The sequence below is a fragment of the Mesorhizobium sp. P3_B5 genome (assembly GCF_056402815.1).
The window spans coordinates 449,653-563,508 of sequence record NZ_JBFUGR010000002.1 but is presented as its reverse complement, the minus strand read 5'-3'; the positions used below and the strand labels follow the sequence as shown (position 1 = coordinate 563,508).

Annotated in this window: 104 protein-coding genes and 1 pseudogene (1 of these 105 only partly in view); 62 read left to right on the top strand and 43 right to left on the bottom strand. The window is 63.7% G+C overall.

What is annotated here, in order from left to right; all coding sequences use genetic code 11:
• Positions 1-175: 175 nt before the first annotated feature.
• Together AC1DVW_RS07650 and pgi are read right to left on the bottom strand one after the other, a co-directional pair.
• Positions 176-898, bottom strand: coding sequence for an HAD family hydrolase (locus AC1DVW_RS07650; RefSeq protein ID WP_477241398.1), 723 nt, complete (start codon positions 896-898; stop codon positions 176-178).
• Between the two features lie 5 nt (positions 899-903).
• Positions 904-2,511, bottom strand: a complete 1,608-nt coding sequence (gene pgi / locus AC1DVW_RS07645) for a glucose-6-phosphate isomerase (RefSeq protein WP_477322650.1) — start codon at positions 2,509-2,511, stop codon at positions 904-906.
• Positions 2,512-2,919: 408 nt separating this feature from the next.
• Here pgi and pdxR point away from each other — a divergent pair, with 408 nt between their 5' ends.
• Both pdxR and AC1DVW_RS07635 read left to right on the top strand, forming a co-directional pair.
• Positions 2,920-4,413, top strand: a complete 1,494-nt coding sequence (pdxR, locus tag AC1DVW_RS07640; RefSeq protein WP_477241394.1) for a MocR-like pyridoxine biosynthesis transcription factor PdxR — start codon at positions 2,920-2,922, stop codon at positions 4,411-4,413.
• Positions 4,414-4,603: 190 nt separating this feature from the next.
• On the top strand, positions 4,604-6,193 hold the full coding sequence (locus tag AC1DVW_RS07635) for a trimethylamine methyltransferase family protein (protein WP_477322207.1): 1,590 nt from the start codon (positions 4,604-4,606) through the stop codon (positions 6,191-6,193).
• Positions 6,194-6,211: 18 nt separating this feature from the next.
• Here the strand turns inward: AC1DVW_RS07635 and AC1DVW_RS07630 are convergent, their stop codons facing one another.
• The 3 genes from AC1DVW_RS07630 to AC1DVW_RS07620 form a co-directional block, all read right to left on the bottom strand.
• Entirely contained in the window at positions 6,212-6,610 is a 399-nt protein-coding gene (locus tag AC1DVW_RS07630; protein ID WP_477322205.1) for a hypothetical protein, read from the bottom strand.
• 65 nt (positions 6,611-6,675) lie between these two features.
• Positions 6,676-7,170: a hypothetical protein gene (locus AC1DVW_RS07625; protein ID WP_477322203.1), complete on the bottom strand. Its 495-nt coding sequence runs from the start codon at positions 7,168-7,170 to the stop codon at positions 6,676-6,678.
• A 38-nt stretch (positions 7,171-7,208) separates the two neighbouring features.
• Positions 7,209-9,014 carry an IlvD/Edd family dehydratase gene (locus tag AC1DVW_RS07620; protein WP_477241386.1) on the bottom strand — a complete coding sequence of 602 codons (1,806 nt, stop codon included), beginning with the start codon at positions 9,012-9,014 and terminating at the stop codon, positions 7,209-7,211.
• A 149-nt stretch (positions 9,015-9,163) separates the two neighbouring features.
• Here AC1DVW_RS07620 and AC1DVW_RS07615 point away from each other — a divergent pair, with 149 nt between their 5' ends.
• Positions 9,164-9,613, top strand: a complete 450-nt coding sequence (locus AC1DVW_RS07615) for an SRPBCC family protein (protein ID WP_477241384.1) — start codon at positions 9,164-9,166, stop codon at positions 9,611-9,613.
• Positions 9,614-9,633: 20 nt separating this feature from the next.
• Here AC1DVW_RS07615 and AC1DVW_RS07610 read toward each other — a convergent pair whose 3' ends face one another.
• A complete protein-coding gene (locus tag AC1DVW_RS07610; RefSeq protein ID WP_477241382.1) occupies positions 9,634-10,809 on the bottom strand; it encodes an Mrp/NBP35 family ATP-binding protein in 1,176 nt (391 codons plus the stop codon).
• A gap of 240 nt (positions 10,810-11,049) precedes the next feature.
• Between AC1DVW_RS07610 and AC1DVW_RS07605 the strand changes: the two genes are divergently transcribed.
• From AC1DVW_RS07605 to AC1DVW_RS07555, 11 genes are all read left to right on the top strand, one after another.
• A complete protein-coding gene (locus AC1DVW_RS07605) occupies positions 11,050-11,427 on the top strand; it encodes a VOC family protein (protein WP_477322201.1) in 378 nt (125 codons plus the stop codon).
• 93 nt (positions 11,428-11,520) lie between these two features.
• The gene (locus AC1DVW_RS07600) at positions 11,521-12,420 is read left to right on the top strand and encodes a LysR family transcriptional regulator (RefSeq protein WP_477241378.1); all 900 of its coding nucleotides are present in this window, start codon (positions 11,521-11,523) and stop codon (positions 12,418-12,420) included.
• Between the two features lie 134 nt (positions 12,421-12,554).
• On the top strand, positions 12,555-13,034 hold the full coding sequence (locus AC1DVW_RS07595; protein WP_477275597.1) for a formate dehydrogenase subunit gamma: 480 nt from the start codon (positions 12,555-12,557) through the stop codon (positions 13,032-13,034).
• Positions 13,031-14,587 (top strand): formate dehydrogenase beta subunit, encoded by a 1,557-nt coding sequence (locus tag AC1DVW_RS07590; protein WP_477322199.1) that lies wholly within the window; start codon positions 13,031-13,033, stop codon positions 14,585-14,587. The genes AC1DVW_RS07595 and AC1DVW_RS07590 overlap by 4 nt, the downstream gene beginning before the upstream one ends.
• A gap of 10 nt (positions 14,588-14,597) precedes the next feature.
• Positions 14,598-17,507: a formate dehydrogenase subunit alpha gene (gene fdhF / locus AC1DVW_RS07585; RefSeq protein WP_477322197.1), complete on the top strand. Its 2,910-nt coding sequence runs from the start codon at positions 14,598-14,600 to the stop codon at positions 17,505-17,507.
• Positions 17,508-17,510: 3 nt separating this feature from the next.
• Positions 17,511-18,341 (top strand): formate dehydrogenase accessory sulfurtransferase FdhD, encoded by an 831-nt coding sequence (gene fdhD / locus AC1DVW_RS07580; RefSeq protein WP_477241369.1) that lies wholly within the window; start codon positions 17,511-17,513, stop codon positions 18,339-18,341.
• A complete protein-coding gene (locus AC1DVW_RS07575; protein WP_477241367.1) occupies positions 18,331-18,651 on the top strand; it encodes a formate dehydrogenase subunit delta in 321 nt (106 codons plus the stop codon). The genes fdhD and AC1DVW_RS07575 overlap by 11 nt, the downstream gene beginning before the upstream one ends.
• A gap of 124 nt (positions 18,652-18,775) precedes the next feature.
• Positions 18,776-20,329 carry an alpha/beta fold hydrolase gene (locus tag AC1DVW_RS07570; RefSeq protein WP_477241365.1) on the top strand — a complete coding sequence of 518 codons (1,554 nt, stop codon included), beginning with the start codon at positions 18,776-18,778 and terminating at the stop codon, positions 20,327-20,329.
• A gap of 110 nt (positions 20,330-20,439) precedes the next feature.
• A complete protein-coding gene (locus AC1DVW_RS07565) occupies positions 20,440-20,919 on the top strand; it encodes a carboxymuconolactone decarboxylase family protein (RefSeq protein WP_477322195.1) in 480 nt (159 codons plus the stop codon).
• 85 nt (positions 20,920-21,004) lie between these two features.
• Complete coding sequence (locus AC1DVW_RS07560) at positions 21,005-21,367, top strand: nuclear transport factor 2 family protein (RefSeq protein WP_477322193.1); 363 nt, start codon at positions 21,005-21,007, stop codon at positions 21,365-21,367.
• 53 nt (positions 21,368-21,420) lie between these two features.
• Positions 21,421-21,735: a hypothetical protein gene (locus tag AC1DVW_RS07555; protein ID WP_477241359.1), complete on the top strand. Its 315-nt coding sequence runs from the start codon at positions 21,421-21,423 to the stop codon at positions 21,733-21,735.
• 30 nt (positions 21,736-21,765) lie between these two features.
• On the opposite strand, the gene AC1DVW_RS07550 is transcribed toward AC1DVW_RS07555, so the two are convergent.
• The 8 genes from AC1DVW_RS07550 to AC1DVW_RS07515 form a co-directional block, all read right to left on the bottom strand.
• A complete protein-coding gene (locus tag AC1DVW_RS07550) occupies positions 21,766-22,476 on the bottom strand; it encodes a hypothetical protein (RefSeq protein WP_477241357.1) in 711 nt (236 codons plus the stop codon).
• Between the two features lie 291 nt (positions 22,477-22,767).
• Positions 22,768-24,195 (bottom strand): gamma-aminobutyraldehyde dehydrogenase, encoded by a 1,428-nt coding sequence (locus AC1DVW_RS07545; RefSeq protein WP_477322191.1) that lies wholly within the window; start codon positions 24,193-24,195, stop codon positions 22,768-22,770.
• Positions 24,196-24,298: 103 nt separating this feature from the next.
• The gene (locus AC1DVW_RS07540) at positions 24,299-25,114 is read right to left on the bottom strand and encodes an ABC transporter permease (protein WP_477241353.1); all 816 of its coding nucleotides are present in this window, start codon (positions 25,112-25,114) and stop codon (positions 24,299-24,301) included.
• Positions 25,104-26,072, bottom strand: a complete 969-nt coding sequence (locus tag AC1DVW_RS07535; RefSeq protein WP_477322189.1) for an ABC transporter permease — start codon at positions 26,070-26,072, stop codon at positions 25,104-25,106. Before AC1DVW_RS07535 ends, AC1DVW_RS07540 begins: the two co-directional genes overlap by 11 nt.
• Positions 26,069-27,067 (bottom strand): ABC transporter ATP-binding protein, encoded by a 999-nt coding sequence (locus AC1DVW_RS07530; protein ID WP_477322188.1) that lies wholly within the window; start codon positions 27,065-27,067, stop codon positions 26,069-26,071. The genes AC1DVW_RS07535 and AC1DVW_RS07530 overlap by 4 nt, the downstream gene beginning before the upstream one ends.
• A gap of 222 nt (positions 27,068-27,289) precedes the next feature.
• Positions 27,290-28,444, bottom strand: a complete 1,155-nt coding sequence (locus AC1DVW_RS07525; protein WP_477322186.1) for an ABC transporter substrate-binding protein — start codon at positions 28,442-28,444, stop codon at positions 27,290-27,292.
• A gap of 200 nt (positions 28,445-28,644) precedes the next feature.
• Positions 28,645-29,571, bottom strand: coding sequence for a LysR family transcriptional regulator (locus AC1DVW_RS07520; RefSeq protein WP_477241345.1), 927 nt, complete (start codon positions 29,569-29,571; stop codon positions 28,645-28,647).
• A gap of 83 nt (positions 29,572-29,654) precedes the next feature.
• Positions 29,655-30,431 (bottom strand): DeoR/GlpR family DNA-binding transcription regulator, encoded by a 777-nt coding sequence (locus tag AC1DVW_RS07515; RefSeq protein ID WP_477322184.1) that lies wholly within the window; start codon positions 30,429-30,431, stop codon positions 29,655-29,657.
• A 410-nt stretch (positions 30,432-30,841) separates the two neighbouring features.
• On the opposite strand from AC1DVW_RS07515, the gene AC1DVW_RS07510 reads away from it, so the two are divergent.
• Both AC1DVW_RS07510 and AC1DVW_RS07505 read left to right on the top strand, forming a co-directional pair.
• Positions 30,842-31,726, top strand: a complete 885-nt coding sequence (locus tag AC1DVW_RS07510; protein WP_477322182.1) for a phosphotransferase — start codon at positions 30,842-30,844, stop codon at positions 31,724-31,726.
• On the top strand, positions 31,723-34,164 hold the full coding sequence (locus AC1DVW_RS07505) for a GcvT family protein (protein WP_477322180.1): 2,442 nt from the start codon (positions 31,723-31,725) through the stop codon (positions 34,162-34,164). Before AC1DVW_RS07510 ends, AC1DVW_RS07505 begins: the two co-directional genes overlap by 4 nt.
• Before the next feature lie 2 nt (positions 34,165-34,166).
• Here the strand turns inward: AC1DVW_RS07505 and AC1DVW_RS07500 are convergent, their stop codons facing one another.
• Positions 34,167-34,799 carry a class I SAM-dependent DNA methyltransferase gene (locus AC1DVW_RS07500; RefSeq protein ID WP_477322179.1) on the bottom strand — a complete coding sequence of 211 codons (633 nt, stop codon included), beginning with the start codon at positions 34,797-34,799 and terminating at the stop codon, positions 34,167-34,169.
• Positions 34,800-34,906: 107 nt separating this feature from the next.
• Here AC1DVW_RS07500 and AC1DVW_RS07495 point away from each other — a divergent pair, with 107 nt between their 5' ends.
• Positions 34,907-35,809, top strand: a complete 903-nt coding sequence (locus tag AC1DVW_RS07495; RefSeq protein ID WP_477322177.1) for a phosphotransferase — start codon at positions 34,907-34,909, stop codon at positions 35,807-35,809.
• Between the two features lie 18 nt (positions 35,810-35,827).
• On the opposite strand, the gene AC1DVW_RS07490 is transcribed toward AC1DVW_RS07495, so the two are convergent.
• Together AC1DVW_RS07490 and AC1DVW_RS07485 are read right to left on the bottom strand one after the other, a co-directional pair.
• Positions 35,828-36,751, bottom strand: coding sequence for a DMT family transporter (locus tag AC1DVW_RS07490; protein ID WP_477241333.1), 924 nt, complete (start codon positions 36,749-36,751; stop codon positions 35,828-35,830).
• A gap of 114 nt (positions 36,752-36,865) precedes the next feature.
• Positions 36,866-38,146, bottom strand: a complete 1,281-nt coding sequence (locus tag AC1DVW_RS07485; protein WP_477322175.1) for an amidohydrolase family protein — start codon at positions 38,144-38,146, stop codon at positions 36,866-36,868.
• A 236-nt stretch (positions 38,147-38,382) separates the two neighbouring features.
• On the opposite strand from AC1DVW_RS07485, the gene AC1DVW_RS07480 reads away from it, so the two are divergent.
• Positions 38,383-40,137, top strand: a complete 1,755-nt coding sequence (locus AC1DVW_RS07480; RefSeq protein ID WP_477322648.1) for an ABC transporter ATP-binding protein — start codon at positions 38,383-38,385, stop codon at positions 40,135-40,137.
• A gap of 164 nt (positions 40,138-40,301) precedes the next feature.
• Here the strand turns inward: AC1DVW_RS07480 and ilvD are convergent, their stop codons facing one another.
• Complete coding sequence (gene ilvD, locus AC1DVW_RS07475; RefSeq protein ID WP_477322173.1) at positions 40,302-42,146, bottom strand: dihydroxy-acid dehydratase; 1,845 nt, start codon at positions 42,144-42,146, stop codon at positions 40,302-40,304.
• A gap of 198 nt (positions 42,147-42,344) precedes the next feature.
• Between ilvD and AC1DVW_RS07470 the strand changes: the two genes are divergently transcribed.
• The 3 genes from AC1DVW_RS07470 (at position 42,345) to AC1DVW_RS07460 (ending at position 43,817) form a co-directional block, all read left to right on the top strand.
• On the top strand, positions 42,345-42,689 hold the full coding sequence (locus AC1DVW_RS07470; RefSeq protein WP_477275630.1) for an ArsR/SmtB family transcription factor: 345 nt from the start codon (positions 42,345-42,347) through the stop codon (positions 42,687-42,689).
• Between the two features lie 81 nt (positions 42,690-42,770).
• Positions 42,771-43,298 carry an SRPBCC family protein gene (locus AC1DVW_RS07465; RefSeq protein ID WP_477322171.1) on the top strand — a complete coding sequence of 176 codons (528 nt, stop codon included), beginning with the start codon at positions 42,771-42,773 and terminating at the stop codon, positions 43,296-43,298.
• 51 nt (positions 43,299-43,349) lie between these two features.
• On the top strand, positions 43,350-43,817 hold the full coding sequence (locus tag AC1DVW_RS07460) for a VOC family protein (RefSeq protein ID WP_477241323.1): 468 nt from the start codon (positions 43,350-43,352) through the stop codon (positions 43,815-43,817).
• A 52-nt stretch (positions 43,818-43,869) separates the two neighbouring features.
• Here the strand turns inward: AC1DVW_RS07460 and AC1DVW_RS07455 are convergent, their stop codons facing one another.
• Positions 43,870-45,477: a peptide chain release factor 3 gene (locus tag AC1DVW_RS07455; protein ID WP_477241321.1), complete on the bottom strand. Its 1,608-nt coding sequence runs from the start codon at positions 45,475-45,477 to the stop codon at positions 43,870-43,872.
• A 126-nt stretch (positions 45,478-45,603) separates the two neighbouring features.
• Between AC1DVW_RS07455 and AC1DVW_RS07450 the strand changes: the two genes are divergently transcribed.
• Complete coding sequence (locus AC1DVW_RS07450) at positions 45,604-46,671, top strand: NAD(P)/FAD-dependent oxidoreductase (protein ID WP_477322169.1); 1,068 nt, start codon at positions 45,604-45,606, stop codon at positions 46,669-46,671.
• Here the strand turns inward: AC1DVW_RS07450 and AC1DVW_RS07445 are convergent.
• From AC1DVW_RS07445 to AC1DVW_RS07435, 3 genes are all read right to left on the bottom strand, one after another.
• Positions 46,665-48,038, bottom strand: a complete 1,374-nt coding sequence (locus AC1DVW_RS07445) for an amidase (RefSeq protein WP_477322167.1) — start codon at positions 48,036-48,038, stop codon at positions 46,665-46,667. The genes AC1DVW_RS07450 and AC1DVW_RS07445 overlap by 7 nt on opposite strands.
• Before the next feature lie 327 nt (positions 48,039-48,365).
• Positions 48,366-49,166, bottom strand: a complete 801-nt coding sequence (locus AC1DVW_RS07440; RefSeq protein ID WP_477322165.1) for a class II glutamine amidotransferase — start codon at positions 49,164-49,166, stop codon at positions 48,366-48,368.
• A 13-nt stretch (positions 49,167-49,179) separates the two neighbouring features.
• Positions 49,180-49,434 carry a DUF6356 family protein gene (locus AC1DVW_RS07435; protein ID WP_477241314.1) on the bottom strand — a complete coding sequence of 85 codons (255 nt, stop codon included), beginning with the start codon at positions 49,432-49,434 and terminating at the stop codon, positions 49,180-49,182.
• 117 nt (positions 49,435-49,551) lie between these two features.
• Here AC1DVW_RS07435 and AC1DVW_RS07430 point away from each other — a divergent pair, with 117 nt between their 5' ends.
• From AC1DVW_RS07430 to AC1DVW_RS07405, 6 genes are all read left to right on the top strand, one after another.
• Complete coding sequence (locus tag AC1DVW_RS07430) at positions 49,552-50,022, top strand: Lrp/AsnC family transcriptional regulator (RefSeq protein ID WP_477241312.1); 471 nt, start codon at positions 49,552-49,554, stop codon at positions 50,020-50,022.
• Positions 50,023-50,108: 86 nt separating this feature from the next.
• A complete protein-coding gene (dut, locus tag AC1DVW_RS07425; RefSeq protein ID WP_477322163.1) occupies positions 50,109-50,594 on the top strand; it encodes a dUTP diphosphatase in 486 nt (161 codons plus the stop codon).
• Complete coding sequence (locus tag AC1DVW_RS07420) at positions 50,594-51,250, top strand: HAD family hydrolase (RefSeq protein WP_477322161.1); 657 nt, start codon at positions 50,594-50,596, stop codon at positions 51,248-51,250. The genes dut and AC1DVW_RS07420 overlap by 1 nt, the downstream gene beginning before the upstream one ends.
• Positions 51,251-51,335: 85 nt before the next feature.
• Positions 51,336-52,175, top strand: a complete 840-nt coding sequence (locus AC1DVW_RS07415) for a hypothetical protein (protein ID WP_477322159.1) — start codon at positions 51,336-51,338, stop codon at positions 52,173-52,175.
• A gap of 78 nt (positions 52,176-52,253) precedes the next feature.
• Positions 52,254-53,057: an isocitrate lyase/PEP mutase family protein gene (locus AC1DVW_RS07410; protein WP_477322157.1), complete on the top strand. Its 804-nt coding sequence runs from the start codon at positions 52,254-52,256 to the stop codon at positions 53,055-53,057.
• Positions 53,058-53,072: 15 nt separating this feature from the next.
• Positions 53,073-54,071 carry a proline racemase family protein gene (locus tag AC1DVW_RS07405; RefSeq protein WP_477322156.1) on the top strand — a complete coding sequence of 333 codons (999 nt, stop codon included), beginning with the start codon at positions 53,073-53,075 and terminating at the stop codon, positions 54,069-54,071.
• An 8-nt stretch (positions 54,072-54,079) separates the two neighbouring features.
• On the opposite strand, the gene AC1DVW_RS07400 is transcribed toward AC1DVW_RS07405, so the two are convergent.
• Both AC1DVW_RS07400 and AC1DVW_RS07395 read right to left on the bottom strand, forming a co-directional pair.
• Positions 54,080-54,790, bottom strand: a complete 711-nt coding sequence (locus tag AC1DVW_RS07400; RefSeq protein WP_477322155.1) for a sulfate transporter family protein — start codon at positions 54,788-54,790, stop codon at positions 54,080-54,082.
• A 111-nt stretch (positions 54,791-54,901) separates the two neighbouring features.
• A complete protein-coding gene (locus AC1DVW_RS07395) occupies positions 54,902-55,804 on the bottom strand; it encodes a DMT family transporter (protein ID WP_477322153.1) in 903 nt (300 codons plus the stop codon).
• A gap of 202 nt (positions 55,805-56,006) precedes the next feature.
• Between AC1DVW_RS07395 and AC1DVW_RS07390 the strand changes: the two genes are divergently transcribed.
• The 3 genes from AC1DVW_RS07390 to AC1DVW_RS07380 all read left to right on the top strand — a co-directional run bounded on the left by AC1DVW_RS07390 (position 56,007) and on the right by AC1DVW_RS07380 (position 59,415).
• A complete protein-coding gene (locus tag AC1DVW_RS07390; RefSeq protein WP_477322151.1) occupies positions 56,007-56,999 on the top strand; it encodes an adenosine kinase in 993 nt (330 codons plus the stop codon).
• 255 nt (positions 57,000-57,254) lie between these two features.
• A complete protein-coding gene (locus AC1DVW_RS07385) occupies positions 57,255-57,959 on the top strand; it encodes an antitoxin Xre/MbcA/ParS-like domain-containing protein (RefSeq protein ID WP_477322149.1) in 705 nt (234 codons plus the stop codon).
• Between the two features lie 370 nt (positions 57,960-58,329).
• Positions 58,330-59,415 (top strand): porin, encoded by a 1,086-nt coding sequence (locus AC1DVW_RS07380; protein ID WP_477322147.1) that lies wholly within the window; start codon positions 58,330-58,332, stop codon positions 59,413-59,415.
• A gap of 105 nt (positions 59,416-59,520) precedes the next feature.
• On the opposite strand, the gene AC1DVW_RS07375 is transcribed toward AC1DVW_RS07380, so the two are convergent.
• The 3 genes from AC1DVW_RS07375 to AC1DVW_RS07365 all read right to left on the bottom strand — a co-directional run bounded on the left by AC1DVW_RS07375 (position 59,521) and on the right by AC1DVW_RS07365 (position 64,462).
• Positions 59,521-60,594 (bottom strand): diguanylate cyclase domain-containing protein, encoded by a 1,074-nt coding sequence (locus tag AC1DVW_RS07375; RefSeq protein ID WP_477241291.1) that lies wholly within the window; start codon positions 60,592-60,594, stop codon positions 59,521-59,523.
• Between the two features lie 266 nt (positions 60,595-60,860).
• Positions 60,861-63,140: an NADP-dependent malic enzyme gene (locus AC1DVW_RS07370; RefSeq protein ID WP_477322146.1), complete on the bottom strand. Its 2,280-nt coding sequence runs from the start codon at positions 63,138-63,140 to the stop codon at positions 60,861-60,863.
• A 128-nt stretch (positions 63,141-63,268) separates the two neighbouring features.
• Complete coding sequence (locus AC1DVW_RS07365) at positions 63,269-64,462, bottom strand: glycosyltransferase family protein (RefSeq protein ID WP_477322144.1); 1,194 nt, start codon at positions 64,460-64,462, stop codon at positions 63,269-63,271.
• A 174-nt stretch (positions 64,463-64,636) separates the two neighbouring features.
• On the opposite strand from AC1DVW_RS07365, the gene mutS reads away from it, so the two are divergent.
• The 3 genes from mutS (at position 64,637) to AC1DVW_RS07350 (ending at position 68,469) form a co-directional block, all read left to right on the top strand.
• Positions 64,637-67,366, top strand: coding sequence for a DNA mismatch repair protein MutS (gene mutS, locus AC1DVW_RS07360; protein ID WP_477322142.1), 2,730 nt, complete (start codon positions 64,637-64,639; stop codon positions 67,364-67,366).
• Between the two features lie 75 nt (positions 67,367-67,441).
• Positions 67,442-67,906, top strand: coding sequence for a nuclear transport factor 2 family protein (locus AC1DVW_RS07355; protein WP_477322140.1), 465 nt, complete (start codon positions 67,442-67,444; stop codon positions 67,904-67,906).
• A 2-nt stretch (positions 67,907-67,908) separates the two neighbouring features.
• Positions 67,909-68,469, top strand: coding sequence for a TetR/AcrR family transcriptional regulator (locus tag AC1DVW_RS07350; RefSeq protein WP_477322138.1), 561 nt, complete (start codon positions 67,909-67,911; stop codon positions 68,467-68,469).
• On the opposite strand, the gene AC1DVW_RS07345 is transcribed toward AC1DVW_RS07350, so the two are convergent.
• The 3 genes from AC1DVW_RS07345 to AC1DVW_RS07335 all read right to left on the bottom strand — a co-directional run bounded on the left by AC1DVW_RS07345 (position 68,470) and on the right by AC1DVW_RS07335 (position 72,215).
• Complete coding sequence (locus AC1DVW_RS07345; protein ID WP_477322137.1) at positions 68,470-69,315, bottom strand: aldo/keto reductase; 846 nt, start codon at positions 69,313-69,315, stop codon at positions 68,470-68,472.
• 93 nt (positions 69,316-69,408) lie between these two features.
• The gene (gene copM / locus AC1DVW_RS07340) at positions 69,409-69,798 is read right to left on the bottom strand and encodes a CopM family metallochaperone (RefSeq protein ID WP_477241277.1); all 390 of its coding nucleotides are present in this window, start codon (positions 69,796-69,798) and stop codon (positions 69,409-69,411) included.
• A 44-nt stretch (positions 69,799-69,842) separates the two neighbouring features.
• Positions 69,843-72,215: a heavy metal translocating P-type ATPase gene (locus AC1DVW_RS07335; RefSeq protein ID WP_477322135.1), complete on the bottom strand. Its 2,373-nt coding sequence runs from the start codon at positions 72,213-72,215 to the stop codon at positions 69,843-69,845.
• A gap of 196 nt (positions 72,216-72,411) precedes the next feature.
• Here AC1DVW_RS07335 and AC1DVW_RS07330 point away from each other — a divergent pair, with 196 nt between their 5' ends.
• From AC1DVW_RS07330 to AC1DVW_RS07310, 5 genes are all read left to right on the top strand, one after another.
• Positions 72,412-75,213, top strand: coding sequence for a [protein-PII] uridylyltransferase (locus AC1DVW_RS07330; RefSeq protein WP_477322133.1), 2,802 nt, complete (start codon positions 72,412-72,414; stop codon positions 75,211-75,213).
• 46 nt (positions 75,214-75,259) lie between these two features.
• Positions 75,260-76,867, top strand: coding sequence for a murein biosynthesis integral membrane protein MurJ (murJ, locus tag AC1DVW_RS07325; protein ID WP_477322131.1), 1,608 nt, complete (start codon positions 75,260-75,262; stop codon positions 76,865-76,867).
• Positions 76,868-76,985: 118 nt separating this feature from the next.
• Positions 76,986-78,053: a tryptophan--tRNA ligase gene (gene trpS, locus AC1DVW_RS07320; protein WP_477241269.1), complete on the top strand. Its 1,068-nt coding sequence runs from the start codon at positions 76,986-76,988 to the stop codon at positions 78,051-78,053.
• 104 nt (positions 78,054-78,157) lie between these two features.
• Complete coding sequence (locus AC1DVW_RS07315) at positions 78,158-78,649, top strand: universal stress protein (protein ID WP_477241267.1); 492 nt, start codon at positions 78,158-78,160, stop codon at positions 78,647-78,649.
• A gap of 278 nt (positions 78,650-78,927) precedes the next feature.
• Complete coding sequence (locus AC1DVW_RS07310) at positions 78,928-79,497, top strand: NifU family protein (RefSeq protein WP_477241265.1); 570 nt, start codon at positions 78,928-78,930, stop codon at positions 79,495-79,497.
• 242 nt (positions 79,498-79,739) lie between these two features.
• Here AC1DVW_RS07310 and AC1DVW_RS07305 read toward each other — a convergent pair whose 3' ends face one another.
• The gene (locus tag AC1DVW_RS07305; protein ID WP_477275682.1) at positions 79,740-80,357 is read right to left on the bottom strand and encodes a L,D-transpeptidase; all 618 of its coding nucleotides are present in this window, start codon (positions 80,355-80,357) and stop codon (positions 79,740-79,742) included.
• 225 nt (positions 80,358-80,582) lie between these two features.
• Here AC1DVW_RS07305 and AC1DVW_RS07300 point away from each other — a divergent pair.
• From AC1DVW_RS07300 to AC1DVW_RS07280, 5 genes and pseudogenes are all read left to right on the top strand, one after another.
• Positions 80,583-81,007: pseudogene (locus AC1DVW_RS07300) on the top strand (MerR family DNA-binding protein).
• A gap of 541 nt (positions 81,008-81,548) precedes the next feature.
• Positions 81,549-81,722 (top strand): hypothetical protein, encoded by a 174-nt coding sequence (locus AC1DVW_RS07295; RefSeq protein WP_477322129.1) that lies wholly within the window; start codon positions 81,549-81,551, stop codon positions 81,720-81,722.
• A gap of 537 nt (positions 81,723-82,259) precedes the next feature.
• Positions 82,260-82,760 carry an MmcB family DNA repair protein gene (locus tag AC1DVW_RS07290; protein WP_477322127.1) on the top strand — a complete coding sequence of 167 codons (501 nt, stop codon included), beginning with the start codon at positions 82,260-82,262 and terminating at the stop codon, positions 82,758-82,760.
• A gap of 180 nt (positions 82,761-82,940) precedes the next feature.
• Positions 82,941-83,687 carry an SDR family NAD(P)-dependent oxidoreductase gene (locus AC1DVW_RS07285; protein WP_477322125.1) on the top strand — a complete coding sequence of 249 codons (747 nt, stop codon included), beginning with the start codon at positions 82,941-82,943 and terminating at the stop codon, positions 83,685-83,687.
• A gap of 42 nt (positions 83,688-83,729) precedes the next feature.
• A complete protein-coding gene (locus AC1DVW_RS07280; RefSeq protein WP_477322123.1) occupies positions 83,730-84,773 on the top strand; it encodes an RNA polymerase subunit sigma-70 in 1,044 nt (347 codons plus the stop codon).
• Here the strand turns inward: AC1DVW_RS07280 and nhaA are convergent.
• From nhaA to AC1DVW_RS07255, 5 genes are all read right to left on the bottom strand, one after another.
• On the bottom strand, positions 84,757-85,944 hold the full coding sequence (nhaA, locus tag AC1DVW_RS07275; RefSeq protein WP_477322121.1) for a Na+/H+ antiporter NhaA: 1,188 nt from the start codon (positions 85,942-85,944) through the stop codon (positions 84,757-84,759). The two genes, AC1DVW_RS07280 and nhaA, sit on opposite strands and share 17 nt — an antisense overlap.
• A 309-nt stretch (positions 85,945-86,253) precedes the next feature.
• Entirely contained in the window at positions 86,254-86,817 is a 564-nt protein-coding gene (locus AC1DVW_RS07270; protein ID WP_477241250.1) for an ActR/PrrA/RegA family redox response regulator transcription factor, read from the bottom strand.
• Positions 86,818-86,881: 64 nt separating this feature from the next.
• Positions 86,882-88,207 carry an ActS/PrrB/RegB family redox-sensitive histidine kinase gene (locus AC1DVW_RS07265; protein WP_477322119.1) on the bottom strand — a complete coding sequence of 442 codons (1,326 nt, stop codon included), beginning with the start codon at positions 88,205-88,207 and terminating at the stop codon, positions 86,882-86,884.
• 32 nt (positions 88,208-88,239) lie between these two features.
• Positions 88,240-90,702 (bottom strand): ATP-dependent helicase HrpB, encoded by a 2,463-nt coding sequence (gene hrpB, locus AC1DVW_RS07260; protein WP_477322117.1) that lies wholly within the window; start codon positions 90,700-90,702, stop codon positions 88,240-88,242.
• A 93-nt stretch (positions 90,703-90,795) separates the two neighbouring features.
• Positions 90,796-91,686: a DMT family transporter gene (locus AC1DVW_RS07255; protein WP_477322115.1), complete on the bottom strand. Its 891-nt coding sequence runs from the start codon at positions 91,684-91,686 to the stop codon at positions 90,796-90,798.
• 26 nt (positions 91,687-91,712) lie between these two features.
• On the opposite strand from AC1DVW_RS07255, the gene AC1DVW_RS07250 reads away from it, so the two are divergent.
• The 14 genes from AC1DVW_RS07250 to dhaK all read left to right on the top strand — a co-directional run bounded on the left by AC1DVW_RS07250 (position 91,713) and on the right by dhaK (position 104,464).
• The gene (locus tag AC1DVW_RS07250) at positions 91,713-92,402 is read left to right on the top strand and encodes a PIG-L deacetylase family protein (RefSeq protein WP_477322113.1); all 690 of its coding nucleotides are present in this window, start codon (positions 91,713-91,715) and stop codon (positions 92,400-92,402) included.
• Between the two features lie 278 nt (positions 92,403-92,680).
• Positions 92,681-94,012, top strand: a complete 1,332-nt coding sequence (locus tag AC1DVW_RS07245; RefSeq protein ID WP_477275700.1) for an ABC transporter substrate-binding protein — start codon at positions 92,681-92,683, stop codon at positions 94,010-94,012.
• Between the two features lie 107 nt (positions 94,013-94,119).
• Positions 94,120-95,067, top strand: coding sequence for a carbohydrate ABC transporter permease (locus tag AC1DVW_RS07240; RefSeq protein WP_477241872.1), 948 nt, complete (start codon positions 94,120-94,122; stop codon positions 95,065-95,067).
• Complete coding sequence (locus AC1DVW_RS07235; RefSeq protein ID WP_477241238.1) at positions 95,064-96,014, top strand: carbohydrate ABC transporter permease; 951 nt, start codon at positions 95,064-95,066, stop codon at positions 96,012-96,014. Before AC1DVW_RS07240 ends, AC1DVW_RS07235 begins: the two co-directional genes overlap by 4 nt.
• Entirely contained in the window at positions 96,011-96,217 is a 207-nt protein-coding gene (locus AC1DVW_RS07230) for a hypothetical protein (protein ID WP_477241236.1), read from the top strand. Before AC1DVW_RS07235 ends, AC1DVW_RS07230 begins: the two co-directional genes overlap by 4 nt.
• A gap of 3 nt (positions 96,218-96,220) precedes the next feature.
• Complete coding sequence (locus tag AC1DVW_RS07225; protein WP_477241235.1) at positions 96,221-97,333, top strand: ABC transporter ATP-binding protein; 1,113 nt, start codon at positions 96,221-96,223, stop codon at positions 97,331-97,333.
• Positions 97,326-98,339, top strand: coding sequence for an ABC transporter ATP-binding protein (locus tag AC1DVW_RS07220; protein WP_477322111.1), 1,014 nt, complete (start codon positions 97,326-97,328; stop codon positions 98,337-98,339). The genes AC1DVW_RS07225 and AC1DVW_RS07220 overlap by 8 nt, the downstream gene beginning before the upstream one ends.
• 69 nt (positions 98,340-98,408) lie before the next feature.
• Entirely contained in the window at positions 98,409-100,052 is a 1,644-nt protein-coding gene (locus AC1DVW_RS07215) for a dihydroxyacetone kinase subunit DhaK (protein ID WP_477322109.1), read from the top strand.
• Positions 100,053-100,130: 78 nt separating this feature from the next.
• On the top strand, positions 100,131-100,730 hold the full coding sequence (dhaL, locus tag AC1DVW_RS07210; protein WP_477322107.1) for a dihydroxyacetone kinase subunit DhaL: 600 nt from the start codon (positions 100,131-100,133) through the stop codon (positions 100,728-100,730).
• On the top strand, positions 100,727-101,116 hold the full coding sequence (dhaM, locus tag AC1DVW_RS07205) for a dihydroxyacetone kinase phosphoryl donor subunit DhaM (protein WP_477241227.1): 390 nt from the start codon (positions 100,727-100,729) through the stop codon (positions 101,114-101,116). Before dhaL ends, dhaM begins: the two co-directional genes overlap by 4 nt.
• 21 nt (positions 101,117-101,137) lie before the next feature.
• Positions 101,138-101,440, top strand: coding sequence for an HPr family phosphocarrier protein (locus tag AC1DVW_RS07200; RefSeq protein WP_477322105.1), 303 nt, complete (start codon positions 101,138-101,140; stop codon positions 101,438-101,440).
• Positions 101,424-103,010 (top strand): phosphoenolpyruvate--protein phosphotransferase, encoded by a 1,587-nt coding sequence (gene ptsP / locus AC1DVW_RS07195; protein ID WP_477322103.1) that lies wholly within the window; start codon positions 101,424-101,426, stop codon positions 103,008-103,010. The genes AC1DVW_RS07200 and ptsP overlap by 17 nt, the downstream gene beginning before the upstream one ends.
• Positions 103,011-103,018: 8 nt before the next feature.
• On the top strand, positions 103,019-103,444 hold the full coding sequence (locus tag AC1DVW_RS07190) for a hypothetical protein (RefSeq protein ID WP_477241222.1): 426 nt from the start codon (positions 103,019-103,021) through the stop codon (positions 103,442-103,444).
• A 33-nt stretch (positions 103,445-103,477) separates the two neighbouring features.
• On the top strand, positions 103,478-104,464 hold the full coding sequence (gene dhaK / locus AC1DVW_RS07185; protein WP_477322101.1) for a dihydroxyacetone kinase subunit DhaK: 987 nt from the start codon (positions 103,478-103,480) through the stop codon (positions 104,462-104,464).
• 41 nt (positions 104,465-104,505) lie between these two features.
• On the opposite strand, the gene AC1DVW_RS07180 is transcribed toward dhaK, so the two are convergent.
• Entirely contained in the window at positions 104,506-104,601 is a 96-nt protein-coding gene (locus AC1DVW_RS07180) for a putative RiPP precursor (protein WP_477322099.1), read from the bottom strand.
• 136 nt (positions 104,602-104,737) lie between these two features.
• Between AC1DVW_RS07180 and AC1DVW_RS07175 the strand changes: the two genes are divergently transcribed.
• Both AC1DVW_RS07175 and AC1DVW_RS07170 read left to right on the top strand, forming a co-directional pair.
• Positions 104,738-105,760: a nucleotidyltransferase family protein gene (locus AC1DVW_RS07175; RefSeq protein ID WP_477322097.1), complete on the top strand. Its 1,023-nt coding sequence runs from the start codon at positions 104,738-104,740 to the stop codon at positions 105,758-105,760.
• Entirely contained in the window at positions 105,757-106,704 is a 948-nt protein-coding gene (locus tag AC1DVW_RS07170; RefSeq protein ID WP_477322095.1) for a formyltransferase family protein, read from the top strand. Before AC1DVW_RS07175 ends, AC1DVW_RS07170 begins: the two co-directional genes overlap by 4 nt.
• A 48-nt stretch (positions 106,705-106,752) precedes the next feature.
• Here AC1DVW_RS07170 and AC1DVW_RS07165 read toward each other — a convergent pair whose 3' ends face one another.
• From AC1DVW_RS07165 to AC1DVW_RS07145, 5 genes are all read right to left on the bottom strand, one after another.
• Positions 106,753-107,739 (bottom strand): serine kinase, encoded by a 987-nt coding sequence (locus AC1DVW_RS07165; RefSeq protein ID WP_477322093.1) that lies wholly within the window; start codon positions 107,737-107,739, stop codon positions 106,753-106,755.
• Positions 107,736-108,170 carry a lasso peptide biosynthesis B2 protein gene (locus tag AC1DVW_RS07160; protein ID WP_477275713.1) on the bottom strand — a complete coding sequence of 145 codons (435 nt, stop codon included), beginning with the start codon at positions 108,168-108,170 and terminating at the stop codon, positions 107,736-107,738. Before AC1DVW_RS07160 ends, AC1DVW_RS07165 begins: the two co-directional genes overlap by 4 nt.
• Positions 108,170-108,457: a PqqD family protein gene (locus AC1DVW_RS07155; protein WP_477241212.1), complete on the bottom strand. Its 288-nt coding sequence runs from the start codon at positions 108,455-108,457 to the stop codon at positions 108,170-108,172. Before AC1DVW_RS07155 ends, AC1DVW_RS07160 begins: the two co-directional genes overlap by 1 nt.
• 615 nt (positions 108,458-109,072) lie before the next feature.
• Entirely contained in the window at positions 109,073-109,900 is an 828-nt protein-coding gene (locus tag AC1DVW_RS07150; RefSeq protein WP_477322091.1) for a DUF2259 domain-containing protein, read from the bottom strand.
• Positions 109,901-109,914: 14 nt separating this feature from the next.
• Positions 109,915-110,733 (bottom strand): DUF2259 domain-containing protein, encoded by an 819-nt coding sequence (locus tag AC1DVW_RS07145; RefSeq protein ID WP_477322089.1) that lies wholly within the window; start codon positions 110,731-110,733, stop codon positions 109,915-109,917.
• A gap of 146 nt (positions 110,734-110,879) precedes the next feature.
• Between AC1DVW_RS07145 and AC1DVW_RS07140 the strand changes: the two genes are divergently transcribed.
• Entirely contained in the window at positions 110,880-112,787 is a 1,908-nt protein-coding gene (locus AC1DVW_RS07140) for a propionyl-CoA synthetase (protein WP_477322087.1), read from the top strand.
• Positions 112,788-113,012: 225 nt separating this feature from the next.
• A complete protein-coding gene (locus tag AC1DVW_RS07135) occupies positions 113,013-113,714 on the top strand; it encodes a metallophosphoesterase family protein (RefSeq protein WP_477322085.1) in 702 nt (233 codons plus the stop codon).
• A gap of 53 nt (positions 113,715-113,767) precedes the next feature.
• Here AC1DVW_RS07135 and AC1DVW_RS07130 read toward each other — a convergent pair whose 3' ends face one another.
• Positions 113,768-113,856, bottom strand: partial view of a polysaccharide biosynthesis tyrosine autokinase gene (locus AC1DVW_RS07130; RefSeq protein ID WP_477241202.1) — the 3' end only. The gene runs 2,290 nt beyond the window's last position; only the last 89 of its 2,379 coding nucleotides appear in the window; the start codon falls outside the window, past its right edge; the stop codon is at positions 113,768-113,770.

The window sequence follows — 113,856 nt, the reverse complement described above, 5'->3', positions numbered from 1 at the left end:
GAGGTCGCCTGCGGAACATCCGCTTGCTGATGACTTCAGCCTGGAAGCTGACCGTCAGCTCGCGGCCCCAGAACGGACGTTCGGCACTTCGACTCCCGATGTCAGCTTTCCACCTATGTCAGCCATTGGCGGGAAAGCTTGGGTCGATTTGCGTCTTGTTCAAAGGCCTTGCCAGTCAGATCGTCTCCTTGACCCGCTCGGACAGAAACGCCGGCAGATCGGCAACCGAGTCGAGAACGACGTCGGCGATCGATGACAGCGATTCACGCGTGCCGGTGCCGGAGAGCACGCCGACCGCCAGGCCGCAGCCGCCGGCGCGCGCCATTTCGAGATCGTGACGGTTGTCGCCGACCATGGCGATCTGCGCCGGCCTCAGGCCGGTCAGGTCTGAGAAGGCGAGGATCGTGTCCGGCGCCGGTTTCGGATTGGCCACGGCGTCGTAGCCATAGGCGGCATCGAACAACTGGGCGACGCCCAGCGTCAGCAAGGTTTTCTCCGCACCGCTGGTCGAATCGTTGGTGGCGACGCCGAGCCGGTAGGATTTCCTGTGCAGCGCCGTCAGCGACTCGACGATGCCCGGCAGCGCCACCGCCATTGCCGAGCCTTTCACCGAGGTGATCTCGTTGAAGCGGGCGACGGCCAGCATCTGGTCTTCGTCGGACAGGCGCGGAAACCACAATTCGACGACATCCATGTTGGTGCCCGACGCAAAGATGGAATCGGGCTTGAAGCGCTTGGTGGCAAAATCGAAGCCTGCCGCCGCCAGCAGTCTGTCGGCCTTCCAGCGGTCGCCTTCGGAGGCGTCCATGGCCATGAAATCGGCGATGCCGAGCCATGTCGCATTGAAGTCGACAAGCGTGCCGTCCTTGTCGAACAGAATTCCCTTGATGTCCGCCAAATTCTTCACTCCGAGCCACGCAATTGGTGGATGTGTCCCACCAGACCGGCCGTCGAAGCGTCACGCTTTGCGGCATTCTCCTTGCCTTCCACGACAGGCAGCAGCCCGGTCGCCAGTTCCTTGCCGAGTTCGACACCCCACTGGTCGAAGGAATTGATGTTGAACAGCGTTCCTTCGACGAAGACGCGATGCTCGTAGAGCGCGACCAGCCGGCCGAAGGTGCGCGGGTCGAGCTTCTTGTAGAGGATCGTCACCGAGGGCCGGTTGCCGGAGAAGACACGGTGCGGCGCGATCTTGTCGACATCGGCCGGCTTCATGCCTTTGGCCAGCATCTGCGCGCGGGCTTCCTCCAGCGTGCGGCCCTTCATGAAGGCTTCCGACTGCGCCAGGCAGTTGGCCAGCAACAGATCATGGTGATGCCGGAGGTCCGGCTCGTGGCCGACGGCGGCCGCGAGGAATTCGACCGGAATGACATCAGTGCCCTGGTGCAGCAACTGGAAGAAGGCGTGCTGGCCGTTGGTGCCGGGCTCGCCCCAGACGAGCGGGCCGGTCGGCGTGGTGACGGGGCCGCCGTCGAGGGTGACGCTCTTGCCGTTCGATTCCATGTCGAGCTGCTGCAGATAGGCCGGCAACCTGGACAGACGCTGGTCGTAAGGGATGACGGCGCGGGCCGGATATTTGCAGATCACCCGATGCCACCAGCCGATCAACCCCATCAGCGCCGGCAGGTTTTTCGCCAGCGGCGCGGTGCGGAAGTGCTCGTCCATGTCATGCGCGCCATCAAGAAAGGCGCGAAAGTTCCTTGGCCCAACGGCGATCATCACCGGCAGGCCGATCGCGCCCCACAGCGAGTAGCGGCCGCCGACCCAGTCCCAGAAACCGAACACGCGGTCGGCTGCGATGCCGAACTTCGCCACCAGGTCGAGCGCGGTGGAGACGGCGACGAAATGCTTGCCGACGGCGTCCTTGCCGAGTGCCTTCTGCACCCATTTGCGCGCTGTTTCGGCGTTGGTCATCGTCTCGACCGTGGTGAAGGTCTTCGAGGCGACGATGAACAGAGTGGTTTCGGCGGACAGGCCCTTCAACGTGTCGTGGATATGGGCGCCGTCGATGTTTGAAACATAGTGCGCGCGCGGCCCATCGTGATAGGGCGCCAGTGCCAGCGTCGCCATGGCCGGGCCGAGGTCGGAACCGCCAATGCCGATGTTGACGATATCGGTGATCTTCTTGCCGGTGGCGCCGGCCGCCTTGCCGGAACGCACGGCGTCGGCGAAAACGCTCATCGCATCGAGCACGGCCAGCACATCCGCTTTGACGTCCTGACCGTCGACCGTGACGCCCTTGCCGCTGAGGTTGCGCAGCGCGGTATGCAGCACGGCGCGGTCTTCGGTGATGTTGATCTTCTTGCCGGAGAACATCGCGGCGCGGCGGCCTTCGAGATCGGCGGCGCCTGCCAGCTTCTCCAGCATGGCCATGGTTTGCGCATCGACCGCGCATTTCGACCAGTCGAGCAGCAGGTCGCCATCGGTGGCGGAGAATTTTTCGAAGCGCTTGGGATCGGCGGCGAACGCCTCGCGCATGCTGCCGGTTACCGCCGCGCGCTGTTCGCGCAAAGCGACGAGCTGTTTGTCGAAGGACGATTGATCCACTGGCGGGCTCCTGACGCTTTTCGACACATCTTATCAGACCGGATGTTTCCGGCGCGTGTCGTCGCGTCCTTCTATTGAGCCGAATTCCATTCGTTTCAATGCGCGCGATGACGCAGTTGCGTCATGCGGGGATGACGCAGTGCAGCATGACGGGATGGCGCGCGGGCGTCGGAAGGCGCGACGACGCTGCGCGTCGCGCGGGGGATGCAGCGGTGGGATGCGTGACGACGCGACGACGCTGCGCGTCGCGCGATGGATCACTGGCATAAATCCCAGAGATCAGAAAAATTGATTGGCGCAACCCCTTGTACCACGGTTACGTTCGGCTGGTCCAACCAAGCAAAAAAGGTTGGCCATCGAGGAACATCTTCCATGCCACAGCGTAACGACACGGCCATATGGTCCGGCCTGTTCCGGATTTCGGCGGAATCCGGTCAGACCCTGCAGGCGCAGATCCGCCAGGCGATCGTCGCCGCCATCCTCGACCGGCAAATTGCCGCTTCGATGCCGCTTCCGTCCTGCCGGATTCTGGCCGAAAAGCTCGGTGTCGCCCGCGGCACCGTGGTGCTGGCTTTCCAGCAGCTGGTCGACCAGGGCTTCCTGGTGGCGCGCGAACGGCGTGGCCATTTCGTCAATCCCGACGTGCTGGCGACACCGGCCAAGCCGCACCAGAAGGCGCCCGACCAGGCCAATGAGATCGACTGGAAGGCGCGCCGGCAGATCGCCGCCAGCGACATGCCGCCGCCGGCCAAGCATGACAACTGGATCAAGTCGTCCTATCCCTTCGTCTACGGCCAGTTCGACCCGGCGCTGTTCCCGACCGCCGAATGGCGCGAGTGCAACCGCATGGCGCTGGCCGTGCTCGAAATCCGCAACTGGGCCTCAGACATGGTCGATCGCGACGATCCGCTGCTGATCGAACAGATCCAGGCGCGGCTGCTGCCGCGGCGCGGCATCTTTGCCAATCCGGACGAGATCATCGTGACCTTGGGCGCCCAGAATGCGCTCTACATGCTGGCCACGCTGCTGATGACCAAGGGCTCCAAAGTGGCAATGGAAGATCCCGGCTATCCCGACGCGCGCAGCATTTTCCGGCTGGCGGGCGCCGAGATACAGCCGGTTCCGGTCGACCAGTCCGGCATCGTAACCTCTTCCATTCCCAACGATTCCGGCTTCGTCTTCGTCACGCCGAGCCACCATTGCCCGACCATGGTGCCGCTGTCGGCGGAGCGGCGGCAGGACCTTCTGGCGCGCGCCAACCGCTACAACCAGATCATCATCGAGGACGGCTATGACAGCCAGCTTCTCGACGAGGCGCCGCAGCAGGCGCTGAAGAGCCTCGATCGCTCCGGCCGCGTCGTCTATGTCGGCTCGATGTCGAAGACGCTGGCTCCCGGCCTGCGGCTTGGCTACATCGTCGCGTCTGCCGGGTTGATCTCCGAACTGCGCGCCTTGCGCCGCTTCATGCTGCGCCATCCGCCGGCCAACAACCAGCGCGCCGTTGCGCTGTTCCTGTCGCTTGGCCATCACGAGGCGCTGGTGCGGCGTCTGTCGAGCGCCTTCGACGAGCGGCGCAAGCGTCTGGTCCATGCGATTTCCGCCTTCCTGCCGGAATGGCGCTCGACCGATTCCGCCGGCGGCACATCGCTCTGGCTCGAAGGGCCGCGCGGCACCGATTCTCGCGGGCTGGCCGAGGCAGCGGCCTCGCGCAGCGTCATCATCGAACCCGGCGATCGCTTCTTCGACCGCAACGAAAAACCTTCGCGTTTCATGCGCTTGGGCATTTCCTCGATCGCGCTGCAGCACATCGAGCCCGGGATCCGCGAGTTGGCGACTGCGGCCGGGCGTCGACCGGCAGCGGCCTGATAATCCGGATCTGCAACGGGGCCGGAAACGGCCCCGTTTTTCTTTAGCACTCTGGCATATGCGACGGGGGCCGTTGGCCCATAGGCTGTGCCAATGTCGGCGGCATAGTCGGAGGCATAAAGGGGACGAAGCAGGCCGATGGTGGACCAACCACCGCCTCCCGCTTCGCAGCTAAAGGTGGAGTGCCTCCATGTCAGTGGCTCTTGAGAAGCAGGAAGCATCGACGGACCAACGTTCGCGACGCTCCGGCGGCCGCGAAGCGCGCCGCGCCATGCGGGCTGCGCCGCTGGCCGACGATATCAGGCCGGTGCGTGCCGGCCTTGAAGGCGGCAGCTACGGACCGCTGACCGAGAACGACCAGGAGCGCATCCACGAAGCGGTGCTGACCCTTCTGGAGACGGTCGGCTTCGCCAATGCCATTCCTTCCTGCATCGAGGCCCTGACCAAGGCGGGTGCGACGCTTGGCGACGATGGCCGCTTGCGCTTCCCGCGCGGCCTGGTCCTCGAAACGATCAAGACGGCGGCGCGGCATTTCACCCTGCACGGCCAGGATCCCCGGCACGACATGCTGATCAAGGGCAAGCGCGTGCATTACGGCACCGCCGGCGCTGCCGTGCATCTTGTCGATGTCGAAAAGCGCGAATACCGCGAGTCGCTGCTGCAGGACATCTATGACGCCGCCCGCATCGTCGAGGGGCTCGACAACATCCATTTCTTCCAGCGGCCGATGGTGCCGCGCGACATTCCCGATCCACTCGATATGGATTTCAACACGCTCTACGCCTGCGTAATGGGGACCTCCAAGCATGTCGGCACCTCGTTTACGGTGCGCGAGAATGTGCAGCCGGCGCTGGAGATGCTTTACGCGATCGCCGGCGGTGAAGAGAATTTCCGCGCCCGGCCGTTCGTGTCGAACTCGAACTGCTTCGTCGTGCCGCCGATGAAATTCGCCGAGGACGCCTGCGGCGTGCTCGAAGCCTGCGTCGAGGGCGGCATTCCGATCCTGCTTTTGTCGGCCGGCCAGGCCGGCGCAACGGCGCCGGCGGCGATTGCCGGCGCCGTTGTGCAAGCGGTGGCCGAAGTGCTCGTCGGCCTCATCTATGTCAACGCCATCAAGCCCGGACATCCGGCGATCTTCGGCACCTGGCCGTTCGTTTCCGATCTCAGGACCGGGGCCATGTCCGGCGGGTCGGCCGAGCAGGCGGTGCTGACCGCGGCCTGCGCGCAGATGGCGCAATTCTATGATCTGCCGGGCGGTTCGGCCGCCGGCATGACGGATTCGAAATTGCCCGACATCCAGTCCGGCTACGAAAAGGGCATCACCGATGTGATGGCCGGCCTTGCCGGCCTCAACCTGGTCTACGAATCGGCCGGCATGCATGCCTCGCTGCTCGGCTTCTGCCTGGAAAGCCTGATCATCGACAATGACATGCTGGGCCACTGCCTGCGCTGCGTGCGCGGCATTGAGGTGACCGACGAAGCGCTGTCGATCGACACCATCGCCGATGTCTGCCTGAAGGGGCCCGGCCACTATCTCGGCAACGAGCAGACGCTGCGGCTGATGCAGACCGAATATTTCTACCCGGCCGTCGGCGACCGCTTTTCGCCGAAGGAATGGAACGAGAAGGGCAGGCCCGACATCCTGCAGCGGGCCATCATCGAGAAGAAACGCATCCTCGCCGAGCGCTTCCCGCGCCATGTGCCAAAGGCGATCGACGACAAATTGCGCGCCCGCTTCGGCGAGATGATCAAGCTGCCGCGCGGCAATATGGGCGGCTGAGCTCGTCCTGCTGGACAGTCAGTCGGCGCTCAACCCATAGCGCTCAACGACCTCGGCGCTGATCAGCTTGGCATGCAGCGTCATCAACACGATTTGCGCATCGAAACTGTCGCCGGCCTCGAGTGCTGACTCGATCCGGCGCTCCGCCTCAAGCCGCCGCTCGGTGCCATTGGCCTGCTCGAAAGTTTGCGGGCCGGCGATGCAGTAGCTGAACAGTTGCGCCACGGATCGATAGGCGTCTGGCAATGGCTCTTCGGGCCAGTGATCCTTCATCAGATTGACTATGGTGAGCTTTACGCCCTCCGGCACCAAAGCGGGATGAAGGTCGGCGCCACGCAATGCCGTGTCGAGCTCCCTGAGGTCGCCCGAGCGGCCGAACATTCCGAGAAATCCGAGCGAAGAGCGTCGTGTCGTCATTGATGGTCCTGTCCGTTTCCCAGTCAATATGGGAACCGCGCGTTCGGAAAGAAACCGAATAGGACTCACCCCTGCTTGATCGTCCTGGCACATTCCTCAAGCAGCTTCAGCGCTCCAGCAAGACCCTCGGTGCGAAAGGTGAGCGGCTGTTCGACGCCGGTTACGCGCACCGTCATCGACCCGGCATCGGCGATCGCCTTCTGCTCTTCCGCCGTCAGCGCGTTGTCGATGTCGGCGATATAGTCGACGGTGGTCATGGCCGTCATTTCCAGCGGCTGGTCGGCGCCCTTGAGCTGCAGCGTCACCGTGACCGGCACGTCCTCTTCCTTGAAGGCACCGGGCCACAGGAAGACCCGTATGACGATCCGCTCCGAGTCGCGCGTGCGGCCAAATTGCAGGCCGTTGTAGGGCGTTGCAGCGAACTCGACCGGATCACGGTTGGTCGCGTTGCACCAGCGTTCCGCAACGACGACAGTCCAGCCGCCCGCCGTCACGGGAAAGTCGGTTGCAGAGGCGACCGACGACACGAGCGAGGCTGCCAGGGCGATTGCCGCCCACAACAGCCTTGCCCGGCGGCTTGCGCGGCGGAACCCGCCGCTCAGTGGTTGTCCCTCGGCACGCCGCTGGTGTGCGCGACATCCTGGTATTTCACCGCTGGCTTCAGCACCATGCCGGCCGAGAACTGGTCGACCATGCCGCGCTGGATCTCCTGCCATGGCGTCTGGTGCTTGGGGTAGTGGTAGCCGCCATTGTTTTGCAGTTCGGCGCGGCGCCGGGTAATCTCGTCGTCGGTGACGAGGATGTCGGCGGTTCCTTTGCGTAAGTCTATGCGCACACGGTCGCCGGTCTTCAGCAGTGCCAAGCCGCCGCCGATGGCAGCTTCCGGCGAGGCGTTGAGGATCGACGGCGAGCCCGATGTGCCCGACTGGCGGCCATCGCCGATGCAAGCCAGCGCATGGATGCCCTTCTTGATGAGATAGGCCGGCGGCTGCATGTTGACGACCTCGGCTCCACCGGGATAGCCGATCGGGCCCGCGCCGCGCATGAACAGGATGGTGTGTTCGTCGATGCCTTGCGCCGGATCGTCAATGCGGGCGTGATAGTCCTCCGGCCCGTCGAAGACCATGGCGTTGCCCTCGAAGGCCTCGGGATCCGCAGGGTTGGACAGATAGCGCTCGCGGAATTCGGGCGAGATACCGCTGGTCTTCATGATCGCCGAATCGAACAGATTACCTCTAAGGTTGATGAAACCGGCATTGGTCTTCAGCGGCTTGGCGACGGAGCGGATGACGTCGGTATTTTCGTTGGCGACGCCCTCGCAATTCTCACCGATCGACTTGCCGTTGACGGTGCGCGCGCCGGGATGCGGCAACAGCCCGCCCTTGATCAGCTCAGCCACCACGGCCGGCACGCCGCCGGCATGGTGATAGTCCTCGCCGAGATACTCGCCGGTCGGCTGCAGGTTGACTAGCAGCGGCACGTTGAGGCCGATCGCCTGCCAGTCGTCATTGTCAAGCTTGACGCCGAGATGGCGGGCGATGGCATTGAGATGGATCGGCGCGTTGGTGGAGCCGCCAATGGCCGAATTGACGACGACGGCGTTCTCGAACGCCTCTCTGGTCATGATGTCGGACGGCTTCAGATCCTCATGCACCATCTCGACGATGCGTTTTCCGGTCTCGTAGGAAATCTGACCGCGCTCGCGGTAGGGCGCGGGGATGGCGGCCGAGCCCGGCAATTGCATGCCGAGCGCCTCGGCCAGCGAATTCATGGTGGTGGCGGTGCCCATGGTGTTGCAATAGCCAGTGGACGGCGCCGAGGACGCGACGATGTCCATGAACTCGTCATAGCCGATCTCGCCGGCCGACAGGCGCTGGCGCGATTCCCAGACGATGGTGCCGGAGCCGGTGCGCTTGCCCTTGTGCCAGCCGTTCAGCATCGGGCCGACCGACAGCGCAATCGCCGGAATGTTGACGGTGGCCGCGGCCATCAAAAGCGCGGGCGTGGTCTTGTCGCAGCCGATAGTGAGCACGACGCCGTCGAGCGGGTAGCCATAGAGAATCTCGACCAGGCCGAGATAGGCAAGGTTGCGATCGAGTGCCGCGGTCGGCCGCTTGCCGGTTTCCTGGATCGGATGGCAGGGGAATTCGAAAGGAATGCCGCCCATCGAGACGATGCCCTCGCGCACGCGCTTGGCCAGTTCGATGTGGTGGCGGTTGCAGGGCGACAGGTCCGAGCCGGTCTGGGCAATGCCGATCAGCGGCTTGCCCGACATCAGTTCGGCGCGCGTCAGCCCGTAATTCAGGTAGCGCTCCAGATAAAGCGCCGTCATCCCCGGATTGTCTGGGTTGTCAAACCACTCCTGCGAGCGAAATTTCTTCTTTCTGGTGGGGGCGCCGGCCATCATGGTCTCCATATTTGTAGGACAAATCGATATGACAACGCGCGGATGCAGGCAAGGGGCACCCGCGGTCCGAACCCGCACTTTGGTGCGATAGACATATCAGCGCCCCTGCGCTAGGGCTTCGGACCTGTCTTTTCGGGGAGATTTTGATGGCTTTGGTGATCGAAGGCGAGGAACGCATCGCCGCACCCCTGCAAAAAGTATGGGAAGCACTGAACGACCCCGAGGTGCTGAAGGCGACGATTCCCGGCTGCAAGAGCCTCGACATGAAATCACCGACCGAGATGACGGCGACCGTTGTGCTGAAGATCGGGCCAATCAAGGCGACGTTCAACGGCGAGGTGACGCTGAAAAACCTCAACCCGCCGAACTCCTACACGATCCAGGGCGAAGGCAAGGGCGGCATCGCCGGCTTCGCCAAGGGCGGCGCCGACGTCACGCTGACATCAGACGGGCCGGATGCGACGATCCTCAAATACGCGGCCAAGGCCGATGTCGGCGGCAAGATCGCCCAGCTCGGCAGCCGGCTGATCGAGTCGACCTCGAAGAAACTGGCCGGCCAGTTCTTTTCGAGCTTTGGCGAGAAGGTCGGCGGCTAAACCCCTCCCCCTTGAGGGGATCACTCAAAGACGATGCTCGGCACGGCAGCTGCCGCCGCGCCGCGTTCCTCGTTGATCCGCTCCCAGACCTTTCCGGCAATATCGCGGTAGATTTTCGCCTCGGGACCATCGGGTTTCGAGACGACCACCGGCGTGCCGGCGTCCGAGCTTTCGCGAATGCCCATTTCGAGCGGCACTTCGCCGAGGAAGGCGACGCCGAGACGCTCGGCCTCCCGGCGGGCTCCGCCATGGCCGAAGATGTCATAGCGTTTGCCGGTATCGGGGGCGATGAAATAGCTCATGTTCTCGACGATCCCCAACAGCGGAACGTCGACTTTTTTGAACATGTTCAGACCTTTACGGGCATCGATCAGGGCCAGATCCTGCGGCGTCGAGACGATGACGGCGCCGGCCAGCGGCACCTGCTGGGCCATGGTCAGCTGGGCATCGCCGGTGCCGGGCGGCATGTCGACGACCAGCACGTCGAGCCGGCCCCATTCGACCTCGCGCAGCATCTGCGTCAGCGCCGACATCACCATCGGGCCGCGCCAGATCATCGGCGTCTCCTCATCGACGAGGAAGCCCATCGACATGACCTTGAGCCCGTAATTCTCCATCGGTTTCAGGATCTTGCCGTCGACGGTCTGCGGCCGACCATGGATGTTCAACAGTCGCGGCATTGACGGGCCGTAGATGTCGGCGTCGAGCACGCCGACCCGCAGGCCGTTGGCGGCGAGGCCAAGCGCGATGTTGACGGCGGTGGTCGACTTGCCGACGCCACCCTTGCCGGAAGCCACCGCGATGATCGCCTCGATACCGGGCACGCCGCGCTTGCCTTGGCTGTGCGAAGCAGGAGCGTGGGGCGCAGGCCGCGGGGCGGCCGGTGCTGCCGGCGGCGCAGGCCTGGGGGCGGGGCGCGCCGGGACCGAGGCCTCCATGCCGCCGCCCTTCTTTTCCGCCGTCAGCGCGACCACGGCCCCGGCAACACCGGGGATCGCTTTCACCACCCGCTCAGCGGCGGCGCGCAGCGGCTCCATCTCCTGGGCGCGCGCAGCGGGCACGGTGATCGAGAAGAAGACCTTGGAATCGGCAATGAAAATCTCGGAAACCATGCCGAGGTCGACGATATTGCCGGTGAAATCCGGGCCATTGACCGTCTTCAGGCGCTCGGTGACGATTTCCTTGGTGACTGACATGGCAGTTTTTCCTTACGCAGCTTGCGCCTGAGATAATGCAGTTCCCCGACAGAACCAAGCCGTGGAGCAATGGCTGCCCCGGCGCGCCCGTAAAAACGACGGGTCTTGTCGGACTTCGTCCCCGCCAAACGTCTTCCAGATGATCGCATGCCGGTGCGGCCAGCAGCCGACAGTCGTCAAACGATCGGAGCGACCTATTTCAATGACCAGCAAGACCGACAGTCTGGGAAGGAGACGACCATGCTCGCAAACAGCAACGCGACGGCCAATCTGGCGGTGAAAGACCTGGCGAAGGCCAAGGCCTTCTATGAGGGGACGCTTGGCCTGAAACAGGTGCATGATGAGGGCGGCGAACTGATCGTGTACAAAAGCGGCGACACCGCCATCAACGTCTATCATTCCCAATATGCCGGCACCAACAAGGCGACGGCGGTGACCTGGATGGTTGGCGACGACATCGGCAATGTGGTCAAGGCGCTAAAGGCGAAGGGCGTCACCTTTGAGCACTACGACATGCCCGGCCTGACGCTGGAGGGCGATATCCATGTCGGCTACGGGATGAAGGTCGCCTGGTTCAAGGATCCAGACGGCAACATCCTGAACCTTGTAGACAGGTAGGTTTCGGCCGCGATCTCGGGTGCACAAGGCGATTTTGGGTAAGGGCGCCAGCACCGGCTGGCGTAGCCGCCTCGCGCCGGTTAGCTTTCGCCCATGATCGACAAGCTGGAATTCTTCATCGCGCTGGCCCGGGAAGAGCATTTCGGCCGGGCGGCAGAGCTGTGCGGCGTTACCCAGCCGACGCTTTCGGCCGGGATCAAGCAGCTGGAGGGCCAGCTAGGCGTGATGCTGGTGCTGCGCGGTTCGCGCTTCCAGGGGCTGACGCCTGAGGGAAAGCAGGTGCTGGTCTGGGCGCGCCGCATCGTCGGCGACACACGCACTATGAGAGAAGAGATGCGGGCAGCGCGCCACGGCCTTTCCGGCCGCATTCGCATCGCCGCCATTCCGACCGCACTGGCCATGGTGGCGCGGCTGACGACACCGTTTCGGGCAAAGCATCCGGGCGTCACGTTCTCGGTGCTGTCGCGGACCTCGATCGAGGTGCTGTCGCTACTCGGCAATTTCGACATCGACGCCGGCATCACCTATCTCGACAATGAACCACTCGGACGGGTGACCAGCGTGCCGCTCTATGATGAGCGCTACCAGCTGATCACCGCGGTCGGGAACCCCTATTCCGACCGCGACAAAGTGACATGGGCCGAGCTCAGCCAGTTGCCGCTGTGCCTGCTGACGCCGGACATGCAGAACCGCCGCATCATCGACCAGCATCTGGCCGAAGCCGGCGTGCAGGTGCGGCCAACGCTGGAATCCAATTCCATGATCGTGCTGTTTTCCCATATCCGCACCGGCAAATGGTCATCGATCATGCCGCTCAACCTTGCGGAAACATTCGGCTTTTCCGAGCCGATCCGAGCCATCCCGATCGTCGAGCCGGACGCCAGCCACACCGTCGGGCTGGTGGCGACACCGCGCGAGCCGCACACGCCACTGGTCTCGGCGCTGCTGGACGAGGCGATGGCGCTGGCGGACGATTTCCACACCCGACGTTGAGCTAGACAATGCTGGCTGGATGCCATCGATAGAAGATTTCTATCGAACAACGGAACAGCTTTATTGATTCCGCGGGTTTCCTCTGATTTTGTAAAGACTTAGCGATAAAAAGCTACCACCAGGGAGGGCGCTGCATGACGATGCAGCCTGCAAGTACCGAGATCGCGTCGCGCACGGCAGCGATCATCCAGGAGTTAAAGGACCTCGAAGGTCCACTGCTGCCGATCCTCCACGGGATCCAGGAAGAGTTCGGCCATGTGCCGCACGACGCGCTGCCGATCATCGCCGATGGGCTGAACCTGTCGCGGGCCGAAGTGCACGGCGTCGTCACCTTCTATCATGATTTCCGGGCCAAGCCGGCCGGACGGCATGTGCTCAAGCTCTGCCAGGCGGAGGCCTGCCAGTCGATGGGCTCGGATGCCGTCGCCGCCAAGATCAAGCAATTGCTGGGCATCGGTTTCCACGAGACCACCCGCGACGGGTCTGTGACGCTGGAGCCGGTCTATTGCCTTGGGCTTTGCGCCTGTTCGCCTTCGGCGATGCTGGACGGCGAGGTGATCGGGCGGATCGATGACGAGAAGATCGAAGAGATCGTCGCGGAGGTGCGCTCATGATCCCCCGCATCTATATCCCCGCAGACTCCGGCGCATTGGCGCTCGGCGCCGAGAAGGTTGCCACGGCTATACGGGCGGAACTGGCCGAACGCGGCATCGAGGCCAAGATCGTGCGCAATGGTTCGCGCGGCGCGTATTTCCTTGAGCCGATGGTCGAGGTGGCTACCGCCGAGGGCCGTGTCGCCTATGGGCCGGTGAAGCCTTCCGACGTCAAAAGCCTGTTCGACTGCGGCTTCCTCAAGGGTGGCCATCACAAGCGCTGGCTGGGCGCGCCCGACAAGATCCCGTTCCTGGCCAAGCAGACGCGCCTGACTTTTGCGCGCTGCGGCATCAACGACCCGGTGTCGCTGGACGCCTACAAATCGCTTGGCGGGCTGAAGGGCCTGCAGAATGCAGTGGCCATGGCGCCCGCCGACATCGTCAAACAGGTCACCGAATCCGGCCTGCGCGGCCGCGGCGGCGCCGGCTTCCCGACCGGCATCAAGTGGAAGACGGTGCTCGACACCGCTGGTGACCGCAAATACATCGTCTGTAACGCCGACGAGGGCGACAGCGCCACCTTCGCCGACCGCATGATCATGGAAGGCGACCCCTTCGTGCTCATCGAAGGCATGGCGATCGCCGGTATCGCCACCGGCGCGACCAAGGGTTTTGTCTACATCCGCTCGGAATATCCGCATGCGGTGGCGACGATGAACAAGGCTGTCGAGGTCGCCCGCAAGGCCGGCGTGCTCGGCGTCAATGTGCTTGGCTCGCCCAATGCCTTCGACATGGAAATCCGCGTCGGCGCCGGCGCCTATGTCTGCGGCGAGGAAACCTCGCTGTTGAACAGCCTGGAGGGCAAGCGCGGTGTCGTTCGCGCCAAGCCGCCGCTGCCGGCGATCCAAGGCCTGTTCGGCAAGCCGACGGTGATCAACAACGTCATCAGCCTGGCCTCCGTGCCCATCATCATGGACAGGGGTGCCGCCTTCTATAAGGATTACGGCATGGGCCGCTCGCGCGGCACCATCCCGATCCAGATTGCCGGCAACGTCAAGCAAGGTGGCCTGTTCGAGGCGGCCTTCGGCATGACGCTGGGCGAGATCGTCGATGATATCGGCGGCGGCACCGCGACCGGCCGGCCGGTGAAGGCGGTCCAGGTCGGCGGACCGCTCGGCGCCTACTTCCCGCGCAGCCTGTTCGATACGCCGTTCGACTATGAAGCCTTCGCCGCCAAGGATGGTCTGATCGGCCATGCCGGCATCACCGTCTTCGACGACACCGCCGACATGCTGAAGCAGGCGCGCTTCGCCATGGAGTTCTGCGCCATCGAAAGCTGCGGCAAATGCACGCCTTGCCGCATCGGTTCGACGCGCGGCGTCGAGACCATCGACAGGCTCGCGGCCGGCATCGAGCCGGAGAAGAACCTCGCGCTGGTCACCGACCTCTGCAACACGATGAAGTTCGGGTCGCTGTGCGCGCTGGGCGGCTTCACGCCTTACCCGGTGATGAGCTCGATCACGCACTTCCCCGAAGATTTCAAGCCCGCGCCGGCGCGCGTGGCTGCTGAATAGGAGCTGGCAGATGAACATCAAGGCCGACTTCCCGCCGCTCGTCGAAGAGATCGACTACGGAACCCCGCAATCGAATGCGGAAAGGCAGATCACGTTGACCGTCGACGGCCGCAGCATCAGCGTGCCGGAGGGCACGTCGATCATGCGCGCGGCGATGGAAGGCGGGGTCGAGATCCCCAAGCTCTGCGCCACCGACATGCTGGATTCGTTCGGCTCATGCCGTGTCTGCCTCGTCGAGATCGAAGGGCGCGGCGGCACGCCGGCGTCCTGCACGACGCCGGTTGGCGAAGGCATGGTGGTGCGCACGCAGTCCGATCGACTCGACGCCATTCGCCGCGGCGTCATGGAACTCTACGTATCCGACCATCCGACCGGCTGGAACGAGAAAGCCGGCACCGGCGCCAGCGAGTTCGACGCGGTGGCAAAGTCGGTGGGCCTGACCGAGAACCGCTTCGGCGTCGAGGGCCGTAACCACGTCAAGGAAAACGGCGTAGCGCCCGGCCATGGTTCGCTGGCCGTCGACTACATCGCCCGCGATGAGTCCAACCCCTATTTCACCTATGATCCCGCGCAATGCATCGTCTGCTCGCGCTGCGTGCGGGCCTGCGAGGAGGTGCAGGGCACCTTCGCGCTGACCATCGAGGGTCGCGGTTTCGAATCGCGCATGGTCGCCGGCATGCACGAGGATTTCATCGCCTCTGAATGCGTGTCCTGCGGCGCCTGCGTGCAGGCCTGTCCGACCGATGCGCTGCGCGAGAAAACGGTGCTTGAGAAGGGCATGCCGGAGCGCTCGGCCGTCACCACCTGCGCCTATTGCGGCGTCGGCTGCTCGTTCAAGGCCGAGGTGAAGGGCGACGAAGTCATCCGCATGATGCCGTACAAGGACGGCAAGGCGAACCACGGCCATTCCTGCGTGAAGGGTCGTTTCGCCTATGGCTACGCCACCCACAAGGACCGCATCCTGTCGCCGATGATCCGGGAAAAGGTCAGCGATCCCTGGCACGAAGTGAGCTGGGAAGAGGCTATCGCCCATACGGCCAAGGAATTCCGCCGTATCCAGTATCAGTACGGACGCACCGCTATCGGCGGCATCACCTCGTCGCGCTGCACGAACGAGGAAACCTATCTCGTCCAGAAGCTGGTGCGGCAAGGCTTCCGCAACAACAACGTCGATACCTGCGCGCGCGTCTGCCATTCGCCGACCGGCTACGGTCTCGGCCAGACCTATGGCACCTCGGCCGGCACGCAGGATTTCGACTCCGTCGATTACACCGACGTCGCCGTCATCATCGGCGCCAATCCCGCTTCCGCCCATCCGGTGTTCGCCTCGCGACTGAAGAAGCGGCTGCGCCAGGGCGCCAAGCTGATCGTGCTCGATCCGCGTCGCACCGAAATGGTCAAGTCAGCCCATATCGAGGCGGATTATCACCTGCCGCTGAAGCCCGGCACCAATGTGGCAGTGCTGACGTCGCTGGCGCATGTCATCGTCACCGAAGGTCTTTTCAACGAAGCCTTCATCCGCGAGCGCTGCGACTGGGTGGAGTTCCAGGATTGGGCTTCGTTTGTCGCCTTGCCGGAAAACAGCCCCGAAATCGTCGGCAAGCTGTCCGGCGTCGATCCCGAGTTGATCAGGGGTGCTGCGCGGATGTACGCCACCGGCGGCAACGGCGCGATCTATTATGGCCTGGGCGTGACGGAACACAGCCAGGGGTCGACCACGGTGATGGCGATCGCCAACCTCGCCATGGCCACCGGCAATATCGGCCGTCCCGGCGTTGGCGTGAACCCGCTGCGCGGCCAGAACAACGTGCAAGGCTCGTGCGACATGGGCTCCTTCCCGCACGAATTGCCCGGCTATCGTCACATCTCCGGCGAAGCCGTGCGCGACATCTATGAGAGCCTGTGGGGCGTGAAGCTGGACGACGAGCCCGGCCTGCGCATTCCCAACATGTTGGACGCCGCCGTCGACGGCACGTTCAAGGGCATCTACATCCAGGGCGAGGACATTCTTCAGTCAGATCCTGATACCAAGCATGTTGCCGCCGGCCTCGCAGCGATGGAATGCGTCGTCGTGCACGACCTCTTCCTCAACGAGACGGCGAACTACGCACATGTGTTCCTGCCGGGCTCGACCTTCCTGGAGAAGGACGGCACTTTCACCAACGCCGAGCGCCGCATCAACATGGTGCGCAAGGTTCTGGAGCCCAAGGCGCGCTACGCCGACTGGGAGGCGACGCAGGAGCTTGCGCGCGCGGTAGGGCTGGACTGGAATTATCAGCATCCCTCGGAGATCATGGACGAGGTCGCCAAGACGACGCCGAGCTTCGCCGGCGTCTCCTTCGAGCTGCTCGACCGTGTCGGATCTGTGCAATGGCCCTGCAATGAGAAGGCGCCGCTCGGCACTCCGATCATGCATGTCGATGGTTTCGTGCGCGGCAAGGGTAAGTTCATCCGCACAGAATATGTTGCTACGGACGAGCGGACCGGGCCGCGCTTCCCGCTGCTGCTGACCACCGGCCGGATCCTGTCGCAATACAATGTCGGCGCGCAGACCAGGCGCACCGACAACGTCATGTGGCACTCGGAGGACCGGCTGGAAATCCATCCGCACGATGCCGAGAACCGCGGCCTGCGCGATGGCGATTGGGTCCGGCTGACCAGCCGCTCGGGCGAGACGACGCTGCGTGCGCTGATCACCGACCGGGTGTCACCCGGCGTGGTCTACACGACGTTCCACCATCCGGACACGCAGGCCAACGTCATCACCACCGACTTCTCCGACTGGGCGACCAACTGCCCGGAATACAAGGTGACGGCGGTGCAGGTCGGCGCGTCCAACGGCCCGTCGGAATGGCAGCGCGACTATGACGAGCAGGCCAAGCAGAGCCGCCGCATCGCAAAGCTGGAAGCGGCGGAATAGGTCTTGGCCGCGCGCCGCAAAGCCACGACGCAAATCTCGCGCCTCGCACGCCGCGCCGGCGGCACCGCGGCGGCCAACCGCATGGTGCCGGAGGAGACGCCGGTGGCGTTCTCCTTTGCCGGCACCACACATGCGGTGATGATGGCGAGCCCCGCGGATTTCGAGGATTTTGCGCTCGGCTTCTCGCTGACCGAAGGCATTATCGCAGCGCCGGAAGAAATCGAGGCCATCGAGGTCGAGGATCATGGCGCCGGCATCGACATCCAGATTCGGCTCAAGGATCAGGCCAACACGCGCTTCGAGGCGCGGCGCAGGAGGCTGGCCGGACCGGTCGGCTGCGGCCTGTGCGGCATTGAATCGATCGAGGAGGCGATGCGCTCGGTCGATGCGGTCGGTGCGTCGAGACTTACGCTTGAGGCCGACGACATCGTTCGCTCGGTCAAGCTCTTGTCGAAGGTGCAGCCGCTGCACGCCGAGACCGGCGCGGTGCACGCCGCCGGCTTTTACATTCCCGGCAAGGGCATCGTCATGGCGCGCGAGGATGTCGGGCGTCACAATGCGCTGGACAAACTGGCCGGCGCGCTGGCCAAGGTCGGCATAGACGGCGCATCGGGTGCCGTCGTCGTCACGTCACGCGTTTCAGTCGAGATGGTGCAGAAGACGGCGGCGATCGGCTCTGCCTTCATCATCGCTGTCTCGGCGCCTACAGCCCTCGCCATTCGTACGGCCGAAGGCGCCGGCATGACGCTGGTGGCGCTGGTGCGCGGCGACGATTTCGATATTTTCACCCACCCCGACCGGGTGGTCTCCGGAGTTACACAGCATGTCGCATGACGAAGAGCACATCATGAGCACCAGCGAGAAGCTGGTGATCATGGCCAACCAGATCGCAGCCTTCTTCCACTCCAAGCCGCGCGAGGAAGGCATCGCCGGCATCGCCGAGCACATCAACAAGTTCTGGGAGCCGAGAATGCGGCGGCAACTGTTCGAGATGCTGAACAGTGGTGGTGAGGGCTTCAACGAACTGGTCGTGGCTGCTTCCGCCAAGATCAAGCGGCCCAAGACGCCAGAACAGGCCGATACGAGTATCGGTTACACTGGGCGCGAGCCCGCGCAGGCCGAGAGCGTCGCCCCGCAGAAATAGACCGACAACCGCCCTCCCGGTCGCCAAAGGTCGTATATTTCAGTCCCCTGAAGTTTGGCTGCCGCAAGCGGCGCGCCTCTGCTATGGTCGGCGATCAGAACGTCTGGCCGGGTGGAATGCACTCGTGAGGCCGATCGAAACCCGATACGCCCTGAGCGGCGATGTGCGGATCGCCTATCAGGTGATCGGCCAAGGCTCGTTCGATCTGGTGTTCGTGCCGGGTTTCATTTCCAATCTGGATCTGCACTGGGAAGACGAAGGCTATACCAGGCTGTTGAGGCGGCTATCGGCCTTCTCACGGCTGATCCTGTTCGACAAGCGCGGCACCGGCCTTTCCGACCGCGTCGATACCCATCATTTGCCCAGTCTCGAAACCCGCATGGACGATGTGCGCGCGGTGATGGATGCCGCCGGCAGCGGCCGGGCGGCGCTGCTTGGCGCTTCGGAAGGCGCGCCGATGGCGATGCTGTTCGCCGCCACCTATCCGCAGCGGACGCGGGCGCTGGCGCTTTACGGCGGCTATGCGCATTTCCACAAATGGGTGATGTCGCCGGAGCGCCTCGACGCTTTCATCGAGACAGCCGAGACCGCATGGGGCACCGGCGCCACGCTGCCGCATTTCGCTCCTGGCCGGGTCGACGATCCGCGTTTCGCCTTGTGGTGGGGGCGGTTCGAGCGGCTGTCTGCAAGCCCGACCGCGGCAGCCGCGCTGGCGCGCATGAATGCCGGGATCGACGTGCGCGGGATACTTTCGGCGATCAGCGCGCCGACCTTGCTGATCCATCGCCGCAACGATGCGCGGGTCGACCCCGATGCCAGCCGCTTCCTGGCCAAGAAAATCGCGAATGCGCAGCTGGTCGAGGTGCCCGGACGCGACCATCCGATCTGGACCGGCGATGTCGACCGGGTGGCCGACCTGATCGAGGAGTTCCTGACCGGCGCGCGCGCCGTGGCGGAGGTGGAACGCGTGCTTGCCACACTTGTGGCGACACGCATCTACGATACGGCGCGGATCGGCGACCGCATGTGGAGCGAACGCAGCCAGCGCTTCCAGGAAAGCTGGCGGCTGCTGGTTGGGCGCCATGGCGGCCGCTCGGCAGGCACGCAGGGCGAAATGATGATTTCGCGCTTCGACGGCCCGGCCCGCGCCATTCGCTGCGCGGCCGCACTGCGCGACGCGGCACAGGAAATCGGCATCGCCAGCGGGCAAGGCGTGCATGTCGGCGAGGTCGAATTGCGCGGGCCGCCGGTCGGGCTGACAGCCCGCGTGACGATGCAGCTTGCCGCCCATGCCGGACGCGGCGACATCCTCGCGTCGCGGCTGGTTGCCGATCTCGCAGCCGGCTCGGGCCTGCATTTCGCAGACGCCGGGCGCATCACGCTGGACGAACAGGACGAACCGTTGGCGCTGGTCCGAGCGACGTCCGAACAGCATCTGGAACCGGCTTGCCGCCCCAAGCCCAAACCGGCCGAACCGGCCGCGCTGACGGCGCGGGAAAGCGAGGTGGTGAGCCTGATCGCCGACGGCAAGAGCAATGCAGCGATCGCCGCCGAGCTCAGGCTCAGCGAACACACGGTCAAGCGTCACGTCGCCAACATACTGCTCAAACTGGATCTGCCGTCGCGAGCAGCCGCGGCGGCGTTTTCAGCCAGGCACACTGGCCCGGACGGGCCATAGGAGCCATGGCGCTTTCGGGCGAAGCGGCCAAGGTAGCGTAAGCGCTATCAATTCTTCCCATGCAGGCCAGGCGGATGTCGCCAGGAAAGGCGCTGCGAACGGAGGAGGAAATGTTGAAGTCGAACCGGACACTCATATCGCTGGCAATGGCGGCGAGCGTCGGCGCGCTCTTTGCCATGGCACCTGCCAAGGCGGAGGACGCTTCGGCGACGGCCGCCTACAAGGACATTCAGGCCACGCTCGGCTCGGTGCCGGATATGTTCAAGACCTTGCCGGACGTCGCGGTCGCCGGCGCCTGGGCTGAGATCAAGGGCGTGCAGCTCAATCCGAACACGGCGCTCGACGGGAAGACCAAGGAACTGATGGGCCTCGCCGTCGCCTCGCAGATCCCGTGCCAGTACTGCATCTATTTCCACACGCAGGCAGCCAAGCTCAACGGCGCCAGCGACGAGGAGATCAAGGAAGCCGTGGCAATGGCGGCGATCGTTCGCCACTGGTCGACGATGCTCAATGGCAGCCAGGTCGACCTCGCTACCTTCAAGAAGCAGACCGACGATGTGTTCGCGGCCGTCAAGGCCAAGTCGCAGTGAAGAAACCTCTGCCCGTCGATGAGCGCCGGGCAGCGCTTCTGATGATCAACCGCCCGATCGGGAAGACGGGCACATGGAGGATAAAATGCTGACGAAGACTCAAGTCGTGGACGGCGCGGCGATCAAGAAAGCAATCGAAGGCCGTGATGGAAAGCTGATGTCAAGCTTCTATACCGATGACGCGCTGGTGCGCGTGTTCGACCGCAACAACCCGCCGAGCAAGCCGCGTGAAATCCGCGGGCGGGCGGCGATCAGCACGTTCTGGGATGACATCTGCAGCCGGGCGATGACCCACAAGGTCGACACCACCATCGCCGATGGCAACAACCTCGCCTTCACCCAGGCCTGCTCCTATCCGGACGGCACCAAGGTGTTCTGCGCGGCGATGCTGGAATTGAAGAACGGGCTGATCGCACGGCAGACCGTCGTGCAGGCCTGGGACGAGTAGGTCAACCGCGTAGATCAACGGCGGATTGCGCCGCAAACCCGGAGGAGAAGAAGATGTTCAGCGCCAGATGGCAGATCGACGCCAAGTTCGGGCACAAGCAGACCGTGCTTGAGCTGTTGAAGAAATGGGAACGCGAGATCGGCTCGCAGGTCGGCATCGCCGACCTGAAGTTCCAGATCATGACCGGATCGATCGGCGCGCGGGAAGCGACGGTCGAGTCGCATCACGAGGTCGAAAGCCTGGCCCAGCTGGAGGCGTTCTTCGCCAAGATCGGCAAGATCGACGCGCACGCCAAATGGGGCAAGGAGATCGAGCCTTATGTGGTCTCGGGCACCAGCCTGTGGAACATCTATCGCATCGTCGAGTAGCAGCTCCACAGGTGCCGCAACTTTCGGCCGTCAGCTTCGACGGCCGAAGCTTGTCCGCGGCCCCGCGTAGCGCTCTTGCCTGGCCTGTTCGGCGGCCGCCATGCGCCCCGCCGGAGCGCCCTGGCCGGGCATGGCGCCCTGTCTGGCCAAGGCCGCTGCTATCATGGCATCGGCCTTGCGGGCGCGTTCGGCGTCGCCGGCTGCATCGTCGGCAAAGTTCGCGGTCGTTGCGCTGACTCGCGCTGGCCTGCTGCCACGGAAAGCGATGAACAGCAACAGCGCGCCGAGCAGCCCGGCGCCGATGACTATCGTGAGACGCGTGCCGGTCATGCCGGTGGGCTCGATCTGGGTCGGTTTGGCAGGGTTCTGGACGACGGTGAGCGTGTCGCCTACCTGCGGTTCACGGTCGCCATTCTTGTTCAGATCCATCGTCGCTTCGACGGCATCGGCGCCGGTGCCGACGCGCAAGGTGCCGGTGAATTTCTGGCTCACCTTCCACTCTTTGTCCGCGTGGACTGTCTTGAACGCATCAACCAACTCGCATGGGATCGTCGCGGTGCTCACGGTCTTGTAGACGATCCTGTGCGCGGTCGATTCCATGTTGCATTCGACGTTGACCGCCAGGATTTCGGCCGGCGCCTGCGGCCAGCCGCTTTTCTTGATGACGTCATTGCCGCCGAAGACGGCGATCAGCACGCAGAAGCCGCCGATTAGTGTCAACTTGATCTTGGCCGTATTCATGCGCGAACCCCCTCGCCGCCGGTTTGCCGACACGAAGGCTGCTCGCCCAGGTTGAATATTCAGTAAATTGTGATCTGCTGCGGGGCCGCGAAAGTTGAATTCGCTTAGCGGATCGATAACCGCAAGACGAATACTTTAACGATAGCCTCCGCGCGATGTCTTTGCTTCGATCGCCGCCCGGCCCTTCGAAGAGACAATCTCCAACGCCTCCCCGCGCTTCGCTATGGCTCCGGGCGTTCGTCGCTCGAAAAGCCCATTTGAGGGCTTTTCGTCCGCTGCGCGGACCGCTCCTCACCCATGCGCAACCATCACGTGGCGCACGGCGGTGTAATCCTCCAGCGCATAGAGCGACATGTCCTTGCCGTAGCCGGACTGTTTTAGCCCGCCATGCGGCATCTCGTTGGTCAGCATGAAGTGGGTGTTGATCCAGGTGCAGCCGTACTGAAGACGTGCGGCGGTCGCCATAGCGCGCGAGACATCCTTGGTCCACACCGACGATGCCAGGCCGTAGTCGCTGTCATTGGCCCAGTTGACCGCCTCGTCGACTTCGGTGAAACGGGTGACCGAGACGACCGGCCCGAACACCTCGCGGCGAACGATCTCGTCTTCCTGCAGCGCGCCAGCAACGACAGTCGGCTGGTAGTAGAAGCCGGAGCCCTCGCCCGGCTTGCCGCCGGTGGTGATCTCGATGTGTTTGAGCTCCGAAGCACGCTCGACGAAGCTCGAGACGCGGTCGCGCTGGCGACGCGAGATCAACGGTCCGATCTCGTTCTCGGTGTCGTCGGGGCGGTTGTACTTGATGGTCGAGACGGCCGAAGAGAGGTCGGCGACCAGCTTGTCGTAGATCTTCTTGCCGGCATAGATGCGGCAGGCGGCGGTGCAGTCCTGGCCGGCATTGTAGTAGCCGAAGGCGCGCAGGCCGTTGACCACGGCGCCGAGGTCGGCGTCGTCGAAGACGATGACTGGCGCCTTGCCGCCGAGTTCCAGATGCGTACGCTTGACCGACTTGGCGGCGGCCTGCAGCACCTTTTTGCCGGTGGCGACATCACCGGTGATCGAGATCATGTTGACCTTGGGGTGGTTGATCAGCGTGTTGCCGACGCTGTCGCCGCGGCCAAGCACGACATTGACGACGCCTTCCGGCAGGATTTCGGCCAGGATCTTCGCCAGCTTCAGCGCCGTCAGCGGCGTCTGCTCCGACGGCTTGAAGACGACGGTGTTGCCGCCGGCAATCGCCGGCGCCAGCTTCCACGCCATCATCATCAGCGGATAGTTCCACGGCGCGATGGAGGCGACGATGCCGATGGCATCGCGGCGGACCATCGAGGTGTGACCCGGAATATACTCGCCGGCGACCACGCCCGGCATGGAGCGCACTGCGCCGGCAAAGAAGCGATAGCAGTCGACGATCGCCGGAATCTCGTCATTGAGCACGGCATTGATCGGCTTGCCGCAGTTGAGCGCCTCGAGTGCCGCGAACTCCTTCGCGTCGGCCTCGATGCGATCGGCGATTTTCAGGAGATAGCCGGAGCGCTGTGCCGGCGTGGTGCGCGACCACAAGACGAACGCTCGTTCGGCGGCAGTGACCGCCGCCTCGATCTGCGCCTGGCTGGCTTCAGGCAGGTTGAGGATGGTCGCCCCGGTCTTCGGATTGAGGATCGGCTCCTCGGTCTCGGTGCCCTTCTCGAACTTCGAGCCGATCAGCATCTGGGTGTCCATGTCGTTCTCCTTAATCAGGAGCGAGTAGCGAATAGCGAATAGCGAATAGGGTTTGACCGCCGATCTTTCCCTATTCGCTATTGGCTACTCCCTATTCGCTGTTTCATTTTCCACTGCCGGCGATCTGGTCGCCGTCGCGGGTCAGGTAATAGGCAAGCAGGATGGGCAGCAGCGTCACCAGCACGACGACCATGGCCACGACATTGGTGACCGGGCGCTGGCGCGGACGGATCAGTTCCTCCAGCATCCAGATCGGCAGCGTCTGCTGCTGGCCGGCGGTGAAGGTGGTGACGATGACCTCGTCGAAGGACAGAGCGAAAGCCAGCATGCCGCCGGCAAGCAGAGCGGTGGCGATGTTGGGCAGCACGACATGGCGAAAGGTCTGGAAGCCGTCGGCGCCGAGATCCATCGAGGCCTCGATCATCGAGCCGGAGGTGCGGCGGAAACGGGCGACGGCGTTGTTGTAGACGACGACGACGCAGAAGGTGGCGTGGCCGAGCACGATCGTCCAGAACGAGAACGGGATGTCGGCCAGCGAAAACGCCGAGCGCAAGGCGATGCCGGTGATGATGCCGGGCAGCGCGATCGGCAGGATGACCAGCAGCGAGATGGTTTCGCGGCCGAAGAATTTTGTCCTGGAAACCGCCGCCGAGCAGAGCGTGCCGAGGATCAGCGCAATGGCCGTCGAGATCGCCGCGACTCGCACCGACAGCGACAGCGCCTGCCAGACATCGGGCCGGTTCCAGGTGACGGCGAACCATTGCGTCGTCAGGCCGGGTGGCGGCCAGACAAAACTCTTCTCCTCGGTGGTGAAGGCGTAGACGAAGATCAGCAGGATCGGCAGATGCAGGAACAGCAAGCCGCAAGCGGCTGATATCTTCAGGCCGAGGGGCGCCGACTGCGAGCCATCAGAGCGCATCGAAGGCCCCCATGCGCTTGGCGCCCCAGAGGTAGAAACCCATGATGACGATGGGCACAACGGTGAAGGCGGCGGCGAGCGGGATGTTGCCGGCGGTGCCTTGCTGCGAATAGACGGCCTGGCCGATGAACAGGCGCGAGGTGCCGATGATCTGCGGGATGATGTAGTCGCCGAGTGTCAGCGAGAACGTGAAGATCGAGCCGGCGACGATGCCCGGCAGCGCCAGCGGGAACAGCACGTTGCGAAAGGTCTGCCCGGGTGAGGCGCCGAGATCGGACGAGGCTTCGACCAGATTGCCGGGCACCCGCTCGAGTGCTGCCTGCACCGGCAGGATCATGAACGGCAGCCAGACATAGACGAAGACGATGAAGGTGCCGGTGGCGGAGACCGACAGCGAATTGCCGCCGACAACCGGCAGCGACAGCCAGCCATCGAGCAGCCACAGAAGATGCAATTTGGCGAGCAGCCAGGTCAGGATGCCTTCCTTGGCGAGGATCAGCTTCCAGGCGTAGATCTTGACCAGATAGCTCGACCATAGCGGCAGCATGATGCCGAGATAGAACAGCGCCTTCCAGCGGCCGCGCGCATAGCGCGCTGCGTAGTAGGCGATGGGGAAAGCGACGATCGCGGAGGCTATCGTGACGAGAGCCGCCATCGTCACCGTGCGCAGGATAATGTCGAGATTGGCCGCCTGGAACAGGTCGCCATAGGTTTTCAGCGTGAACTCGCGGTTGATCAGACCCGAGAATTCGTCGATCGAGAAAAAGCTCTGCGCCAGCAGCGCAAACAGCGAGCCGATATAGACGATGCCGAGCCACAGCACCGGCGGCAGCAGCATGAGTAACAGCAGGACCTTTGGCTTGCGCCAGAACAGGTCCGACAATGCGCCGCGCAGGCCACCGCTTCCCGGCAGGATCGCGGGAGCATCGGCGCGCGGCATGGCGGCGTCGAGGCTCATGCCGGCTCGTCCATGATGTGCAAATGTTCGCGGTTGAAGGTGAGCACCACCGCCTCGCCTTCTGCCGGCAAGGCGGTGCCGGCCGGCACGATGGCATGCAGCTTCAGCCCGTCGGCATCGAGCGCCAGTTTGGTTGTGGCGCCGAGATAGTTAGTGGAGACGAGGCGGGCGGCAACACCGTCGCCTTTCGCGGCACGGCCGACGCGAATGGATTCAGGCCGCAAACTGCCCCAGCGATGCTGACCGGCATAACGCTGGACGAAATCCGGCGGCAGGACATTGGAGGAGCCGACGAAATCGGCGACGAAGCGGGTTTTCGGCCGCTGGTAGATATCCTCCGGCGTGCCGATCTGCATGATCTTGCCGTCGTTGAAGACGGCGACGCGGTCGGCCATGGACAGCGCCTCGCCCTGGTCATGGGTGACGAAAATGAAGGTGATGCCGAGCGCCTTCTGCAGCGACTTCAATTCTTCCTGCATGTTCTCGCGCAGTTTGAGGTCGAGCGCGCCGAGCGGCTCGTCGAGCAGCAGCACCTTGGGCTGGTTGACCAGCGCACGCGCCAGCGCGATGCGCTGGCGCTGGCCGCCGGAAAGCTGGCCGGGGCGACGGCCGCCATAACCGGGAAGCCGCACCAGTGACAGCGCCTCTTCAGCCGCCTTCTGCCGCTCCGGCTTGCCGACGCCCTTGACCATCAGCCCGTAGGCGACGTTGTCGAGCACGTTCAGGTGCGGGAACAGCGCATAGTCCTGGAACACGGTGTTGACGTTGCGGCGGTAGGGCGGGACCCCCTCGGCCCGTTCGCCGAAGATCGAGATCGAGCCCGATGTCGGCTGCTCGAAACCGGCGATCAGACGCAAGCAGGTCGTCTTGCCGGAGCCCGAGGGACCAAGCATGGCGAAGAACTCACCCGGCACGATATCGAGATCGACCGCATCGACAGCGCGCACGCTGCCGAAATGGCGGGAGACCTTTTGGAAGGAAACGGCAGAGGTCATGGGCTGTCAATCTGTTGCCGGTTTAGCTTTGTTGAATCGCTCACGCCCCCGACCGGGATGACGGATTGGCGCAGCATTTCACCTCCCTCAAATGGGGGAGGTTGCGGCGAAGCCGCGGGTGGGGGTGATCCGGCATGACCTGCCGAGCAGCCCCCACCTCGCAGACACCACCCCAACGGTACGCGTCGACCCTCCCCGCAAGGGGAAGGGCAATGGGAGAAATCAGCGCCCGCCGATGACGCCGATATAGTCCGACACCCAGCGGTAGTACGGCACGCACTGGTTGTTCTGGCTGGCGCATTTCGACACCGGCGTCTTCCAGAACTTGATCTTGTCGAAATTGTCGTAGCCGTTGGTCTTGCAACCTTCGTCGGTCAAAAGCTCGTTGCCCTTGCAGGCGGCGGGCACCACCGGCAGCGAACCGAACCAGGCGGAGACATCGCCCTGCACCTTTGGCGACAGCGAATGCTCCAGCCACATATAGGCGCAGTTCGGGTTGGCCGCGTCGGCCTCCATCATCGTGGTATCGGCCCAACCGGTGACGCCTTCTTCCGGCACGGTCGAGGCGACGGGCTTCTTGGCGGCAACCAGCGTGTTGACCTGGTAAGGCCATGAACCGGAGGCGACGACGCCTTCGTTCTGGAAATCATCGACCTGGATGGCGGCGTCATGCCAATAGCGGCCGACCAGCGTGCGCTGGACGCGCAGCAATTCGAGCGCCGCCTTGTACTGGTCTTCGGTCAGTTCGTAGGGATCCTTGATGCCGAGTTCCGGCTTGTGGAACATCAGATAGTTGGCGGCGTCGGCAATGTGGATCGCGCCGTCATAGGCCTGGACACGGCCCTTGTTCGACTTGCCGTCGGGCAGGTTCATTTCCTCGAAGACGACGTTCCAGCTCTTCGGTGCTTCCTTGAACACGTCGGTGTTGTACATCAGCACATTCGGCCCCCACTGATAGGGAACGCCGTAGTGTACCTTGTCGACCGTGAACCAGGGCGCATCCTTCAGTCGGTCGTCGACCGTCTTCCAGCTCGGGATGAGATCGGTGTTGATCGGCTGGACGCGCTTGCCGGCGACGAGGCGCAGCGACGCATCGCCCGAGGCGGTGACGAGGTCAAAACCACCCTCGTTCATCAGCGAGACCATCTCGTCGGAGGTGTTGGCGGTCTTGACATTGACCTTGCAGCCAGTGTCCTTCTCGAATGAGGAGACCCAGTCATAGCCCTTGTCGGTTTCGCCGCGCTCGATGTAGCCGGGCCAGGCGACAATGTTGACCTGGCCTTCGCCCTTGCCGAGTTCCTTGACCTGGGCGACAGCCTGGCCGCAGAAGGTCAGCGCAACCGTCAATGCAGTGCATGACTTGAGGAATGAATTCATCATCGATCTCCCATTTTGGCGCCTGACCCGAAGCCGGTTTCGGTCTTCGCTAGGGTCACGCGCGGACTGAAAAAGTCAGCTCGTCCGATGGACGCATGCCGCTCTGACGGCGGTTTTGGTTCCTGACAGACAAAGTGCTGTGAAACTGCCGGTTTCGCAAATTCATTTATCAGAAGGGCGATATCGGTTTTTCCGATATATCAGCGCCCAACCTTGTCGGGCCGCTGGCGGACCATGCGCTGCGACTGGGCAAGGCCGATGAAGTCGCGCGCCGCCTGCGGCAGGCCGGAGCCGCGCCGCCAGACCATGCCGACCTGCACCACCGGCAGGGAGCCGGAAATATCGCGCGATTCAATGCGGTCGCCTTCCAGCGACCATGGCCGGTAGACGAGATCCGGCAGCAGCGCCACGCCGGCGCCGGTGGCGACAAGGCTGCGCACCGCCTCGACCGAACGGGTGCGAAAAGCGACATGCGGCTTGGCGCCGATCGCCGCCAGCAGCTTGCCGGTGTTTTCCTCGATTTCGTCGACGGTCAGCATGATCAGCGGCTCGCCGGCAATGTCGCCGATGCCGATAATGTCGGCGCTGGCCAGCGGATGGCCGAGCGGCAGCCACAGCCGGTAGGCCGAGACTTCGAGGATTTCCGATTGCAGCGCGGTGCGGTCGCGCAGGTTCGAGGTGACCATGACGGCGATATCGAGCTTGCCGCCGATCAGCAGATGTTCGAGGTAGTCGCCATTGTCCTCGATGGCCGAAACCTCGACGCCCGGATAGGCGCGGCGGTAGCGGGCGAGCAGGTCGGACAGCACATAGCCGGCAACCAGCGAGGTTACGCCGAGCTGCAGCCGGCCGCCCGCCACCATCTGGTCGCCGGAGAAGGAGCGACGCGCATCGGAAACGTCGGCGAGGATCTTGGTCGCGTGGCGCAGGAACTGATGACCCTTGTGGGTTATGTTGAGGCCGCGCGGGTGGCGCTCGAACAGTTCGACGCCGAGATCGCTTTCAAGCTCCTTGATCGCCTCGGTGACCGACGATTGCGAGATCGACAGGTTCTGCGCGGCGCCCGACACCGTGCCCTGCTCGGCGACGGCGATGAAGAACTGCAACTGGCGGATGGTGAAAGCCATGGCCGGACTAAACACGGCTAAGGCGACGCTGGGAAGTGGGGCGATCAGAAGGGCGTCGGCGCCCAATCGCCAACTTTCGCAGATCAGGGGCCGGTTTCGCCACCAGCGATGCTGAGCCGCGCGCCGGCTTGTGCGAGAGCCGCAGCGATGTCGCGCGGCGGCGGCCTGTCGGTCGCGAGTTCGGAAAAGTCGTCGAAGCCGCAAACCTGGACCAGACCCTGGCGGCCGAATTTTGTGTGGTCGGTGACGACCAGCGAGCGCTGGCCGCGCGACAGCACCATGCGGGCGAACTCCGCCTCTTCCAGATCATAGTCCATGACGCCGGTGACGGCATCGACGGCACCGGTGGAGATCACCGCATGGTTGACGGAAAAGCGGCTGACGAATTCGATGGCCGAGACTCCGAAAGCAGCACCTGAATCGCTGCGCAATTCGCCGCCGGCCATGTAGACCTTGTTGCCGTTGACGGTGGCCAAAGTGCGGGCGATGTCGGACGAATTGGTGACGACCGTCAGCCGCCGGTGGCCGAGCAGTTCGCGGGCGAGGAAAGACGTCGTCGTGCCGGTGTCGAGCATGATCGATTCGCCGTCGCGGATGGTGGCGGCGACCATGCGAGCGATCATGCGCTTGGCGTCCGCATTGTCGCGCATGCGCCGCTCGAACGGTGCCTCACCGGCCATCGAGGGCAGGCCGATGGCGCCATGCATCTTCAGGATCGAGCCATCGCCCGTTAGCGGCTTGACGTCGCGGCGCACGGTTTCCAGCGACACACCCAGCCGATCGGCCAGGCTGGCGATGCTGATTGTGCCTTCCTCCTTGAGGAGGCGCAGGATTTCGCCATGCCGCTTCGAATGGATCATGTGGCCTTTCCGGTTTTTGCCCTTTTGACCGATTCTAAGGTAATTCAAACTGTTTTAAAGCAATTGCTTGTGCTTTCGGGCAAAACACCCAAAAAAAGTCACAACTTTTTATTGACAGCCGGACAACACTGACGTGAGATCAAGGCGTGACAGGCTCGGAACTGCCACGAGAGGGTGATGGCAGAGCCGCAACTTACAGACCAGATCGTCTGGAATGTGCCTGGTGCAAGGATTTTTCAGATCCGCGGGGGCGGATGGCGGGTATTAAGAACCTGGCCAAGGGGCTCGTCGGTGCGGTGCGGGATACCAATCCTGGCGTCCCGCACCGACGAGATTTTTGCGTTTCTCCCCACGATCGTCGCGCTGTCAGTGGCGCTTTATCAAAGCTCAGCCAAACCAGGGATGGTCCCGTGACTGCTGAAGACCGCATCCGCGCCCTGCCCTGCTGGACCGGCAGCATCGATATCGCGCCGCTGCCGGGCGGCCTCAGCAACGCCAACTATCTGGTCAAGGACGCGGCCGGGCGACATGTCGTGCGCTTCGGCCAGGACTATCCGTTCCACCACGTGTTTCGCGAGCGCGAGGTGATGACGGCGCGGGCCGCGCACGCCGCCGGCTTCGCGCCGGCCGTCCGCTATGCCGAACCCGGCATCATGGTGACGGAGTTTCTCGGCGCCAAGACCTATGTCGCCGAAGACGTCCGCAGCAATATCGGCCGGGTCGCCGCCCTGATGCGCGGCTTCCACCGCGAAATGCCCAATCACATCTCCGGCGCCGGCTTCATGTTCTGGGTGTTCCACGTCATTCGCGACTATGCGCGCACGCTGGAAGAAGGTGGCAGCCGCAAGCGGGGCGACTTGCCGCGCCTTCTGACGCTCGCGGACGAACTCGAACGGGCGCAGAAACTGCTGCCGATCGTCTTTGGTCACAATGATCTCTTGCCGGCTAATATTCTCGACGACGGCAGCAGGTTGTGGCTGATCGACTTCGAATATGCCGGCTTCAACACGGCAATGTTCGACCTTGCCGGCGTCGCCTCGAATGCCGAGATGAGTGACGAGGTATCCTTCGCCTTCCTCACCGCCTATTTCATGAAGGAACCGGACGAGGCGATCCGCCGCTCGCACGCCGCCATGCAATGCGCGTCGCTGCTGCGCGAGGCGATGTGGAGCATGGTTTCCGAGCTCTATCTCGACGCGCCCGGCATCGACTATGTCGCCTACACCGAAGAAAACCTGATGCGGCTCGACGCCGCGCTGGAAAACTACAGAACAAAATACGGGATACACGCATGACTTTGCCTACGCGCGCCGGGATCGTCGTCATCGGCGGCGGCATCATCGGCTGTTCGACGGCCTATCACCTGGCCCGCGACCACAAGGCCGATGTCGTGCTGCTCGAACAGGGCAAGCTGACCTCGGGCTCGACCTGGCACGCCGCCGGGCTGGTCGGTCAGTTGCGCTCGTCGGCCTCGATCACGCGCGTGCTCAAATATTCGGTCGATCTCTACAAGGGGCTGGAGGCGGAAACCGGACTGGCCACCGGCTGGAAGATGACTGGCTGCCTGCGCCTCGCCACCAATGCCGATCGCTGGACCGAGTACAAAAGGCTGGCGACGACGGCGAAAAGCTTCGGCATGGACATGCAATTGCTGTCGCCGGCCGAGGTGAAACAAATGTGGCCACTGCTGGAAACCGGCGATCTGGTCGGCGCCTCGTGGCTGCCGACCGACGGGCAGGCGAGCCCCTCCGACATCACGCAGTCGCTGGCCAAGGGCGCGCGCATGCACGGCGCCAAACTGTTCGAGGATGTCCGTGTCATCGGCTTCGAGATGAAGGGCGGCCGCATCACCGCGGTGAAGACCAGCAAGGGCGATATTGCCTGCGACAAGGTGGTGAACTGTGCCGGGCAATGGGCGCGGCAAGTGGGCGCCCTAGCCGGCATCAACGTGCCGCTGCAGCCGGTGAAGCATCAGTACATCATCACTGAAAAGATCGAGGGACTGTCGACCGATGCGCCGACGATCCGTGACCCTGACCGGCGCACCTATTTCAAGGAGGAGGTCGGCGGGCTGGTGATGGGCGGCTATGAGCCGAACCCGCAGGCCTGGACGACGGGTGACGTGCCCGACGACTGGGAGTTCCGGCTGTTCGACGACGACTACGATCATTTCGAGCAGCACATGACCCAGGCGATCGCGCGGGTTCCGGCGCTCGAGACGGTCGGCGTCAAGCAGATGATCAACGGGCCGGAGAGTTTTACGCCAGACGGCAATTTCATCCTCGGCACGGCACCCGAATGCGTCAACATGTTCGTCGGCGCCGGCTTCAACGCCTTCGGCATCGCGTCGGGCGGTGGCGCCGGCTGGGTGCTGGCGCAATGGGTGGTCGACGGCGAGGCGCCGCTCGACCTGTGGGTGGTCGATATCAGGCGCTTCTCCAACCTGCACCGCGACCGGCAATGGGTCTGCGACCGCACGCTGGAGGCCTATGGCAAGCACTACACGATCGGCTTCCCGCATGAGGAATATTCCTCAGGCCGGCCGCGCATCGTCTCGCCGCTCTACGAGCGACTGAAACAGCATCGCGGCGTGTTCGGTTCGAAGCTCGGCTGGGAACGGCCTAACTGGTTCGCGCCGGAGGGCGTCGAACCAAGGGACGTCTATTCGATGGGCCGGCAAAACTGGTTTGCTCCGGTCGGCGACGAGCACCGGCATGTGCGCGAGCACGTCGGCATTTTCGACCAGTCATCGTTTGCCAAATACGAGATGACCGGTGCCGATGCGCTGAAGGCGCTGGACTGGATCTGCGCCAACGACGTCAGCAAACCGGCGGGACGGTTGACCTACACGCAACTGCTCAACACACGCGGCGGCATCGAGGCGGATCTCACCGTAGCGCGGTTGGCCGAGGAGAAATTCTACATCGTCACTGGCACCGGTTTTCGCACGCATGATTCGTCATGGATCAGCGATCATTTCGGCGATGGGCTCGACGTGACGCTGACCGATGTCACCGAGGATTTCGGCACGCTGTCGCTGATGGGTCCCAGGGCACGCGACGTGCTGGCCGCAGTGACCGACGCCGATGTGTCGAACGCGGGCTTCCCGTTCGGCCATGTGCGCGAGATTGCCATTGCCGGCCACACAGTGCGGGCGCTGCGCGTCACCTATGTCGGCGAGCTCGGCTGGGAATTGCATGTGCCGATCGCAGCGACGGGCGAAATCTTCGATGCGCTAATGGCGGCAGGCGAGAAGCACGGCATCCGGCCGGTCGGCTACCGGGCGCTGGAATCGCTGCGGCTGGAAAAGGGCTATCGCGCCTGGGGCTCCGACATCACCCCCAATGACACGCCGCAAGAGGCCGGCCTTGGCTGGGCGGTGAAGCTCAGGAAGAACACCGATTTCGTCGGCCGGCGGGCACTTGAGCAGCTCAATGGCGCGGCGCTGAAGAAACGCTTTGCCGGCTTCACGGTCGACGATCCCGAGATCGTGCTGGTCGGCCGCGAGACGATTCTGCGCAACGGCGAGCCGGTCGGTTATCTCACCAGCGGCGGCTATGGCTACACGCTGGGCAAGAACATCGGTTTTGGCTATGTGCGCAGCGCCGACGGCGTCAGTGACGATTTCCTCGCCACCGGCGACTACGAGCTGGTGGTGGCGATGGAGCGGACGCCGGCAAAAATCCATCTGCAGCCGCTGTACGACGCGGCTGAAGAAAAGATCAAAGCGTAGATTCAGCTCACGCGGAGCGCGATGCCACGACTGGGCACGGTATCCGCCTCGCCCGGCATGGAAACGTAAGGCGGCGTTTCCTCGGCGCGGACGACGATGCCTTGCGCTGCCAGCTCGGCAATGCGCGCGGAAAATCCCGCTTCCCACAGCGTGTTCTTGACCGTCAGCACGATGACGCCGCCCGGCCTGCAGATGCGGATCAGCTCGTCCAGCCCTTCGGCGCCGACATGGCCGGAGGTGAAGACGCCGGCGGAGACGATGCCGGCATAGGCGTCGTCCGCGAAGGGCAATGGCCCACCCATCGCCAGGCAGTGGAGCGCCGTATAGACGCCCTTGGCGGCCGCCTTGTCCAGCATGCCTTGCGAGATGTCGAGCGCCTCGACTTGTGGGTAGCCGGTAATGGTCAGCCATTCGCCGATCAGCCCGGTGCCGGCGCCGGCATCGAGCAGAGGGGCTGCGCCGCGCGGCAAATGGCGGGCAAGCAAGGCAAGGCAGATCGTCGGATGGCGGTAGCCGGCCGCCGACATGTCGGCATCGTAGGTATCGGCCCAGCGATCGTAGAGCGCCGCCACCTCTTCAGGCCGTTTCGCCGCATAGGCGGCGCCGAGCGTGCCATGATGTTTGCCGTCCGTCATCGCCACTCCGTCCGCCGGTCTGTACGCCACATTCTATCAGATGATAGCCAAACGGCGAAAACTGTGGAACCGTCGTGGCGACAATAATGGCATGAGGGGGCTCACGCATGGTGGTCGACGAGGCGCGCGCAACGCTCAAGGGCATTCCGCTGCTGGCAGGCTATGACGGGCCGCTGGAGCGGCTTGGCGGCCTCACCAATCTCGTCTTCAAGGCCGGCGACTTCTGTCTGCGCATTCCCGGCAAAGGCACAGAGGAATATATAAACCGCGCCAACGAGGCGGTCGCGGCGCGCGAGGCGGCAAAGGCCGGGGTCAGCCCCGAAGTGCTGCATGTCGACCAAGGGACCGGGGTAATGGTGACGCGCTTCATCGCCGGCGCCGAGACGATGTCGCCGGAGAAATTCAGGACACGGCCGGGCAGTCCCGCGCGCGCCGGCAAGGCCTTTCGCGCATTGCACGGCTCCGGAGCGGTGTTTCCCTTCCGCTTCGAGCTGTTTGCGATGATCGACGATTATCTGAAAGTGCTGTCGAAGAAGGATGTCGCCTTGCCCGCCGGCTACCACGACGTCGTGCGCGAGGCCGGCACGGTACGCGCCGCACTTGCCGCCCATCCGCTTCCCCTCGCCGCCTGCCATTGCGACCCGCTGTGCGAGAACTTTCTCGATACGGGAGAGCGGATGTGGATCGTCGACTGGGAATATTCGGGCATGAACGACCCGCTCTGGGATCTCGGCGACCTCAGTGTCGAAGGACAATTCGACACGGCACAGGACGACGAGATGATGTATGCCTATTTTGGCGGCGAGGCAAAACCGGCCGAGCGCGGCCGCATCATCATCTACAAGGCGATGTGCGATCTGTTGTGGACGCTGTGGGGGTTGATCCAGCTTGCCAACAACAATCCCGTCGACGACTTTCGCGCCTATGCCGACGGACGGTTTGCGCGCTGCAAGGCGTTGATGGAGACGCCTGAGTTTTCCCGCCATCTGGCGGCGGTGCGTCGGGGCTAAGTACCAGAAATCTGGACCTCAATTCACGCCCTTCGGCACGTTCTCGGGCGGCACGACTGTCTCGACCACTTTCTGGCGATGGAAGATGAACAGGCCCGCGAACACGACGATGGCCGAGCCGATCAGGATGCGCGGGCCGGGAACGTCGCCAAAGAACACCAGACCGAAGACGACCGCCCACAACAACAGCGTGTAGTGCAGCGGCGCCAGCGTCGAGGCCGGTGCCAGCTTCAGCGCCCTGGTGATCATCAGATGCGCGCCGCAGGAGACGATGCCGAGCAGCAGCATGGCGCCGAAATCGAGCGCTGACGGTGTCTGCCAGCTGCCGATGGTCATCGCGCCGCCGACCAACAGCGTGCCGATGGTCTGCCACGTCACCAGATTGGTGTCGCTGGTGCCGCGCAGGCGGCGGTTGAGGATGATGGCGAAGGCAAACGCAATGCTGCCGACCAGCGCGAACACCGCGGACTGCGAGAACGCCGCCGAGGACGGCTTCAGCATGATCAGCACGCCGCAGAAGCCGACCAGGATCGCCGCCCAGCGGCGCCAACCGACCCTTTCGCCGAGCAGGAAATGCGACAGCGCCGCGACATAGATCGGCCCCGCCATGTAGAAGCTCATCACATCGGCAAGCGGCAGATAGACGACGGCGGCGTAGAACAAGGCGGTGTCGAGCGTCGTCGCCACCACGCGCAAGACCTGCAGCTCCAGCCGTTCCATGCGAAACAGTTTGCCGGCGCCTTGATTTGCAATCATCGGCCCGAGCACGAAAAAGGCGCCGACCGAGCGGATCAGCACGACCTGGCCGACGGAAAAGCTGGCGACCAGCCATTTGCCCATGGCGTCGTTCAACGCGAACAGGAAATCGCCGGCCAGCATCAGCAGGATGCCGGCCACGAGAACGTTCCTGATCGTCGAATTCTGGGCTGTTGGCTGCGCCATGCCTTTGCCGGTTCCTGCCATGCGTAGGGTGAACCGCGTCGTAGACACAAGCGGCAGCCTTGGCGAGGCGGAAAAGCGAAAAATCGGTAAGACCAGCGCCGGAAATGGGTGATCTCAAGCGGTTTTGTGCCGCTGGTTCACCTCTCCGGGCCTTCCGGGAATCGACAGCCGGGTGTCCTGCCTGGTCCGCTGCGCCACCACCTTGCCCCTGGCGATGACGCAAAGCCGTTCGGCACGCAGGCGCAAGGCCTCGATCGGGTTGCCAGCGTCGAGGATGACGAGGCTGGCCCGCTTGCCGACGGCAAGGCCGAGATGATCGAGGCCCATGATGGCGGCGTTGACGTTGGTGACCATGTCGAAACAACGGGCCATGTCGGCCGGGCTCGACATCTGGGCGACGTGCAGGCCCATGAAGGCGACGTCGAGCATGTCGGCGGTGCCCAGCGAATACCAGGGGTCAAGCACGCAATCCTGGCCCCAGCCGACGCGGATGCCCATGGCCAGCATCTCCTTGACGCGGGTCAGGCCACGGCGCTTGGGAAACGTATCGTGGCGACCCTGCAGCATGATGTTGATCAGCGGATTGGGGATGGCCGAAACGCCGGCCTCGGCGATCAGCGGCAACAGCTTCGAGACATAGTAATTGTCCATCGAATGCATCGAGGTGAGGTGCGAGCCGGCCACCCTGCCTTGCAGGCCAAGGCGCTGCGTCTCGTAGGCCAGTTGCTCGATATGGCGCGACAGCGGGTCGTCAGTCTCGTCGCAATGCAGATCGACCATCAAGCCGCGACTGGCCGCGATTTCGCAGAGTTCCGTCACCGAGCGCGTGCCGTCGGCCATGGTGCGCTCAAAATGCGGGATGCCGCCGACAATGTCGACACCGAGGTCGAGCGCCCGCAGCGTGTTCTGGTGCGCCGTCGGCGAGCGGTAAAGCCCGTCCTGCGGGAAGGCGACCAGCTGCAGGTCGATATAGGGCGCGACCGTTTTCTTCACATCGAGCAAGGCTTCCACCGCCAGCAAGCGATCGTCGCAGACATCGACATGAGTGCGGATGGCGAGCAGGCCCATCGACACAGCCCAGTCGCAATAGGCAAGCGCGCGGTCGCGCACGGCCTCATGCGTCAGCAGCGGCTTCAGCTCACCCCACAGCGAAATGCCTTCCAGCAGCGTGCCTGAGACGTTGATGCGCGGAATGCCGTAGGAGAGCGTCGCGTCCATGTGGAAATGCGGATCGACGAAGGGCGGCGAGACCAGATTGCCCCGGGCGTCGATAGCGGTACCCGCCGTAACGTCGAGGTCGGGCCCGATCGCAGCGATCGTCTCGCCGACGATGCCGATGTCGGCAATGGTGCCGTCGGGCAGCGTGCCGCCGCGCACAACAAGGTCGAAATTCATCTGTCGTCATCCCTTTTCAGAATCACCCGACCATGGTGGCGCAAAAGACAGCTTGCCGCAGCCGTTTCTTTCAATCGTGGCGAAAGGTTCCATCCTGATGCAACTGGCTCTATAAGCCGCCTTTCGTCCTAACCGGCGAATCCGAAGTTCGCACCAGTGGCGCGCAGCGCAGCGACGAATTTCGGGATCATGCGCAGCAAACCATGGAATCCCGTGTGGCTCCGGATTTGAAATTCCTGAAACGCGACGAGCGCTCGATGGAGAACCAGCGCCTTATCGTGAGGCTGCTGCGGGAATCGTTCCACCAGCACAGGTTTGGGTACGCCGCTGCCATCGCGTCGATGCTGGTGGTGGCAGGCATGACCGGGGCAAGCGCCTGGATTCTGCGTGAGATCACCAACGAATTCGTGATCTACAAGAGACTCGACCGCATTAACCTGATAGCAGCCGCGGTCGCCGCGATCTTCATTCTCAAGGGCGTCGCCAATTTCGTCCAAGCCTACTGCATGAGCCGCGTCGGCAACAGCATCATCGCCGAGCGGCAGCGCAAGATCTATGACCGTATCCTGGCGCAAGGCATCGAGTTCTACCATTCGACCTCGTCGTCCGATCTGATCAACCGCATGACCAACAATGCGCAGGCGGCACGCAACGTGCTCGACCTCATCGTCACGTCCTATGTGCGGGACCTGGTGACCTTGGTTGTCCTGGTGCTGGTCATGATCTGGCAGCAACCGGCGCTGTCCTTGATCTGCTTCATCATCGGCCCCCTGGCCATCTACGGCGTCAACCGCATCCTGAAGCGAGTCCGGAACATTGCCGCAATGGAGTTCCGTTCGATCGGCCAGATCGTGCAGATCATGCAGGAAACCGCGATCGGCGTGCGGGTCGTCAAATCCTTCAATCTCGAAGGGGCGATGCGCGGGCGCATGTACAAAGCGGTTTCCGACGTCGAGAACCGCGCCAACAACATCGCCACGCTGGAAGCCGCCACCAGCCCGGTGATGGAAACGCTCGCAGGGCTGGCGATCTCCGGCTCCGTGCTGGTCAGCGGCTTCCTGGTCCTGCAGGGCGGCCAGATGCCGGGTAACATCATGGCCTTCATCGGGGCACTGCTGCTTGCCTATGAACCGGCCAAGCGTCTGGCGCGCGTACGCATATCGCTAGAAACCGGCATCGTCGGAGTGCGAATGATGTTCCAACTAGCGGACCGGCCGCTGACGCTGGCTGAAAAGCCTGATGCACAGCCGCTCAAGGCGGGGCCAGGCGAAATCACGTTCCATGATGTCGGCTTTGTCTATCAGGAAGGCCAACCGGTGCTCGAGCAGTTCAACCTGACTATCGAGCCCGGCAGGATGACGGCACTGGTCGGACCTTCCGGCAGCGGCAAGTCAACCATGCTGAACCTGATCATGCGCATGTACGATCCGCAGAGCGGCAAGGTGCTGTTCGACGGCCAGGATATCTCCTGCGCAACGCTCAGCTCGGTTCGAGAAAAGATTGCCTATGTCAGCCAGGACACGTTCCTGTTTGCCGGCACGATCATGCACAACATCCGCCTCGGCCGCCAGGACGCGACTGACGAAGAGGTGATCGCCGCCGCCAAGGCCGCCAATGCCCACACCTTCATCACTGCCCAGGCGAACGGTTATGACACGGAAGTCGGCGAGAATGGCGGCATGCTGTCTGGTGGTCAGCGCCAGCGGATCTCGATCGCCCGCGCCATGTTGCGCAACGCGGAGATCCTGCTGCTGGACGAGGCGACCAGCGCGCTCGACGCGGAATCGGAAGCGCTGTTCCGCGATGCGCTGCAGCAGCTGACGGTGGGGCGCACCACGATTGTCATCGCGCACCGGCTGTCGACCGTGCATCAGGCCGATACGATCGTGGTCCTGGAAGCCGGCAAAGTGGTTGAAAGCGGCCCGCACAAGACACTGCTCAGTCAGGGTGGGCTTTACCAGAAGCTTTATGAATATCAGCTGATGCCGTAGCGCCCTTCCCTTCTCCCCTTGTGGGAGAAGGTGGATTGGCGCGCAGCGCCAAGACGGATGAGGGGTGCTGGAGGGAGTGCGGTTGGTGCCAAGCTGGAACACCCCTCATCCGACCGAGCTTCGCTCGGCCACCTTCTCCCACAAGGGGAGAAGGTAAGAGCGCGCTACTCCGGCACGAACCTTACCGCACCCTTTGCCGCGCTCGTCGCCATCGCGGCATAGGCGCGCAAGGCGGTCGTCACCTTGCGCTTGCGCTTTTCCTCGGGCTTCCAGGCAGCAGTGCCCTTGGCCTCCATTGCCGCGCGGCGTGTGGCCAGCTCGGCATCGTCTACGGCAAGGCGGATGCTGCGGTTCGGGATATCGATCTCGATCGTGTCGCCTTCCTGCACCAGTCCGATGAGACCGCCTTCCGCCGCTTCCGGCGACGCATGGCCGATCGACAGGCCCGACGTGCCGCCGGAGAAGCGGCCGTCGGTGACCAGTGCGCAGGCCTTGCCGAGGCCTTTCGACTTGAGATAGCTGGTGGGGTAGAGCATTTCCTGCATGCCGGGCCCGCCGCGCGGCCCTTCGTAGCGGATGACGACGACATCGCCGGCCTTGATCTCGTTGGACAGGATCGCCTTGACGCTGGCGTCCTGGCTTTCGAAGACCCGGGCCGGGCCGGTGAACTTCAGGATCGATTCATCGACGCCGGCGGTCTTCACGATGCAGCCGTCGAGCGCCAGATTGCCCTTCAGCACGGCGAGGCCGCCGTCCTTGGAGAAAGGATGCTCGACTGACCGGATGACGCCCTTCTCGCGGTCGAGATCGAGCTTGTCCCAGCGGCGGTCCTGGCTGAAGGCAACCTGCGTCGGCACGCCGCCCGGTGCGGCCAGGAAGAAGTCGCGTACGCTCTGGCTCGAAATGCGGGAGATGTCCCAATGGTCGAGCGCCTCGCCGAGCGTCGACGTATGTACGGTCGGCAAATCGCGGTTGATCAGGCCGGCATTGTCGAGCTGGCCGAGAATGGCCATGATGCCGCCGGCGCGGTGGACGTCCTCCATGTGCACGTCGGACTTGGCCGGCGCCACCTTGCACAGCACAGGCACCTTGCGCGACAGCGCGTCGATATCGTCCTGATCGAAATCGATCTCGCCCTCGTGGGCGGCGGCCAGGATGTGCAGCACGGTGTTGGTCGAGCCGCCCATGGCGATGTCGAGCGTCATTGCGTTCTCGAAGGCGCCCTTAGAGGCGATGTTGCGTGGCAGCGCGGTCTCGTCGTCCTGTTCGTAATAGCGCTGGGCGAGATCGACGATCAGATGGCCGGCCTCGACGAACAGGCGCTTGCGATCGGCGTGCGTCGCCAGCGTCGAGCCATTGCCGGGCAGCGACAGGCCGAGCGCCTCGGTCAAACAGTTCATCGAATTGGCGGTGAACATGCCAGAGCAGGAGCCGCAGGTCGGACAGGCCGAGCGCTCGATGACCTTGACGTCCTCGTCGGAGATCTTGTCGTCGGCGGCAGCGACCATGGCATCGACCAGATCGAGCGCCTGCGTCTTCCCCGCGAGCACCACCTTGCCGGCTTCCATCGGGCCGCCGGAGACGAAGACGGTCGGGATGTTGAGCCGCAGCGACGCCATCAGCATGCCCGGCGTGATCTTGTCGCAATTGGAGATGCAGACCATGGCATCGGCGCAGTGGGCGTTGACCATGTATTCGACCGAGTCGGCGATCAGCTCGCGCGACGGCAGCGAATAGAGCATGCCGTCATGGCCCATGGCGATGCCGTCATCGACGGCGATGGTGTTGAATTCCTTGGCGACGCCACCGGCCTTCTCGATCTCGCGCGCAACCAGCTGGCCGAGGTCCTTGAGATGGACGTGACCCGGCACGAACTGGGTGAAGGAGTTGACGACGGCGATGATCGGCTTGCCGAAATCGGAATCCTTCATGCCGGTGGCGCGCCAGAGACCGCGGGCGCCGGCCATGTTGCGGCCATGGGTGGTGGTGCGGGAACGATAGGCAGGCATATTTTTTCCTTGGTGGCTGGCTGCGCTCGATGGCTGGCGCGGCGGCGCTGAATTCGGACCGCAGGCGTTATAGACGCCACAATCTGGTATGGCCACAATTTTGCGATGCGCCAGAGCGCATGGCGCAAGCGGGTTGACGAGGGGCGTTCAGCTGTATATAGCCAAATAGGTATATATCTAATTGGCTATGGACGTGAAATGAACCAGCTCGACGCCACCTTTGCCGCGCTTGCCGATCCGACGCGCCGCGCGATCCTTGCCCGCCTCATCCAGGGGGAGGCCTCGGTGATGGAACTGGCCAAACCGTTCGCGATGAGCCAGCCATCGATCTCCAAGCATCTGAAAGTGCTGGAAGCCGCGGGGCTGATTTCACGCGGCCGCGACGCGCAGCGCCGGCCGTGCCGGCTGGAGGCGAAGCCGCTGGCCGAAGCCAATGACTGGCTGGAGCGCTACCGAAAGATCTGGGAAGGCAATTTCCAGCGCCTCGACGCCCTGCTGGGCGCCATGCAGGCCGAAAAGGCTCCCGGCGAGGCCGGCCAATAGCCGAAAGAAAATCAAGGGCCGTGTCGGATCGACAGTTGGCCGGACGTCCTTGGGCAAACAGACAAGCGCAGGAGGACAATCGTGAGCACCACCACCTTGCCCGGCTCGACCGTTGCGACATTGACCGTGACCACGCCGAGCGACCGTGAAGTCCAGATCACCCGCATCTTCGATGCGCCGCGGCCGATGGTCTTCGACTGCTGGACCGTGCCGGAGCTTTTGAAAGGCTGGCTGCACGGCCCCGACGGCTGGCGGCTGGCGGTGTGCGAAATCGACCTCAGGGTGGGCGGCGCGACACGCTATGTCTGGCAACACCGCGACGGTCGCAGCATGGGCATGAGCGGAGCCTATCGCGAGATCGTGCGGCCGAGCCGGATCGTCGCCACCGAACTGTTCGACGAGGATTGGACCGGTGGCGAGACGATTGGAACGGTGACCTTTGCCGATCACACCGGCAAAACGCTGCTGACGCAGACGGTGCTTTACGCCTCGCAGGCGGCGCGCGACGGCGCGCTCGGCACCGGCATGACCAGCGGCATGGCCGACAGCTGCGCCCAGCTCGATTCCTATCTCGCTTCCCTGCAGGACGCCGCGAAGGGCGCCGCTTGACCCTTCCCCCAAAAGAAGCCGCCGCAACCCTAAACACCGAGGAGAACGACGATGCAAAAGATCACCACCTTCCTGTGGTTCGACGACCAGGCCGAAGAAGCGATGAACCACTACATATCCATCTTCAAGAATTCGAAGGTGCTGAGCACAACGCGCTGGCCCAAGGGCCACGCTCTCGAAGGCAAGGTGCTGGTGGCCTCGTTCGAACTCGATGGCGTCCCGTTCCTGGCGCTTAACGGCGGACCGCAATACAAATTCACCGAGGCGATCTCGCTTTCGATCGACTGCAAGAACCAGGAAGAGGTCGACCATTTCTGGGACAGGCTGACCGAAGGCGGCGAACCCGGCCGTTGCAGCTGGCTGAAGGACAAGTTCGGCGTTTCCTGGCAAGTCGTGCCGGAACAGCTGCCGCGCCTGCTTGGGGATGCGGACCAGGCCAAGGCCGGCCGGGCGATGAATGCGATGATGCAGATGGGCAAGATCGACATCGCCAAGATCGAAGAGGCGGCAAGAGGCTGAGCACCGCGCGCTCTTCCCCTTCTCCCCTTGTGGGAGAAGGGAAGAGTGCACTTTACGCCGCCTTGTCGCGGACCTGATAATCCTTGATCGCGGCAAACCGGATCGCCTTCCAGCGCTCGGCTTCGTAGTTGAGCGAGAAGGCGTGCTGGGCCAGAAACACCGGGTCGTTGTCGAGGTCGCGGGCGATGTCGCCGCGATGCGCCTCGATGAAGCGGTAGACCTCGGCCTTGTCGTCGGCCGAAATCCAGCGGCAGACGGAAAAGCGCGACATCTCGAATTCGACCGGCAGCGTATATTCGAAGTTCAGCCGCTCCTTCAGCACGTCGAGCTGCAGCGCGCCGACGACGCCGACGATGGCCGGTGAGCCATCCTCGGGCGAGAACAGCTGCACGACGCCCTCCTCGGCCATCTGGTGCAGCGCTTCCTTAAGCTTCTTGGCCTTCATCGCGTCGCCGAGGCGAACGCGGCGCAAGATTTCCGGAGCGAAATTCGGCACGCCTCTGAACAGGATTTCCTCCCCCTCGGTCAGCGTGTCGCCGATGCGCAACGTGCCGTGGTTGGGAATGCCGACGACGTCGCCGGCAAAGGCTTCGTCGGCGGTGACGCGGGTGCGGGCAAAAAAGAATTGCGGCGCCGACAGGCTCATCGGCTTTCCGGTCCGCACCAGCTTGGCCTTCATGCCGCGCTCGAGCTTGCCGGAGCAGACGCGGACGAAGGCGATGCGGTCGCGGTGGTTCGGATCCATGTTGGCCTGGATCTTGAAAACGAACGAGGTCATCTTGTCCTCGGTGGCCTCGACCTTGCGGGTGTCGGCCTCCTGCGCGCGCGGCGGCGGACCGTAGTTGCCGAGCGCCTCGATCAGGTCGCGGACGCCAAAGTTGCGCAGCGCCGAGCCGAAATAGACCGGCGTCAGATGGCCTTCGCGAAAGGCGTCAATATCAAGGGGTCGGCAAGCTTCCCGCGCGAGCTCCAGCTCCTCGATGAAGGCTTCGCGCTCGTTCTCCGGCAGCAGTCCGGCGACGCGGTTGGAATCGGGGCCGTTGACCGGTGTGCGGTCCTTCTCCGCGTCGCCCCGGCGCACGGCGTTCTGCGACAGATGATAGGTGCCGGAAAAGGTCTTGCCGCGGCCGATCGGCCAGGTGATCGGCGCGGTATCCAGCGCCAGCTTCTGTTCGATTTCGTCGAGGATTTCGAACGGGTCGCGGCTTTCGCGGTCCATCTTGTTGATGAAGGTGATGATCGGGATGTCGCGCAGGCGGCAGACCTCGAACAGCTTCAGCGTGCGCGGCTCGATGCCCTTGGCGGCATCGATGACCATGACAGCGCTATCGACCGCCGACAGCGTGCGATAGGTGTCGTCGGCGAAATCCTCGTGGCCGGGCGTGTCGAGCAGGTTGAAGACATTGTCCTCATACTCGAAGGTCATCACCGAGGTGACGACCGAAATGCCGCGCTCGCGCTCGATCTTCATCCAGTCGGATCGGGTCTGGATGCGGTCCTTCTTGGCCTTGACCTCACCGGCAAGTTGGATGGCGCCGCCGAACAGCAGCAGCTTTTCGGTGAGCGTCGTCTTGCCGGCGTCGGGGTGCGCGATGATCGCGAAGGTGCGGCGGCGCGCCACCGCCTGCGTGATGTCTTCAGCCAATTTGTGGAATCCCATGTGGTGGCGGGCTTCTAGCAGCGCTTTTCCGGCCTGTCGAACAGTTTTGGCCGCAGCCTCCTTGCCGGGTCTTGAGATCAGGCCGCCGCAATGGCATCAGAAGGGCCAATCCGGCAAAGGTCCAGCATGAGCAAGCAAGTCATCGTCATCGGCGCCGGCATCATCGGCGCCTCCATCGCCCGGCATCTCAGCAAGGCCGGCGCGCAGGTGACGGTGATCTCAGAGAGCGGCGCAGGTGGCGTCGCGACGCCGAACTCCTTTGCCTGGATCAACGCCAGCTGGGGCAATCCCGAGATCTATTTCCGGCTGCGCATCCGCGCCATGGCCGAGTGGAAACGGCTGGCAAATGAGCTGCCCGGCCTGCCGCTCGCCTGGTGCGGCGGCCTATGCTTCGATCTGCCGGCCGACAGGCTCGAAGCCTATGCGGCTGAACACTCTTCATGGGGCTACGGCATCGAACGCGTTGGCCGCGAGCGCGCGGCGCAGATCGAGCCCAACCTGGTCGAGCCTCCGGAATTCGCTGTCTATGTCGCGGAGGAAGGCGTGGCCGAGCCGGTTGCGGCGGCCAAGGCGTTGCTGACTGATGCAGAACGGCGCGGCGCACGGGTGGTCACGGGAATCGTCGACAGGCTGGCTCTGTTCAACGGCAAAGTGACAGGCGTGGTCATTTCGGGCGAGACGATGGCCGCCGACGAGGTGGTGATCGCAGCCGGCGCCGGCGCACCGGCCATCTCGTCGACCACCGGCATCAAGCTGCCGATCGAGACACCGGCCGGCCTGATTGTCCACTCGCGGCCTTACAAAAAGCTGCTCAACGGCCTGGTGCACGCCGAGAAGCTGCATATGCGCCAGACAGCAGAGGGCCGCATCATCGCCGGCTCGGATTTCGCCGGCGGCGATCCGGGCGAAAACCCTGACGCCACGGCGCGCGACTTGTTCGCGGCAATGAAGGCAGCCTTGCGCGGCGCCGACGGACTGGAACTGAATTTCCACACGGTCGGCTATCGCCCCAATCCGGTCGACGGTTTTCCGATCATTGGCCGCGCCGAAAGTGTCGCCGGCGTCTATGTCGCGGTCATGCATTCCGGCATCACCCTGGCGCCGGCCGTCGGCCTGTTCGCTACCCGCGAAATCCTCGACGGCGAGCGCGACCCGCTGCTTGCGCCTTACGGCCTGTCGCGTTTCGCTCAATAGCCGGGCGGACGGCGAAAGTCGCCGGTCAGCGGCTCCATCGCCTTGGCGATGCCAAGCAGCCGCGCCTCAGACCAGCGCTTGCCGACCAGCTGCAGGCCGATGGGCAAGCCATCGCGGTCCTGCCCGCCGGGTATCGTCAGCGCCGGATGGCCGGAATAGTTGAACACCGCGCCATAGGCCGGCAGCATCCAGTAGCTTTGCTCCTTGCCATCGACCGCGATCGGCGTCCCCGGCTCGCAATGCGCAAAAGCCGTGGTCATGGCGACCGGGCACAACAAGGCATCGCAGTTTTCGAAACCCCGGTCCCAGGCCAGGATCGACCTGTCGCGACGAGCGAGCGCTTCAAACCATCGCGACACCGGCGTCGGCTGCTCGGATGGCTGCGGCTGTGCGGCCTCCAGCATCATGCCGATCAGTGCTCCGCCCTCGGCCAGATCGTCGTGCAGGTCGAGTTCTGGGAGTTCTGCTTCTTCGACGGTCGCGCCTGCGGTCGCGAGTTGCCTTGCCAGAGTTTCGACAGCGGCGCTGATGGCGGCAGCCACCGGAAACCCTGGAAAGGCAGGAGCGAAGGCGATACGCAGTGTCTTGAGGTCGACCGCCGGGATGTCCTCTACCGGTACAGCCGCAAGGTCGGTGTCGCGTCCATCCGGCCCGGCGATGATTTTGTAGATCAGCGCCAGATCGTCGACGGTCCGCGCCAGCGGGCCGAGGCAGGACATCAGCCGCACGCTGCGCGCAGCGCCGCCCGGATCGGGAAAGGCGCCGGCCAGCGAGATGCGGTGCTCGGTGGGTTTGAGGCCATAGACGCCGCAGAACGCAGCCGGCAGGCGGATCGAAGCCTGCATGTCGGTGCCGACATCGAAAGGCGTCATGCCCGAGCAAACGGCAGCCGCCGCGCCGCCGCTGGAGCCACCCGCCGTGCGCGCGCGGTTCCACGGATTGCTGGTGCGGCCGAACAGCGGATTGTTCGACTGCCAGTCGGAGAGCATGGTCGGCACATTGGTCTTGGCCATCAGCACACCGCCGACAGTCTTCAATCGGGCAACGACCGGGCTATCCTCCTTGGCTACATAGTCGGCAAAGGGTGGAAAGCCGACCGTGGTCTTCATGCCTGCGGTTTCGTGGGTGTCCTTCAGCGTGAACGGCACGCCGTGCAATGGACCGACGGCGTCGCCGCGCGCCTGCGCTGCGTCGGCTTTTTTCGCGCGCTCTCGCGCCCCTTCCCTGTCGAGGTTGATGACTGCGTTCACCGCCTCATTCTGCGCGTCGATCTGCGCCAGATGGACATCCAGCGCTTCGAGGGCGGAGATTTTCCGGTCACGGATCGCGGCAGCGAGATCAATTGTCGAAGAGAAAACGGGGTTCATGATCAAATGCTCCGGCTTGCTGGCCGCACTCCTTGCCAAAATGGCGGATTGCAGCGCGGCTTCAAGCAGAGTTCAGCATTTGAACCTTGGCAGCGCTTGATCGGAATTGCGCTGCGGAGGTCGGTTGGGTCAGCGCTCTACGGCGCCCCCCTCTGTCCTGCCGGACATCTCCCCCACGGGTGGGGAGATCGGCAGCTTGGCCGGCCGCGCCATTCTTTTAGACGTTGGAGATTCGCGAAAACCGCGGTGACATCCAATCTCCCCCCCGTGGGGGAGATGTCCGGTAGGACAGAGGGGGGCGCGAAGGAATGCGACCTGAACTATGCCCTAGCCGACCAGCGCCAGCTTGGCTGCGGCGGGCACGAACGCGCGGATGGTGATGCCTGATATGGTCATGGTGACGAAGCTCGAGGGCGGGATCGCCTGCCAGTCGCCGCCGTCGCGGTCGAAGGGTTCCGAGACGATGCAGCGGCCGGTGCCCTTGCCGAAGGTGGAGGTGTAGAGCGTCGGTGCGTGATTGTCGCTGGCATAGCGGACGGCATAGAGCGACACGCCATCCGAGAAGGCCGCGGTGAGTTTCAAAGCCGGCTCAATTCCGGCGCGGCGCGAGGCATCGACGACGCGGCTGGTGGCGCGCGACACGGCGCCTTGTGGATCGTCGGACAGGCCCTCGTCGATCATCAAGAGAAAAAAGAGTTCGGAATCGGTGGTGCCTTCGCGCTGGTCGAAGACGGCGTCGGAGAGTGAATTCTCCAGTGTGCGGCGGATTTTTTCGAAGCCGCCGATCTGGCCATTGTGCATGAACGACCAGCGGCCGGAAATGAAAGGGTGGCAGTTCATGCGGCTGGTGGCGCCGCCGGTCGAGGCGCGGACATGGGCGAGAAACAGACCGGATTTGATCTGCCGGCACAGGCTCTTCAGATTGGGGTCCGACCAGGCCGGCAGGATGTCACGGTAGAGGCCGGGCTCGGGCCGATCGCCGTACCAGGCGAGGCCGAAACCGTCGCCATTGGTCGGCGACTTCGCTTCCTGGGCGCAATGGCTCTGGGCGATCAGCGAATGGCAGGGCGCGGTGACAATGTCTTCGAGGAAGACCGCTTCGCCAAGATAGGCCGCCCATCGGCACATTGCTTATCGTCCTCTAGGCACGATCCGGAAGAGCCGTCGGTTCCTTGGTCGCGTGCGAGCCTCTGTTGTGCGTCCGCTCGTAAAGCTCGCGGACGATTCGGCTTGCCGTAGAATCGAACATAAACGGCAAGAAAGCGTGAATGAGCGCAGCACCTGCCGCCAGGAACAGTCGCGACGAGAACCACGCGGCAAATGCCATATGGCCGAAATAGCTCTCGCCCACCGCTGCCGGGTGAGAGGTGAAAAGTCGTGCAAGCCGTGCCGTCATGTTGGTCCCCTCCTGTCGGGCATGAAGACCCGATGATGAGTATCCTGACATGACCATCTGGTTCACTTGTCTCAAATTGTCCTTGTATCAGGCCAATTGTTGGGACAAATATCCCACATGTCAGTGGGAATCGATGAAATCGACCGCAGATTGCTGGCCGAGCTGCAACGCGACGGTACGCTGTCGGTCGACCAGCTGTCGGAAAAGATATCGCTGTCGCGCAATGCCTGCTGGCGGCGGGTGAAGCGGCTGGAGGAAGACGGCGTCATCACCGGCCGGGTGGCGCTGGTCGATGCCGACAAGCTCGGGCTCGGGCTTTCGGTGTTCATCCTGATCCGCACTTCCAACCATGACCCGGACTGGCTGCAGAAGTTTCGAGCGGCGGTGACCGGCTTTTCCGAGATCACCGGCGTCTACCGCATGTCCGGCGATCTCGACTATGTGCTGCGGGCTCGCGTCGCCGACGTAAAGGCCTATGACCGGCTCTACCAGCGGCTGATCGCCAAGGTGGCGTTGTCGGATGTCTCGGCATCCTTCGTCATGGAAGAGATCAAGGAGACGACGGTCGTTCCGGTGGAACTGCGTTGAGGTCTCGGTGACGCCACAAAGAAAGCCGTTGATAGCGTTGCGGACGAATTGACCGAATCGCCGTTCGCGCCGATAGGATCGATTTTATGCGCGCAGCCCTCCAAAACTCCTCCGTCATCGGTCCCTCCGTCGGCTTCGTCAGGTTGCCGCATGGTGAGGGTTTACCGCTTCCAGCCTATGAGAGCACCGGCGCCGCCGGCATGGATTTGCGCGCCGCCGTCCCCGACGATCGGCCGCTGCTGATCTTGCCGGGCAAACGCGCCTTGGTGCCGACCGGGCTGATCCTGGAAATTCCCGAAGGCATGGAAGGCCAGGTCCGGCCGCGTTCGGGCCTCGCCTTCAAGCACGGGCTGACCGTTCTCAACACGCCGGGCACCATCGACAGCGACTATCGCGGCGAGGTGAAGGTGTTGCTGATCAATCTCGGCGATGAGGATTTTGCCGTGACGCGCGGCATGCGCATCGCCCAGATCGTCTTTGCCTCGGTGGTGCAAGCGGCGGTCGAGGAGCGCACGTTGGCCGGCGGCACGGCGCGCGGCTCCGGCGGCTTCGGATCGACCGGCACGGCCTGATGTCCCTACCCAAACTGGTTATCTTCGATTGCGACGGGATCCTGGTCGATACTGAGAATCTCGCCAATCGACGCCTCGCCGAATGGCTGACCGCCGCCGGCTATCCCACAAGCTTCGAATACTGCCGCAAGAATTTTTCCGGCCGCAGCATGGTGTCGGTGCAGAAGGAGGTCGAAGCGACCGGCGTCAGCCTCGGCGCCGATTTCGTCGACCGCTGGAATGCCGGCCTGCCGGACCTGTTTGCTCATGGCGTGGAAGCTGTCCCCTATGTCCGGGAGTTTGTCGAAGCCGTGCGGGCTGCCGGCATCGCCTATTGCGTTGCCACTTCGGCACGGGTGTCGAAGATGCACATCACGCTCGGCCAGACCGGGCTGCTGCCGCTGTTCGAGCATGCGCTGTTTTCCTCGACCATGGTCGGTCGCGGCAAGCCGTTCCCAGACCTTTTCCTGCACGCGGCGAAAACGATGGGGTTTGCGCCCGCCGATTGCATCGTCATCGAAGACAGCGTCGCCGGAACGCAAGCCGGCATCGCCGCCGGCATGCGGGTGTTTTCCTATCATGGCGATCCGCTCTCCGACCGCGACGGGCTGGCTGAAGCCGGCGGCATCCTGTTCGATGACATGCGCGAGCTCGCGGGGCTGGTGCCGATCCAATGATCTGACCGTCAGCCCAAGGCTGTACGCCTCGATTGTCCGTGCTAGCGTGCCGCCCGCCAACCCGAGGCCACGCATGAGACCCGCTTTGCTTCGTTTCCTCCTCGCCCTTGTGCTGTTGCCGTGCCTGTGGGCCGCGGCGAGTGCGCAAGCCGTTGACTATCCGGAGCTCGGCAGCGCCATCCCCGGTGGGAAAACCACCTATCTCGACCTCGCCAGGATGGTCATTCCAGACCTGACCGGGGACAGTAACGGCTTCTACCGGGGTGGATTGCCGATCGACATGCGCCATATAGAGGGCCCTGATTCCGGCGGCTCGCCACCCGACACCACGGGCTTTTCCGACGCCGGCGTGCTCGCCATCAAGGCCGGCGGCAAGGATCGGCTGGCCATGCTGTTCGACCTCGGCGACTCCCCCGACAGCGCCGAAGGCTATGCGGTGCTGGCGCTGTATGACATCACCGGCAAGCCGGCGCTGCTCGACGCCGTCAATGTCGCCGTCGACCGCAGCACCTCGTTTCGTGAACCCGGCAAGCTGTCCGTCGACGCCGGCGATGACGTGCTCATCACCACCAGCACGCATTTCAATTCGAGCCAGGGCTATGTCATCACGCCGCTGATCATGATCCGCAACGACAAATTCGAACTGATCGATATGATCTTTACCTTCGACGAGAACCTGTGCGCATACCGCCGCCAGCAGGAACCGGCTTTCCAGACGATTGCCGACGGCCAGCCCCGCAATGCCATCCAGGTGACGGTGACCGACGCCACCTTGCCGAGCGAAGAAAGCTGCGACGAGGCGCCGCCCGCAGCCGTCTCGACCGCCATTTCCGTCACCTATCACTGGGACAAGGCAGCGTCGCGCTACGTCAAGGATTCCGACGCGCTGGACAAATTGGCAGCAGAGAACGCCAAACGCTTCTGAGCCAACCGCATTCGTTTGCCCGGGGCATTTCGGCGCGCTAGAATCGGCCCCATATTCCACAGATGAAGGGAAGCGTTCATGGACAAGGGCAAGATCTTTCGCGACCTGCACGCCTCGACCTTCGTCATGCCCAATCCGTGGGACGTAGGCACGACCAAGCTGTTGGCCTCGTTCGGCTTCAAGGCGCTGGCGACGACCAGCGCCGGCTTTGCCTTTTCGCGCGGCCTGCCAGACGGCGCGGTGACATTCGACCAGATGATCCACCATTGCCGCGACGTGACGGCGGCGACCAGCCTGCCGGTTTCGGCCGATCTCGAGAAAGGCAAGGGCGACAGCCCGACCAGCGCCGCCGAGACCATTTTTGCCGCCGAAGCGGCTGGCCTTGCCGGCTGCTCGATCGAGGACCACACCGGCGACCCGGACAAGCCGATCTATGATTTTTCGCATGCGGTCGAGCGTGTCGCCGCGGCGGTCGAGGCGGCACGAGCGCTGAAGCATGATTTCGTCTTCACCGCACGGGCCGAAAATTTCTTGTGGGGCAAGCCCGATATCGACGACACCATCAAGCGGCTGCAGGCCTTCGAGAAGGCAGGCGCCGATGTACTCTACGCGCCGGGGCTCGGCGACGTCGAGACGTTGCGCGCCGTCTGCTCGGCGGTGACCAGGCCGGTCAATGTCATGGCGATGCCCGGCTTCACCATTGCCGACCTTTCCATGGCAGGGGTCAAGCGCATCTCGCTCGGGCCGTGGCTTGCTAATTTCGCTTTCGGCATGCTGGAGACGGCGGCACGCGAAATCCAGCAGGACGGCACTTTCGGCTTCGCCCGCGCCGCCATGCCGTTCGGCAAATTGCAGGCGCTGTTTTCCAAATCTTCAGGTTAGAACAGGCCTCAACGCATGACCCTCAAGGTCGTCGACATGCACACCGGCGGCGAGCCGCTGAGGATCGTCACCGCTGGCTACCCGGACATCCCCAAAGGCACGATCCTGGAAAAGCGCGCCTATGTGCGCGATCACCTCGATCATCTCAGGAAAATCCTGATCTTCGAGCCGCGCGGCCATTATGACATGTATGGCGCGCTGCTGGTCGAGCCCGATCTTCCCGGCGCCGACCTCGCGGTGTTGTTCATGCACAACGAGGGCTATTCGACTATGTGCGGCCACGCCATCATCGCGCTCGGCCGCTACGCCATCGACGAAGGCCTGGTTGCGCGGCAGGAGCCGGTGACGACCGTCAACATCGAAGCACCCTGCGGGCTGATCGTGGCTTCGGTGGAGGTCAGGGATGGCAAGGCCGGCGCGGTGTCGTTCGAAAGCGTGCCGGCTTTTCTGTTCGCCCGCGACCAGACGATCGAGCTGCCGGGTTTTGGCGCGATCAGCTTCGACATCGCCTATGGCGGCGCCTTCTATGCGCTGGCCGATTGCCACCAATTCGGCTTGCAATTCGGCCGCGAGCGCGTGCGTGATTTCGTCGATGCGGCAACAGCGCTGACCGGAAAACTCAAGGCCGAATTCCCGCTGTCGCATCCAGATCATTCGGACCTTGCGTTCCTCTACGGAACCATCCTGACCGACGGCAAGGATGCGTTTTCCGGCGAGGCGACGAAAAATGTCTGCGTCTTCGCCGAAGCGGAAGTCGACCGCTCGCCGACCGGTTCCGGCGTCACCGCACGGCTGGCGGCAATGCATGCCAAAGGCGAGATCGAAATCGGCCAGGCACGGACCTTCGAGAGCATCGCCGGCTCGCGCTTTTCCGGCGCGGTCGCGCGGACGGCGAAAACCGGCCCGCATGACGCCATCATCGCCCGTGTCGGCGGCCGCGCCTATTATTCAGGACGGACGGAATTCATCGTCGAGCCCGACGATGAGCTCGGACGCGGCTTCCTCTTGCGCTGAAGAAACGCCTAGCGCCGCGAAGTGCGGGCTGCTTCGCGCGCCGAGACCGCCTTGTGCAGGTGCACCATCATGGCGGCGGCAAACAGCGGCGTCAAAAGGTTGAGCAGCGGCACGGCGAGGAAGGCGGCGATGACCAGGCCGGCGAGAAACACCGTGCCGGCGTATTTCTTGCGCAAGGCGCGAGCGTCGACCTCCCGACGAAAGCGCATGGCGGCGAATTCGAAGAACTCGCGCCCGAGCAGGTAGCCATTGACGATGAAGAAGGCGGCGATGTTGATGCCCGGCACCAGCAGAAGCAGCAGGGCGACAAGGTTGCCCAGGATGACGACGCCGAAGAACCGTATCGACAGCACCAGCGAGCGCAATGCCGGCATGGCGCGGCCGGGCGGATCGCTGGGATAATCGGTGCCTTCGACCACTTCGGCGACATCGTCAAGGAACAGGCCGGCGACGATCGCCGTCACCGGCGCGATGAGCAGCGCCATCCCGAAGGCAAGAGCGATGGCGGCAATGATGCCGCCCAGCCATCCGGCCCAGGACGGCAGGCCAGGGACCATTGCCTCGAGCCATGGCAAGGCCAGCCATCCCACGAGGCTGGTCAGGCTGAACCAGAGTGCTGCCAGCGCCAGCAGCGTCAGCCCCAGCGTCTTCAGGAACACCGAGCGCAATTCGGGCGAGAACAGCCGGCTGGCGGCGGCGCGGGCGGTATCGAAAATCACGGCGTTTCCAACCTTTTGGCGAAGCGAACCTCTCCGAGATAGGCAGGGAGCGAGCAAGCCGCAAGCGCGGAGAACTCTTTGTCTGGACGCAATTCCGGGCGGAAAACCGCCCTACCGCGCCAGTGCCGGCTTGTTGGCGGGAATGGTCATTGCCGCCACGCCGGCGACGACGAAGGCCATTCCCCACCATGCCGTCGGATCAAGGCTTTCACCGAGGAACAGAGCGCCGATGCCGACGCCGATCGGCACCCTGAGATAGGCCTGCGACGTCGTGCCGACCGAGCCCAGCGTGTGGATGAGGCGGAAATAGATGCAGAAGGCCAGCGCGGTCGAAAAGACCGACAGGCCGAGCAAAGCGAGGATCGACGCCGTCGACGGCGCCAGCGTCCATGGCCGGTCGAAGACGAGACTCAAAGGGACCAGCATGACGGCGCCGCAAAGCATGGAGCCGGCGGCCGGCAGCATCGGATCGAGCCCTTTGAAGCTGCGGCCGAAAATGGCGGCACCGGCATAGCAAATGGTCGCCGCGACGATGGCAAGCTGCGCCCACAATTGATGGCCAAGGCCGCCAAGCGCCTGGGTGCCGATGATCAGGCATATGCCGGCTATGCCGGCGCCGACGCCGAACAGTTTGCGCATGGTCACCGGCTCGTGGCGGGTGATGAGGGCGGTCAGCAGGAAGGTGAAGATCGGCGACGTGGCGTTCAGGATCGTCGCCAGGCTCGCGTCCACCGAGCGCTCGGCCGCGGCGATCAGCGTGAACGGCACGACGCTGTTGAGGCAGGCCTGGAACGCAAAACGGCGCCAGCTTGCCGCATCGCCCGGCAAGGCCAAGCCGCGCCAGCGGATGATGGCGAGAAGAATGCCGCCCGCGATCAAGGTCCTGGCTGCGATCAGCGTTACCGGCGGGATCGTCTCGACGCCGATCTTGATGAAGCTGTAGGACGCCCCCCATAGCACCGCCAGCACGAGGAGCAGCGCCAGCTCGGTCTTCAAATCGGTTTTTGCGGGCATGGCTGGTTGGCGCCTTCGGAAGTGATCGACATGCTTGTAGGCAACGCCGGGGTGAAATGCTTCTGCCACGGTCGAATTGTCGCTGCGCCTCGAAGCGTGGGCGACCCCCGTATTTGTCGGCTAGGCAAAGCCGCGCCAAATCGCTAGACCCGCGCCGGGTCGGCGTGGCAGAAAGCCGGCAGGGTTATTGGCGGAGATATTGATGCCGGATTATGACGTTCTTTGCATCGGCAATGCCATTGTCGACATCATCGCCCAGTGCGACGAGGCGTTTCTCGAGACGAACGGCATCATCAAGGGCGCGATGAACCTGATCGACACCAGGCGCGCCGAACTGCTCTACAGCCGCATGGGTCCGGCGATCGAAGCCTCCGGCGGCAGCGCCGGCAACACGGCGGCCGGCGTCGCCAGCTTCGGCGGCCGCGCCGCCTTCTTCGGCAAGGTGTCGAACGACCCGCTCGGCGAGATCTATGCCCATGACATCCATGCGCAAGGCGTCGCCTTCGACACCAAGCCGCTTGAGGGCCAGCCGCCGACGGCCCGCTCGATGATCTTCGTTACCCCCGACGGCGAGCGTTCGATGAACACCTATCTCGGCGCCTGCGTCGAGCTCGGCCCGGAAGACGTCGAGGCCGACAAGGCATCTAGCGCCAAGGTCACCTATTTCGAGGGCTATCTATGGGATCCGCCGCGCGCCAAGGAGGCGATCCGGCAGACGGCACGGCTGGCGCACGCCGCCGGGCGCGAAGTGTCGATGACGCTCTCGGATTCGTTCTGCGTCGACCGCTACCGGGACGAGTTCCTCGAGCTGATGCGCTCGGGCACCGTCGACATCGTCTTTGCCAACAGCCACGAGATCAAGTCGCTCTACCAGACCAAATCCTTCGACGAGGCGCTGGAGGCTATCCGCAAGGACTGCAAGATCGGCGCCGTCACCCGCTCCGAAAAAGGTTCGGTGATCGTGCGCGGCGACGAGACCGTCACCATCCAGGCGACGACGATCCGCGAACTGGTCGACACCACCGGCGCCGGCGACCTCTATGCCGCCGGCTTCCTCTACGGCTACACCACGGGACGCAGCCTGAAGGATTGCGGCGATCTCGGCTCGCTGGCCGCCGGACTCGTCATCCAGCAGCTCGGCCCGCGACCGCGGCAGAATCTGCGCAGCGCGGCCCAACTAGCCGGGCTGCTGTAGGTCCGGCTGCGTCACCCCTGATGAGCGTCAGACGACGCCATCTGTCGTGCGCCTGTCACACATCGCACCTACATGCAAACTGAGACGTCCCGCGACTGACATTTCGGGACGTCCACAATCAGTTGGGGTGTTCGGTGCAAGACAGCAACCTGACGGGTCGCTGTGTCTGCTGTTGTTGCCATTTCCGCTTCCTGTTGTAGCCATTTCAATTGGCCGCGGCTGGGGAAGAGAGCGCGTGGCCCGCAAGGCAGATACGTGACCAGATTTCAAAATCCGATGGATGGGATCTCGCAGGATGCCTTGGCAGGCCTGGTGGCGGAAGCGGTGCAACAGGCGCTGATCCGGCACGGCGTCGCTCTTGACACACAGACCCTAGTTTCAACCAGTGCCTTTGCCGGCAGCGTCGCCGCCAGCCTGCCTTTCCTGCCGCAAGCACAGCGGCGCGCGATCAGCTCCTATAAGGGTGAATGGAGAGCCCTGGCCTCTGAGTTCGTCCACACAATAGCAGCCGCACACCGCGACGCAGCGAATAGCCGGGATGAAAGCGCGACCTTGGCGTCGGCAATCGACAGCCGGAAACCCGCTTCGCAGCGCGAGCGAATCAACGATCTTCAATCGTTGCTGATTGAGGATTGGGCGGGCGAGGTCGCCGGTTCGACCTATCTGGAAGAGAATTTTCGCATTCCGCGCTCGACATTGCATCGCTGGCAAAAACGCAATGAGGTTATTGCGCTGCGCAAGGGCGGCCGCAAACACGTTTTCCCCCTTGGTCAGTTCATCGACGGCAGGCCGGCGCCCGGCATAAGCGAGGTGCTTTCGCTGATCGCCAATCCAAGGCTTGCGTGGTCATGGCTGAACCGTCCTTCACCCGAGCTCGGTGGCCGCATCCCGATTGAAATGCTCAAGCAGGACTTGGTGCAGGATGTTGTGAAGGCCGCGCGAGGATCCTCCCTGGCCTGATTTCAGGCATGGAATCAAGGTTTTGGACAGAACCGATCACCGGCGTATTAGCCAACTAATGTTTCATAATTTTGTAATATTGTTTGAGTCGCTCGATCAGGCATTTGGCACATAAATTTGTACAGAATGTGCCACATGTTCCATCTTATTTCGGTTTTCGTGGCATTTACGCAACAATACTTTTGGAAGAATCCATAAAACACTCTTTCGCCACGATCTGTGTTGAACGCCGCCGCCGCATCGGTCATGTCGAAGCTGAAGAAGCGGCGCGGTGCGCGTCTTTTTCGATGGTAGGGATGGGGCAGAAACGCTGCGAATGAGCAGGACGCCCGACCTGTTTTGACCCTTTGACTGACTGGAGATTCAGAAAATGAACATCAAGAGCCTTCTTCTCGGCTCCGCTGCGGCCCTGATCGCAGTTTCGGGTGCACGCGCCGCCGACGCGGTCGTCGTCGCCGAGCCGGAACCGGCCGAATACGTCAAGATTTGCGACGTCTACGGCGCCGGTTACTTCTACATCCCCGGCACCGAAACCTGCCTGCGCATCGGTGGCTACATCCGCTATGACGCCAGCTTTGGCGACGCCGGCCGCGTCTTGGACGGCGCAACGACGCATGACCGCATGGACGGCGACCAGCAGCAGACCTGGAACAAGAACGCTCGCTTCAATTTGAAGACGTGGACCGGCCAGGAAACCGAACTCGGCACCTTGAAGACCTATACCGAGACCCGTTTCAACTGGGGCAATAGCAACGTTACGGAAGGCGGCGTGGTGTTCAGCGAGGCCGGCAACAAGGCTGTCGACCTGCACTTCGCCTGGATCCAGCTTGGCGGCTTGCGGGTCGGTAAGGACGAAACCGTCTATGACTCGTTCATCGGCTACGCCGGCAACGTCGTCCAGGACACCATCATCCCCTATGGTCTCAAGGACACCGGCCTGATCAGCTACTACTTCGATGCCGGCAGCGGCTTCTCGGCGGTGGCTTCGCTCGAAGAAGGTTCGGGCGCCGAGACCATCGACAGCTATGTTCCGCATATCGTCGGCGGCGTGAAGTACAAGGGCGACTGGGGCTCGATCACCGCGGTCGGCGCCTACAACAGCAACTGGGAAGAATGGGCCGGCAAGGTCCGCCTTGACGTCAAGGCGACCGCGGACCTGACGCTGTTCGTGATGGGCGGCTATGGCACCGATGACAACAAGGCAACGAACTTCTACAAGCCGTGGACCGGAAACTTCGCCGTCTGGGGCGGCGGAACCTACACGATCAACAAGAAGACCGCGCTCAACGCCCAAGTCTCGTACACCGATGCCAAGGACTTCGCCGTGGCGGCGAACATCGCCTACACCATCGTTCCTGGCTACACGATCACCGCCGAAGCCGACTACTACGACAATTTCGACAAGAGCAATTCCGACGCGATCGGCGGCATCCTCCGCTTCCAGCGCTCGTTCTAATAGCCTACCGATTGTACAGAGACGGCCCGCAGCACGTCGCTGCGGGCCGTTTCATTTAGGGACGAGAATGGACCCGCTGCCAGATCAGGCTATCCGGCGCCCCGCTCAGGCGGTGCGGCGAAGGTCGTCGGAGGTCGGCCCGAGTTCCAACGCCTCGGCGGTGACCAGGCGGTTGCGGCCGCTTTTCTTGCCGATGTACATCAGCCGGTCGGCGAGCGTTATCAGCGCCTCCGAATCGGGCGCTTCCGACGGATAGATGGCGACGCCAACCGTACAGCCGACATGGATGGCGCCAGTCGGCGTCGGTACCTTGATGCGCAGCTTCTCCAGGATGCGTTCGGCGACACGCACGGCTTTTTGACGGGCCTGGTCGGCCGCGCCCGAAAACAGGAAGGCGAACTCGTCGCCGCCGAGCCGCGCCACGAAATCGGCGCTGCGCAGGATCGTGCGAAGCTGGCCCGACACCTCCAGCAGGAGCGCGTCACCCGCCTCGTGGCCGAGCGTGTCGTTGACCTTCTTGAACCTGTCGAGATCGATGAACAGCAGGCCGGCTGCCTGGCCGGTACTGTCGCAGCGGTCGATCACCGACCTCAGTTCGTTGTGAAAGGCGCGGCGGTTGGGCAGGTCGGTCAATGCATCGTGGTTGGCCGAGTGGTCGCTATGCTGCTTGGCCAGCTCGATCTCGCGCTTTTGCACGGAGAGCTCTTCGTTGGCGGCCTTGAGTTCGAGCAGCAGTTCGGCATTGAGGTCCTCAACAACCTTGCGATCGCTGATGTCGACGACGAAACCCTCGAGGAATTCGAGCTCGCCGGCGTCATCCCAGACGCCGCCGCCGATCTCGCGCACCCAGAGCGGTTCGCCTGCCTGCGGCACGATGCGGTAGTCGACGTTCCAGTTGCAGCGCGCCGCAAGCGCGGTGTCTACGGCGGCATAGACAGCGGCGAGATCGTCCGGGTGGATCGCCGAGACGTAGTCGCGCACCGCGTTGTGAATGAAATCGCTGGGTCGATAGCCGCTGACGGTGAAAATGCCGTCGCTGATGTAGAGCATGGTGTAGGAGGAATCGTTGCGGCAACGGTAGAGATAGCCGTCCATGCGGCCGGTGATGCTGAGCAGCGCATCCAGGCGCTCGTCGTGGACGACCCCCTGGCCGACCACTGAAACCGTGTCATGCTTCATGGCCGCACCCCCGTTTTGGCGGTCTGAGCGCGCCCGAATGCCGTAAGGGCATGGGCAAGAACGTCCCCTATAGCAGTCGAGTATTATCAATCCCTTATGGAAATTGGCGATTTGCGACCAATTCGGCTGGAATCGCGAGATTCCTGGGGTTGCGCGCTCCGGGGCGGCCGTTCGTCAGTCTGCCTTCCGTTATGGCTTCGGGCCTTGCCTCACTCGAAAAGCGTTCGCGGGCTCACCCGTCGGCTTTTTCGTCCGCAGCGCGGGCGTCAAGCCCCCGCGCTATACGCCGCGATGGCCGCCATGTTGACGATGTCTGAATCCTTGGCGTTGAGCGAGACGATCTGCACCGGTTTGTTGAGGCCGACCAGCAGCGGGCCGATGACGGTCGAGCCGCCGAGTTCCTGCAGCATCTTGGTCGAGATCGAGGCCGAGTGGAATGCCGGCATGATCAGCACATTGGCCGGGCCGGTCAGGCGGATGAACGGGTATTGCGCCATGGCGCGGGCGTTGAGCGCGACGTCGGCGGCCATTTCCCCGTCATACTCGAAGTCGACGCGGCGCTTGTCGAGGATGCGCACCGCTTCCTGGACACGCTCGGAGCGCTCGCCCTGCGGATGGCCGAAGGTGGAATAGGCGAGCATGGCGAGCCGTGGCTCGTAGCCCATGCGGCGGGCAAAGCCGGCGGCCTCCTCGGCAATGTCGGCGATCTGCTCGGCATTGGGCATATCGTGCACGGCGGTATCGGCGACGAGCACGGTGCGGCCGCGCGCGAGCACGATCGAGACACCGATGACGCAATGGCCCGGCCTGGCGTCGATGACGCGGCGGATGTCCTCGAGCGCGGTGGAATAGTTGCGAGTGACGCCGGTGACGATGCCGTCGGCATCGCCCAGCGCCACCATGCAGGCGGCAAAATGGTTGCGGTCGTTGTTGATCAGGCGCTGGCAATCGCGGAACAGAAAACCTTTGCGCTGCATGCGCTCGTAGAGATAGTCGGTGTAGATGCCGTTGCGGCGCGACAGCCGGGCATTGATGATCTCGATGCCTTGCTTGTCGAGCTCGATGCCGGCGTTCCTGGCGTTTTCCTTGATGACATCGTCGCGGCCGAGCAGGATGGCGGTGCCGAGCCGCTGGTTCACATAGGAGACGGCGGCGCGCATCACCTGCTCCTCCTCGCCCTCGGCGAAGACGATGCGCTTGGGCTGGCGGCGGACACGGTCGTAGATGCGCTGCAAGGTCGAGGCGATCGGGTCGCGGCGGGCGGACAGCTCCTGCTGGTAGCGGTCGAGGTCGAGGATGGGCTTGCGGGCGACGCCGGATTCCATCGCCGCCTTGGCCACCGCGATCGGGATGGCCGAGATCAGGCGCGGGTCGAACGGCACCGGGATGATGTAGTTGGGGCCGAATTTCGGCCGGTTGCCCTGATAGGCGGCAGCGACGTCGTCGGGCACGTCCTTGCGCGCCAGTTCGGCGAGCGCCCGGGCGGCGGCGATCTTCATGTCGTCATTGATGGTGGTCGCGCGTACATCCAGCGCGCCACGGAAGATATAGGGGAAGCCGAGCACGTTGTTGACCTGATTGGGGTAATCAGAACGCCCGGTGGCCATGATGGCGTCGGTGCGGATCTCGGCCACTTCCTCGGGCGTGATTTCCGGGTCGGGGTTGGCCATGGCGAAGATGATCGGGTTCTTGGCCATCGACTGCACCATCTTGGTGGTCAGCGCGCCCTTGGCCGACAGGCCGAGGAAGACGTCGGCGCCATCGAGTGCCTCGGCCAGCGAGCGCGTCTCGGTCTTGACCGCATGCGCCGACTTCCACTGGTTCATGCCCTCGGTGCGGCCTTGGTAGACGACGCCCTTGGTGTCGCACAGGATGATGTTGTCGGGGGTAAAGCCCATCGCCTTCATCAGTTCGATGCAGGCGATGCCGGCGGCACCGGCGCCGTTGCAGACCATTTTGGTGGTCTTCATGTCGCGGCCGGTGATTTCCAGCGCGTTGATCAGGCCGGCGGCCGAGATGATGGCGGTGCCGTGCTGGTCATCGTGGAAAACCGGGATGTCCATCAATTCGCGCAGCCGCTGCTCGATGATGAAGCACTCCGGCGCCTTGATGTCCTCGAGGTTGATGCCGCCGAAGGACGGGCCAAGGAAGCGCACGCAGTTGATGAACTCGTCGGCATCCTCGGTGTCGACTTCCAGATCAATGGAATCGACATCGGCAAAGCGCTTGAACAGCACCGCCTTGCCTTCCATCACCGGCTTGGAAGCCAGCGCGCCGAGATTGCCGAGGCCGAGAATGGCGGTGCCATTGGAAATGACGGCGACCATATTGCCGCGCGTCGTATAGTCGAAGGCGCGGCTGGGGTCCTCTGCGATGGCCAGGACAGGAACCGCGACACCCGGCGAATAGGCGAGGCTCAAATCGCGCTGCGTTGCCATCGGCTTGGTGGCGACGACCTCCAGCTTGCCGGGGCGGCCCATGGAGTGGAACTCCAGCGCTTCCTGCGCGCTGACGGAGGGACCGTTGTTTTCGGTTTTCCTGGCCATGATGCTTTTGATTTCCTCGCCCATGCGGCACCCTTGAGACGGGCGCGTGTTTTTTAAAGTTCCCTAAGGCTACACGCCGCCGCTGTAAACCGACAAGCGATCTCGTGCATCCCTGAGAATTTATCCGGTCAGGGCCGGCCGGACCCGCTGGCGAGCGCGGCAAAGTCCCGCGCCTGGTCGCGCACCGGTCCCCATCGCATCAGGCCCTGCGTGCCGGAAAACGGCCAAGTCTCGATTGGTGGGGCGCTGCTGCCTTTGCGTCGCAGAAGCGCCGACAGATAGGCCATAAGCTCGATGCGCTGGGCGCGAACCTTCTCGAGCGTCCTGCCGCGTACTTCCTCGCGTGGTATGGCGCGGTCGCGCAAGGTCTCGACGGCGCGGCGGATGGCCGCCGGTTCCGGGTCGGCGATGATGCAATAGTCCGGATCGAAATAGACATCGCGGCCGCCGAGGCTCGGCGTGCTGACGATGGGCAGCCCGGCCATGAGATATTCCATCGAGGAATACATCGCGCCTTCGCTTGCCGACAGGCAGAGCCCGACCGCGGCTTGGTTGTAGGCGCGGTTGACCTCGCTGGCTGTCAGTCTTCCGGGCATGCCATCGACGATCGGATTGACGATGCGGTGAAGCGGCGACTGTGCCTGCAGACGCCGGATGAAGGCCCGGGCGGCGGCGGGAGGCAGTTCGCCGATCGAATAGGTGACGTGCGCCAGTCGTTCGATTTCGAATGCAAGATGGTGACGCTTTGTCGGCGAGATGCGGCCATTGTAGACGGCGTCGAATTCGGCCGGCACATCCGGCAGCGGTCGAAAGACGTTTTCCGATATCATCAGATTGTGATTGGAGAAGATGGCATTGCCGCCGACCGCGGCGATCAGACGGCGCTCTTCCTCGGTGTTGCACAGGAAGATGACCTCATGCAGGGGAAAGTGCCTGGCATACCAGTCAAGGTCGCGGCCCATCCGGGCGACGACATCAGGCCTTTCGAACGTCCAGCTCGGCATCATCAGGAACGTGACCTGGCGTGACGCCAGGCGCCGGCCAATCGCCGCCAGCGGATAGAGAGGGCGAGGACCGCCGACCGGCATGTACAGCACCAGCGGATCGCGATTGAAGACATGGGCCGCAATCTCGATGCCGCCATCGAGATCGGACAGCGGGCCGCGCGCCGGGAGGATGAAGGGCAACCGCTTGCGCGCCGCAACCCTCAGTTTGTTCCTGGTTCGATCGGCGCGTCGTGCCGCCAAAAGCAACAGACGCGTGATCGTCGACTCGACGGGACCAACCATCTCATCGAACGTCTCCTGCTTGTCCTGGTCCACCCACGATTCCCCATAATCTCGCCCTAGAGATCATAGGGCTTGGCCCTCGCCCGGCGCAACCTGAGTGGCCTTTGGCAGCTGAGATTCGTTGCGAGCCCTCGGAACCGCCGTCGTCCCCTGTTTTCCACAGCCGCCGGCATTAAACCGCCCGGCCACATCTGCTAGCGTGCGGCCATGGATATGATCCCTTCCGACAACGATACCGCTGCGCCCTTGACGCCGACGCCGGTCGCCGCACCGGGTGCTACGCCGATGATCGAACAGTTCATCGAGATCAAGGCGGCGAACCCGGATTCGCTGCTGTTCTACCGCATGGGCGATTTCTACGAGCTGTTCTTCGACGATGCCGAGAAGGCGAGCCGGGCGCTGGGCATTGTGCTGACCAAACGCGGCAAGCACCAGGGCCTCGACATTCCGATGTGCGGCGTGCCGGTGCATGCCGCCGACGACTATCTGCAGAAGCTGATCGGCCAGGGTTTTCGCGTCGCCGTCTGCGAGCAGATCGAGGATCCGGCCGAGGCGAAAAAACGCGGCGGCAAATCGGTGGTGCGCCGCGACGTGGTGCGGCTGGTGACACCCGGCACCATCACCGAGGACAAATTGCTGGCGCCATCGGAATCGAGCTTCCTGATGGCGCTGGGGCGGGTCAAGGGGGGGGCCGAGCATTCCTTTGCGTTGGCCTGGATCGAGATATCGACGGGGGCTTTTCGTGTTGCCGAGACGACGGCCGACCGGCTGCTGGCCGATGTGTTCCGCGTCGACCCACGCGAGCTGATCGTCGCCGAACCGGTGTTTTACGACCCGGAGCTGAAGCCGGTGTTCGACGTGCTTGGCCGCGTTGCCAACCCGCAGCCGCCGTCTCTGTTCGATTCGGCGTCTGCCGCGGGGCGCATCGCCCGCTTCTTCGAGGTGGCGACGCCGGACAGCTTTGGCGCCTTTTCGCGCGCCGAGCTGTCGGCGATCTCCGGCGCCATCGCCTATGTCGAGAAGACGCAGAAGGCCGAGCGGCCGCCGCTGTCGCGGCCGGAGCGCGAGGAGCAAGGGTCGACGCTGTTCATCGACCCGGCGACGCGCGCCAATCTGGAACTTTTGCGCACGCTGTCCGGCAGCCGCGACGGCTCGCTGTTCAAGGCGATTGACCGCACGGTGACCGGCGGCGGGGCCAGGCTGTTGGCCGACCGGCTGATGGCGCCGCTGACCGACCCCACGCACATTACGGCGCGGCTGGACTCGGTGTCGTTCTTCCGCACGGAAACGCGGCTGTGCCAGGCAGTGCGGGCGAGCCTGAAGAGCGTCGCCGACATGCCGCGCGCTTTGTCCAGGCTGGCGCTCAACCGCGGCGGACCGCGCGACCTCGGCGCGCTGCGCGCCGGCTTCGAGGCGGCCGGCGCCATTGCCAACCTGTTTGGAGAGACCGCCCTGCCCGGCGAATTAGCAGCAGCGCTGGCGACGATCAAGACACTGCCGAGCGCGCTGGCCGCGCATCTGACGCAGGCGCTCGGCGACGAATTGCCGTTGCTGAAGCGCGATGGCGGCTTTGTCCGTGCCGGCTACCATGCCGAGCTCGACGAGATGCGGGCGCTGCGCGATGAATCGCGCAAGGTGATCGCCGGGCTGGAGCGCTCGCTGATCGAGGAGACCGGCATCCGCTCGCTGAAAATCCGGCACAACAATGTGCTGGGCTACTATATCGAGGTTACCGCCAACCATCACGCGATCATGACCAGCAGTGATGGGGCCAAGGCGCGCTTCATCCACCGCCAGACCATGGCCAACGCCATGCGCTTCACCACCACCGATCTGGCGGCGCTGGAATCGAAGATCGCCAATGCCGCCGACCGGGCGCTGAGCGTCGAGCTAGCCGCTTTCGACACGCTGACGGCGGAAGCGGTCGGCCAGGCCGATGCTATCCGCGCCGGAGCCGAGGCGCTTGCCGTGCTCGACGTGTCGGCGGCACTCGCGCTGCTTTCCGAGAGCGAGGCCTGGTGCCGGCCGATTGTCGACGCCAGCCTTGCCTTCGACATCTCCGGCGGACGCCACCCGGTGGTCGAGCAGTCGCTGCGGCGTTCAGGCGACGGGCCATTCGTCGCCAATGATTGCGACCTGTCGCCGGAAGGCGGCACGAAAAACGGCGCGATCTGGCTGCTGACCGGCCCCAATATGGGCGGTAAGTCGACCTTCCTGCGGCAGAACGCGCTGATCGCCATCCTTGCCCAGACCGGCTCGTTCGTGCCGGCGACATCGGCTCATATCGGCGTCGTCGACCGGCTGTTTTCGCGCGTCGGGGCCTCGGACGATCTGGCGCGCGGCCGCTCGACCTTCATGGTCGAGATGGTCGAGACGGCGGCGATCCTCAACCAGGCCGGCGAACGGGCGCTGGTCATCCTCGACGAAATCGGCCGCGGCACCGCCACCTTCGACGGCCTGTCGATCGCCTGGGCGGCGGTCGAATATCTGCACGAGAAGAACCGCTGCCGGGCGATCTTCGCCACCCATTTCCACGAGATGACGGCGCTGGCCGGGAAGCTGGCGCGGCTCCACAACGTCACAATGCGGGTCAAGGAATGGGAAGGCGACGTCGTTTTCCTGCACGAGGTCGGCAAGGGTGCCGCCGACCGCTCCTACGGCGTGCAGGTGGCGCGGCTGGCCGGCCTGCCGGAAGCGGTGGTCGGTCGGGCCAAGGAAGTGCTGCACCAGCTGGAAGCAGGCGAAGTCTCGGGCAAGGCGAACCGGCTGGTCGACGATTTGCCGCTGTTTTCGGTGGCGGCGAGGCGGGAAGCGCCGAAGCCGGTGAAGAACGATGCGCTGGGTGCGGCGCTCGGCGACATCAACCCCGACGAGATGACGCCGCGCGAGGCGCTGGAAGTGCTTTACCGGCTGAAGGGGCTGGCAGGGAAGCCATAGCTTCATTGACCCTCTTGACGTGATTGTACCGATCAGTACAATGCTCGCCATCACCTCTATTGATGGGAGAACGCCATGAGCCGTCCGCCGCTGCCGCCCTTTTCCGCCGAGACGACGGCGCAAAAAGCGCGGCTTGCCGAAGATGCCTGGAACAGCCGCGACCCGGAGCGGGTGTCGCTCGCCTATACCGAGGATAGCGTCTGGCGCAATCGCGCCGAATTCGTCGCCGGGCGGCCGCAGATCGTCGATTTCCTGACGCGCAAATGGGCACGCGAGCTCGACTACCGCCTCATCAAGGAGGTCTGGGCCTTTACCGACAACCGCATTGCCGTGCGCTTCGCCTATGAATGGCGCGACGACAGCGGCCACTGGTTCCGCTCCTACGGCAATGAAAACTGGGAGTTCGACGCAGCCGGACTGATGCGCCGGCGCCTCGCCAGCATCAACGACCTGCCTATCGCCGAGAGCGAACGAAAATATCACTGGCCGCTCGGCCGGCGGCCCGACGATCATCCGGGCCTGTCCGAACTCGGACTGTAAGGATGCGCCGGATCGCGCCCGATCGCGACAGCCTGCTGGCCATTTTGGCCGAGGTGTTTCGCGAGCATGGCTATGAGGGCGCCAGCCTGTCGCTGATCGGCGAAGCGACGAGGCTCGGCAAGGGCAGCCTTTATCATTTCTTTCCCGGCGGGAAGGAAGAGATGGCGGCAGCCGTCATCGCCCATATCGATGGCTGGTTCGAGGAGAATGTCTTCGTGCCGCTGCAGGACAGGGCCGACCCGCAAGCCGGCATGGAGCGCATGCTGGAGGCGACCGACAACTATTTCCGCTCCGGTCGCCGTGTGTGCCTGATCGGCGCCTTCGCGCTGGACGATGCGCGCGACCTTTTTGCCAAGGCGATAAAAAGCTATTTCGGCCGCTGGGTCGCGCATCTGACTGAGGCGCTGCAGCGCCTCGGCCATAGCCAGCCGCAAGCGGCCGAGCTCGCCGAAGAGACTGTCGCCGCCATCCAGGGCGCGCTTACCCTTGCCCGCGCCTTCGACGACACAGCGGTGTTTTCGCGTGCGCTGCAACGAGCGCGGGCGGCGCTCAAGGCCCGCTAGCTAGATCATCTCCAGCCCGCGCTTGCGGGTCGGCGGCGGGAAGGCGCGATCGAGGTCGGCGAGGTCTTCGCCGGTAAGCTTGATGTCGAGTGCGGCGACGTTCTGACGGACATGCTCCTGGCGGCTGGCTTTGGGAATGGCGATGACACCGTCCTGCGTCATCACCCAGGCCAGCGCGATCTGCGCGGCAGTGGCATTGTAGCGGGCGGCAATAGCCTCCAGCCTGGCATTGCGCGCCAGGGCGCCCTGCTCGACCGGCGAATAGGCCATCAGCGGAATGCTGCGCTGACGACTCCATGGTGCGAGGTCGAATTCGGGGCCGCGCCGCGACAGATTGTATAGCACCTGATTGGTCTGGACATGATCTCCGGACGACAGCCCGGCCAGCTCCTCCATCTCGTCGGTGTCGAAATTGCTGACGCCCCAGTGGCGGATCTTGCCAGCTTTCTTCAGCGCCTCAAACGCCTCGACTGTTTCCGCCAGAGGCACGCTGCCCGGCCAATGCAGGAGGTAGAGATCGATGCGGTCGGTGCGCATGCGCCTGAGGCTTTTCTCGCAAGCCGCCGGCACGCCGCTGCGCGAGGCATTGGACGGCAGCACCTTGGAGACGAGAAAGAGTTCGTCACGGCGTCCGGCAATGGCTTCCGCCACCACCTCCTCGGCGCCGCCGCTGGCATACATTTCGGCTGTGTCGATCAGCGTCATGCCGAGGTCGAGCCCGAGCTTCAGGGCGTTGACCTCATCGGCACGGCGACGGGCATCCTCGCCCATCTTCCATGTGCCTTGGCCAAGCACCTGAACGGCTTCGCCTGAAGGCAGCGTGGTGGTTCTTATCGTTGAGGACATTGCATGCTCCAGTCGAGGCCGGAGACCATCATAGCCAGCGGGAGAAATCCGGAAAGCATCTTCACCGGATTCTCCATCACCGTGGCAGATGTCTTACTTCACCGGGTGAGCGGCGAGCCAAGTCTGCATCTGCTTGATCTCGGCTTCCTGCGCGGCGATGACGCCTTCGGCCAGCTTGCGGATTTCCGGATCCTTGCCGTTGGCAAGCTCGACCTTGGCCATGTCGATCGCACCCTGATGATGCGGGATCATGCCCCTGACAAAATCGACATCGGCATTGCCGGAATATTCGATCATCATGTCGGTGTGCATCTTGTCCATCGCAGCCTTGTAGCCATCGGTCGAAGGACCTTCCGCGCCCATCGCCATACCGGCCATGTCATGTTTTACCTCCTCCGATTGCGCCGGGATGCTTTCGAGGAAAACGGCAAGCAGCATTCCCGCCGCCATCAGCAAAAGCACGATCTTTTTAGCCAAGGTCATTCATGGTCTCCTGTTGATTGGGTTTTCGTATTTGGGGGTTGAGTTCAGAGTTTCAACGTCCTGAGCCGCAATGCGTTGGCGATGACCGAGACCGAGGACAGGCTCATCGCCGCCGCGGCCAGCATCGGTGACAACAACGTTCCGGTCAGCGGATAGAGCACGCCGGCGGCGACCGGTACGCCCAACACATTGTAAAGGAAGGCGAAAAACAGGTTCTGGCGGATGTTGCGGATCGTCGCCTGGGCAAGCCGGCGGGCGCGGACGATGCCGTTCAGGTCGCCCTTGACCAGCGTGATCCCGGCGCTTTCGACCGCGACATCGGCGCCGGTGCCCATGGCGATGCCGACATCGGCGGCGGCAAGTGCGGGCGCATCGTTGACACCGTCGCCGGCCATGGCAACGCCGGCGCCTTTGGCGCGCAGTTCCTCGACGAGGGCTGCTTTCTGTTCCGGCAGCAGTCCGGCGCGCACCTCGTCGATGCCGAGCTTGCTCGCAATGGCTCTCGCCGTGCGCTCATTGTCGCCGGTCGCCATGATGATCCTCAGCCCACTGTCATGCAGTGCCTTGATCGCCTCGGCCGTCGTTGCCTTGACCGGGTCGGCGACGGCAACGATGCCGGCCAGCTTTTTCTCCACGGCAACGAACATCGCGGTCTTGCCTTCGGCCTGCAGCGCTTCGGCCTTGGCTGACACCGACCCGATGTCGATGCCGAGATCGGCCATCATTGCCGCGTTGCCGAGCGCGACCAGCTTGCCCGACACCGTGCCGGAAACGCCCTTGCCGGTGACCGCCTCGAAACCGCCGGCATCGGCGATCTTCAGGCCGCGTTCGCCGGCACCCTCGACGATCGCCTCTGCCAGCGGATGCTCGGAGCCCTTTTCAAGTGCTGCGGCGAGTGCCAGCAATTCATCTTCCACCATGCCTTCGACAGCGACGACATCGGTCAATTTCGGCCGGCCCTCGGTCAGTGTGCCGGTCTTGTCGACGATCAACGTGTCGACGGAGGCGAAGCGCTCGAGCGCCGCCGCTTCCTTGATCAGCACGCCGGCATGCGCCCCGCGGCCGGTGGCGGTCATGATCGACATCGGCGTCGCCAGACCCAGCGCGCAAGGACAGGCGATGATCAGCACCGACACTGCGGAGACGATGGCGAAGATCAGGCTGGGCTCAGGGCCGAGAAACGCCCAGGTGGTGAAAGCGAGCAGCGCGACCAGCACGACGGCGGGAACGAAATAGAAGGAGACGCGATCGGCCAACCCCTGGATCGGCGCCCGCGAACGCTGCGCCTTGGCGACCAGTTCGACAATGCGCGCCAGCGTCGTTTCGGCGCCAACCTTCTCGGCGCGCATGATCAGCGAACCGTATTTGTTGAGCGTGCCGCCGGTCAACGCGTCGCCTTGGGTCTTTTCGACCGGCAGCGGCTCGCCTGTGATCATCGATTCGTCGATGGCAGAGCGGCCCTCCAGCACGATGCCGTCGACCGGAACGGCGTCACCTGGGCGGATGCGCAGCCGGTCACCCGCCTTGACCGCGTCGAGCGGCACGTCATTTTCGGCACCGTCCGCGCCTATCAGCCGCGCCGTCTTCGGCGCCAGATCGAGCAGCGCGCGGATCGCCGAACCAGTTTGCTCGCGAGCCCGCAGCTCCAGCACCTGGCCAAGGAACACCAGCGCCACGATGACGGCGGCCGCCTCGAAATAGACCGGGACAGTGCCGTCATGACCGCGGAACTGGTGCGGAAAAATGTCCGGAAACAGCGTGGCGACGAGGCTGTAGAGATAGGCCGCGCCGACGCCGAGCGAGATCAACGTCCACATGTTGGGACTGCGGTTGACGACCGAGTCCCAGCCGCGATGGAAGAAGGGTAGCGCCGCCCACAGCACCACCGGGCTCGCCAACGCCAGCTCCAGCCAGACCATCGATCGTTCATCGATAAAGCTTGCGAAGGTTAGGCCGAACATCGGCGCCATGGCGACGATCAGCAAAGGCACCGACAGGATGGCACTGACCCAGAGACGCCGGGTGAAGTCGACAAGCTCCGGGTTTGGACCCTCGTCGCCGGTCGGCACTCCCATCGGCTCCAGCGCCATGCCGCAGATCGGGCAGGATCCGGGCTTGTCGCGGATGATTTCGGGATGCATTGGGCAGGTGTATTGCGTGCCTTTCGGCATCGCCTTCGGTTCTGGCCGGTCGCCAAGATATTTTGCCGGCTCCGCCTCGAACTTCGCCTTGCAGCCGGCCGAGCAGAAATAGAAATCCTGGCTCTCATGCCGCAAAGAATGCTTGGCCGTGGCAGGGTCGACGCTCATGCCGCAGACCGGATCGCGAGCCACAGTGGCCGCGACAGGTGCAGCATGCTTTGCCGAGCAGCAGCCGGCAGCGGCGTGCGCGTGATGGTCATGGTCGGAATGCGCCATTGAAAAAATGCCTTTGTGTCTCGATGCTGGTGCAGAGGTAGTGCTTCCAGTAACTGGAAGGTCAAGGGCTGATTTTCGACTTTTCTTGTGGCGGCGGTTGTCGGACTGCCGTAGACAACGCGTCCGTCCGCCCCATACCCAGCACCGCGAAAACGCGCTATAGACGCCGCCGAAAAGGCAAGGCCAACCCGCGCATATGGCAAAAATCTCTCTGAAGCTCGATGAACTGATCGACGGCGAAGCCTTGCGCCGCGAGATGACCGCGCTGACTGCGGCGACCGCAGGCGACGGCTCCGGGCAGGTGGTGCGCAGCGGCGTGCTTCAGCTTCTCAAGGGCCGGCTCGCCGATGGCCGCAAAACAGCCGAGGCCATGCTGCGGGATGACGGCAGCGGCAATGCCTGCGCCGCCAGGCTGTCGCATGTCATGGACGAGATCATCCGCGCGCTCTACGATTTTGCCGCGACCCATGTCTATCGGGTGAAAAACCCCTCGACGGCCGAACGCATGGCCGTCGTCGCCGTCGGCGGCTATGGCCGCGGCACGCTGGCGCCGGGATCCGACATCGATCTTCTGTTCCTGCTGCCCTACAAGCAGACGCCGTGGGGCGAGCAGACCGTCGAATACATGCTCTACATGCTGTGGGACCTCGGGCTGAAAGTCGGCCACGCCACCCGCAATATCGACGAATGCGTCAGGCTGTCGCGCACCGACATCACCATCCGCACCTCGATCCTGGAAGCACGCTTCCTGTGGGGCGAGCAAAAGCTCTATGACGAGCTTCTGCTGCGCTTCGACCACGAGGTGGTGCGCACGACCGGGCCTGAATATGTGCAGGCCAAGCTGGCCGAGCGCGACGAGCGCCACGCGAAGGCCGGCGAAAGCCGCTACCTCGTCGAACCCAACGTCAAGGACGGCAAGGGCGGCCTGCGCGACCTGCAGACGCTGTTCTGGATCGGGAAATATTTCTACCGGGTGCGCACCGGCGAGGAGCTGGTCGACAAGGGCGTCTTCACGGAAGGCGAATACCGGGAGTTCCAGAAGGCCGAGGATTTCCTGTGGGCGGTGCGCTGCCACATGCATTTCCTCACCGGCAAGCCTGAGGAGAGGCTGCATTTCGACATCCAGCGTGAGATCGCCGAACGGCTGGGCTACACCACCCATCCCGGCCTGTCGGCGGTCGAACGCTTCATGAAGCACTACTTCCTCGTCGCCAAGGATGTCGGCGACCTGACCCGCATCTTCTGCGCCGCGCTCGAGGAGGAGCAGGCCAAGCATGTGCCGGGCTTCAACCGTATCTTCCTGACTTTCTCCAGGCGCAAGCGCAAGCTGGCCGGCACCTCCGATTTCATCGTCGACAATCACCGCATCAACATTGCCGACGACACGGTGTTCGAGCGCGACCCGGTCAATCTGCTCAGGCTGTTCTGGTTTGCCGACAAGCACGGGCTGGAATTCCACCCCGACGCGCTGAAGCTGCTGACCCGTTCGCTCGGCCTGGTCAACAAGTCGCTGCGGCGCGACGAGGAGGCCAACCGGCTGTTCCTCGACATCTTGACCTCGGACCGCAACGCCGAGCTCAACCTGCGGCGCATGAACGAGGCCGGATTGCTGGGCAGGTTGATCCCGGATTTCGGCAAGATCGTCGCCATGATGCAGTTCTCGATGTACCACCACTACACGGTGGACGAGCACCTGATCCGCTGCATCGGCGTGTTGGCCGAGATCGAGCGCGGCGACGGCGAAAAAATCCATCCGCTTTCCCACACGCTGATGCCGGGGCTGAAGAAGAGCCGCGAGGCGCTCTATGTCGCGGTGCTGCTGCACGACATCGCCAAGGGACGGCTGGAGGACCATTCCGAAGCCGGCGCCCGCATCGCGCGGCGCATCTGCCCGCATATGGGACTGTCGCCGGCCGACACCGAAACCGTCGCCTGGTTGGTCGAGAACCACCTCGTCATGTCGATGACGGCGCAGACCCGCGATCTCAACGACCGCAAGACGATCGAGGATTTTGCCGCGATCGTGCAGTCGGTCGAACGGCTGAAGCTGCTGCTCATCCTCACCGTCTGCGACATCAGAGGCGTCGGGCCGGGCGTCTGGAACGGCTGGAAAGGCCAGTTGCTGCGCACGCTCTACTACGAAACCGAACTGCTGTTGACCGGCGGGTTTTCGGAAGTGTCGCGCGCGACGCGCACGGCGGCTGCCCGCGAGCGACTGGCCGAGGCGCTGTCCGCTTGGCCGGAAAAGGCTCGCAAGCGCTATGTCGGCCAGCATTACGAGAACTATTTGCTGACGGTCGATCTCCCCGACCAGCTTCGCCATGCCGAATTCATTCGCGAGGCGGATGTGGCCGGCAAGAAGCTCGCCACCATGGTCAAGACCCACCAGTTCGAGGGGGTGACCGAGATCACCGTGCTGGCGCAGGACCATCCGCGCCTGCTCTCGGTCATCGCCGGTGCCTGTGCGGGAGCCGGCGGCAACATCGTCGATGCGCAGATCTTCACCACCTCCGATGGCCGGGCGCTGGACACCATCCTGATCTCGCGGGAGTTCGACCGCGACGAGGATGAGCGCCGCCGCGCCGAGCGCGTCGGTAAGCTGATCGAGGACGTGCTGTCGGGCAAGAGCTGGCTGCCGGAGATGATCGAGAAGCGCACCAAGCCGCGGCGCGGCGCCAAGGTGTTCAAGATCCCGCCGCGCGCCGAAATCCGCAACACGCTGTCGAACCGGTTCTCGGTGATCGAGGTCGAGGGGCTGGACCGGCCAGGCCTGCTGTCCGAGATCACCGGCGCGCTGTCCGATCTGTCGCTCGACATCGCCTCGGCCCACATCACCACGTTTGGCGAAAAGGTCATCGACACCTTCTATGTCACCGACCTGACCGGCCAGAAGATCGACAGCCCGGCGCGCATCACGGCCATCCACAACCGGCTGATCGCGGCGCTTGAAGGCATCGCGCCCGAGCGCGGCGGCAAGGCCAAGGCGGCCGCCGAGTGATCGTCACCATCACTTTGTCCCAATCCCACAGGCAGTCTTCACCCGCATGAGCCTTGTCAGAAAATTCGCGACGGTCGCTTCCGGCACGCTGATGAGCCGTGCGCTCGGTTTTGGCCGCGAGATGCTGATGGCCGCCGCACTCGGCACCGGGCCGATCGCCGACGCCTTCAACGCCGCCTTCCAGTTTCCCAACACCTTTCGCCGGCTGTTCGCCGAAGGCGCCTTCAACGCCGCCTTCGTGCCGCTGTTTGCGAAGGAAATCGAAACCCACGGCACCGAGGGCGCCAAGCGCTTTTCGGAAGAAGTGTTCGGCGTGCTGTTTACCGCACTTTTGGCGCTGACCATTGCCATGGAACTGGCGATGCCGCTGATCGTGCGCTACCTGGTGGCGCCCGGCTTTGCCGACACGCCGGGAAAATTCGAGATGACGGTCACGCTTGCGACCATCATGTTCCCCTACCTGATCTGCATGTCGCTCGGCGCCATGATGGCCGGCATGCTGAATTCGCTGCGCCGCTACTTTGCCGCCGCGGTGGCGCCGGTGTTCCTCAACGTCATCCTCATCGGCGTGCTCGGCTATTCCTGGTACAAGGGGTTGGATGCCCGCGCGGTCGGCTTCGGTCTGTCCTGGGGCGTGCTGGCGGCGGGGCTGGTGCAATTGGCGATCGTCTGGGTGGCGGTGCGCCATGCCGGCATTTCGATCGGCTTTCGCCGGCCGAAGATGACGCCCAGCGTCAAGCGACTGTTGATCCTGGCGCTGCCGGCGGCGATCACCGGCGGCATCACCCAGATCAACCAGCTGATCGGCACGGCGATCGCTTCGGCGCAGGACAGCGCGGTCTCCTCGTTGGCCTATGCCGACCGCATCTACCAGCTGCCGCTCGGCGTCGTCGGCGTCGCTGTCGCCATCGTGCTGTTGCCGGAACTGTCGCGGGCGCTGAAATCGGGCAATCTGATCGAGGCGGCCAATCTGCAGAACCGCTCGGTCGAATTCACGCTGTTCCTGACCTTGCCGGCGGCCGCCGCACTTTGGGTGATGTCCGAGCCGATCGTGCGGCTGGTCTATGAGCGCGGCGCCTTTGCCGCCAACCACTCTACACCGACCGTGGCAGCGATCCTGGCGATCTTCGGCCTCGGCCTGCCGGCCTTCGTGCTGATCAAGGCGTTCACCCCCGGCTATTTCGCCCGCGAGGACACCCGCACGCCAATGATCTTCGCCGCCATCTCGGTGGCGGTGAACGTCACCACGGCGCTGACGCTGTTTCCGTCGATGGGCGCGCCGGGCATCGCGGTGGCTTCGGCAGTCGCCGGCTGGGTCAACGCGATGATGCTGCTTGCCGTGCTGATCCGGCGCGGCCATTGGGGCCGCGACGTGCCGCTGTTGAAGCGCATTCCAAGGCTGGCGCTGTCGGCGGCGGTGATGGGCGTCGCGCTCTATTTTGCCGAGCACTGGTTCGCGGTCAGGCTCGGCCCCGGCTCGCCGCTGGTGATCAAGGCGGCGACGCTGCTGTCGCTGGTTGCCGGCGGTGCGGCACTCTATTTCGCCACCGCTTTCGCCACCGGCGGCGCCGATTTCGGCATGATCCGGCGCAATGCCATGCGGGGCGCCGCGAAGGCACCGCCCTCCGCCGCAAAATCCGATCTCGACGAATAGGTCCCGCAACCTCACGGCGAAGGCGGTCTTGATCAGATCGCCGCCTTCGTCCATAAGCGCGCCGTCGAAAGACTTTCGCCGCGCGCGAAACGGCCCTCCACAAGCCAAGGGAACAAAAATGACCGCCTTCAAGCCACTCGTTTTTTCCGGGGTACAGCCGACCGGCAATCTGCATCTCGGCAACTATCTCGGCGCCATCAAGAAATTCGTCGCGCTGCAGGACACCTCCGACTGCATCTATTGCGTCGTCGACCTGCATTCGCTGACCGCCCAGCTCGTCCATGAAGACCTCGCCGACCAGACGCGGTCGATCACTGCGGCGTTTCTCGCCTCCGGCATCGACCCGAAGAAGCACATCGTCTTCAACCAGTCGCGGGTGATGCAGCATGCCGAGCTCGCCTGGGTCTTCAATTGCGTGGCGCGCATCGGCTGGATGAACCGCATGACGCAGTTCAAGGACAAGGCCGGCAAGGACCGCGAGAATGCCTCGCTCGGCCTGCTCGCCTATCCCTCCCTGATGGCGGCCGACATCCTCGTCTACCGTGCCACTCATGTGCCGGTGGGCGACGACCAGAAGCAGCATCTGGAGCTGACCCGCGACATCGCGCAAAAATTCAACAATGACTTTTCGGACCGGATCGCCGGCCTTGGCGTCGGCGTCGAGATGCAAATCGGCGAGGAGACGGTGAACGGCTATTTCCCGCTGACGGAGCCGATCATTGGTGGACCGGCGGCGCGCATTATGTCGTTGCGCGACGGCTCGAAGAAGATGTCGAAGTCGGACCCGTCGGACCTGTCGCGCATCAATTTGACCGACGATGCCGACACTATTTCGAAGAAGATCCGCAAGGCCAAGACCGACCCGGAAGCGTTGCCAAGCGAGCTGGACGGTCTGGCCACAAGGCCCGAGGCGGAGAACCTGGTCGGTATCTACGCCGGCCTCGCCGAGATCTCGAAGGCCGACGTGCTGAAGGCGTTCGGCGGCCAGCAGTTTTCCGTGTTCAAGCCGGCGCTCGCCGACCTGGCGGTGGAGAAGCTGGCGCCTATTGCCGGCGAGATGCGCCGCATTTCCGATGACCGCGCCTATGTCGACGCGGTGCTGAAGGATGGCGGCGAACGCGCCGGCGTGTTGGCCGAGGCGACGATGAAGACCGTGCGCGACATTATCGGCCTGCTGCAGGGCTGATCTGCATCGACTTGACCTGCACCAACACCAGAACACCGGCCGGCCGCTTGCAGCCAGCCTGTGCGGGTGGCAGATTGCGGACCGAAACCATCGACAGGTAGAATATGGTCTCCAAACGCCTTAGTCGCGAAGCCGGCCATCGCCGCAAGTTCCTGGCGATCATCGACGACACGCCGGAATGCGAGCGCGCCGTCGCCTACGCCTCGAAGCGGGCGCAGAGCACCAGCGGCGTGCTGGTGCTGCTCTATGTGATCGAGCCTGACGATTTCCAGCACTGGCTGGGCGTCGAAAAGATCATGCGCGAGGAGGCCAACGCCACGGCGCGTACCGCGCTCGACAGCTACGCCAACAAGGTACGCCAGAAGCTCGGCATCGAGCCGGAACTGGTGGTGCGCGAAGGCAAGCCGACCGAAGAAATCCACAAGCTGATCGAGGAAGACCAGGACATCGCCATCCTCGTGCTGGCGGCCGGCGCGGGCAAGGAAGGCCCAGGACCGCTGGTCGGCGCCGTCGCCGGCAAGGGCGCCGCTTTCCCGATCCCGGTCACCGTAGTGCCGCAGAACCTGTCAGATGAGGAGATCGACAGCCTCGCCTGAGGTGTGCTGATATTCAGGTGAGGCCAGCCTGCAAATGGCGGCTTCCTGCGCTTCCGGTGCTCACGTACTTCAAGTACGCTCCGCTCCGGTTCTCGGAAGCCACCATTCTCGGCGTGGCCTGACCCGAATCTCAACACACCTCAAAGTGCGTTGCAGAGCGCGCAAAAGCATTCCGCCAGCCAGCCGTTCCGGCGACGCGTTTCGCTTGAATGTCCAGCCAATAGAGCCTATTTAGAATTATTCCAAACTAGCTGCCCGGCATGGGCACGGAGACGGCCATGTTCATCCAGACCGAATCGACACCAAACCCGGCAACCCTGAAGTTCCTGCCCGGCAAGGAAGTGCTTCTCGAAGGCACAGCCGATTTCCGCGATGCCGACAGTGCCGCAATCGCTTCGCCGCTGGCCGGACGGCTGTTCGAGATCCCCGGCGTGACCGGTGTGTTCTTCGGCTATGATTTCATCACCGTGACCAAGGACGGCCCCGACTGGCAGCATTTGAAGCCGGCAATCCTCGGCGCCATCATGGAGCATTTCATGTCGGGCGCGCCCGTCATGGCCAAGGCCGGACCCGCCGCCGAGACCAGCCAGACCGGCGAGTTCTACGACAAGGCCGACGAGGAACTGGTCATCACCATCAAGGAACTGCTCGACACAAGGGTGCGCCCAGCGGTTGCACAGGACGGCGGCGACATCACCTTCCGCGGCTTCGAGAACGGCACCGTGTTCCTGCATATGAAGGGCGCCTGCGCCGGCTGCCCGTCTTCGACGGCGACGCTGAAGCACGGCATCCAGAACCTGCTTCGGCATTTTGTGCCGGAAGTGCAGGCCGTCGAACAGGTTTCTTAAGACCCTTTGTTTCTTACGCAATTCCGGACGGAAAACCGCTGCACACTTTTCCTGGAATTGCTCCAATCACCTTCGAGCAGACAACAAAAAACCGGGCCGAATTGCCCGGTTTTCTGTTTGGGACGTCCGTTGTTGCCTAGACGGTCCGCGTACGAAGGTAATCTTCTACTTTGACCAAGATCTTGCCCGAAAACCGGTTTCCACTTTTCGCTTACGCGGACCTCCGGTTCGGGATCATGGTCCTACATCACAATGACCTTGGCGCCGACCGAGGCGCGGTCATAGAGGTCGATAATGTCCTGGTTCATCAGCCGGATGCAGCCTGACGACATTGCCTTGCCGATCGAGTTCCACTCCGGGCTGCCATGCAGGCGGTAGCCCATGTCGCCGCCCTTGTTGAACAGGTACATGGCGCGTGCGCCGAGCGGGTTCTTCAGGCCAGGCTCCATGCCATCGGCAAACTTGGCCAGTTCCGGCTGGCGCTGAATCATCTGCTTCGGCGGCGTCCAGGTCGGCCATTCGCGCTTCAGCGCGATGTGGGCGGTGCCGTGCCATTCAAAGCCTTCGCGGCCGACGCCGATGCCGTAGCGTATCGCCCGGCCGTCGCCCTCGACGAAGTACAGGAACTTGTTCTGCGTATCGACGATGATGGTGCCCGGCTTTTCCGAGGTGTCGTAGTTGACCTCCTGCCGGTGATACTTCAGCGGCACCTTTTCGATCGGGATGCGCGGCAATTGATAGCCGGCATCGGTGACTGCGCCGTAGTTGTTGGTGAACAGCTGCGCACCGATGGTGCTGCAACCCGAGATCGCGGTCGACAACGCAAGAGCGGCAACGATTGCAAGTGACTTCATGCGCATGAAAATGTCCGATGCCCGACCCTGATGTAGCGGCACGAGTCGGCCGCTTTTGTCAGGAACATTCATGCTGGCATTTGCTTTGCTTGCCAAGCGCGCGATGCCCATATGCAAGAGCTTACGTGCCGGTAAGCTCACAACTATGGCATTTTGGCAACAGGCCTCACAGGATTGTGAAGGAAATTCAATGGGTGGTCCCGCCAGACACCTGAGAATTGAGGAACCACTATGAATGTCGGTGGTGCCGCGCAACGTTCCGGACTGCCGGCCAAGACCATCCGCTACTACGAAGAGATCGGCCTGATCGCGCCGGCGCGATCAGGCAATGGCTACCGCGATTAATTCAGGCGACGACATCCATCGACTGGCCTTTTTGCGCCGCGCCCCGCAATCTCGGCTTTTCAATCGACGATCGCCGCCAGCTGATGGCGCTCTACCAGGACCGCAGCTGCGCCAGCCACGGCGTGCGCGAAATCGCCGCCGCCCATGTCAGCGCCATCGAGGAAAAGGTGCGCGAATTGCAGCCGATGCGCGTGACCTTACAAAAACGGATCCACGCCTGCCACGGCGACGACAGGCCGGATTGTCCGATTTTGGACGATATGGCGGGGGCGGTGTTGCTCAACGAAAAAGGCGCTTCGGCGTCGGCATAGGACCGCGTCGACGCGGCTGAGCACCACCGATCGGCTTAATTGCGTAATTGCTAATATGCCTATAGTTTAGTCAACGCGGGGGGCGGCCCAACCCCAACCCGCAGTGGCCGGTGCGGCCTCCGCACCCCCGAGGTAAACCGCACCGGCCATTACCCCTAGGGCTGGATAGGTGGAGTCGTGGTGTCCCCGCCAGCGCCAACCTTCGCGACGCGATGGGCTCCGACGATCCAAGCGAGTTCGCACTACCATTGAGGAAGATCGCCGAGACCGAGAGAGGCGCTTGGCGGGGTAATCCCCCGCCATTCTACGGATGGTAGCCAAAGGTCCGGCGAGCCTAGGGCCCTTGGTCGTAATTGCGCGATTGCTAATATGCTCATAGTTTAATCAGCGCGGGGGACGGCCAAAAACAGCCCGCAGTGGCCGGTGCGGCCACCTCAACCCCAAACACCCCAGCCGCACCGGCCATTCCCTCACGGCTGGGTGGCGCCACTGGAACCATTATCCGTTCCGCGCGTTCACGCGAACCTGGAGTGTATCCACCATGGTAGAGGAACAAGGCAAGCCGCACGCGGGCTATAGCCTTGTTGTGCGCCGACTGGTGGAATATACTGGCATTTCGGAAGATCAGGCCCGCGAGCTTATCGGCTTTATTGGGGCTCAGAACTGGACATCGCTTGTGAGGGAAGCCCGCATTCTGGCCTCTCAGCAAGCCTAGCCGCTACTTCCCCGTGCTCGATATTGTGATTGGTCCATCCCATCATCGGGACGCATGCTGGCCCTGGGTCAAACAGGGCCTGCGGATCAGACTAGCGCTATGCCCCAGGACCCATCCGAATTGAACAGTTTTGGGATAAGAACCCGCTGGTAATGCCATGGATGGAGAAATTCCTTCCAATAGATCGTATGTGGCAAGATTGTATGGCCACGGCAATAGGTATATTCATCAATGGCTGTATAGGTTGGACGATATTATCTCTATTTGTTACGAAGATCGTATTAATTGGTATAATAAGTGCACTTCCTTCATCGTACCTTCTGGCTAGTTTCAATAATAGAATGTCCCGTGCGCAGCGGAAGTTCTTCCACGCCACGAGAGATGAGGGAAGAAGTGACAACGCCAATAATGCAACTGGCTCAAACGGCCCCTTTGTGGGGAGGTAGCTACCAACCGCAGACTGTGGGTTTGTCAAAGATATAGTCGCCCCTAACAAATGAGTTCAAACCGTGAACAAAGTCTGGCATGGTGCCGGCCATGCCGATCATTTCCCCGATTCCCATCAATCCTCTGATCGACGGCCGCCAATCGGAACGCGCGCTATTGGTGCGGCGCGGCGTGCAGCGGCTGCTCATGCAAATGGGCATGCATGTACTGCCCGAATTGTCGCTCGCCACCGGCCGCCGCGCTGACCTCGTGGCGCTGACCCGCCAGGGCGACATCTGGATCATCGAGATCAAATCCTCGATCGAGGATTTCAGGGTCGACCGCAAATGGCCTGACTACCGATTGCACTCCGACCGCTTTTTCTTCGCCACCCATCCCGGCGTGCCCGCGGAGATTTTTCCCGAGGAATGCGGATTCATCCTCTCGGACGGTTACGGCGCCGAGATCATGCGCGATGCGCCGGAGCACCGCATGGCCGCGGCGACGCGCAAGGCGCTGATGCTGAGGATCGCGCGGGCCGGTGCATCGCGGCTGCTGGCGGCGGAACTAGCCGGCGTCTCGGTGCCGGCGCTGGAGGGTGAGAGCGAGTAGGTCCGCCGCAAATGTGCGCCGCACTAGCCGATGCGCCGCCGCCTGTCGATTTCGCCCGATCGAGGGTTTTTGCGCCGGACCGCGAAAAATATTTTATCCCGCACCGATGATTTCCGCTCCCCTGCGCTGTCCTGATCAATAGGCGCTGGATGGTCCAGCTGCCGGAAAGCGAGGTGATCCATGCGATCGTTACAAGGTCAGAATGTCGTCGTCGTCGGAGGCAGCCGGGGTGTCGGCCGCGCAATCGTAGAAGCTGCGCTTGGCGAGGGGGCGACCGTTCTCGCCGTCGCCCGCGGCGCAGCCGCCCTGAAGGAGCTTTCTTGGGAGAACCCAGGCTTGAAGACCCTTGCGGTCGACGCGACGAATGAGGTCGCGCCCGAGGTGGTTTTCGACACGCTTGCGCCGGATGTGCTGGTGATCTGCGCCGGCGCCCTTGCCCCTTCCGCATACTTGCAGGAACAGAGCTGGGAGGTCTTCTCCGCAAACTGGGAAACTGACGTCAAGGCGGCATTCCTGTTCTGCAAGGCTGCGCTCAACGATCCGCTCAAACCGGGGACCCGAATTGTGCTGATCTCCAGTGGCGCAGCCTTGAGCGGCGGACCACCGTTCGCCGGCGGCTATGCCGGCGCAAAACGCATGCAGATGTTCCTGGCTGGTCATTGCCAGAAGGAATCGGATCGGCTTGGACTGGGCCTGCGCTTCATGGCGCTCGCACCGGCTCGCATCATGCCAGGGACCGGCGTAGGCGATGCCGGCCTCGATGGCTTTGCTGCGTATCTGGGCATCCAGCCTGCAGAAATCCTCGCCAGCATGACCGACATGCAGACGCCGGCCGATGTGGGCCGCGCGGTGGTCGCGCTCGCCACCGGGAAATCGGAAGGCAGTTCCTTCACGGTCAGCGGCAGCGGACTTGCGGCAGCGGCCTGAGGCGCTCAGGATGCAAGGCAATTTCAGCACCGCAGGCTGCCTATGACAGATGCTCCTGGCCCTGTTGAGCCACTGGGCCGGCCGATCCTCGACCGGCCGGCCTTCGAGCGTCTCACGGCTGCCCACCGCCGCGAGCTCAAGCTCCATTGCTATCGGATGATGGGTTCGCTGCACGAGGCGGATGACCTTGTCCAGGACACCTTCCTGCGGGCCTGGCGCGGGCGGTCGCAGTTCGACGCGCGCGGCTCGCTGCGCGGCTGGCTCTACACGATCGCCACCAACTGCTGCCTCAACGCGCTCAAGGCGAGGTCGACGGCGCAGCGCCTTCTCCAGCAGCCCGAACGACCGCCCTCGCGCGGGCCGGCCACGGGCGGGCCGGCTCCAGAGCTCAGCTGGCTGGAGCCTTACCCGAATGCGGAGCTTCCGGACCTCGTTGACGGCGAGCCCGGTCCGGAAGCGCGCTATGAAACGCGCGAGGCCGTGCAACTGGCCTTCGTCGCCGCGATCCAGCTTCTGCCGCCCAGGCAGCGGGCCGCCCTTTTGCTGTGCGACGTGCTGGGATGGTCGGCGCTTGAGACTGCACAGTTGCTCGGCGGGTCAACCGCTTCGATCAACAGCGCCCTGCAGCGGGCGCGCGCGACGCTTGGCGCGCGATATCCTCGGGGACGTCCCCTGCATCGATCGCAGCCCAGCCGCCAGGAGGCCCTGCTGCTCGAACGCTACATGCGGGCCTGGCAGGCCGCCAGCCTCGACGGCTTGATCGAACTGCTGCGCGAGGATGCCAGCTATCACATGCCGCCGTGGCGGGACTGGTACCAGGGACGCGAGGCAATCCGAGGTTTCTTCGAGACCGTCTGGACCAATTTCGCCGGCTACCATGCGGTCGCCACCGGCGCCAATGGCCAGTCCGCGGTTGCGGTCTACGCGCGCCGCCACGGGGATTTCGTGTGGCAAGCCCAGTCCCTGCATGTCATCGAGCCTGCCGGCGACAGGATCGCCTTGCTGACGGTCTATGTCGGTCCGCTCGGCCAAGACTTGTTTACGGCCTTCGGCCTGCCGCTTGTCTGGCCTAATCCTCGTCAGTAGCCTCGCCCGCGGCCGGCGCCAGGAGCAGCATGGCGGCGCCGAGGAGGGCGGCGATGAAGGAGCCGGCGAGGATGCCGACCTTGACCGCGTCCTGCAGCGCCAAATCATTGGCGAAGGCGAGCAGGCCGATGAACAGGCTCATGGTGAAGCCGATGCCGCACAGCAGCGAAATGCCGATCATGTGCAGCCAGCCGGCGTTGACCGGCAGGTCGGCAAAGCCGAGCCGGATGGCAAGTGCCGAGGAGCCGAAGACGCCAACCAGCTTACCGGCGACGAGGCCGGCGGCGACGCCGAGCGTCAGCGGCTCGACCAGGGCGGCAGCGCTCAGGCCGGCGAGCGAGACGCCGGCATTGGCAAAGCCGAAGATCGGGATGACGAAGAAGGGTACTAGTCTGTGCAGGCCATGCTCGAGCCGGTGCAGCGGCGAATGGTCGAGATCGTGGCCGCTGCCCGGGGAAACCTTGAGCGGGATGGTCAGCGCCAGCGCCACACCGGCGAGCGTGGCGTGGACGCCGGATTTCAGCACCAGCACCCAGAGCACGATGCCGAGCACGATATAGGGCGCGAGCGTCAGCACACGCATGCGGTTGAGCACGATGAGCACTGCGATCACCGCGAAGGCGGCGCCGAGATAGGCGAGCGACAGGCCGTTGGTGTAGAAGATGGCGATGATGATGACAGCGCCGAGATCGTCGATGATGGCGAGCGCGGTGAGGAAGATTTTCAGCGACGCCGGCACGCGGCTGCCGAGCAGCGACAGCACGCCAAGCGCAAAGGCGATGTCGGTGGCGGTCGGGATCGCCCAACCGGAGAGTGCTGCTGAATTGTTGCGGTTGATGGCGACATAGACCAGGGCCGGCACAACCATGCCGCCGGCTGCCGCAACGCCGGGCAGGACACGTCGCGGCCAGGTCGAGAGCTGGCCGTCGAGCATCTCTCGCTTGATCTCCAGGCCGACCAGCAGGAAAAACACCGCCATCAGCCCGTCATTGATCCAGTGCGAGACGCCGAGCGGCCCGACATAGGCGTGGAGAGCGGCAAAGTAGGTCTCGGCCAGCGGCGAATTGGCGACGATCAGGGCAAGTGCGGCGGCCACCATCAGAATGATGCCGCCGGCCGCCTCGCCATCGAGGAATTCGCGAAGGATGGATTTTGGTTGCGGTTCGCGCATGTGCTCTCCGTTGCCGGGTCGGCGTTGTTGGCGATGATGCGCAGGCGCCGCTGTCGACGCAAGGCGCCTGTTTCACGTCGCAGATCGCAAACCTTGGAGACTGGCTGAAACGTCTATCACTTCGTCATTCTATGGCGTAGCAAGGAGCGAAGCGACGAGGCGCAGACCATAGAATCCATGCCGGGGCCGCCGAGCGCCGCTTCGGTACAGAATTCTGCTCCGCTGCACTCCACGGCGGATATCACGGCATGGATCCTTGGGTCTTCGCGACGCTTTGCGTCGCTACGCCCAAGGATGACGAAGCTCGGCTTAACGCGGCGCGCGCTTGGCCAGTATCCGCTGCAGCGTGCGGCGATGCATGTTGAGGCGGCGCGCGGTTTCCGAGACGTTGCGGTCGCACATTTCGTAGACGCGCTGGATGTGTTCCCAGCGCACGCGGTCGGCCGACATCGGATTTTCGGGCGGCGCGGCGCGTTCGCCGGCGGTGCGGGTGAGTGCTGCAAAAATGTCGTCGGCATCGGCAGGCTTCGACAGATAGTCGATGGCGCCGAGCTTCACCGCCGTTACCGCGGTGGCGATGTTGCCATAGCCGGTGAGGATGATGGCGCGGGCGTCGTCGCGCTTCTCGCGGATGGCGGCAACGACATCGAGACCGTTGCCGTCGCCGAGCCGCATGTCGACCACCGCATAGGCGGGCGGATTGGCGCGCGCCTTGGCCACCGCCTCCTCGACGCTCTCGGCGGTGTCGACCACGAAACCCCTGGTTTCCATGGCGCGAGCAAGGCGCGTGAGAAATGGTTTGTCGTCGTCGACGATCAGCAGCGAGGTGTCCTCGCCCTCAACCATTGCACCAATTATCTCGTCGCCTGTCATCGTGTTCAAAAATCCTGCTGCCTTAATTTTACGCAGATATCGTCCCGAAGCGCCATTGTCCAATTTAAGCGGTGTCAAACATGGTGGCCGAGGCCGATTCGGGATTGAGGAAGACACTGCGCGGCCACGCTATATGCACGACCGCGCCCTCGCCCAGCCCGCTCGAATTGCGGAAATCGAGCGTAGCGCCCGAGCGTTCCAGCAAGGTCTTGGCGATGAAAAGCCCGAGGCCGAGGCCGCCGCCGGCTTCGTTGCCCTGGCGCGTCGACATATAGGGCTCGCCGATGCGGTCGATGATTTCGGGCGGGAAACCCGGCCCGTCGTCGATTATCGAGAAGGTGACGTCATCCTCGTCCCAGCTCCAGCGCACGGTGACGGTCTTGCGGGCGAAATCGACGGCGTTCTCGACCAGATTGCCGAGGCCGTAGATGACGCCGGGATTGCGCCGTCCGACTGGTTCGGCGCCAATGCGCTCGCCCGGGCGCAGCCGGATCGAGATGCCGAAATCGCGGTGCGGGGCGGTCACCTCCTCGACCAGCGAGGTCAGCGGCAGCCGGGAGAGATGCGCCTCGCCCTCGGATGACAGGCTGGTGAGGCGCTTGAGGATTTCGCGGCAGCGCTCGCTTTGCGAGCGCAGCAGCGTCACGTCCTCGCGGTATTTCGAGTCTTCGCCGAGCGCCTTTTCCATCTCCTTGGAGACCAGCGCTATGGTGGCGAGCGGCGTGCCCAGCTCATGTGCCGCGGCGGCGGCGAGACCATCGAGCGCCGACAGATGCTGCTCGCGCTGCAGCACCAGTTCGGTGGCGGCGAGCGCGTTGGCGAGCAGGCGGGCTTCCTCGGCGACGCGGAAGGCGTAGATCGCGGTGAAGGCGATCGAGGAGAACACCGCCATCCAGATGCCGGCGACATAGACGAACGGCATCGCCAGCGGCGCATCCTCATGCCAGGGCAGCGGCGAATGGAAGAAAACCAGCAGGCTCGCCGCCGCCATCACCAGCACGCCGAGGACAGCGGTAAGGCGCAGCGGCAGCGATGCCGCCGAGATGACGACGGGCACGGTCAGCAGCACCGAAAACGGATTGGTCAGGCCGCCGGTCATGTAGAGCAGGCCGGCAAGCTGCAGGCTGTCGAAGGTCAGGATGGCAAAGGCCGAAAGCGGGGTCAGCCGATGTGCCGCCGGATAGCGAAAGGTCAGCAGCAGGTTCATCCACGCCGAGCAGGCGATCAGCGCAAAGCAGATGCTGACCGGCAGCGGGAATTTCAGCCCATAGGCGACGACAAGCACCGCCAGGCTCTGACCGACGATGGCCAGCCAGCGCAGCCGGATCAGCGTGTTGAGGCGCAGCCGCTGGCTTTGCTGGAAGTCGGGTGTGCGCAGGATCTTGATCATGGCAAAGGATTATAGCCGGGAAAGGACAAAGGCTAGGTCCCACGCGGTTTGGCGCGGTCGGTGGCCGTGGCGAGCAGCGGATTCTCCGGCCAGACATGCCTGGGGTAGCGGCCGCGCATGTCGGCCCGCACATCGGCCCAGGAGCCGCGCCAGAAGCCGGGCAGGTCGCGTGTCGTCTGGATCGGCCGGTGCGCCGGCGACAGCAGTTCGAGCGTCATCGGCACGGTGCCGTTGGCGATGGACGGATGCCGGTCGAGGCCGAACAGCTCCTGGACGCGAACCGCCAGAACCGGCCATTCGCCATCATAGCGGATCGGCACATGGCTGCCCGAAGGTGCGTCGAAATGGGTCGGCGCCAGCGTGTCGATCTTGCGCTGCAAGTCGTGCGGCACCAATGCCATGAGGCCCGAGGAGAGCGTGCCCGAATTGATCGTCGAGAACGACGCCGCGCCGGAGAGAAACGGCAACAGCCAGTCGTCAAGACGTTCCACAAGTGCCGTATCCGAAACATCGGGCCAGGGGGCGCCGAGGCCGCGATGCAGCCAGCCGAGCCGATGGCGCAGCGTCTCCGCCTCCTTGCCCCATTCCAGCAGCGACAGCCCATGTTGGCGCAACGCGTCGAGGATGGCACGATCGGCATCGGCGCCGGTGGGCGCCGGCAGCATACGCTCGGACAGTGCGATGGCGCCGAGACGAACGGTTTCGCGCACGCGCACCGCGCGCCGGTCGCGATCGAAGCTCACCTCGCGGCGCGTCTCTATCTTGTCCACGAGCGCGGCGCGAATGTCGGCTTCGTCGACAGCCGCCGCCGCGGTGATGCGCGCATTCTGCGCCTTGCCTTGCAGGTCGGCGACGACGAGCCAGGTCTCGCCGGCCAACGGATCGGCGGCGTCGAGCATGGCGCCGGAGCCATTGGCCAGCACGAAACGGCCACGCTCGCCGCGCGCCTTGGCGACGCGATCCGGCCAGGCATGGATGAGAAGCGCGCCGGCGGACGCCGGCTCATTGTTTCTGCTGCCGCTGGCCTGTTTGGCCAGCCGCTCGGCTAGCTGGCGCGCGGCGGTGGCGCGCGGCGATCTCTCGGAGCGAAACCGCATCAGCCGCCGTTCGAGGTCGGCGCCGTCGCCGCCCAGGCCGCGCTCGGTGAGCAGCACGGCGAGCATCGCCGCCTCGAAGGCATGGCCGCTCCCCGACGCTTCGGCGACCATGTGGGCGAGCCGCACCGGCAGTGCCAGCCTGCGCATCGCGCCGCCCGCTTCCGTCAGCCGCCCTGCTCCGTCGATGGCGTGCAGCGCGCTGAGCAGCGCCCTCGCCTCGTTGAGCGCCGGGGCGGGCGGCGGATCGAGGAAGGAGAGGCTCGTGGGATCGGCGACGCCAAAGGCGGCGCAATCGAGCAGCAGTCCGGAAAGGTCGGCCTCAAGGATTTCCGGCGGGGTGAAGGCGGGAAGTGCCGCCGTCTGCTCGGCCCGCCACAGCCGAACCGCGACACCGGCTTGCGTGCGGCCGGCGCGGCCGGCACGCTGGTCGGCGGAAGCTCTGCTGACGCGCACCGTCTCCAGCCGCGTCAAGCCGCTGGCCGGCTCGTAGCGCGGCAGCCGCGACAGGCCGGAATCGATGACGACGCGCACGCCGTCGATGGTGATCGAGGTCTCGGCGATCGACGTCGCCAGCACCACCTTGCGGCGGCCCGGCGGCGCCGGCTTGATCGCCGCGTCCTGCGCCTTGCCGTCAAGCATGCCGTAGAGCGGCACGATGTCGGTGTCGGCGCCAATGCGTCCCAGCAAGCGCTCGGCGGTGCGCTCAATCTCGCGTTGGCCGGGCAGGAAGGCAAGCACGCTGCCGCTCTCGTCGGCGAGAGCGGAGCGGATCGCCTTGGCCATGGCGTCTTCGATGGGGATGCCTGCCGGGCGCTCGTCGTAACGTATGTCAACCGGAAAGGCGCGACCCTCGCTCTCGATCTCCGGCGCGCCGGAAAGCAGTTTGCCGACACGCGCACCGTCGAGCGTCGCCGACATGACCAGCAAGCGCAGATCGGGCCGCAACGCGCCTTGCACATCGAGCGCCAGCGCCAGGCCGAAATCGCCGTCGAGCGAGCGCTCGTGGAACTCGTCGAAGAGCACCGCCGAGACACCCGGTAACTCGGGGTCGTCGAGAAGCATCCGCGCGAGCACGCCTTCGGTGACGACGAGGATTTTCGTCCGCGCCGAAGTGCGGTTTTCCATGCGCATGGCGTAGCCGACGGTGTCGCCGGGCTCCTCGCCGAGCAACTCGGCCATGCGCCGCGCCGCAGCGCGGGCGGCAAGCCGGCGCGGCTCGAGCAGGATGATCTTGCCGGTGCCAAGCCAAGGCGCGTCGAGCAGCGCCAGCGGCACCAGCGTCGTCTTGCCAGCACCCGGCGGCGCCACCAGCACTGCGCTGTTGCCGCGACCAAGCGCTTCGCTCAACGCCGGTAGGACGGCGGAAACCGGAAGTTCTGGCAGAGGTTTTCTGGTCATCGTCCCACGGACGTGTTCATCCAATCGCGGCACATAAGCAGCGTCCGCATATCAGCGGCGATGGCTGCCGCGCAACTGATCGAGCTGGCTGGATCAAAGCCGGGTCCGCGAAAACGGGTTCCAGCGCACCGTGCCCAGCCTCGCCTCCTCGCGCACCATGGTCAGCAGGCCGGAACCGCCGACGACCGCGAGGCCGACCAGCGACAGAAAATCCGGATATTCCTGGAAGAACAGCGCGCCGAGGATGACCGCCCAGACGATCTGCGAATAATGCGTTGGCGCGACCCGGTTGGCCGGGGCGTATTTCATGGCCAGCAACTGCAGCAATTGTCCGCCGGCGGTAAAGGCGCCGGCCATCACCAGCCACACCAACTGTCTTCCATCCGGAATGGTGAACGAGGTGGCGGCGGCACCGATACCGTTGAACAGCAACCCATAGCCGATCAATACGCCCAGCATGGTCGTGCGCTTTTCCTGCTGGGCGAGCGAGCGCATCAGGATGACGCTGGTGGCGGCGAGGAAGGCGATGGTGAAGGCGGCTAGATGGCCGAGATGCAGTTCGCGAAAACCCGGCCTGACGACCAGCATGACACCGGCAAAGCCGGCGACGACCGCCAGCCATCGCCACGGGCCGACCTTCTCTTTCAGGATCAGCGTGGAAAGAATTGTGACGAACAGCGGCGCCAGGAAGATCAGCGCGTAGACTTCGGCCAACGGGATGGTGGTGAAGGCATAGACGCTGAGCACGCCGGAAGCGATGCCGGCCCAAGCGCGCGCCTGCACGGCCCACGGCCGCTTGGTGCGCCAGAAATCACGCCAGCGCTCATCTGCCGGGCGCGTGAAGAAGAGAAAGCAGCCGGCAAACAGGGTCGAGAAGAAACCGATCTCGAACACCGTGAACTGCCCACCCAGACTTTTGACAACGGCATCGCTGCACGAATAGCTTGCATAGGCGATGAGGGCGAGCAGGATTCCGTTCGTCACGATTTTCCATTTCCGGGGAGAGCAGTGTGAAGGTACTGGCGCTCGGTGCGCATCCTGACGACCTCGAGATTTTCATGTTCGGTACGATGGCCGCCTATGCCACGCAAGGCGCAGAACTGATTTTTGCCATAGCCACGGACGGCGCCAAGGGCGGCAAAGGCGCTCCCGGCTCACTCGTCCGCGCGCGCCGTGAAGAGGCGACCGCGGCGGCAGCCTTGCTTGGCGTGACGCCGCACTTTCTCGACTTTCCTGACGGCGAACTGGTTGAGGATTCGGCATTGATCGGCGCTCTCAAGGCCCTGATCGGCGCGGTGCAACCAAACCTGGCGATCACCCATGCGCCGAACGACTATCATGGCGACCATCGCGCGCTGTCGGATGGCGTGCGCATCGCGACGTCTTTCGCGGTGCCGGTGCTGCATGCCGACACGCTCGGCGGCACCGGTTTTTCGCCGACGCACTATGTCGATATCTCCACCCATTTCGATCTCAAGGCGAAGGCGATCCGGGCGCACCAGTCGCAGGATCCCGAGCGCTTCGTCGATGCGGCGCGCGTGCAGAACGCCTTTCGTGCCGGCCAATGCAATGGCGCGGCAGGCTCTTTTGCGGAAGCTTTTCGCTTCGAACCGGTGTTCCCCTTCGCCGACATCCGTGCCCTGTTGCCGCCGGCACCGCCGGTCCGGACGGTGATGGTCAGCACCAAAACGGTCACGTGATCGGTTCGCAAGCGCGCCGAGACCTCTGACCGACCCTTCGATTCTCATCGAACCCTGCCTTGTAAAACTTAGGCTTTTTCCGGTCGGCAGCCGGCCTCGCCGTATCATGTTGCGGTGCAGCGACGAATTCGCTTGCGTTGTTTAGTAAAAATTGCATCACTAAACAAATTACTAAACATCTGCCGCGCCGCTGCGTCGCCATGTTTGGGCCCCGGAGGAGAGGGGTTGAAGGCTCTTGAAACCGTCATCCGGACGCGTTTCGCAAATGGGAGGAAGGCATGAAATCGACTTTGAAACTGGCGTTGGGACTGGCCTCGGCGATGTCTGCCTCGGCGGGCTTTTCGAACGCCGCGCATGCAGAAGATCTGACGCTTTGCTGGGCCGCCTGGGATCCGGCAAACGCACTTGTGGAACTGTCCAAGGACTTTACCAAGGAAACCGGCATCGGCATGAAGTTCGAATTCGTGCCATGGACCAACTATGCCGACCGCTTCCTCAACGAACTGAATTCGCACGGCAAATTGTGCGACCTGATCATCGGCGACAGCCAGTGGATCGGCGGCTCGGCCGAGAACGGCCACTACGTCAAGCTGAACGACTTCTTCGACAAGGAGAAGATCAGCATGGACGACTTCGTGCCGGCCACCGTCGTCGGCTATTCGGAATGGCCGAAGAACACGCCGAACTACTGGGCGCTGCCGGCCATGGGCGACGTCGTCGGCTGGACTTATCGCAAGGACTGGTTCTCCAAGCCGGAACTGCAGAAGGAATTCAAGGAAAAGTATGGCTGGGATCTCGGCCCGCCGACGACCTTCGACCAGCTGAAGCAGATCGCCGAATTCTTCCAGAAGCGCGAGATCGACGGCAAGACCGTCTATGGCGCCTCGATCTATACCGAGCGCGGCTCCGAAGGCATCACCATGGGCGCCATGGACGTGCTCTACAGCTTCGGTTTCAAATACGAGAACCCCGACAAGCCCTACGAGATGGAAGGCTTCGTCAACTCCGACAAATCGGTCAAGGGCCTGGAATTCTACAAGGCGCTTTATGACTGCTGCACCCCTCCCGGCGCTTCGAACAGCTACATGGGCGAAGGCGTCGATGCCTTCAAATCAGGCCAGGTGGCGATGCACATGAACTTTGCGTTCACGTGGCCGGGCCTGCAGAAGGACGAGAATGTCGGCGGCGACAAGATCGGCTATTTCGTCAATCCCAAGGGTCCCGATGGCGACCAGTTCGCCCAGCTCGGCGGCCAGGGCATCTCGGTGGTGTCCTATTCCGACAAGCAGGAATCGGCGCTCAAATACATCAAGTGGTTCGCCAACAAGGACGTGCAGGCCAAGTGGTGGTCGCTGGGTGGCTATTCCTGCCTCAACGCGGTCGTCAAGGACCCGGCCTTCCCGGCCAGCCAGCCCTACGCGCAGACCTTCCTCGACTCGATGGCCATCGTGAAGGACTTCTGGGCCGAGCCTAGCTACGCGCCGCTGCTGCAAGCGTCACAGAAGCGCTTCCACGACTATGTCGTTGCCGGCCAGGGTTCGGCCAAGGATGCGCTTGATGGCCTGGTCAAGGACTGGACGCAGGTGTTCCAGGACGACGGCAAAATGTAACGGCTCCTCCCGAGCCTGACCCGAGCGTCCCGTGCCACCCTTGGCACGGGACGCAGTTCAGATAAATTCCATTGTCGAGACTTGACGTGACCGAAGCAGGACTCACCATGCTCAATCGGACTGCGGACAGCGTTGCCCGGGCGACCCCGGAGCCGTTGGCGCGCAAGGTCCGCGGCATCAGCGACAAGGGCCTCGCCTGGCTGTTCATCTCGCCGACGATGCTTTTGCTTCTGGCCATCAACATCTTCCCGCTGTTCTGGGCGATCTATCTGTCCTTCACCAACTATCGCGCCAACCGCCCCAACGAGGTGGTGAAAAACCTCGGCTTTGCCAACTATCAGCGCATCCTTGGCGACAAGGACATCTGGATCGCCATGCAGACGACGGCGCATTTCGTCTTCTGGACCATCCTGCTGCAGACGGTAATCGGCTTCACACTGGCCTGGCTGATCGACCGCAAGTTCCGCGGCCACGCCTTCTGGACCACCATCATCCTGGTGCCGATGATGCTTTCCCCGGCGGTGGTCGGCAATTTCTGGCGCTTCCTCTACGAGCCGCAGATCGGCCTGTTCGCCTACGCCGTGTCGTTTGTATCAGGCATTCCGCCGACAGAGATCAGCATGCTCTCCAACGTATCGCTGGCGCCGTGGTCGATCGTCATCGTCGACACCTGGATGTGGACGCCCTACGTGATGCTGATCTGCCTCGCGGGCCTACGCTCCATCCCCGAATACATCTATGAGGCGGCCGAGGTCGACCGCGCCTCCAACTGGCGGCAGTTCTGGTCGATCACGCTGCCGATGGCGCTGCCCTTCATCATGCTGGCGGTGCTGTTTCGCGGCATCGAGAACTTCAAGATGTTCGACATGGTCAACCTGCTCACCGGCGGCGGGCCGGGTTCGACCACCGAGGTCGCCTCGATCACGCTGAAGCGGCAAGCCTTCGAAAGCTGGCGCACGGGCTATTCCTCGGCCTTCGCCATCATCCTGTTCGTCGCGGTGTTCGGCCTCGCCAACATCTACGTCAAGGCGCTCAACAAGGTGAAGCAGAGATGAGCCTGACATCAGCCCATTCGGTCGTCGCTCCTAGCGCAAATTCGAAGCGGATCGCCGGCGCCATCATCGTCGCCTACGCGCTGATCTCGATCGTGCCGCTGCTGTGGATCTTTGCCACCAGCTTCAAGACGCCGCCGGATTCGATCGCCTATCCGCCAAAAATCCTGTTTCAGCCGAGTCTCGAAGGCTACTGCAACCTGTTCACGACGCGGACGCGGCAGACGCCGGAATACATCAACTCGCTCGGACCGGCGACCGGTTTCTGCGACGAGACCACGCGCAAGCGCAACATGGTGATCGCCGGTCCGTCCAACTTCCTGCCGCGCTTCCTCAACTCGTTGATCATCGCTTTCGGCTCGACCTTCTGCGCAGTCTTTCTCGGCACGCTGTCGGCCTATGGCTTCTCGCGCTTCAAGGTGCCGCTGGCCGATGACCTTCTGTTCTTCATCCTGTCGACGCGCTTCATGCCGCCGATCGCGGTCGCCATCCCGATCTATCTGATGTACCGCGAGCTCGGCCTGTCGGACACGGCACTCGGCATGATCCTGCTCTACACGGCGGTCAACGTGTCGCTGGCGGTGTGGCTGCTGAAAGGCTTCATCGACGAAATCCCGCGCGAATATGAAGAGGCGGCGATGATCGACGGCTACACGCGGCTGCAGGCCTTCTGGCGCACCGTTTTGCCGCAGGCGACAACCGGCATTGCCGCAACCGCCATCTTCTGCCTGATCTTTGCCTGGAACGAATATGCCTTCGCCGCGCTGCTCACCTCCGGCACCGCACAGACAGCGCCGCCCTTCATCCCGACCATCATCGGCGAAGGCGGCCAGGACTGGCCGGCGGTGGCGGCCGGTACGACGATCTTCCTGGTGCCGATCCTGGTCTTCACCATCCTGTTGCGCAAACAGCTGCTGCGCGGCATCACCTTCGGCGCGGTGCGCAAATGACAATGATCAAGCCCGTAAAACGCAAATCGCGCTGGCCGGTGTGGGCCAGGCGCGGCCTCATGGAAAACATTGCGACGGCGCTGATCGCCATCGGTTTCCTGATGCTGTTCCAGCCCTTCGCGCTGTCGCTCTACACCTATTCCTTCATCACCATGCTCGCCGGCACCGTGATGTTCATCATCGTATCGAAGTTCCCGGAGTAGACGATGGCTGAGATCAGGGTTCAGCATCTGAGAAAAGCCTTCGGCGATTTCGTCGCCGTGCAGGACTCCAACTTCGTCGTCGAGGATGGCGAGTTCTTTGTCATGCTGGGGCCGTCGGGCTGCGGCAAGACGACGACGCTCAGGATGATCGCCGGGCTCGAACTGCCGACCGGCGGCGAGATCCTGCTTGGCGGCGACGACGTCACCATGCTGCGGGCCCGCGAGCGCGACATCGCCTTCGTGTTCCAGCTGTTTGCGCTCTATCCGCACATGAATGTGCGCAAGAACATCGGCTTTCCGCTGCTGGCGCAAGGCATGCCGTCGGCCGAAATCCGCCAACGGGTCGAGGAGACAGCAAAACTGTTGCGCATCGACCATCTGCTCAACAAGTCCGTCTCCGGCCTTGCCGGTGGCGATCGCCAGCGCGTGGCGCTCGGACGAGCCATCGTGCGGCGGCCAAAATGCTTCCTGATGGACGAGCCGCTCGGCACGCTCGACACCGAATTCCGCGATTTGATGGTGCATGAGCTGCGCGAGCTGCACAATCGCATCCACGCCACCACGGTCTACGTCACCCATGACCAGATGGAAGCGATGTCGATGGCCGACAAGATCGCGGTGATGAACCACGGCGTCATCGAGCAGTTCGGCACGCCGCGTGAGATCTACGACCGTCCCGCAACCATGTTCGTCGCCGACTTCATCGGCTCGCCGCCGATGAATTTTTTGGGCTTCGGCGGCGGATTGGCCAAGGGCGCCACGGAGGTCGTCGTCCAGGGCGCCAAAGTGGCGGTGCCAGAGGTGCGCGAGGATATCGCACCTAGCGACATGGCGCTTGGCATCAGGCCCGAACACATCCGCTTCGACGACGCCTCGAAACTGCGCGGCGCCATCTACGGCACCGAATATCTCGGCACCACGCAGATCGTCGCGGTGGAAACGGCAGACGGCATCATCAAGGCACGGGTGCCGGCCGAAATCCGGCTCGCCGCGGGCGATCATGTCGGCCTGACGCTGAGCAGCGCGCGGCTGTCACTGTTCGAGAAAGGATCCGGCCGCGCGGTGCGCACCGCGATCCATGATTCAGCCTCTCAAGGGAGAGCGCAGCATGGCTGACGTGCACATCAGAAGCGTGAGCAAAAGCTTTGGCGAGCAGGTCGCCGTGGACAATCTCGACCTGCACATCGCCGATGGCGAATTCGTCGTGCTGCTCGGACCGACAGGCGCCGGCAAAACGACGACGCTGCGGCTGATCGCCGGGCTGGAACGGCCGGACGGCGGCACCATCCATATCGGCGGCCACAATGCCACGACGCTGTCGCCGGCCGAACGCGACACCGCTTTCGTGTTCCAGCAATATTCGCTCTATCCGCACCTCTCGGTGTTCGACAACCTCGCCTTTCCGCTGCGCTCGCCAGCGCGAAAAATGCCGGAGGAGCAGATCCGCCGCCGTGTCGAGGATGTCGCCAAGATGGTGCGCATCCACCACAAGCTCGGCAACCGCTCGACCAAACTGTCGGGCGGCGAGATGCAGCGCGTCGCCATCGGCCGCGCGCTGGTGCGCAAGCCGTCGATCTATCTGATGGACGAGCCGCTGTCGTCGCTCGACGCCAAGCTGCGCGCCGATCTCAGGCTCGAACTGAAGCGCATCCAGACCGAGCTTGGCGCCACCATGCTCTATGTCACGCACGACCAGATCGAAGCGATGACGATGGCCGACCGCATCGGTATCCTCAATGAGGGCGTGCTGGTGCAGATCGGCACGCCGCGAAATATCTATTCGGAGCCGGCAAACCTTCATGTCGCCGCACGGCTCGGCCAGCCGGCGATCAATCTGCTGCCGACGGGCCTGCTGCCGGATGGTGGCACGCCGGCCGGAACCAAGACGATCGGCGCGCGCACCGAACATCTGTCGATCGAGAAGGCGACGAACGGCCATTCTGATGGCGTCGTCAACTGGGTCGAGCATCTGGGCGACCAGAACCACCTGCATGTGACGGTGGGGGCGAAGAAGCTGGTGACGCTGACCGATCCCGATACGGATCTGGCGCAAGGCGACAAGGTGATGATCCGCTACCGCTCGCCGCTGTATTTCGGTGCGGATGGGCAACGGCTGATGTGATTGGTTTGCGGGTGTTGCCCGGGGGCAATGCCGGATTCTGACTGATGATTGCGGGACTGGACGAATTCGATGAAGCATTTTTTCAATCGCAAGGAAACGATCGTCACCGAGGCGCTGGACGGCTTTCTCGGCACGATCGGCGCCGGTGACCTTGCCCGCCTGGATGGCTATCCCGAAATCAAGGTCGTGCTGCGCGCCGACTGGGACAAGTCGAAGGTCAGCGTCGTCTCCGGCGGCGGCGCCGGGCACGAACCGTCACATGCCGGCTTCGTCGGCAAGGGCATGCTGACGGCGGCGGTTTCGGGCGAAATCTTTGCCTCGCCGAGCGTGGCAGCGGTGCTGGCGGCCATTCGCGCGGTCACCGGTCCAGCCGGCTGCCTGCTGATCGTCAAGAACTATACGGGAGATCGGCTCAACTTCGGACTGGCGGCCGAGAAAGCGCGCGCCGAGGGACTTCGGGTCGAGATGGTGATCGTAGCCGACGACATAGCCTTGCCCGACATTGCCCAGCCGCGCGGTGTTGCCGGTACCTTGTTCGTGCACAAGATCGCAGGCTATCTCTCAGAGACCGGCCAAGAACTCGCGGCCATTGCCGCGGCAGCGCGTTCTGCGGCGGCAGACATCGTTTCCCTTGGCCTTTCGCTGTCGTCCTGCTCGATCCCCGGCCAGCCGCATGAAGAAAGATTTGGCGACAATGACGGCGAACTCGGCCTCGGCATTCATGGCGAGCCGGGTGTGGAGCGGATCGCCGTGCAAAGCGCCGACAGGCTGGTCGCCATCATGCTGGAGCGCCTCGCCGCGCGCCTTGATCCGGCCAGCGACTATGCCTTGCTGATCAACAATCTCGGCGCCGTGCCGCCGCTGGAAATGTCGCTGCTCGCCAACGCGGTGCTGGTGTCGCCGCTGGCCCGGACCGTGACGCTGACGATCGGGCCCGGGCCGCTAATGACAGCGCTTAACATGAACGGCTTCTCTTTGTCGCTGATCCGGCTCGATGCGGCGCGCGAAGCCGCCTTGCGCGCGCCTGTCGGTCCGCATGCCTGGATGCCAGCAAAGCCTGTCCTCCCTCTGATGGTGGTGCCGGCTGCAACGCCGGCCCATCAAGGCGGGACAAAAACGGCCAGCGCGGATGCCCGCACAAAACGCCTCGTCGTGGCGATCTGCGAAAGGCTGATCGCACTCGAAGAGACACTGAACGCATTGGACGCCAAGGCGGGCGACGGCGACACCGGCTCGACGGTGGCGACCGGCGCGCGCAGCGTCCTTGAGAAGCTCGACACGCTGCCGCTGGCCGACCCTGCCGCCACGCTCGCCGCGATCGGCGATACATTGAGCGCGTCCATGGGCGGCTCCAGCGGGGTGCTGCTGTCGATCTTCTTCACGGCGGCGGCGCAGACCTTGGGTTTTGGCGCAAGCCTTCCCAAGGCGCTGCTCGCCGGGCTAGGGCGGATGTCCTTCTACGGTGGCGCAAAGCTTGGCGACCGCACCATGATCGATGCGCTGGAGCCTGCCCTCAAAGCACTCGACGCCGGTGGCCTGGAAGACGCTGCCTCGGCGGCTCGCCAGGGCGCCGAGGCCACGGCCGCCATGCGCAAGGCAAAGGCCGGGCGGTCGGCCTATATCGGCAGCCAGCTTTACGGTGTTGTCGACCCCGGCGCCTGTGCCGTGGCCGAAGTCTTCGCGGCCGTGTCCGCGCTGCACGAAGCGGCCTGACGGGGGACTATGCTTGGATCGTTGGAAATGGCACCTTCCCACGCTGCCGAAAGCGCAGGAACCAAGAGTGCAGGTGACATGACATTGGACCTTTCCAGGCTGGTTGTCGCCGCGGCGGACACGATCGCGGCGCATGCCGACGAACTGACCGCGCTCGACCAGGCGATCGGCGATGGCGACCACGGGCTGAACATGAAGCGCGGCTTCGAGGCGCTGCGGGCCGAGGCCGACGCGTTCGCGGCAAAACCATTACCGGACGCGCTGAAGGCGATCGGCACCAAGCTGGTGATGACCGTCGGCGGCGCCTCGGGGCCCTTGTTCGGAACGCTGTTCATGGCGCTCGGCAAGGAGATTTCGGCAGGGCCGGATCGCGCCAATTTGACGGCTGCCTTCGGCAAGGCAATCGAGGCGGTGGCGGCCAGGGGCAAATCGCAGGTCGGGCAAAAGACCATGCTCGACGTGTTGCAACCGGTGCATGAGGCGCTGCTGCAGGGAAAGACGGCAGCCGAGATCACCGACATCGCCGATCGAGCCGCCGAGGCCACCGTGCCGATGAAGGCCTTGCGCGGGCGCGCCTCGTTTCTCGGCGACCGCTCGATCGGTCACATGGACGCCGGCGGGCGCTCGACAGCGCTGCTGGTGCGGGCTGTCGCTGAAAGCTTCGAGGAGCACGCATGAGCAATGTCGGCATCGTCATCGTATCGCATTCACCGCTGGTCGCCGAAGGCACGGCGGACATGGTGCGCCAGATGGTCGGCGACGAAGTGCCGCTTGCATGGTGCGGCGGAAACGGCCATGGCGGGCTGGGAACCAGTGTCGAGGCGATCATGGGCGCCATCGACAAGGCCTGGTCGGAAGCGGGTGTCGCCATCCTCGTCGATCTCGGCGGCGCCGAGACCAATTCGGAGATGGCGGTCGAGATGATCGGCGAGCCGCGCGCGCAGAAGATCATCGTCTGCAATGCGCCGATCGTCGAGGGCGCGGTGATGGCGGCGACGGAGTCCTCCGGTGGCGCCTCGCTCAGGGAAGTGGTGGCGACGGCGCATGAATTGTCGCCGTCGTGATGAACAGGAATTTTTGACAGCATGTCCGCATCTGCCGAAGCCACCGTCCTGATCACCCACGAGGTGGGTCTGCACGCGCGCCCTTCGGTGAAGTTCACCAAGCTCGCCAAGACGTTTGCGGCCGAAGTCGAAGTGGCGCTCGCCGCCAACGGACCGTGGTTCGATGCCAAGAGTATCGTCAAGGTGATGGCGGCCAAGGCGCCAAAGGGCACCATGCTGTATATCAGGGCCAAGGGGGACGGCGCCGGCGAGGCGGTCGATGCACTGGTCGAACTGGTGCGGCGCGATTTCGACGAAGGTGCGGACCATGTCCGGACCGCTTAGGCTGCATGGCATTTCGGCCTCGGCCGGCTATGCCGAAGGGCCTTTATTCGATCTCGACCGAGCCACCGCGCCCTACGCCGGCAAGGCGACCGCGGCGGAAGAAAAGGCCGCACTCGAGACGGCGATCGGCGTTTCGACTGGGCGGCTTACGGCGCTGATCGAGGCGAGCGAAGGCGATGCCGCCGACATACTCGAATTCCAGCTCGCCATGCTCGAAGACGACGCGCTGACCGGTCCGGCCTTTTCGCACATTGCCGAGGGCACAGCTGCCGATTCGGCCTGGCGCCGGGCGCTCGACGCCGAAATCGCCGGCTATGAAACGTCGGACCAGGACTATTTCCGGGCCCGCGCCGCCGACATGCGCGACATCAGGGACCAGGTGCTGCGCGCGCTGACCGAGGACGGCGACATTGCAGCACCTGCCGGCGCCATCTTCTACGGCGACGACATTGCGCCGACGCGCTTCCTCGAAACCGACTGGAGCACCGGCGGCGGCATTGCATTGAAGGCCGGCAGCACGGCCAGCCATGTCGCCATGCTGGCGCGATCGCGCGGCGTGCCGATGGTTGTGGGGCTCGGTGCTTCGCCGGCTCATCTTGCGGGGATAGCCCTGCTCGATGCCGAGCATGGTGGCATCCTGCTTTCGCCGTCCAAGGCCGAGATCGAGGCGTTCCGCCGCTCGTCGTCGTCCTTCGCCGCGCGCCGCGACCAAGCGGAGACTTATCTGGCAAAGCCGGCAGTGACGAAAGCCGGCACAGCGGTGCGGGTGCAGGTCAACATCGCCGATCCGTCCGATGTCGACGGCATCGACATTTCGACCTGCGACGGTGTCGGGCTGATGCGCACCGAATTCCTGTTCGGCAAAACGCTGCCGGACGAGGAAACGCAATATCGCGCCTATCGCAAAGTGCTGGAATGGGCCGGCGACAAGCCAGCGACCATCCGCACCGTCGATGCCGGCGGTGACAAGCCGGTGCCCGGTTTCACGGTGGAGGAGACCAATCCGTTCCTCGGTTTGCGCGGCATCAGGCTGTCGCTGGCGCGGCCGGAGATCTTTCGGGTGCAGATCCGGGCATTGCTGCGCGCCGCCGTCCACGGCAATCTGAAGGTGATGTTCCCGATGATCACCATTGCTGACGAATATGCGCGTGCCGCCGCGCTTTTCGCGGAAGAGCAGGCCGGGCTCGCCGCGCGCGGTATCGCGCAAAAGATGCCGCCACTCGGCATCATGGTGGAAGTGCCGTCGGTGGCTATCGCGCCGGAGGCGTTTGCCGATGTTGCCTTCTTCTCGATCGGCTCCAACGACTTGACCCAATATGTGATGGCGGCTGCCCGCGACAATGCCGCGGTCGCGCATCTGAATTCGGTCCGGCATCCGGCCGTGCTTCGGCTGATCGCTTCAGTCGCCGCGTTCGGGAGCTCGCACGGAGTTCCGGTCAGCCTGTGCGGTGATGCCGGCGGCGATCCGGCGTCGATACCGGTGCTGCTCGAAGCCGGCCTGCGTGATCTCTCCGTCGTGCCCGCACAGCTCGCCATGGCCAAGGCGGCCATCGCGGACGCCGCGATCTAGGCGCCGGCATGGTCGAAAAAATCCCCGAACCCGGTTCCGAAGCGGCGATCCGCGCCTACAAGACGATCCTGTCGCAGGTCATCGACCAACGCCCGTCCGGCATGCGCCAGCGCCTTGCCGATGCGCTGGGAAAACACCGCAGCTTCGTCACCCAAATTTCCAGCCCGACCTATTCGGTGCCAATCCCGTCCAAACATTTGCCGGCTATCTTTTCGGTCTGCCATTTCAGCCCAGCCGAGCGCGATCATTTCCTCGCCGCCTATCATCAGGCGCATCCGGGAAAGATGTCGGTGGCATCAGGCTTGCGAAAGACGCGGCATGTCTCGCTGATCGTTCCCGACTTCGGCGACGACAAGCAGAATGCCGCGCTCGACCGGGCGGTCAATGATTTCATCCAGAAGATCACCAGCATCACCGGCAAAGGTGGCGGCTGATCGTCTCATGCGCATTTGTGTCGGGAGGACACCATGAAGAAATTCCTGAATTCGGTGGAGACGGTGCTGACCGAAAGCCTCGATGGCTTCGTCGCCGCCCACGCCGATATTCTCGTGCTCGGGGGCGAGCACAAATTCGTCCGCCGCAGGGACTTGAAGCCAGGCAAGGTGGCGTTGATCTCGGGCGGCGGCTCGGGCCATGAGCCGCTGCATGGCGGGCTGGTCGGGCACGGCATGCTGGACGCCGCCTGCCCCGGCCAGGTGTTCACCTCGCCGACGCCGGACCAGATGCTGGCAGCGGCGGAGGCCGTCAACACCGGCGCCGGCTGCCTGTTCATCGTCAAGAACTACGAAGGCGATGTGATGAATTTCGAGATGGCCGCCGAAATGTCGGAGGGCATTCTGCAAATCGTCACCAATGACGATGTCGCGGTCGAGAACTCGTCCTATACCACCGGCCGGCGCGGCGTCGCCGGCACGCTGGTGGTCGAGAAGATCGTCGGCGCCGCGGCCGAGCAAGGCATGGCGCTGGAGCCCTTGAAGGCGCTGGGCGAGCGCGTCAACGCTGCTACCCGCTCGATGGGCGTGGCGCTGACCAGCTGCACGGTGCCGGCGGCGGGCAAGCCGACTTTCGCCATCGGTGACGGCGAAATGGAGTTCGGCGTCGGCATCCATGGCGAGCCGGGCCGCCGGCGCGACACATTGAAGAGCGCCGACGCCATCGCCGAAGAAATCTGTGCCGCGATCCTGGGTGATCTCGGCAATGCTGCGAAGGGCCCGGCGCTGCTGTTCGTCAACGGCTTCGGCGGCACGCCGCTGATGGAACTTTACCTGATGTACAACAGCGCCCGCAAAATCTTCGAGACGCACGGTGTTCAGGTCACCCGTTCACTGGTCGGGTCCTATGTGACGTCGCTCGACATGGCCGGCTGCTCGATCACGCTGACCATGCTCGACGCGGAGACGACCGCATTATGGGATGCTCCCGTGCGTACGGCAGCATTGCGCTGGGGCATGTAACGGCAGCGCCGCGACGCTGGCCGAACGCCCTTCCGAACCTACTAGCCTGCGGGGCCCGACGGACCGCCACCCGCTGTAACGCCGGACAATTTTCCGGCTTTGCGCAGGATGGGCGCCTCATATTTCTTCTTGCTCATATCAATGTCCCTTGATTTGCAACGAAGAGTGTAAGAATGGGCCTGTCAAAGTCAACTCAGGCGCACTGGCTTCCGTCGTGCTTTTCTGCGACCATCTTTCCGATAATCCCCGTAATTCGTACCGCTGCCCGGGTTCATGCTGCCACCACTTACGCCTGCCGAAGAAAAGCTGCTGCTGAACTATGCGGACCCCGAGGCGCCGTTGGCCGGAGGTGATCCCGCGGCAAAAACTCTGTCGGCGCTGCTCGCCAATGCCGAATTCCACGGCATCCTGCCGATCATGCTGCGCAAGCTGCAGGAGCGTGGCGACGCGCATCTGCCGCAGGGCGCCGGATTGTTGGAGACGCTGTCCGACCTGCGCCAGAAATCGACGCTGGTCACCGGCCAGTCGATGCTGTTGCAATATCATGGCGACCGCATCATGAAGGCGCTCGCCGCAGGTGGCATTGCGGCACGCATCGTCAAGGGCCCGGTCTTTGCACGGACGCTGTACAGGCACGTCGCCGACAGGCCCTTCACCGACATCGACATCCTCGTCGACCCGGCGCATCTGCCCGACGCCAACCGGGTGATTGCGGCATGCGGTTTCGAGCTTGGCAGCGACGAAGCAGAATCCAACGACCTGCAGGAGTTCAAATGGCTCGAGAAGGAGAATTCGAGCCTGATGATCGAGCTGCATGGCAATCTGGTGCATGATTCCGGCATGCGGCGGCGATTGTCGCTGGGTTTCAAGGAATTGCGCGTGATCGACGGCGAGGCAACCGACACGCCGGCCGCCATGCTGACCATCGCCATCGTGCATGCCGCCGGCGGGCACAAATTCCACCGGCTGCAGCTGTGTGTCGACGTGCTGCAGGGCGTGCGTGCCCTGCGATCGCCGGACGCGGAAGCGAGCCTGCTCGAGGCAGCGCGGATGACCGGCATCGAGCTCGAACTGGCAACCGTGCTCAACGTCACCGGCCGGCTGTTCGATGAAAGACGTGCACTCGACATTGCCGATCGGATCAAGCCCGATCTGGGTATCCGGCTCGCCAGGCGGCTGATCACCCGGGATACGCTGCTTGGCGTCAATTCCAGGGACAAGATGCGCTCGCGCCTGCGCCGCGACGCCTTTCGCTGGATCCAGAGACTTGCCAAAGCCAAGCCGCACTTTGCATGAGCCCGGACAAGCCGATTTCGGCGGTTTTCATTCTCGAAATCACAGCCGTCACCGGACCAATGCTGGCCGGTTGGGTGGAGAAAGGCCATCGCATCGCCGCCATCATTGTGCCTGCGCCGCGCCGGAACAAGCGCTTCAGCGTTGGCACCTGGCGGCGGCGCCTGAGACGCAAGCTTGCGCTCAGGAGCAATCTCGGCGGCACACAAGTCCAGTTGATTGAGTTCGGCCGGCCGCATGACTGGGACGCGCTTGCCTGGCAACTTGCCGGTGTCGGGGCCGACGTTCTTGTCTGCTTCGGCTTCAGCGCCCTCATACCGGATACTGTGCTGAACCTGTTTTCCAAGGGCGGCCTGAACCTGCATCCGGCGCTGCTGCCGCATTACAAGGGGCCGCATCCGATCCACCGGCTCATCATCGACGGGCAGCATAAAACCCATGGCGGCGTGACGCTGCACAAGATGACGTCAAGCTTCGACGAAGGCGACATCCTGGCCCAGATTGCCTTTTCCAGCGAGGATTGGAGTTCCGCGGCAACTGTTTCGCGGGCACTGGCGAGCGCAATGAGGACGCTGGTGACGAAGTTCGCGCCTGAACATTGCACGGGCGCGCTGATCGGCAAGCCGCAGCCGACGGGGGATTTCACCTGGGCGCAACTCGCCCGCGCGCCGCTCGTCATCGACAACAAATGGTCGAGCGACCATATCGCGCGCGTGTGGCGTGTTGCCGGACGCAATGTTGCCATCCACGTGCTGGTGAATGGCAGGCTGGTGCGGCTGGCGCAGCCGATCCGTCGGCTTGGGCCGGCGACGGGCGAGGCGCCAGTCAGACACTGGGGATGGGTCGAATTCGATTGCGCCGACGGCCGCTTTGCCCACCTCGTCTACAATGGTTTCTCCAAATTGCTGGTGCAATCGCAGCGCATAGTGAGCCGGCTTCGCACCTGACGCTGACCCTTCGAAGAGCGGTGCAGAGAAGATTGAGACCGCTTAGCGCTATTCCGCCAATGCCGCGCGGATCAGCGGCGCGGCGTCGGCCGGCATGGCCCCCACTTGCAGCGTAAAGGTTGGAACGGCCAGAACCAATTTGGTGATCGTCGCCATCCGGCGCTTCTGTAGCGGCAACAGGCCGGTCATGCCAGTCCTGACATTGTCTGCGGCCAGCGCCACCATTGCGTCGGTTTTGGCCATGGCGACCAGCCGGTTCTGGCCATCGGCCGAGCGGGCGAGATGGAAGAGTGCCGCGACCGGCCTGGGCCCCGTGTCCTCGACGCGTATGATCTCGCGCAGGCGTTCGAGCGAGACGGCCTGCTCGCCATTGCGATCCCAGGAGAGGCCGAGACATGGCTGGACGAGCGGGATCATCTCGGCGGTTTTGCGATGGATCTTGGCAGCCCGCGGCAGGCCCCAGGCGAGAGCCTTGCCCGAAGCGAGGCTGAGGACCATGGCATCGTCCGAACAGAGGCCGAACCCTTGCGAGGCCAGTGCCAGCGACGTCGTGCTTTTGCCGGTGCCGCTCGGCGCATGGATCAGCACAAGAGCATCGCTGCCTGGCAGCGTCAGCCCTGCGGTGTGCAGCATATGCTGGCCGCCGGCATCGAGTGCGGCATCGAGCACCAGCATCCACAGCGTCCAGACGATCTTCGTATCCGGGCGGACGTGGATCCTGGCCCAGCCTTCGCCGGCATGGATCGAGCATGTCTGGCTGCCGGGGAAAATCAGATGGATGACGGCGCCATTGTCGATCATCCGGCAATGACCGTCCTCGGGCACCTCGCCATCGAAAGCGAGCGAGCCATCCGGCGATTCCGGCAAGGATTCTGTCTCGACGATATCTATGCGAAAGCTCGGCTCGGCCGTTTCGCTGACGCGCAGGCTGGCAACCATTTTGTCGAAATCCCGCCAAAGATCGGGGCTTTCGGCGGTGATGCCGATGACCTGTCCGTTGAGGGCATAGCGGCCTGAGGCGGCGGGTCTGGTCAAGCGGCGTGCGCCTTTCCGGCGTCGGCATGGTGGCGATAGATTTCCACCATGCCGGGAAGGCTGTCGCTGACCACCGGCCGGCCGTCGAGGCAGACCCAGCAATGCGCCGCAATGCGCGGTGCATGCATCGACTTCGGATCAACGCCGAAGCGCAAATCCGGATCGAAGCCGGCAAAGCGCAGGAAGCGATGCGCAAGCAAGCCTTCCCGCAGGCACCGGCGGTCGCGCATCAGCCATGGATGCCGGACCGTACGGTTGACGCTGGCGACGATGTAGGCGGACGGTAGACCGCGATAGGGTGTCGACGAGGAGAGCGGCGCCCATTTGAGCACGGCTTCGAAATTGCGGTGGCCGATCAGGACCGGCATCAGCCGGGCGCTTGCCCACAAATGACCGCGAAACAGCGCGCGCAACAAAGGACCGTCCGCCATCATGCGCCCGGGTCGGCAAGGATACCTTCCGAGACAAGCTCGGCCGCCAGTTCTGCCATGTCCTGATCGAGTGTGCCCTTGTCGATCTCGAACTCGTCGGCGAGCAGGGCGACAATCTGGTCGAGGCTGCGGTCGCCGTCCACCTTGTCGAGGAAGGCCTCGGTCGTGCTGTTACAGGTGTAGAGCTGGCCGCTGCGCGCCAGAAGCACCACGGCGCCGTCGCCGACATGCTGGACCGAGGCGTCGTCCACCAGCCGCAGAACCGTCTCAGATGCAATTTCGACCACGGACCCGCTCCAAATAGGCAAGTTTTGCTGGAGAGCAATTAGCGCGGCAACGCCGCACTGTCCATTGTCCAGCGGCATCGTAGCACGAGCGCCGACAGTTTCGCCAGATTCAGATCCGTTTGAACCAGCAAAGCAAAAGCCCGCCTCGATCCATGAAGCGGGCTTCTGGAATGGCACTAGAGATCAGTGTGAACTCGGAGACGCAACTATCTGAGACAGCTTCTCGCGCTTGCTCAACACAGGCTTTTCATAAGTTTTCTTCACAAGACCCCCCTGAAATCGTCGGTGAACTGCACGTGCCAGCCGGCACGGCGCATTGTCAAGCAGGCGAGGCAGATTCGGACGCAGTATTGCCTTCCTTACCCAGAGTAAGCTATGGAGTCGGCCGGGTGTTTGGGAGACAGAGTATGCGTTACAATTGGGATCGGGCCCCAACAGGGTTCGAGCGTCACAGGAAAGCCTTGGCTGCGGCCATACTGATCGCCGGTGGTGTTGGCCTCATGCTCGCGGCATTGCCGCTTTAGGGCGACCAGGAATCATTGACCAGCATGGATGCCGCTCCGTTCAGGAGCGGCCTAATCGCGCGCGGATGCCTGCGCGCAGGACGACGCTTTTTCAGCGCGCTTGCCCGGTCACCGCAATGAAGCGGCGATCGCGCCCCTCAAACCCCTGGCTGAAGCGCTGCACCAGCACGGCAATCACAGCCGGCTTGCCATCCGGGGTGAATTCATAGGATTCCGACAGGCTGTAGGAGGTCGGGCAATTGCGCGACCCCGGTACGGTCTTGTCCTCGTGCAGCAGCTTGAACGGCTTGCCATCCTGCCCTTGCAGCGTCAGGCGGAAACCGAGCGCCTTGCCGGTTTTGTCGCCTTGAAGTGCTGAGCCGCCTTGCTGCGTCTCGTCGAAACTTGCCGAGCAATCCGTTTTGCTGTCGGCCAGGATCTGCTCGAGCTGGATGGTTGAGATCTCAAGTTCGTCATAGAGCGGCGAGAGCCATTTCTGCGAAACCTGTTCGAGGCGGGCGATGTCGTTGTAGCCGACCATATCGTCGGGAAAATTGAACTTGTCGGAAGCCGTGCGTTCGCCGCGCGCCGCGATGGCGTATTTGGCGAGGATCGGCGCCGCCTGCGCCGCGGCCTGCGCCCGCGCCTGCTCCAGGGTTAGTGTCGACTCCTCCGACTCGTCGACGACAAGAATGGGCTTGCCGCCGACGAACTGATCGGTGCTTGTGTCGATGATGTCGATTTCCGAATAGCCTGAATCCGAGGCTCCGGCGTCGAGCGTGCCGTATTGCTCGAAGGCGAAGTAGTTGCCGTCGGGCGAAAAGCCGATGATACCCCGTGCCGCGGCATCGCCGGCCTGAGCGGTTCCGGCAGACAATGCCAAACCCGCACCAAGAGCCGCCACGAGCAGCGGCCATGCGATGATTCGTCGACGAAGCATGTCCTCCGGCTCCTTCATTTCACCAGGGCGGTCACCGCCATGAAGCGGCGGTCTGGGTCTTCCATGACATATTCGAAGCGTTGCACGAGCACCGCAAGCGCGATCGAATTGTCGGCGAGCCGCAAGGCATGCACTTCCGCCAGACCGAAGCCCAGCGGGCAGCCGTCACTCGCCCGCGGAGACTGGCTGGCGCCAAGCGCCAGCGGCTGCTTGCCGGCGCGCTCCAGCGTCAGGCTGAAGCCTTTGCCGCTGTAGCCATAATCGGCGCATGTGCCTGCGGCCGTATCGACGGCAAATTCGTGCAGATCCACATGCGCGCCGGCCCCGAATGCCGAGGCATCGAGCGGCGTTGTCGCGACCGCCGCTTGCTGCAATGCCTTGACCACCGGCGATTGCCGCCCGTCGGTCTCGTCGGCGATGGCAAGCGTGGTCTCGCGCGAGCGGCTGGCGGCGACGCTGCCAAGCTCGATGCCGGCAGTGTCGATGCCGAACCGGGCGAGCAAGGGCGCCGCCTGTTTCTTCGCTTCAAGCCGGACGATAGCGAGCGGATCCTGGTTCGGGTCCTGCAAAAGACTGTCGTCGACCGTGGTGGTGTCGGCGACCAGCGGCGTGCCGTCGACGGGCCTGCTCGTGGCAAAGTCAATCACGTAGGTTTCCGAGTAATCCATGCCGGCGACGCTTTCCGTGCCGTATTGCTCGAAGGCGAAGTAGCGGCCGTCACTGGAAAAGCCGAGCGGATCGACGGCGGCGCCATCGCCCGCTTGGGCGGAGGACGCCATCACCGAAAACAGCGCCGCGAACGCAGCCCTCCCGATCCCGCATCGCAAAATCATTGGGTTCCACCCCCATTCCAACCCCGGACCATGCTGCCTTGCATTTGCGGCCAAGGCGAGGTCGGCGAAAGACGAAATTGCACATGGCGGGGAAAAACAGCTAGGCTCTTTCCAAAGACGGCAAATCGTTCGCGGAAGGAAGTTGGATGGCGTCACGCTATCACGAGGTCTATGACGGCTGGCAACGCGACCCGGAAAAGTTCTGGGCTGACGCGGCCAAAGCCATCGACTGGTATTCGCCCCCCGACAGCGTGTTCGATGCCAGCGCTGGCGTCTATGGCCGCTGGTTCAACGGCGCCACCTGCAACACCTGCTACAACGCCATCGACCGTCATGTGGCCGGCGGCCGTGCCGACCAGGTCGCGTTGATCCATGACAGCGCCATCACCGGAACGGTCAAGAAATTCACTTATGCCGAGCTGAAACGCGAGGTGGTGGCGCTGACCTCGGTGCTGAAGAACCGCGGCATTCGCAAAGGCGACCGCGTCATCATCTACATGCCGATGGTGGCGGAAGCGGCCTTCGCCATGCTGGCCTGCGCCCGCATCGGCGCCGTGCATTCGGTGGTCTTCGGAGGCTTTGCCTCGCACGAGCTTGCCACCCGCATCGACGACGCCAAGCCGAAGCTGATCATCTCAGCCTCCTGCGGCCTGGAGCCCGGACGCGTCGTTGCCTACAAGCCGCTGCTCGACGCGGCCATCGACCTGTCGCGGCACAAGCCCGATGGCTGCCTGATCCTGCAGCGCGACCAGCTGCGCTGCGAACTGAAGGAGCACTACGACATCGACTTTGCCGACGCCGTTGCCCGCGAGCGGGCGGCCGGCGCCAATGTCGACTGCGTTCCGGTGCTGGCCACCGATCCGCTCTACATCATCTACACATCCGGCACGACCGGCCAGCCGAAGGGCATCGTGCGCGACAATGGCGGCCACATGGTCGCGCTGAAATGGACGATGGAAAACGAGTTCGGCGTCAAGCCGGGCGAGGTGTTCTGGGCGGCGTCCGACGTCGGCTGGGTGGTCGGTCACTCCTACATCGTCTACGGGCCGCTGCTGCATGGCGCGACAAGCATCCTGTTCGAGGGCAAGCCGGTCGGCACACCCGATGCCGGCACCTATTGGCGGGTGATATCAGAGCACGGCGTGGTGGCGCTGTTCACCGCGCCGACCGCCTTTCGCGCCATCAAGGGTCAGGACCCCAAGGGCGAATTCGTGCCGAAATACGACCTGTCGAAATTCCGCACCCTGTTCCTGGCCGGTGAGCGTGCCGACCCGGAAACCATCAAATGGGCGGAGCAGAAACTGAACGTGCCGGTGATCGACCATTGGTGGCAGACCGAGACCGGTTCGCCGATGACCATCAACCCTGCCGGCCTCGGCCTTTTGCCGGTGAAATACGGCTCGCCCGGCGTGCCGATGCCCGGCTACGACATTCGCGTACTCGACGATGCCGGCCATGAGGTGCCGCGCGGCACGCTCGGCAATGTGGTGGTGAAGCTGCCGCTGCCGGCAGGCTGCCTGCCGACGCTGTGGAACGCCGATGACCGGTTTCGCCAAGCCTATCTCGACGAATTCCCCGGCTTCTACAAGACGGCCGATGCCGGCATGGTTGATGCTGACGGCTATCTCTATGTCATGGCGCGCACCGACGACATCATCAATGTCGCCGGCCACCGGTTGTCGACCGGGGCCATGGAAGAGGTGCTCTCGGCGCATCCCGATGTTGCCGAATGCGCCGTCATCGGCATCGCCGATGCGATGAAGGGCCAGATCCCGCTCGGCTTCGTCGTGCTCAATGCCGGCGTCGACCGCGATGCCGGCGCCATCGAGAGCGAGGTGGTCGCCCTGGTGCGCGAACGGATTGGTCCGGTCGCCGCGTTCAAGACGGTGGTGACGATCAAGCGCCTGCCCAAGACGCGCTCCGGCAAGATCCTGCGTGGCACCATGCAGAAGATCGCCGACAAGGAAGCATGGACCATGCCGGCGACCATCGACGACCCCGCCATCCTCGACGAGATCGGCGCGGCGCTGAAGGGACGTGGCATAGGGCTGTAGGAAACCGCCCGGCCGCTATGCCATGACACGCCGGCTTTCGATGGCGGCCTGTCGCTGTTATGGAATTTCCAACGCCAGGCATGGTATCGACGTTTCGCAAGCGTGGGGTGGCAGCGCGCTTCAACACCGAGATCCATTTCAGCAGGTATCGAGCCCCAATCCGTGGCCTTGTTTCAGCGATCGAGAAAACCCAGAACCGCGGCGCGCGAGCGCCTGGAAATGGATATGCAGGATACGGTCGTCTACGCGATCGGCGACGTGCATGGCTGCTACAAGGAACTCCTGGCGCTGGAACAGAAGATCCTGCTCGATGCGCTGCCCTTCCGCGGGCGCAAGATCATCATCATGCTTGGCGATTATGTCGATCGCGGCATTCAGTCGGCGCGCGTACTCGACCACCTGATCGCGCCGCCGCCGAGGGGGTTCCTGCGCGCCTGCCTTGCAGGAAACCATGAAGTTGCGATGCTGAACTACCTCGACGGCCATCTTTCAAGGGAGCTGTGGCTGGCGGCAGGCGGCCTCGAAACCCTGTTCTCCTACGGTCTCGACCCGGCGCGACTGGTCGATCTCTATGGTTCGAGCGAAGAGGTCGACCAGCGCATAAGGGAGGCCATTCCCGCCGGCCATGTCAATTTCATGCGCACGCTGCCGGTCCTGATCTGCTCAAGGAAATTCGTCTTCGTTCACGCCGGAATCAGGCCGGGCATCGATCTCGCCGAGCAGGACGAGGACGACCTGCTCACCATCCGCTCGGAGTTCTTTGAGGCCGCGCATCTTCTCGACCGCTGGGTGGTGCATGGGCACACAGTGGTAGACACTCCAAGGCTCGAAGGGCGCCGGCTCGACATCGACACCGGCGCCTTCCAAAGTGGAAGGCTGACGGCCGTCAGGATCGCCGGCAAGCATGGCAAGCTGATATTTTCTTAGGTCTCTGGCTTACAGCGCCGCGGCGCTGCAAGCCATTTTGAGCTCGCGCAGGGCTAGGCCGCAGCCCTCGTCCGCACTTCCGATTTCTCCAGATAATAGCTCGAATATTTGTCGAAGAATTTTTCAGAGCCGCCGAGCGATC

Bases quoted from the DNA above. Each gene is read 5' to 3' on its own strand.
- AC1DVW_RS07150 (WP_477322091.1), bottom strand. From the start codon at position 109,900: ATGCTTCGTCGACGAATCATCGCATGGCCGCTGCTCGTGGCGGCTCTT.
- AC1DVW_RS07615 (WP_477241384.1), top strand. From the start codon at position 9,164: ATGGCTTTGGTGATCGAAGGCGAGGAACGCATCGCCGCACCCCTGCAA.
- AC1DVW_RS07515 (WP_477322184.1), bottom strand. From the start codon at position 30,431: ATGATCCATTCGAAGCGGCATGGCGAAATCCTGCGCCTCCTCAAGGAG.
- AC1DVW_RS07350 (WP_477322138.1), top strand. From the start codon at position 67,909: ATGCGCCGGATCGCGCCCGATCGCGACAGCCTGCTGGCCATTTTGGCC.
- AC1DVW_RS07270 (WP_477241250.1), bottom strand. From the start codon at position 86,817: ATGACAGGCGACGAGATAATTGGTGCAATGGTTGAGGGCGAGGACACC.
- AC1DVW_RS07170 (WP_477322095.1), top strand. From the start codon at position 105,757: ATGAGCCCGGACAAGCCGATTTCGGCGGTTTTCATTCTCGAAATCACA.
- AC1DVW_RS07620 (WP_477241386.1), bottom strand. From the start codon at position 9,014: ATGGCCGGCGCCCCCACCAGAAAGAAGAAATTTCGCTCGCAGGAGTGG.
- AC1DVW_RS07355 (WP_477322140.1), top strand. From the start codon at position 67,442: ATGAGCCGTCCGCCGCTGCCGCCCTTTTCCGCCGAGACGACGGCGCAA.
- AC1DVW_RS07520 (WP_477241345.1), bottom strand. From the start codon at position 29,571: ATGGCTTTCACCATCCGCCAGTTGCAGTTCTTCATCGCCGTCGCCGAG.
- AC1DVW_RS07190 (WP_477241222.1), top strand. From the start codon at position 103,019: ATGGTCGAAAAAATCCCCGAACCCGGTTCCGAAGCGGCGATCCGCGCC.
- AC1DVW_RS07315 (WP_477241267.1), top strand. From the start codon at position 78,158: ATGGTCTCCAAACGCCTTAGTCGCGAAGCCGGCCATCGCCGCAAGTTC.
- dhaM (WP_477241227.1), top strand. From the start codon at position 100,727: ATGAGCAATGTCGGCATCGTCATCGTATCGCATTCACCGCTGGTCGCC.
- AC1DVW_RS07595 (WP_477275597.1), top strand. From the start codon at position 12,555: ATGACGATGCAGCCTGCAAGTACCGAGATCGCGTCGCGCACGGCAGCG.
- AC1DVW_RS07500 (WP_477322179.1), bottom strand. From the start codon at position 34,799: ATGACGGACGGCAAACATCATGGCACGCTCGGCGCCGCCTATGCGGCG.
- AC1DVW_RS07230 (WP_477241236.1), top strand. From the start codon at position 96,011: ATGACAATGATCAAGCCCGTAAAACGCAAATCGCGCTGGCCGGTGTGG.
- hrpB (WP_477322117.1), bottom strand. From the start codon at position 90,702: ATGACCAGAAAACCTCTGCCAGAACTTCCGGTTTCCGCCGTCCTACCG.
- dhaL (WP_477322107.1), top strand. From the start codon at position 100,131: ATGACATTGGACCTTTCCAGGCTGGTTGTCGCCGCGGCGGACACGATC.
- AC1DVW_RS07630 (WP_477322205.1), bottom strand. From the start codon at position 6,610: ATGACGACACGACGCTCTTCGCTCGGATTTCTCGGAATGTTCGGCCGC.
- AC1DVW_RS07285 (WP_477322125.1), top strand. From the start codon at position 82,941: ATGCGATCGTTACAAGGTCAGAATGTCGTCGTCGTCGGAGGCAGCCGG.
- pdxR (WP_477241394.1), top strand. From the start codon at position 2,920: ATGCCACAGCGTAACGACACGGCCATATGGTCCGGCCTGTTCCGGATT.
- AC1DVW_RS07470 (WP_477275630.1), top strand. From the start codon at position 42,345: ATGAACCAGCTCGACGCCACCTTTGCCGCGCTTGCCGATCCGACGCGC.
- AC1DVW_RS07200 (WP_477322105.1), top strand. From the start codon at position 101,138: ATGTCCGCATCTGCCGAAGCCACCGTCCTGATCACCCACGAGGTGGGT.
- murJ (WP_477322131.1), top strand. From the start codon at position 75,260: ATGAGCCTTGTCAGAAAATTCGCGACGGTCGCTTCCGGCACGCTGATG.
- AC1DVW_RS07405 (WP_477322156.1), top strand. From the start codon at position 53,073: ATGACCCTCAAGGTCGTCGACATGCACACCGGCGGCGAGCCGCTGAGG.
- AC1DVW_RS07135 (WP_477322085.1), top strand. From the start codon at position 113,013: ATGCAGGATACGGTCGTCTACGCGATCGGCGACGTGCATGGCTGCTAC.
- AC1DVW_RS07225 (WP_477241235.1), top strand. From the start codon at position 96,221: ATGGCTGAGATCAGGGTTCAGCATCTGAGAAAAGCCTTCGGCGATTTC.
- AC1DVW_RS07265 (WP_477322119.1), bottom strand. From the start codon at position 88,207: ATGATCAAGATCCTGCGCACACCCGACTTCCAGCAAAGCCAGCGGCTG.
- AC1DVW_RS07525 (WP_477322186.1), bottom strand. From the start codon at position 28,444: ATGAATTCATTCCTCAAGTCATGCACTGCATTGACGGTTGCGCTGACC.
- AC1DVW_RS07430 (WP_477241312.1), top strand. From the start codon at position 49,552: ATGTCAGTGGGAATCGATGAAATCGACCGCAGATTGCTGGCCGAGCTG.
- AC1DVW_RS07160 (WP_477275713.1), bottom strand. From the start codon at position 108,170: ATGGCGGACGGTCCTTTGTTGCGCGCGCTGTTTCGCGGTCATTTGTGG.
- ptsP (WP_477322103.1), top strand. From the start codon at position 101,424: ATGTCCGGACCGCTTAGGCTGCATGGCATTTCGGCCTCGGCCGGCTAT.
- AC1DVW_RS07610 (WP_477241382.1), bottom strand. From the start codon at position 10,809: ATGTCAGTCACCAAGGAAATCGTCACCGAGCGCCTGAAGACGGTCAAT.
- AC1DVW_RS07140 (WP_477322087.1), top strand. From the start codon at position 110,880: ATGGCGTCACGCTATCACGAGGTCTATGACGGCTGGCAACGCGACCCG.
- AC1DVW_RS07295 (WP_477322129.1), top strand. From the start codon at position 81,549: ATGGTAGAGGAACAAGGCAAGCCGCACGCGGGCTATAGCCTTGTTGTG.
- AC1DVW_RS07505 (WP_477322180.1), top strand. From the start codon at position 31,723: ATGACTTTGCCTACGCGCGCCGGGATCGTCGTCATCGGCGGCGGCATC.
- AC1DVW_RS07305 (WP_477275682.1), bottom strand. From the start codon at position 80,357: ATGCGCATGAAGTCACTTGCAATCGTTGCCGCTCTTGCGTTGTCGACC.
- AC1DVW_RS07175 (WP_477322097.1), top strand. From the start codon at position 104,738: ATGCTGCCACCACTTACGCCTGCCGAAGAAAAGCTGCTGCTGAACTAT.
- AC1DVW_RS07380 (WP_477322147.1), top strand. From the start codon at position 58,330: ATGAACATCAAGAGCCTTCTTCTCGGCTCCGCTGCGGCCCTGATCGCA.
- AC1DVW_RS07435 (WP_477241314.1), bottom strand. From the start codon at position 49,434: ATGACGGCACGGCTTGCACGACTTTTCACCTCTCACCCGGCAGCGGTG.
- AC1DVW_RS07545 (WP_477322191.1), bottom strand. From the start codon at position 24,195: ATGGACACCCAGATGCTGATCGGCTCGAAGTTCGAGAAGGGCACCGAG.
- AC1DVW_RS07335 (WP_477322135.1), bottom strand. From the start codon at position 72,215: ATGGCGCATTCCGACCATGACCATCACGCGCACGCCGCTGCCGGCTGC.
- AC1DVW_RS07370 (WP_477322146.1), bottom strand. From the start codon at position 63,140: ATGGCCAGGAAAACCGAAAACAACGGTCCCTCCGTCAGCGCGCAGGAA.
- AC1DVW_RS07600 (WP_477241378.1), top strand. From the start codon at position 11,521: ATGATCGACAAGCTGGAATTCTTCATCGCGCTGGCCCGGGAAGAGCAT.
- copM (WP_477241277.1), bottom strand. From the start codon at position 69,798: ATGACCTTGGCTAAAAAGATCGTGCTTTTGCTGATGGCGGCGGGAATG.
- AC1DVW_RS07590 (WP_477322199.1), top strand. From the start codon at position 13,031: ATGATCCCCCGCATCTATATCCCCGCAGACTCCGGCGCATTGGCGCTC.
- AC1DVW_RS07555 (WP_477241359.1), top strand. From the start codon at position 21,421: ATGTTCAGCGCCAGATGGCAGATCGACGCCAAGTTCGGGCACAAGCAG.
- fdhF (WP_477322197.1), top strand. From the start codon at position 14,598: ATGAACATCAAGGCCGACTTCCCGCCGCTCGTCGAAGAGATCGACTAC.
- AC1DVW_RS07345 (WP_477322137.1), bottom strand. From the start codon at position 69,315: ATGTCCTCAACGATAAGAACCACCACGCTGCCTTCAGGCGAAGCCGTT.
- AC1DVW_RS07180 (WP_477322099.1), bottom strand. From the start codon at position 104,601: ATGAGCAAGAAGAAATATGAGGCGCCCATCCTGCGCAAAGCCGGAAAA.
- mutS (WP_477322142.1), top strand. From the start codon at position 64,637: ATGGATATGATCCCTTCCGACAACGATACCGCTGCGCCCTTGACGCCG.
- AC1DVW_RS07280 (WP_477322123.1), top strand. From the start codon at position 83,730: ATGACAGATGCTCCTGGCCCTGTTGAGCCACTGGGCCGGCCGATCCTC.
- AC1DVW_RS07565 (WP_477322195.1), top strand. From the start codon at position 20,440: ATGTTGAAGTCGAACCGGACACTCATATCGCTGGCAATGGCGGCGAGC.
- AC1DVW_RS07605 (WP_477322201.1), top strand. From the start codon at position 11,050: ATGCTCGCAAACAGCAACGCGACGGCCAATCTGGCGGTGAAAGACCTG.
- AC1DVW_RS07455 (WP_477241321.1), bottom strand. From the start codon at position 45,477: ATGGGATTCCACAAATTGGCTGAAGACATCACGCAGGCGGTGGCGCGC.
- AC1DVW_RS07450 (WP_477322169.1), top strand. From the start codon at position 45,604: ATGAGCAAGCAAGTCATCGTCATCGGCGCCGGCATCATCGGCGCCTCC.
- AC1DVW_RS07310 (WP_477241265.1), top strand. From the start codon at position 78,928: ATGTTCATCCAGACCGAATCGACACCAAACCCGGCAACCCTGAAGTTC.
- AC1DVW_RS07395 (WP_477322153.1), bottom strand. From the start codon at position 55,804: ATGCCCGCAAAAACCGATTTGAAGACCGAGCTGGCGCTGCTCCTCGTG.
- nhaA (WP_477322121.1), bottom strand. From the start codon at position 85,944: ATGCGCGAACCGCAACCAAAATCCATCCTTCGCGAATTCCTCGATGGC.
- AC1DVW_RS07440 (WP_477322165.1), bottom strand. From the start codon at position 49,166: ATGTGCCGATGGGCGGCCTATCTTGGCGAAGCGGTCTTCCTCGAAGAC.
- trpS (WP_477241269.1), top strand. From the start codon at position 76,986: ATGACCGCCTTCAAGCCACTCGTTTTTTCCGGGGTACAGCCGACCGGC.
- ilvD (WP_477322173.1), bottom strand. From the start codon at position 42,146: ATGCCTGCCTATCGTTCCCGCACCACCACCCATGGCCGCAACATGGCC.
- AC1DVW_RS07535 (WP_477322189.1), bottom strand. From the start codon at position 26,072: ATGAGCCTCGACGCCGCCATGCCGCGCGCCGATGCTCCCGCGATCCTG.
- AC1DVW_RS07530 (WP_477322188.1), bottom strand. From the start codon at position 27,067: ATGACCTCTGCCGTTTCCTTCCAAAAGGTCTCCCGCCATTTCGGCAGC.
- AC1DVW_RS07145 (WP_477322089.1), bottom strand. From the start codon at position 110,733: ATGATTTTGCGATGCGGGATCGGGAGGGCTGCGTTCGCGGCGCTGTTT.
- dhaK (WP_477322101.1), top strand. From the start codon at position 103,478: ATGAAGAAATTCCTGAATTCGGTGGAGACGGTGCTGACCGAAAGCCTC.
- AC1DVW_RS07390 (WP_477322151.1), top strand. From the start codon at position 56,007: ATGCCGGATTATGACGTTCTTTGCATCGGCAATGCCATTGTCGACATC.
- AC1DVW_RS07490 (WP_477241333.1), bottom strand. From the start codon at position 36,751: ATGGCGCAGCCAACAGCCCAGAATTCGACGATCAGGAACGTTCTCGTG.
- AC1DVW_RS07575 (WP_477241367.1), top strand. From the start codon at position 18,331: ATGTCGCATGACGAAGAGCACATCATGAGCACCAGCGAGAAGCTGGTG.
- AC1DVW_RS07550 (WP_477241357.1), bottom strand. From the start codon at position 22,476: ATGAATACGGCCAAGATCAAGTTGACACTAATCGGCGGCTTCTGCGTG.
- AC1DVW_RS07245 (WP_477275700.1), top strand. From the start codon at position 92,681: ATGAAATCGACTTTGAAACTGGCGTTGGGACTGGCCTCGGCGATGTCT.
- AC1DVW_RS07635 (WP_477322207.1), top strand. From the start codon at position 4,604: ATGTCAGTGGCTCTTGAGAAGCAGGAAGCATCGACGGACCAACGTTCG.
- AC1DVW_RS07375 (WP_477241291.1), bottom strand. From the start codon at position 60,594: ATGAAGCATGACACGGTTTCAGTGGTCGGCCAGGGGGTCGTCCACGAC.
- AC1DVW_RS07220 (WP_477322111.1), top strand. From the start codon at position 97,326: ATGGCTGACGTGCACATCAGAAGCGTGAGCAAAAGCTTTGGCGAGCAG.
- AC1DVW_RS07420 (WP_477322161.1), top strand. From the start codon at position 50,594: ATGTCCCTACCCAAACTGGTTATCTTCGATTGCGACGGGATCCTGGTC.
- AC1DVW_RS07540 (WP_477241353.1), bottom strand. From the start codon at position 25,114: ATGCGCTCTGATGGCTCGCAGTCGGCGCCCCTCGGCCTGAAGATATCA.
- AC1DVW_RS07485 (WP_477322175.1), bottom strand. From the start codon at position 38,146: ATGAATTTCGACCTTGTTGTGCGCGGCGGCACGCTGCCCGACGGCACC.
- AC1DVW_RS07410 (WP_477322157.1), top strand. From the start codon at position 52,254: ATGGACAAGGGCAAGATCTTTCGCGACCTGCACGCCTCGACCTTCGTC.
- AC1DVW_RS07290 (WP_477322127.1), top strand. From the start codon at position 82,260: ATGCCGATCATTTCCCCGATTCCCATCAATCCTCTGATCGACGGCCGC.
- AC1DVW_RS07495 (WP_477322177.1), top strand. From the start codon at position 34,907: ATGGTGGTCGACGAGGCGCGCGCAACGCTCAAGGGCATTCCGCTGCTG.
- dut (WP_477322163.1), top strand. From the start codon at position 50,109: ATGCGCGCAGCCCTCCAAAACTCCTCCGTCATCGGTCCCTCCGTCGGC.
- AC1DVW_RS07235 (WP_477241238.1), top strand. From the start codon at position 95,064: ATGAGCCTGACATCAGCCCATTCGGTCGTCGCTCCTAGCGCAAATTCG.
- AC1DVW_RS07460 (WP_477241323.1), top strand. From the start codon at position 43,350: ATGCAAAAGATCACCACCTTCCTGTGGTTCGACGACCAGGCCGAAGAA.
- AC1DVW_RS07560 (WP_477322193.1), top strand. From the start codon at position 21,005: ATGCTGACGAAGACTCAAGTCGTGGACGGCGCGGCGATCAAGAAAGCA.
- AC1DVW_RS07330 (WP_477322133.1), top strand. From the start codon at position 72,412: ATGGCAAAAATCTCTCTGAAGCTCGATGAACTGATCGACGGCGAAGCC.
- AC1DVW_RS07215 (WP_477322109.1), top strand. From the start codon at position 98,409: ATGAAGCATTTTTTCAATCGCAAGGAAACGATCGTCACCGAGGCGCTG.
- AC1DVW_RS07240 (WP_477241872.1), top strand. From the start codon at position 94,120: ATGCTCAATCGGACTGCGGACAGCGTTGCCCGGGCGACCCCGGAGCCG.
- AC1DVW_RS07445 (WP_477322167.1), bottom strand. From the start codon at position 48,038: ATGAACCCCGTTTTCTCTTCGACAATTGATCTCGCTGCCGCGATCCGT.